Here is a 114833-nt window from a genome sequence, read left to right as displayed (position 1 = left end):
GCTTGGCTTTATCGAAGTGGTCATCCTGGGCTGGACTTCGTTTCTCCGGGGACGCCGCTTGGTCAATTTCAGACTTCGTGTCTGGATTCAGCTCCGCATACCGCGCGTCATAGTCTTCCGGATACGGCCCATGCCGGGAGTCGGCGTCCGCCGGCCAGTAGGCCCGTTCAAGATAGTCAGGCATTTCGTTTGCTCTATACGTAGGCCAGGGTCCGGTATCCCGCCTGCAGTTTAGCCCACAGCAGGCCCATCGCTGCAAACACGTCACTGTCCAGCCCGAACAGCGGGAGCGTGCGAACGCCATCGCTCTCAGACCAGAACACGTATGCGCTCGCAGTGTGGCGCGGTTGCGTAGCGAGGATCTGCGCGGCGCGCTCGGTGAGCTAGCCCGCGTTGCGCTAGGCGGTGGCTTGCTTACAGGTCACGGTTGCTGACTGGGTGCCGGTCAGCCCCAACTCCAGGCCGAACAGGATCGCTGCTGGCCGCGATTGCTCCAGCGTGGCCAGGCCCTGCGCGATTTCTGTCGCGGTGAGCGTCACGTGCGCGGACTTCTTATAGGAGAGGATGGCCAGCGTGTGCGGGAGCTTGTGGTCCTCGACCGCTTTGTGGATCTCCGCATGGCAATTTCAAGCGCGACGTGCGACTCGGGCTCGCGTCCTTGCATGCCCATGTTCGTCGTGAAGGCGACGAGCTGCTGCGGCACGATGGCGTCGACCGCCTCGGTCCAGAGTGGGGATTGGGCCATGGGTGACTGACCCAGCAGGAGCTTTGGTGCTCCAGATGTCCTTGAGCGCGGGTGTCATACATGAAAACCTCCGCGCTCAAGGATACCCTACCTAGCAGCCATTCTTACACTGCGCCACACCTTCAGCCGCAGCGGCATAGCAGATCGCGTCGGCGGGCGGGGGTAGGCCGGAACACGCAGCAGCGGCCGCAGCACCTGCCGCTTCGCAAGCGATTTCGCAGAAGGGATTGGAGAAAACTACTTCGATGGATGACGCGGCCTGACCTTTCATGGACGGGTCACCGACGATCTTGTCTCCTGGCTGGATGACTTTCGTCGCCAGCAAAATCCCTTCTATCACCCCCTTGTCGCGGTCGGACAGTGCTTTCCATTGCTCCGCGTTTACTTTCAGCTCCTTTGCCATCTTTGCCTCCTACACCAGAAACGTCACCCCGGCCGACCAACATTAGGAAGTCGAAAAGCAGAGCGCCTCCCTCCAAAGTAGGGAGGCGCAAATTGAGCAGTTTTGGAGGTTGCGGCGCCGAAACCGAATATCAGTTTTGTGCGGCCTTGACCGTCTTCTTGTCGTCCAGCAGGATCTGCATCAGACCTTGCATCGCGCTCAGCTGCGCGCACATTTTCCGCCAGTCTTTATCATTGACCTAGCGCAGCCAAGCAACGAGCAGGCAGTTGGCCTTCAGGCAGCCAGCGATTAATTGCGATCTTCGTCAAGTTCGGGACCACCCACAGGCAGCCGGTGCTTGGGCATGGGTAGATCCTGACGCGACCACCACGGCTGCCTGCGGCCGCAGCATAGGAGTAAGGGTCCGGCGCGATACCCCGTGCCTTTGCCGAGGCCTTCGCATGCGCGTCTGCGCCCGTTGCCTCGCCCTCAATGAGTAAGGTGATGGGTCGGCGCGCGTGGACGCGATCTAAGACCGCCCAGACCCATTGCCGGTCGTCATATTGGCGCCCACCGCAGGCCGGCACCCACCGCAGACCAGCACGCGCATCACCGTTTCTTCGGCGTCGGTGGCACGACTTCATCGACCAGCTTCTGTGCTCCAGTGCCTGTGGTGGACATGCACATGCCATAGGCCTTCTCGCAATGGTCGAGATGGTGCGCACGCACCGCCGCAACAATTGAGAGGTCAGCCAAGGGCTCGCGCGGACAATCGCTTGCTCTTATACGCTCTCCCTCTGCTGCAACGCCGTCCCCTCGCAATCCGTTCCCAGATGGCCGACCAGTCATTGACTAGCATCAGAAACGCCGCCTATAGGTAAGGCTTAGTCAGACACTGCCTTGTTCAAATACACCGCTCCGACAACAAAAGGGACCGAGCCCTATCGTAGTCTCTGGGCCAGTCCCGCCAGCTGAACCCGTCAGCTACCGCCTTTGGCCGGCGTGGACCGATGTATAAGGATCCATGGCCGCGGACCGGATTGAAAGACACTACCCATTCGCGCGAACGAGTTTTCTCTAGGACTCGTCGGTCCTACGTGCCCCCTTCCCCATCAAAGCACGTTGCTTTACGGTGGCGATTCGTTGCTTTCTACTTGGTTGGCCGCACGCGCCACCCCATACATGCTCACGGAATTCACAATACAAAATGTATGAGACATTTGATTTTGCAGCGTGCTCACCGCTCCCTGAATAGCCTGAACCTATGCAGTCGCTGTAAAACGCAACCCCAATTGTGCATGAGGGCAAGTTAATTCGATCTGACCTCCTCCCACGATGCCTTCACTGCCCCCCTGGCGCCCCCACTGTTGGTAATGGCCAAGGCGCGGTTCCCAGTTTAGACTTCATAGCTAACGTGACAGCAGAAATTGGGTTTCTCGTGCGCAAGTGCAATCTCGCCACGGTCCATAGACCCGCCTGTGTATTGAGCCTGTAATACTCATCCGTTACCTATAAGAAGAGAAGAAATGGTGATCTGCGGGATCTACGGCCAGCAGGGAGGCACCGGAAGAACCGCCCTAATCAGGAAGAATGGCAACCATTCACATCGAGGGCGGCTCCACTGCCGACTGTGGTGGACAAACGCGTGACTATCGTTCCGGCTTCCGATACGAACGCCCTCGGCCGCCTGTTCAGAATGGCAATCTTGGGCGGCGTCGAAGCCGCCGTAAGGCTGCACGTCGAACGTGGCGATAACCTTGAGGCACGAGACGAGCGTGGCCTGACGCCCTTATTGCTTGCGGCTTCCAAAAATCGTAGTGCCGTATGTCGCATCCTCCTTGATGCCGGCGCAGACGCTTTCGCTGTCGATCCATCCGGGAGAAACGCCCTCGATATTGCGCTGGCGGCGAAGGCTGACGACACTGCCCGCCTGATCGAATCACACGTCAGGAGATGTGACACGGGGTCTAGCGAGGGCAACCATGACCACCAACCTCGGCCTGCTGCGCAGATTGTCATACCCTCGGCGTCCGGAATGAACTCCGTCACCGACAGGCCACCGCTTTACGATTTGCACCAAAGTCAAGGTCTGCAGAAACCGGAGGGGCCGGCGACTCTGAACGATAGGGAGCAGACCGAGTTCATCGACGAAGACACATCCTTCGACATCTCCGGTTGGGAGGCGGAGGAGCCTTTGCTTCCTCCGCCGGATGCTTCCTCTATCCCCACTTGGCAAATCGAGACTCAGAAAGTCATCGCCACGCACGCCCCACTCGACGACTCGGCCGAATGGGAGCACTTCGATACCTTCTTGCCCAGGGAAGCCGCGCCGCTGCCGCGCTCGAACGACACCGATTACACCGACAGGCTCCGGAGAGTCCTGTTGCGTGCGTTGCGTGAAGGCAGCGTCCCTGAAATGGCATTAGAAGAGCTCTTTGCGGAACGCGAAGAAGAGGTCCGTCAGGGTATGCGCTCCTTGTTGCGCTATTGCATTAACGACATTGGCGCCGAAACGGATGATCGATTTGAATATCTCGCTCCTCACGAAAGCTTCGAGGTTTTCGTAAACCCACGGGAAAGCGAAGCCGAATGTGAGAGCATCGGCGAAGTTCTCACGTTTCTCGACAATTTGGAAGCGCGCGGAAATGATCCGATGCGCTTGTATATGAAGGAGGTGCATCGCACGTGCCTACTCACCGCAGACGAGGAAATAGCACTAGCCAAGGCAATGGAAACTGCGGAGAGCGATGCCATAGGCGCCCTTTCCTTATGGCCTGAAGGACTTCAATGGGCATTAGTCGCGATTGATTCAGCGCTTGCGAGTGGACGGCCACTTGGCGCGATCACCATGGGGCGCAGAGACACCCCAGAGCGAGAATCTATCGCACTATTCGAGGAAGACAATCTAAACCATGGCGTTTCGATGGCCGATGCAGGTCCGGTCAACGACTTTCGTCCAGAGAACACCGACGAAGAAGTCATCGATGGTTCGCCAATCGAGGATCAGAGCAATGCAGTAGGATCCCATGGATTTGGCATCAGGATCAAGGCGCTATCCGCCTCCCTTGAGTTACATAAGGACTCAATGGGCCTCGAAAGAGAACGACGCGCAACGCTTGAATCGCTCAGATTACAACGGACGTTCCTATTGGAATTGGCTGGTTTGGAGCCGTTCCTACATAACGCAGCAGCACGCCCCTTTGTCGCCGCAACTCAGCGCCTGTCAGACGCTCGCAGTCGAATGGCCGCAGCAAACTTGCGGCTTGTGGTCACAGTCGCAAAGCGATACCTCCCTTCAGGACTGCCAATGGATGACTTGGTGCAGGAGGGCAATATTGGCTTGATCAAGGCTGTCGACAAATTTGACTGGAGGCGTGGATACAGATTCTCCACCATGGCAATTTGGTGGATACGGCAGCAAGTTAGCCGTTCTGTCGCGGACGACTCGCGAACAATTCGCTTGCCTGTGCATGTCTACGAGCAACTTCAACGCTTGGAGAAGGAATCGAATGTAATTGAGCGCTTCAAAGGCCGCGAACCGTCAACAATCGAACTGGCCACGACTCTGTCCCTCCAGCCAGACAAGGTCGAAGCGCTACAGCGATCCGCCTCCCCCGTAGCATCACTGCATGATGAAGACGCTCATGGCGAACTGATCTATGGTGCCATTGAGGATAGTTCCCCTGATCCGTTCGAATCAGTCGCCACCCTCGAGCTGCGCGCGACGCTCGGTGCCGTTCTGACCGAGCTTGGGGGAAAGCACGAGCGCGTCCTGCGCATGCGGTTTGGCGTGGGAGTCAACGAGGCACTCACTTTAGAAGAGGTCGGAGCCAAATTTGAGGTTACTCGCGAGCGAATCCGACAGATCGAGGCAGAGGCGCTGAAGCGACTGCGCAAACGCCGAATCCGCGAAATGTTTCGGGGGTGGGTGCCTCAAGACGCCCTACACGATGCCGCGCTGTCGGGAACCTCAAATCCCGCACCCGAAAAGCCGACTCGGGACACCAAGCCATCCCCCGAAAATCAAGCGACTGGCGAGAAGCCGCCACGGCGCGAGGTGCGAAACAAAAATCAACAATCGTCGGCCGTTGATCGGATCCTGGCTGAAGCAGCAGCATTGGGGATCGCCGTTGAGGAAGGCCAAAATGGCGTTGAGCGTTCGACATGGGTCAACATCGACAAGCCGATTGACACCCGAACGCGGACGCTGATCCGCAAACTAATCGGCCTAGGCTTTGAGCACTGGCCTGGTAAAGGGTATTGGATATGAGTTCGAGTTCCGGCACACGCCGCGCGCCGCCAAGGGCCGATGCGATGCTTGAAGCTCTTCGAGGTCTTGGTTATTCCACCGCCGCAGCACTGGCCGATATCGTCGACAATAGCATCTCGGCAGGTGCCACCGAAGTGCACATCCTCTTCGAATGGGCGGGAGGCAACAGCCGTATAAGCGTGCTCGACGACGGGCGCGGCATGGGCGACGCAGCGCTCGAAAGTGCGATGCGGCTAGGCGACAAGAATCCACTCGATAGCCGCGACCCTAGCGATCTAGGGCGCTTTGGAATGGGCCTCAAAACCGCCTCATTCTCTCAGTGCCGCAGACTGACGGTCGCGAGCATCGCAGAGGGCTCAAACGCTTCAATGTGCTGCCTGCGATGGGATCTCGACGCATTGGCCGCGCACCCAGAAGCCGGCTGGCTTCTCTTTGAGGGCGCGGCCACCGGATCGGAGCGCCATCTCGACCGCCTAGCCAATTGCCGATCCGGCACGCTCGTGCTTTGGGAGTCCTTGGATAGAATTGTCTCGGCTGGCTACACGGCTGAGGATTTCGTTGATCTGATAGACCGCGTTGAGGCACGCCTAGCAATGGTCTTCCATCGCCTACTGGAAGGCCCCAATGCAAGACTCAGAATCCTGATTAACGGTCGCGCAGTCGCCCCATGGGATCCATTCATGTCGGGCCATCCCGGCAAACCATGGAGCTCGCCAGTTGAGCGACGGCGGACGACCGACGGTCTAGTCTCCGTAGAGTGCCATGTCCTTCCGCACAAGGATCAACTCACGCTAAAGGAATTCGATACTGCTGGCGGACCAGAGGGGTGGAATGCCCAACAGGGATTCTACGTATATCGAAACGAGCGCCTATTGGTCGCTGGCGGGTGGCTCGGTCTCGGCCAAGGTCGAGCCTGGAATCGAGAAGAGGCTTATAGGCTTGCTCGGGTGCGCCTGGACATCTCCAATACGGCTGATGCTGCTTGGCGAATTGACATCCGCAAGGCAACGGCCCGTCCCCCAGCCGCGCTACGTTCATGGCTGAGCGCTTTGGCGGAGGACACGCGCGCAAGGGCGCGAAAAGTATTTGCGTTCCGTGGAACACCAGTGCAAAGACTGGGCGCCGCACCCATCGAGCAAGCGTGGCGCATTGAACGCTCACGCGACGGCATACGGTATCGAATCGATGAAAAGCATCCCGCAATCGCTGCCATGCTGGGCGCATCAGTGGAAAACGCAAAGCTGCTGCGGGCGATGCTGCGAGTCATAGAGGAAACCGTGCCAATTCAACGCATTTGGCTAGACACGGCCGAAAACAAGGATACGCCGAGAACGGGATTTGCGGGCGAGGCGCCCGACTCGGTTGTCGACGTGATGAGGACGATCTTCGCCGACATGGTCGGCCGCCGTGGCATGGGCATCGAAGCAGCCAAGCAGGCGCTAATGCGGACGGAGCCATTCCAGAACTATCCAGACTTGGTAGCAAGCCTTCCGTCAGTCATCTAGAAGAGGAAAAAGAATAGTTATGCCTGAACCTAACAAGCCGCTGATGGATGCCGTGAGCATCGCCCAGACGCTACTGCGGGCGGAGAAGGACAAAGGAGTGGACGTCACAGCGGCACTCATCTCGGAAAAGGTGAAGTTCGCAGCCTCAATTTTGGAGGCTTCCCATCCTCAGGGGATTGACCAAGAGGCTGCCGTAACCGAGTTGATTGTCAGATTCAGTCGATGGATTGGTAAGGACTCAACGCTCGTGGATCCCCGTGGCCACATCCGATGGCTTGACTCAGCCAGAAAGGCCAATTGGCGCTATTGGCATCGCTACCAGAACTACCTCGAGCGCAAGCTGTCCGTCGACGTGGTTGCAGCCCTGGACGACTCCACCGATGAAATCCTTGGCTTACTCGAGGACCCCAAGCGAGAGGGCTCGTGGGACCGTCGAGGCTTGGTCGTTGGGCATGTGCAGTCCGGTAAGACGGGAAATTACTCTGGACTGGTGTGCAAAGCGGCCGACGCCGGATACAAGATAATTATTGTCTTGGCGGGAATGCACAACAATCTGCGATCGCAGACGCAAATTCGCCTCGAAGAGAGCTTCCTGGGCTATGAGACCTCAGCGACACGAGATCCTGGCAAAAGCATCGGTGTTGGAGAATTCGACAGCGATTTAAGGATTGCGCCGCATTGTGCAACAACGCGTGCCGACAACGGCGACTTTAACGCGCATGTTGCTGAGCACTTTGCAATCTCTCCCGAGGAGCGTCCTTGGCTTTTTGTAGTAAAGAAGAACAAAACCGTCTTGGCGCAGTTGTTGCGCTGGATCCGCGGCCATGTCGCCGATGCGACCGACTCCGAGACAAAGAGGCGCGTCGTGACGAATCTACCGCTTCTAGTGATTGATGACGAGGCCGATCACGCCTCAGTCGACACTGGTGAGCAACTCTTCAATCCGGACGGCACACCGGACCTTGAACACGAACCAAAAGCCATCAACAGGCTCGTCCGGCAGGTCCTGCATTCGTTCCACAAGTCCGCCTATGTCGGCTACACGGCAACGCCGTTTGCCAACATTTTCATTCACCGCCGCGGCTCGACAAGCGATGAAGGCCCAGACCTCTTCCCGCAGTCGTTCATTAAGAATCTCGCGGCCCCATCGAATTATGTTGGCCCCGCTCGCGTCTTTGGCCTGCGCTCACCCGAGGGAAGAATCGGCGGATTGCCCTTGATGCGGAGTGTGGCCGATCAAGTAGATGAGGACACAACCGGTGGGTGGATGCCGCCGAAGCACAACAAAGACCACATGCCGCTCCATGCGGGTCAGGAAACGTTGCCCCCTTCGCTAAAAGAGGCATTGTGCTCCTTTGCCCTCGCCTGTGCGGCAAGAGTCTGCCGTGGCCAGGGAGACGAGCATTCATCCATGCTGGTTCACGTTACACGCTTCAATAACGTTCAGCGCCACGTGCACGCACAGGTCGAAGAGGCCGTCAAGCGTATGAAACAACGAATCGCGCGACGAATTGACCATGAGGCGCTTCTTAACGAAATGAAGAGCCTGTGGGAGAGAGACTTCGTTCCCACTTGCGCCCAAGTCGCTGCTCGGATTCCGGAGGAAGGTGCTCCGAAAGTTCCAACTTGGGACGAAATCGCCGCGGCACTCCCTGATGTGCTCTCTGACATTGATGTGCGCATGATCAACGGCTCAGCCAAGGATGCGCTTGACTACGCTGAGCGAGAGGGTAAGGGCTTAAAAGTGATCGCCATTGGTGGGGATAAATTGGCTCGCGGATTGACCCTGGAAGGCCTTTGCACAAGCTATTTTGTCCGCACCACGAAAATGTATGACACTCTGATGCAGATGGGCCGCTGGTTCGGTTATCGCCCGGGCTACGTTGATTTGTGCCGGCTTTACACAACAGATGACCTAGTCGAGTGGTTTGGACATATTGCCGACGCGGCCGAGGAGTTGCGCGAAGAGTTCGATGCGATGGCTGAGCGCGGCGATACGCCGTGGGACTATGGCCTCAGGGTCAAGTCACACTCCGTTTTGCTCGTGACATCGCCACTCAAGATGAGAACAGCCAAGACATTGCAGCTTTCCTTCAGTGGCGAAATCCTTGAGACGGTATCCCTGCATCGCGATGGCCGTTTGCTCGATCGGAATCTCGAGGCGACTAACAAGCTGATTGACACGATGGGCCTACCTTCGGAGCAGGGTTCCATCATACGCATGCGTGCTGGCGCGCAGCATAAGTGGCAAGGCTACGTGTGGGAATGCATACCCGCTGACGCCATCGCGGAATTCTTCGAGTCTTATGCAACCCATCCAAAGGCTCGCAAGGTCAACAGCACGCTGCTTGCCGAATTCGTTCGCTCAATGGCAAAGGTGTCCGAGTTGACATCTTGGACGGTTGCCCTTGTTGGTAGCGAAGGGGATCCACATACGTTCGTCAACGGAGTGCATGTTGGCATGCTGAAACGCAAGGCCGATAGGGATATCACCGACCGCTATTCAATCGGGCGCTTGTTATCCCCGAGAGACGAAGCCCTCGACTTGGATGAGCAAGGGTGGCAAGCTGCCCTCGAAATGACGCGGAGGGCATGGAAGCCGGATCCCGGACGCCAAAAGGATGGCATAGAGCCTAGCCCCCCAGATACCCCTAATGGCCCGGCCATTCGCCGAGTGCGCGGCAAAGGGGCTGATGGCGTCGCCCCCGCCCGCGAGCGCGGGTTGCTCCTGCTGTATCCGCTAGATCCGGCACGTGCGGAGGCAGATATGTTTGATGGCAGGACAGATCCGGTTATCGCCTTTGGCGCCAGCTTCCCGGCCAGTGACGCTGGAGTGAAGGTGGAATATAAAGTTGATCACCTACTGTGGGAGCAGGAATATGGCGCAGCGGACTGAGGAGATCCGTCTCGCTTGGGGATCACTCTCTGCAAGCTCTGACGAACTAGGCTGGCGCGCCATCGGGATCAATCCGGCCGGAGCCTGCCTACTAAAAGCCGGAAGGAGATTTCCCGGTAACGAGGAGGCACTGATCGTAGGATTCTCGACGGCCACTATTGGGAAAGCCGAGCGGCTGCCCGATGGACAAGGCTTCGCCGTGGAGCGAGTGGATCTCGATGGAGACAGCAGGACATGGATTGCGCTGACCCGCCGTGCACCAGGAGGAAGCGAGCTCTTCTCCGCGATGGCTTGTGATATAGCCGGGGCCTTGGACAACGAGGCCAGCTTAGACGAACCGAGCCTTCTGCGGACATTTCTCGGGCGCGTCCGAGCTTGGCAGGAATTCATGCGCAAGGGCGGCCAACCACTTAGCGCCGAGGGCGAGATCGGACTGGCGGGAGAACTGACTACATTGGCTGCGATGGTGGACGAAGGCCTCGCAGCTGCCAGCGTGGTCAACGCTTGGGTGGGCTGCCTAGATGGCCTACGCGATTTCGAGATCGGCACTGGAGGCATCGAGGTTAAGTCCACGTTATCCGCTGTGGGTTTTCCTGCACGAGTAGGTTCGCTCGAACAACTCGACGACACCGCGCGCCAGCCTTTGTTCGTGGCCGGTGTGAGGCTGCGCCAATCGGCGGGTGGGCGAAGCCTTCCAGACTTCGTCGAGGCGACCCGCGATATCGTTCGTGGCGACGCAGAGGCGGAGAGACTACTCTCCGAGCGGCTACTGGCCGCCGGGTATTTCGATGCCCAAGCCGACTATTACGCACGCCGTTTCGTGGTCGCTGACATACTAATTATCGAGGTTGGCCCTGGCTTTCCTAAATTAACCCCCGCGACGGTCCCTAACGGTGTTACGCGAGCCTCATATGAAATCGATCTCGACAGAACGTCGGGAACGAATGTCGGAATAGCAGCGGCTTTGAAAAAGCTTGGAGCGATTTGAACCATGGATTTGCAGGATTTTTTGCGCGAGACTCAGACGCAGGTGCGGACCCAGATGAGCGACGGAGTGCCATTCGCTGAGCTTGCGTTTTCGGAAATAGTCATGGAGCACATGGCCGATATCGGCATGACGTTCGAGCCCGCACCCTGCCACTTTCAGGGAAAGATTGGAAATGCAAATCTGCGCCTTAGCGGCTACGCCATCTCGGACGAACAGGACCAGCTGGACCTGTTCGTCAGCCTCTATGCGGGTGTGGACGAAGCAACGCCAGTGCCGGACTCTGAGACAAAGATCGCCGTCGAACAGTGCCTACGCTTTCTCAGCCTTTGCGCCGAGGGTAAGATGGCCCCGAGACTCGAGCCCTCGAGCGACGCTCGCTCGCTCGCGGAGACGCTACAGGCCATCTACAATGAACTTGAGCAGGTTCGTATCTTCGTTCTAACGGACAAAGTGGCGAAGTCGAAGAGTTTCAGGACGCGAGACATCGCCGGCAAGGCCGTGCGCCTTGAGGTCATGGACATCGAGCGCCTCTATCGCCATATGTCCGAGGGCAAGCCTCGCGACGAGCTAATTGTTGACTTCACAGAGGTCTCGGGCGCTCCACTGCCTTGCGTATATGTTCCCGGCGAGGACTACGATTACGCGCTGACCGCTATGCCTGGCGAGGCCTTGCGCATGCTTTATGAGAAATTCGGTGCGCGCTTGCTGGAGGCGAATGTGCGCTCTTTCCTTAGCGTCAAGGGCACAAAGAGCGTCAACGCTGGAATTCAGAGCACGCTGCGTAACGCTCCGGATCGGTTCATGGCCTACAACAACGGTATCGTAGTAGTCGCTGACGAGATGCGTTTTGGGACAGCAGGAGACGGCTCGTCAGGAATTGCATGGTTGAAGGGCCTTCAGATCGTGAATGGAGGCCAAACGACAGCGTCGCTCTACTTTGCAAAAAAGCGTTTCCCTGAAACCGAGCTCGGCAAAGTTCGGGTGCCCGCCAAGATAATCGTCATGAGGGCACAGGATCAGGCACAGGAGGAAGCACTAGTTTCTGACATCTCGCGATTCGCTAATAGTCAGAACGCCGTGCGGCAATCCGACCTGTCAGCCAACAAGCCCTTCCACGTTGAGATGGAAAAGCTGTCGCTTTCGGTGTATTGCCCCGATGGAGTTGGTCGCTGGTTCTATGAGCGAGCTGCAGGCAGCTACAGCACAATGCTGGCACGCGAGGGAACCACGCCGGCGAAGCTCAGAGCATTGAAAGAAGCCATTCCGCCGTCTCGAAAGCTCACCAAAACGGACTTGGCCAAATACATTACCGCATGGGACAAGCGGCCTGACATTGTGAGCCTTGGCTCGCAGAAGAATTTCGATCGATTTATGGCTGCAATGGGCGGGTCAGATAGCAGGGAGGCGCCCGAACTCTCTGTCGCGGACTATAAGGCAATGATCGCAAAGGCCAAGCTATTCCGAGACACTCAGAAGATTACTCGATCGATGTTCAAGGCAGGGCAGGCAAATGTAGCCGCCTATGCCATTTCGGTGCTTGCCGACAAACTTGGAGATCGGCTCGACTTAGAGCGGGTATGGGCTCAGCAGGGAGGTTCTCCCGAGCTTATGGCACAAATCACGACTTGGGCTCAGGAGGTCAATGAAATATTCGTTCAGACCGCTGGTGGCCGCTTGATCTCCGAATGGGCAAAAAAGCCGGAGTGCCTGGAAATCGTCATGAACTCAACGTTCTCCAAACCGGCAGAGCGCATTCCCGAAACGCACTGAGCCCACGATGGCCGATGTAGTCGCCCCCGCCGTCAGAAGTCGGATGATGTCCGGCATACGCGGCAAGCACACAAAGCCAGAAATGATTGTTCGGCGCGCCTTGTTTGCGGCCGGCTACCGATTCAGGTTGCACCGACGTGATCTGCCCGGAGCGCCAGACATCGTTCTGCCAGGCCGGAGGGTTGCGATTTTTGTGCACGGTTGCTTCTGGCACATGCACGCGGGCTGCAAGAATGCAAGACTGCCGTCTACCCGTGTCGAATTTTGGCGCGACAAATTGAGCAGCAATGCGGCTCGGGACGAGCGCGCCAAAGAAGCGCTACGGAATGCAGGTTGGCGGGTTCTAGTGGCCTGGGAATGCGCAACTCGCAACCCTAACGCGCGTGCTAATCTTCCCTCTGAGCTGGCCAACTGGATCGAGGGCGACATGCCAGTAGGGGAAATCAGCGGCGTGGGGCCTGCATGAAGTCCAAGACGACCTCTGCTATCTGGCGAGCCAGCAAAGGCGGCACGGCGTTGCCGACTTGATGATATTGCTGCGTCCGCGTCCCCTCGAAGAAGTAGTTGTCAGGAAAAGTCTGTAACCTCGCGGCCTCGCGCACAGTAAGGCTTCGACATTGGGAAGCATCGGGATGGATGTAGTAGTGGCCGTCCTTTGCGATATGTGAGACCACAGTCGTCGAGGGTTCACCGGCAAGCTGCACCCTGAAACGATCCATGAATGGAATATTCTCAGCTTCCATGTTCTTGTGATCAGGCAAAAGCCGCGGTGGAAAGACAGTGAGCTTGGGCGAGTAGCCCTGCAGCCTCGCGAAGGTCGCAGCAAACATGTAGCGGTGAAGATCCGATCCCATATGCCGGCGAGTCTCATGCTGCAAGGTGCCCCCCAACTTGGCGTCGTGGAACCATTTCCTCAACGCCTTAGGCATTGAGTCACCCAGTTTAATAGGCATCGAGTCGAACGCGGAACCAGCCGAAACGTGAGCCACAGCCTCTACGGTTGCATCAGTCATAGCAATTTCGACCTCACTACGCAGCGGCACGCGCCAACCCTTGAGTCCGTGCGATGCCTTTCGCAACGTCGACAGCCACGCTTCGTGGCTGTCATCCTTCTGTGACAGACGACTGCGAAGCGCCGGAAGGCCATCTAACGCCGCTTCCACAGTGATGGGAGCGGGAGCCGGGCTTAACTTGAACCTCCCAGGTTCGCGTGACAATGCCGGAGTGCTGCGCGCCAAGTCTGAGCGCACGCCGAAGAGGATCACTCGATGTCGGCACTGCGGCACGCCAAATTTTTCAGACTCGATGAGGTAGTTGATCGGTTCCAGCTCGTCTCCCTCGACAACAAGGGACCTAACTTGATAGGTGAGGCCGTCAGCTGGTGCCGAGAGGTCTGCCAAGATGCGCTCGAATATGCGGGAGCCACCATGCTTCGAAGTCAGCATTCCCTTAACGTTCTCCATGATAAACACGGAGGGGCCAAAACGTCTGATTATCCGTAGATACTCAGTGTAGAGAAAATGACGCTTGTCACTCTCAAAAGCCTTAGGGTCCTTCGACCTTAACCGTGACCGGCCCGCGAGGGAGTAAGCTTGGCATGGTGGCCCCCCAATGAGAACCCAGTCCCGGGCGTCCTTCAAAGCACTGCCAATCCAGCTGTCGATAGTCTGGTGGGGCGTGATACCTAGTTCCGCACAACGAGCCTCAAGTAGGGCCTGCTTGCCTTCTACTGCAACGGAAGGATGCGCAAAAAGTTCCTCCCGGGTAATCTTCCCTTGGACGTAGTCGTAGTAGCAGTCGGGAACTTTGCCATCGGCAAAGGCGCGAAACAGCGCTCGCAACGACAAAGTCTTGTGCGCGGTTTCGTCCTTCTCAATTGAGACCCTCACGTTGAAGGCCCGATCGCCCAAGGCGTCTGTCAAGGATGAGAAGCCTTCGCTAAGTCCACCAGGGCCAGCGAAAAGGTCAATCACTGGAATCGCGCTGTGACGCGTCATCGAAATTCTTTTTTTGGTTGGCGCCGAACACAGCACGTGATGTGGCGCTAAATTGACCCAAATCGGACCCACGGCCCGGAACGTTGTAGTTTAACCTGCCTTGGGAATCCGGTCGGCTGGCCCATGCGCTTGGTCGGCGATGGCTCTATGAGCACCGGCATCAAAGCAGGGACAGCTATGTCGGTAGACGCCCTCTAACCAAGCTGCTCGGCAGCTATGTTCCTCTGCCTCTATTCCTACTACGGATCCAACGAACGAGGAATGCAGGCAAGCCGCTGGCGTGCTACTCTTACCGTCAAGACGATCAATTGACCCACACTTGGGTGTCACACACGTAAGCGGCTGATCTAGTAGACGGCGGCGCGAGGCGGAAAAAAGTCCTTTCGGCTCAGTCGGTTAGAGCGACGGAATCATAATCCGCAGGTCCGGGGTTCGAATCCCTGATTCGCCACCATCTATTAGAAAAGCCGCAATCTCTCACGGGATTGCGGCTTTTTGCTTTGGGGCTGCGCAACGGCCCGTCGCCGGGCCCGGGCCATCGCAACGTATCTGGGCCAGCCGTCGCGGCGGTTGCCCGAGGCTCAGACCAGCGCCATCAACGGCGCCAGCATCGGGCTCTGCGCGGCCAGCGTGCGCTGCTCGGCCAGTACGCCGCGCAGGATGTCGTGCGTCGTATCGGGGTTGGCCAGCACCACGCGGAACACCGCGATGGCCCTGCCGCCCCATTGCGACGATGTCAGCTGCGTGCGCGACACGAACGACCGCCCGGCGTCGCGCTGCATCTCCTGGATGCTGATGGTCAGCGCGTCCAGCGCCTGCTGGATCTGCTCGCGCTTCTGCGCCGGGGTAGACGCCGACAGCAGCGCCGCGCGCACGGCTTGGGGCACGTAGCGGTACGTCAGGATGCAAAGCTGTGGCCGGCTGTCGAGTTCGAAATCGGGCTGCTGCGTGATCAGTCCGGCAAAGAACTTCGCGTTGTCGATGCCGGTGTCGATCAGCCTGGCCAGGCCCTTGCGTCCCAGCAGGTGCAGGTTGGCATAGAGCATCACGGCCGCAGCGCCGCGCGAGCCTTCCAGCGTGTGGCGGCCCAGGTCGACGGAACCCTTGCGCACGATGTAGTTCGCGTGCTGGATGATCTCCTGCGTCCAGGCCGGATCGCGGAACAGCACCATGCCGGCGCCCATCGGCACGTAGAACTGCTTGTGTGCGTCGATCACCACGGAATCGGCCCGCTCGATGCCGGCAAAGCGCCCGCGTTCGCGCTCGGACAGCAAGGTCGCGCCGCCCCAGGCGGCATCGACGTGGAAGTGGCAGCCAGCTTCCTGCGCCACGTCGGCCATCGCGTCCAGCGGGTCCACGGCGCCGGTCTCGGTCGATCCGGCGATGCCGACAATGGCCATCGTGCGGACATTGCGCGCCTTGAGGTCCGCGAGCGTTTCGCGGAGCTTGTCGATCCGCATGCGGCCATCGCCATCGACCGCCACCGGCACCAGGTTGTCACGCCCGATCCCCAGCACGTCGGCGGCCTTGCGCAGCGAATAGTGGCCACGCTCGGACACCACGATTGCCAGCCCGTCGTAGCCGTAGTGGCGCAGCGCCGCCATCAGGCCCGCACTGTGGATGCCCGGGAAGCCGTCGCGTGCGCGCAGCACGTTGTTGCGGCTGGCCCAGAGCGCCGCCAGGTTGGCCGTGGTGCCGCCCGCGCAGAACGCGCCAAGCGAATGCTCGGGGTTGTGCAGCCACTGCGCGTAGAAGCCGCCGTCGCGCGCGAAGACCAGCTTGTGCAGCATGCCGATGACCTGGCGTTCCAGGCCGGTGAGCGCGCCGGAGGTTTCCAGCTTCACGACGTTCTGGTTCAGCGCCGCCACGATCTTGGCCAGCGACGGCATGAACGACGGCAGCGACGACGTCATATGGCCGATGAAGCTCGGCGACGCCACCGGCATCACGTGGCGGAACACATCGTGCAACAGATGATCGGCGTGCACCTGCGGCGCGGTCGGATCTTCGGGCAGGTCTACCGAGGAAAACTGCGCCTCGCGCGTGGCGCACGCGCCAACCGGATCGAAATCCTGGCTGGCGAAGAAGTCGGCGGGATGCTCGGCGATGCGTCGCTCGAGGTCTTCGAACGCGCCCCGGTCCGCGTCGAACCAGTGCAGCGGACAGTCGTCGTCCAATTGGCGTTCGTGCGAGTTGTCTGACGTCTCCGTCTTCGGCGCGTTCATTTGCAAAGCCCAGTCAATACCGTGCCGCCCCGGATGCGGCGCGGTGTGGCTGGGATTATGCCGGATAAGGGCCCGCCAGGGCCGGGCCAGCCCGTACAGGGGACCGGCCAACCCCGCCCCCGGCGGGCGTCAGCGCGCCGCGCGCCGCAGGCTCCGCCCCGGCCGCGCGCCGGTCGCCGCGCCGTGCTCCCACACGGCCTGCCCGTTCACGAACACGTGTGCGATGCCGGCCGACGGCTGCTGCGGGTCGAGATAGCTGGCCACATCCTTCACGGTCTTCGGATCGAACACGGTGACGTCTGCCGCATTGCCCTCCTGGATCTCGCCGCGCCCTGCCAGTCCGAAGGCGTGCGCGGTCATGCCGGTCATCTTGTGGACCGTCTCCTCCAGCGTCAGCAGTCCGAGATCGCGGCTGTAGTGGCCCAGCAGGCGCGTGAAGGTGCCCCACAGGCGTGGATGCGGGTAGTCGTCGGACGGAATCCCGTCGGACCCGATCATCGTGTCGGGATACGCCAGCACGCGCTGGACATCGCCTTCATCCATGAAGAAATACATGCCCATGCCTGGCATCACGCGGTCCAGCGCCTCGGCGCGCGAGCACTGCCATTCCTGCGCCAGATCGGACAGCTTGCGGCCGGCGCTCCTGGGCTCGGACTGCGAATAGGTAATCAGGATCTCGTCGCTGATGGCCAGCCGTTCGCGGCGTAGCAGCGACGACGAGGCCGTGTACGGGTAGCAGTCCAGGCAGATCTTCTGCGCACGGCCCAGTTCGCCGATGCGCGCCAGCGTTTCGCGGGTGCGGCCGAAGTTGGGCTTGCCGATGACCTTGTGGTGCGAGATCACAAGCTTGACGTCGATGGCCCGCGCAATCCGGGCCGACTCCTCGATGGCCTCGATCACGCCATCGCCCTCGGTGCGCATGTGCGTGGCATAGACGCCGCCGAACCGCTTCAGGTCGCGCCCCACGCCGATGATTTCCTCGGCCGGCGCGGACGCCGCCGGCGGGTAGAAAGTGCCCGTGGAAAGGCCGATCGCCCCCTGCTCCAGCGCGGCGTTGGCAGCCTGGCGCATGGCTTCGACCTCGGCGCCCGTGGCAGGCCGGTCGAGATCGGCCTGATGCACCGCGCGCAATGCCGTATGGCCCACCAGCGATGCCACGTTGACGGCGGCCGGCGTGGCGTCCAGCGCGTCGAGATACTGACCGAACTCGGCAAAGCGCCATTGCGGTTCGACCGTCCGCAGCGGCAGCGGCGGGTCCCCGCCGCTCTGCCTGTACGGCGCCAGGCTGATGCCGCAGTTGCCGTTCACGACAGTCGTCACGCCCTGCGAGATCTTCGGCGCCATGCCCGGCGACTCCAGAACGGCGCGGTCGTCGTGCGCGTGACTGTCGATAAAGCCCGGCGCCACGACCATGCCGGCCACGTCGATCTCGCGGACGGCGCGCTGGCCCGTGGCATCGCCAATGAACACGATACGGCCACCTTCGATGGCCACGTCGGCACGGTAGCGCGCCGCGCCGGTGCCGTCGATCACGTCGCCGCCGCGCAGGATCACATCGAACATGCTGGTCTCCCCTTTCAGTCGAGCTTGATATCTGTCTTGCGGATCAGGTCGCCCCATTTGCGGCTTTCCTTGCCGATCATCTGGGCGAAGGCCTCGGGCGAACCGCCCACCACCACCGATCCGTTCTGCTCGGCTTCCTTGCGCGTCGCCGGCAGCTGCAGGTAGGCATTGATCTCGCGGTTCAGCCGCTCCACCACGGGCCGGGGCGTGCCGGCGGGCGCCACGATGCCACCCCAGGCATTGACCTCGAAGCCGGGCAGGCCGGATTCCTCCATCGTCGGCACATTCGGCAGCGCCGGCAGCCGCGCCTTGCTGGTCACCGCGATGGCGCGCAGCTTGTTGCCCTGCACGGCGGCGATGATGGACGGCACGTTGTCGAACATGAAGTCGACCTGGCCGCTGATGACGTCGATCTGCGCCTGCGGCGCGCCACGGTATGGAATATGGCGAAATGCGATGTGCGCCTGGTCCTTGAGCATTTCGCCACTCAGATGGCTGGTGGTGCCGTTGCCGCCCGAGCCCATCGTCAGCCGGCCCGGATTCTTGCGCGCGTAGTCGATCAGTTCCCTGAGGTTACGCACCGGCAGGCCGGGGCTCACGGCCAGGATGTTCGGGACAGTCGTGGTCGCGCAGACCGGCACCAGGTCCTTGTCGGGGTCATAGCCTGGGCGCGCCAGCAGGCTGCGGTTGATCGCCATCGTCACGATATTCCCGAAGCCGATGGTGTAGCCGTCCGGCCGGCTGCGCACCAGCGTCTGCATGGCGATGCTGCCTGCCGCGCCGGGCCGGTTGTCCACCACCACCGATGTGCCGAGCTTGTCGCCCAGGTACTGCGCCAGCTTGCGGCTCGACTGGTCAGGCGTGCTGCCCGCCGCCGCCGGCACGATCAGCGTGAGCGGCTTGCCGGCGGGCCATTCGGCGGCGTGGGCGGTGCCGGCGGCACATGGGCCGAGCAGCCCGGCCATCATCCCCGTGATCACGGCACCGGTTTTAAGAATTTCAATGGCTTTGCGTCTCTGGGGTATCGTCATCGGTAACCTCGCGGCAAGCGTGCAATCTCAGTAGGAACGCGCTATGTTGCGCCCCGCGCCGCGCGGCTGTATATCGAAGTTTCGGCAAGCGGCCATTCCTTTTTTTGATGACATGAAGCATCCCGCAAGACGTCATATCCCCTCCGTGGTCAACCTGAACACGTTCGAGACCATCGCGCGCCGGGGCAGCGTGACAGCCGCCGCCGACGAACTGGGCCTGAGCCAGGGCGCGGTCAGCAAGCAGCTGCTCGATCTCGAAAGCTTTCTAGGCACGACGCTGTTCGCGCGCAACAACGCCCGGCTGGCGCTGAGCGACGAAGGCGCCGGCTACCTGGCACGCATCCGGCCGCTGCTGGATCAGCTGGAAGCGGCAACGGTGGCCGCCTCGGGCGCCGCCCAGCGGATGCGCGAGGTGCGCTTCTCGGTGCCGAACACGTTCGGGCTGCTATGGGTCATGCCGCGCCTGTGCGGCTTCGCGGCGGCGCATCCCGAGATCCGCATCCACGTGGCGAACCACATCGGGGCGGTATCGTTGCGCGACGCGGGGCTGGACGCCGCCATTGTCTATGCCGAGGACGGCCTCGACGACGACAGCGCCGATCTGCTGCACGGCGTGCGCAGCCTGCCCGTGGCGGCGCGCGAGTTGGTACCCGGCCGGCTGCCGCTGCCGGCCAGCCGCATCGCGGCGCTGCCGCTGCTGCACCACACGACCGCGCCCAGCGCGTGGGCCAGCTACCTGCGCGATCTCGACGCCAGCATCGCCCTGCCGCTGCCGCCGGGCACGCAGTACAACCTCGTCACGTTCGCGCTCAAGGCCGCCGAAGCCGGGCTCGGTGCCGCGTTGGTGCCCGACTATGCCGTCGCCGACAGCCTGCGCGAGGGCCGTGTGGTGCAGCTCAATCACGCTTCCCTGCCCTCGCGGCGCGGCTACTACCTGATTCGCCGCCCTGACCGCGCCGACGTGCCGGCGGTGAAGGTGCTGCGCGAATGGCTGATGGCCCGGCGCGCGGATGTTATCGGCATGAAGGACTAGCGTACGCGGGCGACGCCTAGAACGCCGCGGCGTCGCCCCGCCTGACGCGCGGCTTGGGCACCCGGGGCCCCGGCTCGCCCTCCAGGGGCAGGAGCCGATGCACGCGCGCGAATTCCGCCAGATCGATCAGCGAGCCCAGCCCCAGCTTGTCCATGATGCTGGCCTTGTGCGAACTGACGGTCTTGTTGCTGATCTCCAGCACATCGGAAATCGCCTTGTTGGAATGGCCCACCGCCAGCAGACGCAGCACGGTCAGCTCACGGCGGCTCAGCAGCGCCTTCGGGTCCGCCGGGTTGGCCGCTGCGCGGCGGAAGGTCGGCAACGACTTCAGCGGAAACGCCGCGTAGCCGCTCATCAGTGCACGCACGGCGTCGGCCAGCCCTTCGAGCCCGGCGCCCTTGTCGATAAATCCATGGGCGCCGCCCAGTAATGCGCGCTCCGCGGCGCGCCGCTGCGCCGACAGCACCAGCACGCATGTGACCGGCCAGGTCGACACCACTTCCTCGAGCACGGCGTCGCCGGGCAGGTCGTCGAGCTGCAGATCCATGACGACCAGATTGGCCGGGCGGTCGCGCAGCGCCAGCAGGCCGGGGGCGCCGCCGGCGGCAACGCGGACTTCCTCGAAGCCGGAGACTGTCTCCAGGATGTTGCAGACCGTCTTGCGAACGGCGATATGCGGATCAATAACGATTGCGTTGGGCATGCCAGGTCTCCGTGAATGCGAACAGCGGGCAGCTTAGGCGTTCCTGCGCCTCGCCTGCGGCAGAACGGGCTGAAAATGCATGCTGAAACTTCCGGGTTTTCTTACGGAAATTTCAGGTGTTGAGTAGTTGCGTCCACGAGGGGGCCGAAGCACGCACGCTGACGACAGCGCTGGATCACATCGCCACGCAGATGACAATCGTGAAATCCTTAAAAATTACGCGTTGATTTGATCTACGTTACGGTGTGAGCACGGTCCGCGTGCCATGATGATCACGTCGCGCCAGCCGTGCGCCCGTAGCGTTTCAACCAAGGAGATGCCATGCCCCCGATGTCCACGATCGTGCTTGCCACCGACGGTTCCGCCTTCAGCGACGCCGCCGCACGCTTTCTGGCCGATGGCAAGCTGCTGCAGGCCGGCTTCACGGTGCATGTGATTCACGTGTCGCCCGATGTCACGGGCCAGGTGCGTGCCTTCGTCAGCAAGGAAACCATCGACGCCTGGCACAACGAGGCCAGCGACAAGGCCATGACACCGGTCTGCGCCATCCTGGAAGCGGCGAAGATCCCGTTCGAGCGCCACGCGCTGCATGGCTATCCGCCCGAGAAGATCCTGAGCCATGCGAAGTCGGTGAATGCCAGCGCCATCGTCATGGGCACCCACGGGCGCGGGTCGTTCTTCGACGCCGTACTCGGGTCGGTAGCCGGCCGCGTTCTGGCGCAGGCCCCTTGCCCGGTGGTGATGGTGAAAGCGGAGGAAAAGGTCAAGCCGCAGGCTTGACGTAATCACCGGCCCGGGCGGGCCAGGAAGGGCCGATGCGGATGGATCAGACCGCCCAGAGCGGCGGTTCGTCCATCAGCGCGATCTGTTCGCGCAGTTCGAGGATGCGATCCTGCCAGTAGCGCGCCGTGCCGAACCACGGAAACGCGGCCGGGAACGCGGGATCGCGCCAGCGGCTGGCCAGCCAGGCGCTGTAGTGCAGCAGGCGCAGCGTGCGCAGCGCCTCTACCAGCCACAGCTCGCGCGTATCGAAATCGGCAAAGTCCTCGTAGCCGGCCACGATGTCGGCCAGCTGGTCCTGCATCGCGGCGCGATCGCCTTCCAGCAGCATCCAGATGTCCTGCACCGCCGGGCCCATGCGGCTGTCGTCGAAGTCGACGAAGTGCGGCCCGGGCGTGCCCCGGCCGCGCGCATCGGCTTCGTCGATCCACAGCACATTGCCGCGATGGCAATCGCCATGCAGGCGCAGCAGGCGAACGTCGCCCGCACGCTCGTAGCAGCGGCGCACCGCATCGAGCGCCAGGTCCACGGCCGTGCGCCACGGCGCCAGCAGATCGGCGGGAATGCAGTCGTGATCGAGCAGATAGTCGCGCGGGGCCACGCCGAACGTGTCGATATCGAGCGCCGGCCGTGCCTGGTAGGCCGTGGCCGCGCCACAGGCATGAATGCGGCCGATGAAGCGGCCCAGCCAGGTGCGCGTGGCGGCCTGGTCCAGCGGCGGCTCGCGGCCGCCGCAGCGCGCAAACACGGCAAAGCGGAAGCCCGCGTGCGCCAGCAGCGTGCTGGCCGACGCGTCGCCCATCGGCAGCGGCAGTGCCGGCACGGCGGGAATCTCCGCATCGGCCAGCTGTTGCACAAAGGCATGTTCTTCGAGGATGGCCGCGTCGCTCCATCGGCCAGGCCGGTAGAACTTGACCACCACGGGCGAGGCATCCTCGATGCCGGCCTGCCAGACGCGATTCTCGTAGCTGTTCAGGGCCAGTAGACGCCCATCCGGATAGAAGCCCGCCGCCTCCAGCGCATCCAGGATGCACTCGGGCGTCAGCCCCGCGTAGGGGACATCGTCGTCTGACAGCGGGTTATCCGGGCTGGCCATGGTTGGGTCCGATCAGGGAGCGGGCTTGCGGCTGCCGCCAAGCAGCGCGGCCTGCGGCGCCGGGCGGCGATTGCGGGCCGGTGCCGCAGCCACGGCATCCTGTGCAGGACGCGGCTGCTGGGGCCGCGCCTGCTGCGGGCGCGGTTGCTGTGGCGACCGGGCCTGCTGCGGACGCGGGCCGGCCGGCTTGGCGGCGCCATTGCCTGCACCGTTGCCATTGCCATTGCCATTGCCGTTGCGGCCTTCGCCACGTGCCGGCTGCGCGCCCTGTGCGGCACGCGGCTGGCGCGGCTGGCCTGGCTGACCGGCCGATTCCTGACGCGGCCCTTGCGGGGCACGCGGGGCGCGGCGCTCGCCGCCATTGGCATTGCCGCCGCCGTTGCCGCGCGGCTGGCCGCCACGGCCCTGCTGCGCGCCGCCACGTTGCTGGCGGCCCTTCTGGATCGGCTCGGCGGCAATGCTCGGGTCCACTTCAAACCCGGGCAGCGTCACCTGTTCGATCTGGCGCTTGATCAGGCGTTCGATATCGCGCAGCAGGCCATGTTCGTCGACGCAGACCAGCGAGATTGCCTCGCCCTCGGCGCCCGCGCGGCCCGTGCGGCCGATACGGTGCACGTAGTCCTCGGGCACGTTGGGCAGGTCGAAGTTCACCACGTGCGGCAGCTGGTCGATATCGATGCCGCGCGCGGCGATGTCGGTGGCCACCAGCAGGCGCAGCGTGCCGGCCTTGAACTCGGTCAGCGCGCGGGTGCGGGCCGACTGGCTCTTGTTGCCGTGGATGGCCAGCGCGGACAGGCCGTCCTTGGTCAGTTGTTCCGCCAGGCGGTTGGCGCCGTGCTTGGTACGCGTGAAGACCAGCACCTGGTGCCAGTCGTGCTGGCGCACCAGATGGGCCAGCAGTTCGCGCTTGCGGTCGCGGTCCACGGGGAACACGCGCTGCGCCACGGTTTCGGCCGTGGTGTTGCGGCGGGCCACCTCGATCGACGCGGGATTGTTCAGCAGGCGGTCGGCCAGCGCGCGGATATCGTCCGAGAACGTGGCCGAGAACAGCAGGTTCTGCCGCTTGGCCGGCAGCACGTTCAGGATCTTGCGGATGTCGTGGATGAAGCCCATGTCGAGCATGCGGTCGGCTTCATCGAGCACCAGCAGTTCCACGTGGGACAGGTCGATGGTGCGCTGGGACACGTGATCGAGCAGGCGGCCGGGCGTGGCCACCACGATGTCTACGCCACGCTTGAGCGCGTCGATCTGCGGATTGATGCCGACGCCACCGAACATCACCATCGAGCGCAGCTTCAGGTACTTGCCGTAGTTGCGCACGCTTTCCTCGACCTGGGCGGCCAGTTCACGCGTGGGGGTCAGCACCAGGGCGCGGACCTGCGGGCGGCCGCCGCGCGGCGCGGGGTGGTGCGCCGCCCCTTCGGCCAGCAGCTGCAGCATCGGCAGGGTGAAGCCGGCGGTCTTGCCGGTGCCGGTCTGGGCGCCGGCGAGCAGATCGCCACCTTTCAGAATTGCGGGAATGGCTTGCGCCTGAATCGGGGTCGGCGTGGTGTAGCCCTGTTCGGCCACGGCACGCACCAGCTTGTCGGACAAGCCAAGATCGGAAAAAGACATGAAATGACGCTTCGGCTGCCCGTTGCGCAGCAGATGTGCGCCAATCGTGGGGCAGCTCGGGTAGAGAACCGTACCTGAGGGTCAGGGCCGGCGGGATGGGTCGATTGCCCCCGTTCCCGGGCTGGAAAGGCCCGTAGTGTACCAGTCTGTGGAAAGCGGCGCGCCGCTTGTCGGCGCCAGGTGGCGCTGCGCTATCATGACGGCCACCGGTGCCGGCGCGCCCCCTTCCCTCGCCCTTCCCCATCGCCATGCGGTTCCGTTTCCTCGAAGACCAGGAAGTCACGCTCTTTGCGGCCATCCCCGTCGGGCTGCTGGCCGGCATCGTGACCACGCTGTTCAAGGACGCGCTGGAGGCCAGCGGCCTGGTCATGTTTGGAAAGGACGCCGATATCGTGCTGATCTTCGCGGGCCTGGCCCTGGCGTGGCGGGTCGTGATCCCGGTGGTGGGCGGCGCCCTGGCCGGCGCGCTGCTGGTGGCGGCACGGCACTATGCCCGCAACGAGACCCTGCCCAGCGAATACATGGAAGCCGTGGCGCGCGGCACCGGCCGGCTGCCGGTACGCATCACGCTGCTGCGTGCGCTGTCGTCGTTCTGCTCGATCGTCTCGGGCAGCTCGGTGGGCAAGGAAGGCGCGATGATCCAGCTGGCCGCGCTGGCCGGATCGATCTTCCCGTCCGGGCGCGCCGACCAGGCCACCGGCGACAGCAACATGCGGCGCATGCTGACCGCCTGCGGCGCGGCGGCCGGCCTGGCCACCGCCTATCACACGCCCTTGTCGGCCGCGGTATTCGTGGCCGAAGTCGTGTTTGGCGCCCTGGCCGTGCAGCGCCTGATGCCGCTGCTTCTGGCGTCGGTGGCCGGCACCATGGTCAGCCAGTGGCACGGCGGCCTCGAACCGCTGTACACGGGCCTGCATATCGGCCCCGACCTGCTCCAGCAACCGCACCTGCTGCTGGCCGCCGCCGGCATCGGCCTGATCGCCGGGGTGTCGGGCGCAGTCTTCATGCGCGCCAACACGCTGGCCCGCAACGGATTCCGCCACGTGCCCGGCGGCCCGGTGGCGCGCCTGGCGCTGGGCGGCCTGCTGGTCGGGCTGCTGGCCATCGTGGTGCCCGAAGTGGTAGGCAACGGCTACTACACGATCCAGACCATCCTGCGCAACGAACCGCTGTCGGTGGCGGTCTGGGGCGTGCTGCTGGCCAAGCTGCTGGCAACCGTGGTCAGCATGGGCTCGGGTGCCGTGGGCGGCGTGTTCACGCCATCGATGTTCGTGGGCGCGGCCCTCGGCCAGCTGGTGGCGCTGGGCATTCCGGGCGGCACGTCCACGCCGGTGCTGCCGCTGGTCGGCATGACGGCCTTCCTGTCGGCCACCAGCCAGGCACCGCTGATGTCGATCCTGATGGTCTTCGAGATGACGCTGGCGCCCACGCTGCTGCTGCCGCTGATGATTGGCGCGGTGGCGGCGTACTACACGGCGGCGCGCTGCCAGACGCTGTCGCTCTACAGCGTGGTGGTGGAGCGCGCGCAGGCCTCGGCGGCCGCCGAACGCGCGCGCGGCCTGCGGCTGGCCGGGCTGTGTGATCCGACCAGCACCGTGATCGATCCCACCGCCACCGTGGCCCAGGCGGCCGACAAGTTCGCCGAGACCGGCACGCGCTACCTGTATCTGGTGAACACAGCCGGCACGCTGCTGGGTGCGATCTCGATCCATGCCGTCCAGCGCGCCCAGTGCGAGGCGCCCGATGCCACGCTCCTGTCCCTGGGCGATCTGGCGTTCCCGTCCCTGACGCCCGATTCCCGGCTGCGCGACGCGCTGGCTATCTTCTCCGAGCACGGTATCAACCGCATTCCACTGGTGCGCGATGCCGCCAGCCGCGAACTGATGGGCACCGTGTCCAAGCAGCGTGTGCTGCAGGAGGCATCCTGCCTGTTCTGAGGCGGATACGCCACACGTGCCGGCCCTGCGGTTCCCCCGGCCACGGCGCAAACGGGTAAAATCGCGGGTTACCCTGCCTGCGCGATGGCTGCAAGCGTGATGGCGTCCGGCGCCGGCGGTATTCCAAGAACGATCGGTGTATTTCTTGTCGGGAGCCTTCATGCTGAAGCCGTTGTCGCGTTCGTCGCACATCGCGTGCGCCGCAGTGCTGCTGTTGTCCGCCGTCCCTGCCATGGCGCAGACCGCCCAGACCACAAACCAGTCCACTGGCCAGGTCACGACCCAGGTGGCGAACCTCGCGGTGGCCGGCGCCCCCGTACGCGTGATACCGGCCGACGCCCCGATGGCGCGCCTGGAGCTGGCGCGGCCGGCGGCCACCGACCCGCTACAGGCAAAGCTCGATGGCAAGGCCCATGGCGTGGCCCCCGGATTGCGGATCTTCAGCGCCGACACCGTGCTGGTCAATCCGAATGCGGTGGCAGGCAAGACGCTCAACGTGCGCTACAAGCTCGACCTCTATGGCCAGCTGCTGACCGCATGGGTACTGACCGACGCGGAAGTGAAGGCCTGGAAGGCTGCGCACTGACCCTTTAAGAATCGACCTGTTGTGCCCTGATGCCCCCAGGTAAACCACTGAGACCGGCACCATGAAGAAGGTATTTGTCAAAACGTACGGCTGCCAGATGAACGAGTACGACTCGGACAAGATGGTGGACGTGCTGAACGCCACGCAGGGCATGGAGCCCACGGACAACGTCGAAGACGCCGACGTGATCCTGTTCAACACCTGCTCGATCCGCGAGAAGGCCCAGGAGAAGGTGTTCTCCGAACTGGGCCGCATGAAGGCGCTGAAGGCCGCCAAGCCCGACCTGGTGATCGGCGTGGGTGGCTGCGTGGCCAGCCAGGAAGGCGCGGCGATCGTTTCGCGCGCCCCGTACGTGGACGTCGTGTTCGGCCCGCAGACGCTGCACCGCCTGCCCGACCTGATCAACCGCCGCCAGTCCACCGGCCTGTCGCAGGTCGATATTTCGTTCCCGGAAATCGAGAAGTTCGACCACCTGCCCCCGGCGCGCGTGGATGGCCCGAGCGCGTTCGTGTCGATCATGGAAGGCTGCTCGAAGTACTGCAGCTACTGCGTGGTGCCGTACACGCGCGGCGAGGAAGTGTCGCGGCCGTTCGAAGACGTGCTGGCCGAAGTGGCCGGCCTGGCCGACCAGGGCGTGCGCGAGGTCACGCTGCTGGGCCAGAACGTGAACGCCTACCGCGGCACGATGGGCGGCACCAGCGAGATCGCCGACTTCGCGCTGCTGATCGAATACGTGGCCGAGATTCCCGGCATCGAGCGCATCCGCTACACCACCAGCCATCCGAAGGAATTCACCTCGCGCCTGGTGGAGCTGTACGAACGCTGCGACAAGCTTGTGAACCATCTGCACCTGCCCGTGCAGCATGCATCGGACCGCGTGCTGATGGCGATGAAGCGCGGCTACAGCGTGCTCGAATACAAGAGCATCATCCGCCGTCTGCGCACGATCCGCCCGGACATGTCGATGTCGTCGGACTTCATCATCGGCTTCCCCGGCGAAACCGATGCCGACTTCGACAAGCTGATGGCCATGGTGCACGACATCGGCTACGACACGTCGTTCTCGTTCATCTTCAGCCCGCGCCCCGGCACGCCGGCCGCGAACCTGCACGACGACACGCCGCATGACGTGAAGCTGCGCCGCCTGCAGATCCTGCAAGCCGCAATTGAAGAAAATGTGGTGCGGATCAGCCAGGGCATGGTCGGCACGGTGCAGCGCATCCTGGTGGAGGGGCCGGCCCGCAAGGACCCGACCGAACTGCATGGCCGCACCGAGAACAACAGGGTGGTCAACTTCGCCCTGCCGGGTATCCCCCAGGCGCAGCGCGACCGCATGGTCGGCCAGATGGTGGACGTCAGCATCACGCAGGCGTTCCCGCACTCGCTGCGCGGCGAAATCGTTGTCCGCCAATAAGCCTTTATGAAGATTCCGACAGCAGAATTCGTCGCCCCCAAGGACGACAACACGCGCCTGCAGAACCTGTGCGGGCCACTGGATGAAAACCTGCGCCAGATCGAACAGGCGCTGGACGTGACGATCCAGCGTCGCGGCCACCGCATGACCGTGCGCGGCGAGCGCGCGCAGGACGCGGCGCTGGCGCTGGAGCGCTTCTACAACAACGCCAAGGTCACGCTGTCGATCGACGACGTGCAGCTTGGGCTGGTCGAGGCGCGCCAGATCGCCGCGCATGGCGCCTACCTGCCCGGCAACGGCGACGACGCCGGATCGCCCGATCTCGAAGACGATTCGCCGGTGCTGCACACGCGGCGTGCCGGGCTGCAGGGCCGCACGGCCATGCAGCGCGAGTACCTGCGCAACGTCCTGTCGCACGACCTGACGCTGGGCATCGGCCCGGCCGGTACCGGCAAGACCTACCTCGCCGTGGCCTGCGCCGTCGATGCGCTGGAACGCGACGCGGTCAAGCGCATCGTGCTGACGCGTCCGGCCGTGGAGGCCGGCGAACGGCTCGGCTTCCTGCCCGGCGACCTGGCCCAGAAGGTCGATCCGTACCTGCGCCCGCTGTACGACGCGCTGTACGACCTGCTCGGCTTCGATCGCACGCAGAAGATGTTCGAGCGCCAGATGATCGAGATCGCGCCGCTGGCCTACATGCGCGGCCGCACGCTGAACCACGCCTTCATCATCCTGGACGAGGCCCAGAACACCACGCCGGAACAGATGAAGATGTTCCTGACGCGGATCGGCTTCGGCTCCAAGGCCGTGATCACCGGTGACACCACGCAGATCGACCTGCCGCGCGGCCAGAAGAGCGGCCTGGTGGAGGCGCAGCACGTGCTGCGCGAGGTGCGCGGCGTCGCTTTTACCCGCTTTTCGAGCATCGACGTGGTGCGCCATCCGCTGGTGGCGCGCATCGTGGATGCCTACGACGAATATCACGCCCAGCACAAGGACGCCTGAACTTGACCAAGAAGTCTCCCGCAACCAAGACGCCCGACGCCACGCGCGTTGTCCTGTTCGATGCCGACGGCCGCGCCCGCAAGGCATCGGCGCACGCGGTGCGCATCCAGCTGGCCGACGGCCGCAGCCTGACGCTCGACCTGTCGCAGGCCCATGACGGCGTGGTGGCGCTGCTGGCCGAGCACACCGACACCCGCCAGCAGGCCGGCCTGCTGGTGCGCCCCGACAACGGCGACGCGCTGTCGGTCGCCGTGACGGCCACGCCGATCGTGACCACCACGGGCACGCCGGCCACGCCGGCCGAGGTGGAGCTCGACATCCAGTTCGGCGACGGCACGCGCAGGCGCCCCGGCGTACCGTCCCGCAAGCAGATCGAAAAGTGCGTGAAGTCGGCCCTGTATGACGATGCCGCGCTAACCATCCGCTTCGTGGACGAGGAAGAAGGCCGCGCGCTGAACCGCACGTACCGGGGCAAGGACTACGCGACCAATGTCCTGACATTTGCCTATGCCGAGGGCGCCGACGACCCCGTGACCGGCGACATCGTGCTGTGCTGCCCGGTGGTGGAGGCCGAGGCAAAGCAGCAGAAGAAGCCGCTGGAGGCGCACTACGCACATTTGATCGTCCACGGCGTGCTGCACGCGCAGGGCTACGAGCACGAGGACGACGCCGAGGCCGAGGAAATGGAGGCCATCGAAACCGAAACGCTGCAGGCGCTGGGCTTCAGCGACCCGTACCAGCCTGTGCGCGAATAAGCACAAAGGGCTGCTCCCCGTGATGCCGACGCCATTGCAATCCGGCCGTCACGGGGCTGCAAGCCTTTTAGTGTATGCTTCAGACGATCTCCACCACGCGCTAGCCGCGACATGAACGACCCCTATCCCAGTTCGAAGCCTGCCAGCTACAGGCAGCAGGATCGGCCCCGATCCCTCCTCGAACGCCTTTCGGATTTCATCTCCCCCGAGCCGGACACCCGCGCCGAACTGCTGGAAGTGCTGCAGGACGCGCATGAGCGCAACCTGATCGACGCCGACTCCCTCTCGATGATCGAGGGTGTGTTCCAGGTGTCGGAGCTGACGGCGCGCGACATCATGGTGCCCCGTGCCCAGATGGATGCGGTCAACATCGCGGATACGCCAGAAGCGTTCATCCCCTACATGCAGCAGACGGCGCATTCGCGCTTTCCGGTGTACGAGGGCAATCGTGACAACATCATCGGCATCCTGCTGGCCAAGGATCTGCTGCGCTACTACACCGACGAGAATTTCGACCTGCGCGAAACGCTGCGCCCGGCCGTGTTCATTCCGGAGTCCAAGCGCCTGAACATCCTGCTGCGCGAATTCCGGATCAATCGCAACCATATTGCGATCGTTGTCGACGAGTACGGCGGCGTGGCCGGGCTGGTGACGATCGAAGACGTACTGGAGCAGATCGTCGGCGACATCGAGGACGAATTCGATCTGGACGAAGACCAGGACATGATTCTGCCAACCGCGGACGGCGCCTGGCGGGTACGCGGCCTGACCGAGATCGAACAGTTCAACGAGGCATTCGGCACGGCCTTCCCGAACGAAGACGTCGACACGGTGGGCGGCCTGCTGACCAACCACGTGGGCCATGTCCCGCATCGCGGCGAGGTCATCACCTTGCCGCCGATCCGCTTTGAAGTGCTGCGCGCCGACGCGCGCCAGGTGCATCTGCTGCAGGTACACCGCGAGGCTCCGGCCGACACCAACGGCGTGGCCGACGCATGAAGCGCGCCGGCACGCCCGACGCCGTGGGCACCCGTCGCGCCGATCCGCTGATCGGTGCCGGTCCATCTTCCCCTTCCTCCGCTTCCGCTTCCGCTGGCGCCCGCAGCGCATCGCGCCAGGGCATGCTTTTCCGGCTACTGATCGCCGCCGCGCTGGGCGTGGCCCATACGCAGGCATTTGCGCCCCATGACTGGTGGTGGCTGCAGATCCTGTCGCTGGCCGGGCTGGTGGCACTGGTTGCCGATGCGGGCCGCCCGCGCGCGGCGGCCGCCACGGCATACGCATTCGGCATGGGCTGGTTCCTGTCCGGGATCTGGTGGCTCTATATCAGCATGCACGTCTACGGCGAGATGCCGGCGTGGATGGCCACGCTGGCCGTGGTGCTGTTCGGCGCGTACCTGTCGCTATGGCCGGCGCTGGCCGCCGGCGTCTGGCACTGGCTGACGGGCCGCGGCCGTGGCGGCGTCCTGACCGCGCTGGCATTCGGCGCGGCCTGGGCGCTGTCGGAATGGCTGCGCGGCGTGCTTTTCACGGGCTTCCCGTGGCTCGGTAGCGGCTATCCCCATACCGACGGCCCGTTGTCGGGCTTTGCGCCGCTGCTTGGCGTCTACGGCATCACGTTCCTTGCGGCGGCGACATCGGCGTTGCTGGTCACCGCCGTACGCGCCGCGCTGCGCCGTGGCGAACCGGGCGCCACGCGCATCGCCGGCTGGTCCGCCGGGCTGGTGGCCGCCACGCTGGGCGGCGGCCTGGCGCTGGTGCCGGTGGCGTACACCGCCCCGATCGGCAAGCCTGTCAGCGTGCGGCTGTTGCAAGGCAACGTGGCGCAGGACATCAAGTTCGAGCCGGTGGGCATCCAGCGTTCGCTGGAACTGTACCGCGACATGATCACGGCGGCGCCGGCGGACCTCGTCGTTACGCCAGAAACGGCGTTCCCGGTGATCCTGCAGGACCTGCCGGTGGATATCGCCAGGGATGTGCGCACCTATATGGAGAAGACCGGCACCACCGTGGTCTTCGGTGCGGCGGGCGCCGATTCGCCCGTCGACTTCACCAACAGCGTGTTCGCCATCGGGCCGGAGCTGGAGGCGCTTTACCGGTACAACAAGCACCACCTGGTGCCGTTCGGCGAATTCATCCCGTTCGGCTTCCACTGGTTCGTCAACATGATGAAGATGCCGCTGGGCGACTTCCGGCGCGGCACGCTGGATCAGCCGGCGGTGCCGGTGCGAGGCATCCATGTAGCGCCCAATATCTGCTACGAGGATCTGTTCGGCGAGGAAATCGCCGCCACGCTGCGGCAGCAGGCCACGCCCGCCAACCTGCTGGCCAATGTGACCAACCTGGCCTGGTTCGGCGACACCATCGCGCTGGACCAGCATCTGCAGATCTCGCGCATGCGGGCCCTGGAAATGCGCCGGCCGATGCTGCGCGCCACCAATACCGGCATGACGGCCGTGGTCCGGCCGGACGGGACGGTGCAGGCGAAGCTGCCGACGTTCGAAGTGGGTACGCTGACGGCGGACGTGCAGGGCACGCAGGGCCTGACGCCGTATATCCGCTGGGGCAACGTGCCGGCATTGGCCGGCAGCGTGCTCGTGTTGTTGCTGGCGCTGCGGGGGCGGCGCCGGGTGCCGGATTAACCGACCAGCGCGCTGGCCATCGACACGGCGGCGGCGGCCACCATCACGGCGATGGCGACGATATAAGGTTTGCGAGACAGCAGCGACATGACCAATCCCCTAAAGTTGTTGTTTCGAGCCCGCATCGCGTTATCGGCTGCCCCGGCCCAAAGCTGATGCTTTTGGCCCGGGCCCGGCAATCCGGCCTGGCGGCCATCTGGTTTTTGATTCGGTGACCGCGTGCTTTAACTGTATACAAAAACGGTATCGGCACCTATCGGACAGTTCTGAAACCCGTGTCAGGATTTACCCGACCCGTTGCGCCAAGCCGACACCCCCGGCATGCACGATTCGTGCCCTGCGACACCGTTTTCCTGCGGCAACCCGGCTGAGACAGGCCAAAAACCCGATAGAATCCAAGGTTTGGCAAACCCGGCGCGAGACGCTTCGCGCACTTGCCGCCAGCTTTTCATTTCGTCTTCCTATGCTGACCTTCCAACAAATGATTCTGACCCTGCAGGCCTACTGGGACCGGCAGGGTTGCGCATTGCTGCAACCGATCGATCTGGAGGTCGGCGCCGGTACATCGCACGTGCATACGTTCCTGCGCGCGATCGGCCCCGAGCCGTGGCGCGCCGCCTACGTGCAGCCGTCGCGCCGGCCCAAGGACGGCCGCTACGGCGAAAACCCGAACCGCCTGCAGCATTACTACCAGTACCAGGTGGTGCTGAAGCCCGCGCCCGAGAACATCCTGGAGCTCTACCTGGGCTCGCTGGAGGCGCTGGGCCTGGACCTGAAGCAGAACGACATCCGCTTCGTCGAGGACGACTGGGAAAATCCGACGCTGGGCGCCTGGGGCCTGGGCTGGGAAGTCTGGCTCAACGGCATGGAAGTGACCCAGTTCACGTACTTCCAGCAGGTGGGCGGCATCGACTGCAAGCCGATCACCGGCGAAATCACGTACGGCATCGAACGCCTGGCGATGTACCTGCAGAAGGTGGAAAACGTCTACGACCTGGTGTGGACCGAGTGGGAGGAGAACGGCGTGACGCGCCGCCTGACCTATGGCGACGTCTACCATCAGAACGAGGTGGAGCAGTCCACCTACAACTTCGAGCACAGCAACACCGAGATCCTGTTCCGCCACTTTGCCGAGCACGAGGGCGAAGCGCGCCGCCTGATGGGCGATGCCGGCGAGAAGAACGAAGACGGCACGCCGAAGCTGACCGACACCCGTCTGGCGCTGCCGGCGTACGAACAGGTGCTGAAGGCCGCCCACACGTTCAACCTGCTCGATGCGCGCGGCGCCATCTCGGTGACCGAGCGCGCCGCCTATATCGGCCGCATCCGCAACCTGTCGCGCATGGTGGCGCAGGCCTATTACGATTCGCGCGAGGCGCTGGGCTTCCCGATGTGCAACAACGGGGCCCGCGCATGACGGCCCGCGTGCGCGGCGCGCTGGCACTGCTGGCTTTTGCCGTGCCGGTTGCGCTGTCGCCCGCCGGCAGCGCGCTTGCCGCCGCGCGGACGTCGCCCGCGCCGGCGCCGCAGGCCCTGTACCTGCCCGCTGACCTGGCCAATATCTGCGAGGCGGACAGCCAGGCGCTGCAGCAGGCCATCACGCGGCACTGGCGGCCGTCGCTGTCGTCGATCGACCAGTGGGCGCAGCTGGTGCGCTCGTTCTCGTGCGACCTGTCCGGGTCGCGCGACCTCGGCTGGCACCGCGTGCCGCTGCGCGCCTACGAGAGCGCCATCCGCTACCCGCTGCAGTGGGTCGAATGGGAAGACAACGCCGGGCGCTCGCGCCGCACGGTGCGGACCTACTATTCCGCCGCGCAGCTGCCCGCGAAGATCGATTTCTGGGTGGGTGGGCGCATCGACGAGATCCGCTACGACCGCCGGTCCCATCGCATCGACGCACGCTTTCCGGCCGCGGGCACCCGCGGCGCTTCGGGCGTGGCCGCGCAATGCGCCTACACCACGCTGCAATTCCGCCAGCAGAACGGCCTGTGGCTGCTGTCTGGCGTGGAACCCAATCTCGCGCCGCGCTGCTGACGCGCGCGCCCATACCTGTTGGATAGATTCATGTCGCAACCCATGACCGATTCGCTGCTGATCGAACTGTTCACCGAAGAACTGCCGCCGAAGGCGCTGGCCCGCCTGGGCGACGCCTTCGCACAGGGGCTGTTCGATGGCCTCGGCGCGCGCGATCTGCTCGAAGCCGGCGCCGCCGTGACGCCGTTTGCCACGCCGCGCCGCCTGGCCGCCCTGGTGACCGGCGTACGCCGCACCGCGCCGGACCGCGAACAGCGCGAAAAGGTGCTGCCGCTGACCGTGGCGCTGGACGCCAACGGCGCCCCGACCGCCCCGCTGGCCAAGAAGCTGGCCGCCCTGGCCAGGTCGGTGGGCGTGGCCGAGATCGACTGGCAGACGCTGGAGCGCGCCTCTGACGGCAAGGCGGATGCGTTCTTCTACCGCTACACCGCCAAGGGCGCCGCGCTGGCCGACGGCCTGCAGGCCGCGCTGGACGACACGCTGGGCAAGCTGCCGATTCCGAAGCTGATGAGCTACCAGCGCCCGGACGGCACCACGGTGCATTTCGTGCGCCCCGCGCACAGCCTGATCGCGCTGTACGGCGCCGAAATCGTGCCGGTGTCGGCGCTCGGCCTGCCGGCCAGCAACATCACGCAGGGTCACCGCTTCCTGTCGCAGGGCGCCATCGAGATTCCGCACGCCGGCGAATACGCGAGCCTGCTGGAATCGCGCGGCCGCGTGATCGCCGGCTATGCCGACCGCCGCGAACGCATTCGCACCGCCCTGCTCAAGGAAGCCGGCGCCGACCAGGTGATCATGCCCGAGTCGCTGCTGGACGAAGTCAATTCGCTGGTCGAATGGCCGGTGGTCTACCCGTGCCACTTCGAGGAAGCCTTCCTGGCCGTGCCGCAGGAATGCCTGATCCTGACGATGCAGACCAACCAGAAGTACTTTGCGCTGACCGACGCCGCCGGCCACCTGCGCAACCGCTTCCTGATCGTCTCGAACCTGGCCACCGACACGCCGCAGTCGATCATCTCCGGCAACGAGCGCGTGGTGCGCCCGCGCCTGGCCGATGCCAAGTTCTTCTTCGACCAGGACCGCAAGAAGACGCTGGCGTCGCGCGTGCCGCAGCTCGGCAACGTGGTCTACCACAACAAGATCGGCAGCCAGCTGGACCGCGTGCAGCGCCTGCAGCAGATTGCCGGCCATATCGCCGACGCGATGAACGCCGCCGGCGCCCAGGTGGACAAGGCCGCCGCGATGCGCGGCGCCGAACTGGCCAAGGCCGACCTGCTGACCGACATGGTGGGCGAATTCCCCGAGCTGCAGGGCACCATGGGCACGTACTACGCGCGCCATGACGACGAGGCCGAGGACGTGGCGCTGGCGTGCTCCGAGCACTACCGCCCGCGCTTTGCCGGCGACGCGCTGCCCGAAGGCAATGTCAGCACCGCCGTGGCGCTGGCCGACAAGCTCGAAACGCTGGTGGGCATCTGGGGCATCGGCCTGCAGCCCACGGGCGAGAAGGACCCGTTCGCGCTGCGCCGCCACGCGCTGGGCATCCTGCGCATGCTGATCGAAAAGCCGCTGGCGGTGCCGATCGATACGCTGCTGGGCCTGACCGGGCAGGCGTTCGCGGGCATCGCCACCGTGAAGCCGGCGCGCGACGCGATCTCCGACTTCCTGTACGACCGCGTGCGCGGGTACCTGAAGGACAAGGGCTACACCACGAACGAGGTGGAAGCCGTGGTGAGCCTGCGTCCGCAGAGCCTGCACGACATCCTGGCCCGCATGGAAGCCGTGCGCACGTTTGCCGCGCTGCCCGAGGCCGAGGCCCTGGCCGCCGCCAACAAACGCATCACGAACATCCTGAAGAAGACCGACGAGGCCATCGGCACGGTTGACCGCGCCCTGTTCCAGGAGGCCGCCGAAAGCGCGCTGTTCGACGCCATCGAACGGGTGCGTCCGGGCGTGGAAGCCGCCTTCGCGGGTGGCGATTTCACCGCCGCGCTGCGCGACCTGGCCCAGCTGCGCGACGCCGTGGACCGCTTCTTCAACGACGTGATGGTGATGGCCGAGGACGCGAAGCTGCGCGCCAACCGCCTGGCGCTGCTGGCCACGCTGCACGGCCTGGCCAATCGCGTGGCGGACATTTCGAAGCTTGCCGCCTAAGCTGTCCAAGCCGTCTTCAAGCCGCCCCGGAGCCGCCATGCCACAGTCCCAGCCGAAGTTCGTGATCCTCGACCGCGATGGCGTGGTCAACCTGGACAGCGACCACTTCATCAAGACCCCCGACGAGTGGGTGCCGATTGCCGGCAGCCTCGAGGCCATCGCCATGCTGAACCAGGCCGGCTATCGCATCGTCATCGCCAGCAACCAGTCGGGCATTGGCCGGGGGCTGTTCGAGATGAGTGCGCTCAACGCGATGCACGAGAAGATGTACAAGGCGCTGGCCGCGCTGGGCGGCCGCGTGGAAGCCGTGTTCTTCTGCCCGCATACGGCCGCCGACAACTGCGACTGCCGCAAGCCGAAATCGGGCCTGTACGAGCAGATTGGCGAGCGGTTCGGCATCGAACTGCGCAACGTGCCCACGGTGGGCGATTCGCTGCGCGACCTCGAAGCCGGCGTGGCCGTGGGCTGCGTGCCGCACCTGGTGCGCACCGGCAAGGGCCTGCGCACGCTGGACAAGGGCGGCCTGCCGGCCGGCACGCGCGTGCATGACGACCTGGCCGCGTTCGCGCGCTGGCTGATCGCCGAAGGGGCGCACAAGGCCCCCGCCCCGAGCGCCCACGCGGCGCAGCCCGCTTCCTGAGGCCTGCCCGCCTCCTGATTCTTCGCCCCCATCGATGACCTTTATCCGCTCCCTGCTGTTCGCGCTGTACCTGGTGGTGCTGACCCCGCCCTACGCGTGCATGTGTTTCATCGTCTTCCCGTTCATGAACGCGGAGAACCGTTTCCGCTTCGTGCGCGGCTGGCCGCGCCTGGTGATCTGGGCCGCGCGCCTGATCTGCGGCATCCAGTACCGCATCGAAGGCATGGAGAAGATGCTGGCGATGCTGGACAAGCCCGTGGTGCTGCTGTCCAAGCACCAGTCGGCCTGGGAAACCGTGGCCTATGTGGCGCTGATGCCCAAGCCGCTGTGCTTCGTGTTCAAGCGTGAACTGCTGTTCGTACCGTTCTTCGGCTGGGCGCTGGGCATGCTCAAGATGGTCCACATCAACCGCAAGGACGGCACCCGGGCGTTTGCCTCGGCCGCCCGGCAGGGCCGCGAGCGGCTCAACGAGGGCGCCTGGATCATCATGTTCCCCGAGGGCACGCGCACCCCGGCCGGCAAGGAAAACCCGCGCTACAAGAGCGGGGGCGCCCGCCTTGCCGTGGAAACGGGTGCGTGGGTCTTTCCGATGGCGGTCAACTCGGGCCGCCTCTGGCCGCGCAATTCGTTCCTGAAGTACCCGGGCATGATCACGATCTCGATTGGCGACGCGATTCCGTCGGCCAACAAGACCGCCGACGTACTGAACCAGGAGGTGGAAGCCTGGATCGAGGCAGAGATGCGTCGCATCGATCCGGAAAGCTACCGCCGCGCAGGGAGCCAGGCCACCGCATGAAGCTGTTGCGCCCCACCGCCGACCCCAACGCGCAGCTGGAGCTGCCGCTGGCCGACGCCACGCCGCCCGTCCCGCCCGCGCAGCAGCACCTGCTTGCGCCGGCGCCCGACGCGCAGCCGGGTACCGGCCCGGCGGGCGAGCGGGGTGGTGACCGGGGTGGCGATATGTGGCCGCCGATCCTGCCCAATGGCCGCATGCTGCAGGTCGGCGAACGTACGCTGCACTATTCGCTCAAGCGATCGTCGCGCCGGACCATCGGGTTCACGGTGGATGACCGCGGGCTGTCGATCACGGCCCCGCGCTGGGTCACGCTGGTCGACATCGAGTCGGCCATTCTTGAAAAACAACGCTGGATCTTTGCCAAGCTTGGCGAATGGCGCCATCGGGAGTCGCGCCGCGTGCTGCCCACCGTGCAGTGGCGCGACGGCGCCGAACTGCCGTTCCTGGGCCAGCCGGTCACGCTGCGGCTCGAATCGCCGGCCGGCGTGCTGTGTTTCGATGCCGATACGCGCGTGCTGCATCTGGCGCTGCCGGCACACGCCGAAGAGCAGCAGATCAAGGACCGCGTGCAGGGCTGGCTGCAGAACCAGGCCCGCCGGCTGCTGGCTGAACGACTCGACCTCTACGCCGCCAAACTTGGCGTGCGCCACACCGGCTTTGCGCTGACGTCGGCGGCCACGCGCTGGGGCAGCTGCACCGCCGACGGCAAAATCCGGCTCAACTGGCGCCTGATGCATTTCCCGCTGTCGATGATCGACTACGTGGCCGCGCACGAGCTCGCGCACCTGAAGGAAATGAATCACAGCCCGCGCTTCTGGGAAACCGTCGAATCGATCTTTCCCGAGTTCCGCGACGCACGCGCCCGCCTGCGCGCGCATCCGCCCGAGCTGCTGCCGACGTTCTGACCGGCCGATGGGCTGGCTGGCTGAACCCGCGCGGCTCACCAGGCATAGCGCGCGCCCAGCCGCAGCGCGTACTGCCGGTAGCCCTGGTTGCCCCACTGCCCGCCGATATTCCCCCAACTGCTCCAGCCACGTGACAACCTCGCGTCGATGCCGAGCTTGAGCTCGTAGCGGTCCCGCGGAAACAACTGCCCCAGCACCGTCTCGCTGAATCCGACCGATGTGCTGGCCTGGTCGTGCCACCAGTTCAGCGTGGCATAGGGCTGCAGCCGTCCGCCATCGTCCCGGTCCAGCGTGCGGAACATCCGCATGCCGAGCCGTGTCATCAGCCCATTGGTATCGCCACCGCTGACTTGCGTGCCGCCGGGCTCGGTCACGCTGACGCCACGATGCCGCAGCCATGCCACCTGCGCCTGCGGCTCGACCCGCCATGACGACGCCGCCAGCGGCAGCGCCCATCCCCCTTCGAGCGACACGTTCCACGCCTGGCTGTGATAGCCGACCCTGGGCAGCTGGTCGCCGCGCACATGGCTGTCGAACCAGGCGTACTGGAACCAGGTGTCGACATAGGGCCCCAGGTCCGACGCGGCCTGGCCGAACCACGTGGCGTACACGCCCGCGCCATAGCCGTTCACCTCGCCTTGCGCCCGGGCGGTGTTGCCCGCGGCCAGGCCGTCGGTGCGCACGTTGCCGTAGCCGAACATCGCGCCCACGTGCAGCCGGTCGGCCGCGCCGAACAGCGAGCCGCGCGCAAAATCGCCGCCCCCTTGCAGGATCACCGTATTGGCCCGCGCGCTGTAGTCGTTGCCACGGCTGCCGCTTTCGGCGGTCTTGCCCACCACGCGCAGCCATCCAGCCGGTGCCGACGAAAACGGCAACTCGCCCATCCGGTCATGCAGGCTGTGCAGGAACAGGCTGGCCGCCGCGTGCTCGTTGGCGATGTAGGCGGGCACTTCGGGCCGGTACATCGGCTTGGGCGGGGTCGGAGGGGCCGGAGGGGCCGGAGGGGCCGGGGGATCGGGAGGCGTGGGCGGCGGGTCGGGAGGCGTGGGCGGGTCGGGCGGCGTCGGCAGTTGCTGCGACCTCAGATACCAGTTGCCATCGGCGGGGCGCTGCGTGCTGCCGCGATACAGCCGGTATTCGTAAGGCCCGGCCACGGCGCGGCCCGCCAGCACGAAGGTGCCGGCCGGGGCGCTGCCGCCATTGATGGCCTCGATCACGCGGATTCCCTCGCTCGTCAGCGCCCCCTTGCCGCCGGCGTTGACAATGCGCAAGGCGGTCGCACCGGTTGCCGTGCCGCCGTCGATCACGAGCTTGTCCGCCGGCGATCCGTCGCCCGCCAGCGCCGCCGTCAGCCCCAAAGTGCCGCCCTGGCTGTGGTACTGGCTGACCGTGAGCGCATGGAACACGCCGTCCGCAGGCGGCGCGAAGGCCACCGTGCTGCCGATGTTCTCTAGCCGCGTCAGGTTGGAGTCGTCTGTCACCAGCCAGGCCGAGTTGTCGCGCAGGGCCAGCCGTACCGCGTGCTGCCCGCCCCCTTCGGCGGGCAGCACCAGGGAGGCACCCCGCAACGCCGAGCCGCTGGCCGTGACATCGACGACGATCGGGGCGGTCCGGGAATCGACGATCAGCATGTAGTGGCCCGCCACGCTGCTGCCAGTGATCGCCACCGCTGCCGGACCGCCCAGGAACGACAGCGCGCTGCCCTGGCTTGCCAGCAGCGTGCTGCGCGTGATCTCGGCGGTCTGCAGCATCGAATCGTCGGTGCTGTACATCGACAGCGCACTGCCACCGGTGCCGGTGCTGACGGCGCTGCCGTTGCGCAACGCAATATGGGCCTGGTCGACCACCTGCATCGCCGACGTGGCCATGCCCGAGACCGTCACCGCCGTGCCATCGGCCACGATCTGGCTGCCCGTTCCACGCGCGGACAGTCCGTGCGCACCGCGCATCAGCGTGGTGACGCTCCCGCCGGTCATCGTCACGGTGCCGCCGTTGATGGCCTCGACACCGACAGACCCGGGCCCGGTTGTGACGATCGTCGTATCTTCGGCGTGCACGGCCGTGGCACTCTGCGCCAGCACGCCGAAGGCAACGAGCCCACTGGTCGCGATATCCACGCCGCGCAGCACGATCGTGCCCGATCCGTTCGCCGATCCGGCGCCCGGCGATTGCGTGCCGCTGGTCTGGATGGGAATGCGCGCGCCCTGCCCATCGACCGTGACACTCGAGTTCGATGAAGTCAGGGCCACGCCGGGCGCGGTATCGCCGGTCGTGGTGATCGAACTGGCGCCGAGCAGCGACACCGTGCCCGTGGCCACGGTAATGCCTGCTGCCTCCGCGCCCTGCGTCAGAATCCGCGAATCGTGCATCTGGAGGATGCCGCCATAGTCGGCAAACAGGGCGTGTCCGCGCTCGCCCGACGTGGAGATATCGACCTGCCCGGTGACGGTCGCGCTGCCGAATGCATGGACGCCGTTCGAATGCGCACCCAGCATCGTCAGGGTGCTGCCGGGCGCGTTGAAATGGATGGCGCCGCCCGATTCGGCGTAGGCGCCTGTGGATTCGTTGCCGCCCGAGTGCAGGGTGACCGGCCCCGTGACGGTGATCGATCCGTTGTTGGCCGCATGAAAGACCGAAGCGTAGCCGCTGTTGCCCGTGTCGAACGTGCCGCCGGCAACCGTCCCGCTGCAGTTGTTGGCGGTGTAGGACTTCGCGGTCGGTGAGGGTGGCGCGCAATCCGCAGCGTGAGCGGAAGGCGCCGCCATCGCCATGGCCAGCAAGCACGCCAGTGCGCCGCATGTACTGCCCAGGCAGCATCGCGTCATACAGTTTCCCCTCTGTCAGAGAAAGCCTGTCGCGCGACCTTCGGCGCTGCCGCGCCGTGATGGACCGGCGTAGGCGTTCGTGCAGCTGTCGAAAGCAATCGGCAATGTAGCAACTTCCGGGCCTCCGCGCCCGCGCTGCCGATGTGAAATTTTCTTTGCCGCGTGTTCAGCGGTGCCACGGCGGGCCATCCGGCACGATGGCGCGGGCAGGACTAGAATGACGGACTCTGTTGTCTCAACAACCCAAAGAAGGTCCCCCTATGCGACTCCTCCACACCATGCTGCGCGTTGGCGACTACCAACGCTCGATCGACTTCTACACGCGCGTGCTGGGCATGCAACTGCTGCGCGAAAGCGACAATCCCGAGTACAAGTACCGCCTGGCCTTCGTCGGCTACGGCCCGGAAAGCGAAACGGCCGTGCTGGAACTGACCTACAACTACGGCGTCGACCAGTATGACCTGGGCACCGCCTACGGCCATATCGCGCTGGAAACCCCCAACGCCGCCGAGGCCTGCGACCGCATCCGCGCCGCCGGCGGCAAGGTCACGCGCGAGGCGGGCCCGGTCAAGGGCGGCACCACGGTGATTGCCTTCGTGGAAGACCCCGATGGCTACAAGATCGAACTGATCGAACGCAACTCCACCCGCGACGCCGCCCGTCCGTAAGCGACGCGGCGATGTCCACACAACTGATAACAAGGCGCCCGCTGGACAGCATGGCCATCGGACTGATGGTATTGCTGTGCGCCGCATGGGGACTCCAGCAGGTGGTCATCAAGGTCACCGCTCCGTTGATGGGCGCCGTGCTGCAAGCCGGCGTCCGCTCGGCCATCGCCGCGCTGCTGGTGTTCGCGTTTGCCGCGTGGCGTGGCACCCCGCTCTGGGAACGCGACGGCACGCTGCGCGCCGGGCTGGTTGCCGGCCTGCTGTTCGGCGCCGAGTTCTTCTGCATTTTCGTCGGGCTGGGCCACACCACGGCATCGCGCATGGCCGTGTTCCTCTACACGGCGCCGATTTTCACCGCGCTGGGCCTGCACCTGTTCGTGCCGGGGGAACACCTGCGGCGCGGCCAGTGGGCCGGCGTCGCGCTGGCGTTCCTGGGCATGGTGCTGGCATTCGCCGATGGCATCGTCACCGCATCCGCGCAGTCGAGCACGCTGCTCGGCGACGCGCTGGGCGTAGCGGCCGGCGCGCTGTGGGCCGCCACGACGATCGTGGTACGGGGCAGCAAGCTGTCTCACGCGCCGGCCAGCAAGACGCTGCTCTATCAGCTGGCGGTGTCGGCGGTGCTGCTGCTGGTGATGGCGGTGGCCGCAGGCCAGGTCCATCGCGTGGAAGTCACAGGGTTCGTGGTGGCCAGCCTGTTCTACCAGTCGGTGCTGATCGCCTTTGCCAGCTATCTGATCTGGTTCTGGCTGCTGCGCCAGTATCTGGCATCGCGACTATCGGTATTCTCGTTCCTGACCCCGCTGTTCGGGGTGGCCTTCGGCGTGCTGCTGATGCACGACCACGTCGGCATGCGATTCGCGCTGGCGGCGGTGATGGTGCTCGGAGGCATCGTACTGGTGAACCGGAAGGCCTGAGCGGCCTTCGGTGTCCGTCCCTCCCGGCTGGCGGGAGGGACGCATGGCGCGTGAAAGGCCCGATTACTTCGGGAACGAGAACATGCCCACCGCGCCGCGCACTTCGTCCAGCGTCTGCTGGGTCAGTTCGCGGCCAGCTTCCGTGCCCTTCCTGAGGATGTCGAACACGTAGCCCGGGTCCTGCGCCAGTTGCTCGCGGCGCTCGCGGATCGGGCGCAGCATTTCCTGGAGGATGCCTTCCACGCGGCGCTTGAGCACCATGTCGCCCAGGCCGCCGCGCTGGTAGTGTTCCTTGAGCGCCTGTACTTCCTCCACGTTCGGATCGAACGCGTCCAGGTACGTGAACACGACGTTGCCTTCGACCTGGCCCGGGTCCGACACCTTCAGATGGTTCGGATCGGTGTACATCTTGTGCACGGCTTCGCGGATCTGGTCCGGCGACGCCCCCAGCGGAATCGCGTTGCCCTGCGACTTGCTCATCTTGGCCTTGCCATCGACGCCCGGCAGGCGGCCATGCTTCGGAATCAGCGCGGCGGCCTCGGGCAGGATGTCGCGGCCCACCTGATGGTTGATGCGGCGCACGATTTCGTTGGTCTGCTCGATCAGCGGCGCCTGATCCTCGCCCACCGGCACCAGCACGGCCTTGAAGCCGGTGATGTCGGCGGCCTGCGAGGCCGGATAGCACAGGAAGCCGGCCGGGATGTCGCGGCCAAAGCCACGGGCCTGGATCTCTTCCTTGATCGTCGGGTTGCGCTCCAGGCGCGACACCGTGACGAAGTTCAGGTACATCAGCGTCAGTTCAGCCAGCGCGGGCAGGTGCGATTGCACCGTGATCGTGGTCTTGGCGGGGTCGATGCCCACGGCCAGGTAGTCCAGCGCCACTTCCAGCACGTTGCGGCGAACCTTGTCCGGGTCGTGCGCGTTGTCGGTCATCGCCTGCGTATCGGCCAGCAGCACGTACTGCTTGTGCGTTTCCTGCAGGGCCACGCGGCTCTTGAGCGAGCCAACGTAGTGGCCCAGGTGCAGCGGGCCGGTGGGACGATCGCCAGTCAGGATGACGGGACGCGGATCGGTCTTGGTCTGTTCGGTCATGAGCGTCGCGATTGCTTCAGGATGTTCGGAGATTCAGCGGGAAATTCGAATTCGGTATCGGCTGCCCTGGGGCTGCGGTGTCAGGCGGCGCCGCGCGCAGGCGGCACGGCGCTGTTGCCGACGATGCGGGCCAGTTCGACATACTCGGCCACCGGCACTTCCTCGGCCCGGCGGCCCAGGTCGAAGCCGAGCGCGTCGAAGTCCACCTGGTCGCGCAGGAACGACAGCGTGTTTCGCAGCACCTTGCGGCGCTGCGAAAACGCGGCGGTCACCACGTCGCCCAGCACACCGGGGTCGCACGCCGGATACGGCGAACGCCGCGTACCGTCTTCGGCGCGCGGCCAGGGAATCATGCGCACCACGGCCGAATCGACCTTGGGCGGCGGGTTGAACGACGCAGGCGGCACGTCGAGCACGTGTTCCATGTGGTAGCGCACCTGCAGCATGATCGATAGCCGGCCAAACGCCTTGCTGCCCGGCTCGGCCACCATGCGCTCGACCACTTCCTTCTGCAGCATGAAATGCTGGTCGCGCACGTGATCGGCGAAATCCATCAGATGGAACAGCAGCGGGCTCGAGATGTTGTACGGCAGGTTGCCCACGATGCGCAGCGCGCGGGCCGGCTCCTTGAGCTTGCCGAAGTCGAACGCCAGCGCGTCGCCGGCATGCACGGTCAGGCGGTCGTTGTAGCGGTTGCGCAGGCGCTCCACGAGATTGCGGTCGAGCTCCACCACCTGCATGCTGGGCAGGCGTTCGAGCAGCGGGTTCGTCAGCGCGCCCAGACCGGGTCCGATTTCGACGACGACGTCGTCGGGCTGCGGATCGATCGCGTTGACGATGCCGTAGATGATGCCGTCATCGACCAGGAAGTTCTGGCCGAATCGTTTGCGGGCCACATGGCCCTGATGCACGTTTGGACGCATAAGTCAGTGCCGGCCGTTGGCGGACGCGCCGTTGCCGTGGCGTCCGCTGGCATGGCCGGCCATGGTAATGGCACACCGGATGGCCTCGATCATGCTGCCGTGCTCCGCCCGGCCGGTGCCGGCCAGGTCGAGCGCGGTGCCATGATCCACCGATGTGCGGATAAAGGGCAGGCCCAGTGTGATGTTGACGCCGTGGCCGAAGGTGCCGTACTTGAGTGGCGCCAGACCCTGGTCATGGTACATCGCCAGCACGCAGTCGGCATCGCGCAGGTGCCGCGGCTGGAACAGCGTGTCGGCGGGATACGGCCCGCGTGCGTCGATGTCGGCGTCGCAGGCCAGCGCCAGCGCCGGGCCGATGACGTCGATCTCCTCGCGGCCCATATGCCCCGATTCGCCGGCATGCGGGTTGAGCCCCGTCACCAGGATACGGGGGCGGGCAATGCCGAAATGGCGGCGCAGATCGTGGTCGACGATCTTCAGCGTCTCCTGCAGCATCGGAATGGTCAGCGCGTCGGGCACGGCGCGCAGCGGCAGATGGGTGGTGGCCAGCGCCACGCGCAACATGGCGTTGTCATGCGCGGGCTGCGGCCCGGCCAGCATCATCACCACGCGCGGCACGCCGGCGCGTTCGGCCAGGTATTCGGTATGGCCTGTGAACGGCACGCCGGCGTCGTTGATCGTGCTCTTCTGCACCGGCGCGGTGATCATGGCCGCAAAGCGACCGGCCTGCAGGCCGTCGATGGCGGCATCGAGCAGCGCCAGCACGTAGCGGCCATTGCGGGCATCGAGCTGGCCGGCCTCGCAGGCCACGCCCAGCGCCACATCCTCGACCACCACATCGCCATCGGCCAGCCGGCGCTGCCACGCATGCGCCACGCCCAGCGCCTCGGCGCGCCGTGCCAGCAGGCGCGCGTCGCCGATCACATGGAACCGGTACGCGCCATGGCCCATGCCATTGGCCGCGCCGCCAAGCTGCAGCAGGGCCCCGATCGTGATGTCGGGGCCGATGCCGGCGGGTTCGCCGGTGGTGATGGCAAGCGCCAGGGGCGCAGGTGCAGGGTCGGGCATGGCAGGAGCGGCGCGCGTCAGCGTTGTCGGTTGATCCGGTATTCCACGTACGCCGCGCTGCGCAGCTGGCGCACCCAGTCATCATAGGCGGCGCGCAGCTTCTGTTCCCGCACTTCCTGCCGGGCGAAGTCGCGCTGCTTCTCGGCGGAGACCTCGGTCTCGCGACGGTTTTCCACCTGGATCAGGTGCACGCCGAACTGCGTGACCACCGGCTCGGAGATTTCACCCGGGCGCAGGCGGTTCATGGCCTGTTCGAACGCCGGCACCAGTTCGCCCGGCGACACCCAGCCCAGTTCGCCGCCCTGCTGGGCGGAACCGTCCTGCGAGTAGCGGCGCGCCGCATCGGCAAAATCGGCGCCGTGCGCGAGACGGTCGCGCAGCGTCGTCATCTGGCGCCTGGCTTCCGCCTCCGGCATGTTCGGGCCGGTACGGATCAGGATGTGGCGCACCTGGGTCTGCGTGATGTGGTCGGCCGTGGCCTGCTGCGCCGGAGCCGCCGTGCGCTTGGCCGCCAGCTTGAGCACATGGAAGCCGTTGGCCGATTCCACCACGTCCGGCACCACCTTGCCCGGCTGCAGGTCGACCACGGCATTGGCGAACAGCGCCGGCAGGCGGCCGATCTCGCGGAAACCGAGCGCGCCGCCCTGCGACGCTTCGGGCGCGTCCGAATTGGCCTTGGCCAGTTCGGCAAAGTCCGCGCCGCCCTGCGCCTGCTTGAGCAGGCCTTCGGCCTTGGCCTTGAGCTGTGCCTTCTGGGCCTCGGATGCGTCATCGGGCACGCGCACCAGGATCTGCTGCACGTTGTATTCGGCCGGGCCCACGGCGGCGGGCTGACCGCTGCGCGCCGCCAGGAAGTTGTCGATCTCGCCGTCGTAGACCTGCACCTTCGAGTCCACTTCGCGTTCGCGCAGGCGGATCACCTGCACCTGCTTGCGCAGTTCGTCGCGGTACTTGGTCCAGCTCATGCCGCTGGCCTCCACGCGGCTGCGCAGGTCAGTCGCCGACATCTTGTTCTGCTGCGCGACCGATTCGATCGCACGGTCCACTTCCTGGTCGGTGACCTTGATCCCGGCGTCCTGCGCGGCCTGCGTCTGCACGCGCTCCATCACCAGCCGCTCCAGCACTTCGCCAAGCAGGTCCGGCCGCTCGGGAATCGGGCGATTCGCGGCCCGAAGCTGGTTCTCGATCTCGTCGGCCCGGTCAAGCAGCTCGCGACGCGTGATCACGCTGTTGTTGACGATGGCAACCACCTCGTCCACCAGCTGCGATCGCTTCTGCGCCGGCTGCGGAATGCCCATCTGCGGCTGGCTGGGCGCCACCGTGCTCGTCTGGCCACTCTGCTGCGGCACGAAGATGCCCTGGGTGCGCGCGCCCGGGGCGCGCAGTTGCGCGGCGGCCGGAGCGGCCAGCGTGACGAGCACCGCGGAGAGCAGCACCTGCTGCCAGGGATTCAGGCGGGACATAACCGAAAAGGCTTGACGTTTCATCTTGGTCCGTCATTCATAGTGATCGTACGGGGACGTGGGCACCGGTCGCGCGGTCACGGGCTCGTAGCCCGGCACGTTCAGGCGCAGCATGTCCAGCGGATTGGAGCCGACTTTCGACAATCCGCGGAATTCCACCTGCAGGAAGACCCGGCCGGTGTATCCGTTCGTGGTGTTGCGGAAACGCTGGTACACGAAGCGGCCGACCCAGCAATCGGCCGTGTATTCAAAGCCGGCCAGCGCATCCACCAGCTGGTTGGCCGACTGGTCATACGCCACGCGGCCAATGCCGTAGACGCGCTGGGTGATCGGCCACTGGCCCGACACCTCGAACTGGTCGATCGCGGTATTGTCCGTGACCGACGTGGGCCGGCGGTAGCGATAGCCCATGTTGAGCAGCTTGCGCGACTCCGGACGCCACTGGAACGCCACGTTCGAGTAGTTGACACGGTTCTGGTCCGGATTCCACTGGATGCCCGCGTCAAGGTAGTAGCCGCGGAACAGCTGGATGGTCGTCGCGGCCAGCAGGTCCGAATACGTCGGCTTGGTATCGTTCAGCGTGCCGCCAATCTGCACGCGCTGGCCGGTGAAGTCGATCCGTTGCGCGATCGTACCGCGGAACCGCTCGACGCCGGTCTCGGACTCGATCAGGCGGGTGGTCAGGCCTGCGGTCAGCTTGTTGTTGTCGGCAATCCGGTCATTACCGCTGAACGGGTTCTCGGTAAAGATCTGGCCATAGCTGAAGTCCGACTGCACGGTGTCGAACAGCGGAAACTGGCTCTGGTCGCGGAACGGCGTGTAGACGTAGAACAGGCGCGGTTCCAGCGTCTGCGTGTAGCTCACGCCGAACAGCCGGCTCAGGCCCGGCGCATCGCGCTCGAACGTCATGCCCGAATCGACGCTGACGGTCGGAATCGCACGGCTCAGCGTGTTGGACGCGCCAGTCGTGTTCGTGCCCGCGTCCATGTTGTACTGCGCCGCGTTGAAGATCACCTTCGGCGTCACATACCAGCCCGGCCGGATGATCGGGTAGCTGATCGAAGGGTTGAAGTAGGCGCGACTGCCTTCGGGTTGCTGGAATCCCGTCGAGGTCAGCGGAATCTTGAAGCGCGTGTAATCGGTGTCCAAGGCGATATCGAACCCGCCAAGGTCATAGCGTGTGTACCTGGCACTGATCTGCGGCTCGCGCTCGTACGACGGCTCGCTGGGGCGAAGCGTCTGGAATTTCTGGACCCGCGCCAGGAACGTCCAGTTCTGCCAGCCGTAAACCACGCCCCCTTCCTGCGTGTACTGACGCAGGGTTGACTGCGATACACTCCGCGTCAGGTCATCCGGATACTGGTCATCCGAGACCTTGCTGACGTTCGCGTACGCCGTCATGCCCGGGATGATCGCCTGGTTGTGTTGGACCGAGTACGCCCAGCGGTCGCGGCCGGCCTTCTTGTCGTCGGGCAGGATTTCCGCACGGATTCGGCCGCTGTAGCCTGCGCCGATATACCGGAAATCACCGCCCAGCTGCACCCCGCGCGACGACAGGATACGCGGATACACGGTCAGGTCGCGGTTCGGCGCCAGATTGAAGTAGTACGGGACCGTGATATCCGCGCCCGACTTCGAGCTGTAGCCGAACAGCGGCGGCAGCACACCGCTGCGGCGATCGTTGTTCAGCGGGAACGAAAACGCCGGCGCCGCCGCCACGGGCACGCCGAAGAAGTTCAGCACGCCGCCGTAGGCCACGCCCACCTCGCGATCGCTATCGAGATCGAGCTTGCGCGCGCTGAAATACCAGTCGGCATTGTCGGGCGAGCAGGTCGTATAGGTGGCCTTCTTGAGCGTGCTGCGGTCCGGATCGAGGAAGTCGATCCGCTCGGCGCTGCCCGATCCCCCGGTCTGGTCGAAATAGTAGTCCGGCGACAGCATGTAGCCTTCGTTGGCCTGCACGCGCAGCTTTGCCTCCGGGCCCACAGCCAGCGTGCCGCTCTTGGACAAGCGCACGTTGCCCGTCGCGTGGGCCTCGTCCGTGTCCTGGTCATAGGTCAGCTTGTCGCCCTTGACCACACCACCATCGCGGCGCAGTTCGGCATTGCCTTCGAGTTCGACGCCCTTCTCGTTGTACCCGGTCATCCGGTCGCCCGAGGCATAGGCCGGTGCATTCGGATTCGAGGGCGTAGACGAGGGCGCCACCCCCAGCGTGCTGCTGCCCGCATTGGCGGGCTGGCGCGGCGGTTCGGTCAGGCGCGGCACCAGTTCGCCCGCCTCGGGCGGCGGCGGCTCGGGCTCGGCAGCCTGGGTGACCACCGGCTCGATCATCTCGATATTGGGAATGGTGGACGCAGCGCCGTACTGCGCATGCGCGTTGACCGAAAGGCCGGCCATGGCCAGCACGAGCGGTCGCAGGGCGCTGGCGGGCACGCGGGCGCGCCGGGGCATGCCCTGGAGCGCAGGCGGTCGGGTGGCCGGATGATGCGGTTGTCGTTGTTCGGTCATGCAAACGGTTGTCGGTCGGCTCGGCGGCGGGCGCTGCGCGGGGCGTCGCAATGCGGCTCCCGCGCCCCCCAGCCCAATGCCGGAGCGGGCTGCGGGGCGACAAAGGCCCCTCCCGAGGGCCACCCGGCGCCCGGGTCTGGTCGGGTATTATACGGGGCATCGTATTCTCCCTTTCCGGCATGGCTGCACTTATTGACGACCCGGGTCACGACCCGCGCATCGAACAACTGAAATCGTGGGTGGCCGGACTCGGCACAACCTGGTCGATCGACCCCGCTTCGTGCGTGCCGGCATCGGCCGACGCCAGCTTCCGCCGCTACTTCCGGGTGCGGACCGGCCATCCCGGGCATCCGACCGCCATCGTGATGGACGCGCCCCCGGCCCATGAGGACTGCCGGCCGTTCATCCACGTGGCAAAGCTGTTCGGCGATGCCGGCGTGACGGTGCCCACCGTGCTGGAACAGGACCTGGCGCAGGGTTTCCTGCTGCTGGCCGACCTGGGCAGCCAGACCTACCTGTCGCGGCTGGACGCCGCTTCGGCCCGTCCGCTGTATGGTGATGCCGCCGCCGCGCTGGTGCGGATCCAGCTGGCCACGCGCCCCGGCGAACTGCCGGCGTACGACCGCCCGCTGCTGCAGCGCGAACTGGACCTGTTCCCGCAGTGGTATGTGGGCCGGCACCTTGGCGCCACGCTCGACGACCGCCAGCAGGCCGATCTGCGCGAGGTCTTCGACACGATCCTGGCCAACAACCTGGCCCAGCCACAGGTCTACGTCCACCGCGACTACCACTCGCGCAACCTGATGGTCCTGCCCGAAGGCGCCACGGTGGGCGCCAATCCGGGCATCCTGGACTTCCAGGACGCCGTGATCGGCCCGATCACCTACGACGCGGTGTCGCTCTGGCGCGACGCCTATATCGAATGGGAAGAAGAGCAACAGCTCGACTGGCTGATCCGCTACTGGGAACAGGCGCGCAAGGCGGGCCTGCCAGTGGCTGCCGATTTTGGCGATTTCTACCGCGATTTCGAATGGATGGGCCTGCAGCGCCACCTGAAGGTGCTGGGCATCTTCGCGCGGCTGTACCACCGCGACGGCAAGGACGGCTATCTGGCCGACATGCCGCTGGTGCTCAAGTACACGCGCAGCGTGGCGGGCCGCTATTCGGAAATGCGCAAGCTCGTGCGTCTGCTTGACGCCCTGGAAGGCACCGAGCGGCCCACCGGCCTGACGTTCTGACCGTGTCCGCGCCTGTTGAAACGCCCCCGGACCCTTCCATCACGCGCCGCGGCGAGTGGTGGGCCGGGGTCTGCGCGCTGGCGCCCATGCTGCTGGGCGTGGTGCCGTTCGGGCTGATCTATGGCGTGCTGGCCGTCAACGCCGGCATGCCGGCCTGGCTGGCCTGCGCGATGAGCGCCATTGTCTTCGGTGGCGCGTCGCAGATGATCCTGACCCAGTTGTGGTCCGCCGGCACCCCTGCCCTGGTCATCGCGTTCACGGTGGCCATGGTCAACCTGCGTCACGCGCTGTATTCCGCCACCATCGCGCCGTCGCTGGCGCCCCTGCCGCGCCGCTGGAAGGCGCTGGTGGCCTACCTGCTGACCGACGAGGCATTTGCTGCGATGACGCGGCGCCTGGGCGATACCGGCCCGCGTGCCCGCTACCGCCACTGGTTCTACTTTGGCGCCGGCTTCGCGCTGTGGGCCAGCTGGCAGCTGTCGACGCTGGCCGGCGTGCTGGTGGGCGCCCAGGTGCCGCGCGACTGGCCGCTCGATTTCTTCCTGCCGCTGACCTTCATCGCCATCATCGTGCCGAACCTCAAGCACCGCGCACAGGTGGCGGCCGCGCTGGTGGCTACCGCGCTGGCCGTGGCCTGCTACACGATGCCGCACAAGCTCGGCATCATGGTGGCGGCGCTGGGCGGCATTGCCGCGGGCATGCTGCTGCTCGAACGCAACCGCCGCGGCGGGCAGCCCGCCGCCGGCGCGCCCGAGCGCAAGGAGCACGTGGCATGACGTCGCTGACCCTGCTGTGGGTGTTCCTGGGCGCGGGCCTTGCCACTTACCTGATCCGGCTGTCGTTCATCGCCGTCGAAGGCCGCGTGCGCCTGCCCCTGTGGTTCCGCACCGCGCTGCAGTTCGTGCCGGCCGCCATGCTGTCCGCGCTGATCGCGCCCGACCTGCTGATGCACGACGGCGCCCTGTACCTGAGCCCCTACAACGCACGCCTGGTGGCTGGCCTGGTGGCCATCGTCGTGGCGGCCCGCACCCGCAGTGTGGGCTGGACGATTGCCAGCGGCATGGCCACCCTGATCGGCCTGGAGACCCTGTTTTGAAAGCGATGATCTTCGCCGCCGGGCGCGGCGACCGCATGCGCCCGCTGACCGATACCACGCCCAAACCCCTGCTGGCCGTAGGCGGCAAGCCGCTGATCGTCTGGCAGATCGAGGCGCTGGCCCGCGCCGGATTCCGCGACATCGTCATCAACCATGCCTGGCTGGGCGACAAGCTCGAAGCGGTGCTGGGCGACGGGCGGCAGTTCGGCGTGCGCATCCACTGGTCTGCGGAAGGCACCGCGCTGGAAACCGCGGGCGGTATCGCCCATGCGCTGCCGCTGCTGACCGCCGGGGACGGCGACGGGGTCTTCCTGGCCGTGTCGGGCGACATCTTCTGCGATTTCGACTATCAACAGCTGCTGCCGCGCACCCGTGCCATGGCGGCCGCCGCCCGCCCGCAGATGCATCTGGTGATGGTGCCGAACCCGCCTTTCCATCTGCAGGGCGACTTCGTGCTGGGCGATGACGGCCATCTGCGCATGCCCGCCGACGGCGCGGCCGGCCAGGCGCTGACCTTCGGCAATATCGGGCTCTACGATACGCGCCTGTTCCGCGATGTCGCGCCGGGCCAGAAGGTGGCCATGTCGCCGTATTACCGCGAGGCGATCCGCCAGGGTACGGCAACCGGCGAACGCTTCGATGGCCGATGGGAAAACGTCGGCACGCCCGAGCAGCTGGCTGCCCTGGACCGCGCGCTGCGCGGCTGAACGTCCGGATTCGCACGGCGCGCACCGCCCGCGCAGCCCTTCAGGCGCCTTTCAAGCGCCTTTCAGGCCGCATGTCGCGCCCGCATCGCGCGCCGTCGGGTTTAGAATCGGCACATTCCCCTCACCGGCCTCCCCTCATGTCCGCACCCGATTCCGCTCTCCTTGGCGCGTGCCGCGACCGCCGTGCCCGTGTGCTGCAACACCTGCGCGCCCATGGCGGCGGCGTGGCCATCGTGCCGACCGCCCCGGAAGCCATGCGCAACCGCGACAGCGACTATCCGTACCGGCACGACAGCTATTTCTATTACCTGACCGGCTTCACCGAGCCGGAGGCCGTGCTCGTGCTCGTGGCCGGCGCGGCGGGCGAAGAAGGGGACCGGAGCATCCTGTTCTGCCGTCCGAAGCATGAAGAGCGCGAGATCTGGGACGGTTTCCGCTTTGGACCGGAAGGCGCCCGCGCGACCTTCGGCTTCGACGAGGCCCATTCGGTCGAGGAGATCGACAAGCTGCTGCCGCCGCTACTGGCCAACCGCGCGCAGCTGGCCTACCCGCTGGCCGCCACCCCCGACATCGACGCGAACGTGCGCCGCTGGCTCGACGCCGTGCGCATGCAGGGCCGCGCCGGCGTGTCGTCGCCGTCGGTAGCGGTGGATGTGCGCACGCTGCTCGACGAAATGCGCCTGTTCAAGGATGCCGGCGAAATCGCCACGATGCGCCGCGCCGCCGAGATTTCGGCCCAGGCCCATGTGCGGGCCATGCGCACATCGCGTGCCGGGCTGCGCGAATTCCACCTCGAAGCCGAACTGCTCTACGAATTTCGCCGGCATGGCGCGCAGAGCGTGGCCTACAACTCGATCGTTGCGGCCGGCCCCAACGCCTGCGTGCTGCACTACCGCGCCGGTCCGGCCGAGCTGCGCGACGGCGACCTGTGCCTGATCGACGCCGGCTGCGAACTGGACGGCTACGCGTCGGACATCACGCGCACCTTCCCGGTGTCGGGCCGCTTCACGCCTGCCCAGCGCGAACTGTATGACCTGGTGCTGGCCGCGCAGGATGCCGCCATCGCCGAGACACGCGCCGGCGTGCCCTACAACGTGCCGCACGACGCGGCGGTGAAGGTGCTGGCGCAGGGCATGCTCGACACGGGCCTGCTCGACCGCAACAAGGAAGGCACGCTCGATGACGTGCTGGCCAGCGGCAGCTATCGCCGCTTCTACATGCACCGTACGGGCCACTGGCTCGGCATGGACGTGCACGACGTGGGCGAGTATCGCGTGCCCGGTCCGCTGCCGGCCGGCCAGGAAGGCGAACGCCCGTGGCGTCCGCTGGAACCAGGCATGGTGCTGACCATCGAGCCCGGCATCTACGTGCGCCCGGCCGAAGACGTGCCCGAACGCTACTGGCATATCGGCATCCGCATCGAGGATGACGCCGTGGTGACCTCGGGGGAATGTGAACTGATGACGCGCGGCGTGCCGGTAAAGGCCGACGAGATCGAGGCACTGATGCGCGGCAATGGAGGATCGTCGCGATGAAGGCGTTGTTGAGCAAGCTGTTTGGCGTGGGCGTACCGAAGCACCGGCACACCGTCCAGGCCGTGGACCCGAACCAGCCATTCGTGGTGAACCTGTATGACGACCGACTGGTCGTGCACCGTCCGGATGGCCAGCGCGAAGAACTGGCGTGGGACGGGCTGGAACGCGTGGTGGTGCGCGTCTCGGACCGCGCTCCCTGGGCGGGCACGCCGTGGCTGATCCTGGCCGGCGACGCCGACAGCCAGCAGGGCTGTGTGGTGCCGATGACGGCGGCCAACCACGATGCGCTGGTGGAACGGCTGCGGCAACTGCCGGGCTTCAGCCAGCAGAAGCTCGATAACGCGATGCGCGATGCCGCTGCCGGCAAGTCGCGCACCGACGCGAACCTGTGGAAGCGCGGCGCGGCCGAGGCGGCGCCCGTGCAGGAGGAAGCCAGCCATGACGCAAGCGGCCAGCCCTGACACTGCCGGTGCGGCGCCGGTGATGGACACCGAGCCGCGCGATATTGCCATCGTCGGCGGCGGTCCGGTGGGCCTGGCGCTGGCCTGCCAGCTGCTGCGCACCACGCACTGGCGCATGACGCTGATCGACGCGGCCACGCCCGCCCGCGCCGCACGCGATCCGCGTGCCATCGCCCTGTCACACGGCAGCCGCCAGTTGCTGGAGCAGATTGGCGCCTGGCCCGTGCCCGCGCAACCGATCGAGCACATTCACGTGTCGCAGCGCGGCCGCTTCGGCCATGTGAAGCTGCATCATGACGACTATGGCGTGCCGGCGCTGGGCCACGTGGTCAAGTACGGCGACCTGTGCCAGACGCTGGAACGCGCCCTCGCCCGTGCCGCCGACGCGGCGCCGGGCCGCCTGCAACGCGTTTTCGAGACCCGCATCGAGCATATCGATCAGCAAGGCGACCGAAGCGAACGCGAACCCGCCGCCCTGGTGCGGCTGAGCGGCACCACCCATGTCGACCAGGAAAGCCTGCCAGTGACGTATGCGGCACGCATCGCCATCCAGGCCGAAGGGGGCCTGTTCCACCAGCAGGTGCAGCGCCTGGCGCGCGGCACTGAAGTGACCCGGCGCCGCGACTACGGCCAGACCGCCATCATTGGCCATGTCACCTGCTCGCAGATGCAGCCGGGCTGGGCCTGGGAACGCTTTACCGACGAGGGGCCCCTGGCGCTGTTGCCGCACGAGGATCACGGCGTACCCGGCTATGCGCTGGTCTGGTGTTGCGCGCCGGAGCAGGCGCAACGGCGCCTGGCGCTGTCCGACGCCGGGTTCGCCGAGGAACTGGGCCATGCCTTCGGCACGCGACTGGGCCGCTTCACCCTGGTCGGCAAGCGGCACGCCTTCCCGCTGGGACTCAATGCCGCGCCGGTCACCGTCAGCGGCCGGGTGGCCGCCGTCGGCAATGCGGCGCAAACGTTGCATCCGGTAGCCGGCCAAGGCCTGAACCTGGGGCTGCGCGATGCCTTTGCGCTGGCCGATTCGCTCAGGGCCGGTTGCACGCCGCAGGCATTGCAGACATTTGCCAGCCGCCACCGGCTGGACCGCGCCATGACGATCGGCATTACCGATCTGCTCCCGCGCGTGTTCGGTATCGGCGGGCCGCTGGCGGCCCATGCGCGCGGCGCATCGCTGGCAGCCCTGGCGTGCGTGGCGCCGCTCAAGCATGCGCTGGCCCGGCAAATGATGTTTGGCGCACGCCGGTAGCGCCACTGGGGGGCGGCTCCCTGCCGTCCCACGATATTTGCTCATTTATTGGGCAACCGTATCAGTTTGGCGGTAAAATCCCGGCCTCGCCCATGACCCCGACCACGCCGACAGCTGTTCCGGCAGGGGCATGTTTTTGCCAGTTCCCAGCCAGATTCCAGCGTCGTCACCGTGCAGATCGGTCCCCACCAGCTCCGTAACAACCTCTTTGTCGCCCCCATGGCCGGGGTGACGGACCGGCCGTTCCGGCAACTGTGCAAGCAGTTGGGCGCGGGTTACGCGGTGTCCGAGATGGTGGCGTCCAACGCGCAGCTCTGGAAGAGCGAGAAGACCATGCGCCGCGCCAACCACGCGGGCGAGGTCGAGCCGATCTCGGTGCAGATTGCCGGCGCCGAGCCGTCGATGATGGCCGAGGCGGCGCGCTACAACGTCGACCGCGGCGCCCAGATCATCGACATCAACATGGGCTGCCCGGCCAAGAAGGTGTGCAATGTGGCCGCCGGATCGGCGCTGCTGCAGAACGAACCGCTCGTGGTACGCATCGTCGAGGCCGTGGTGGGCGCCGTCGGCGACCGCGTGCCGGTCACGCTGAAGATCCGCACCGGCTGGGACCGCGAGCACAAGAATGCGCTGCGCGTGGCGCGCATGGCCGAAGACGCCGGCATCAGCATGCTGACGATCCATGGCCGGACCCGCGCCGACCTGTACCACGGCGAGGCCGAGTACGAGACCATCGCCGCGGTCAAGGCGGCGCTGCGCATTCCGGTGGTGGCCAACGGCGACATCACGTCGCCGCACAAGGCGAAGCTGGTGCTGGAAGCGACCGGCGCCGACGCCATCATGATCGGCCGCGCCGCGCAGGGGCGTCCGTGGCTGTTCCGCGAGATCGAGCACTTCCTGAAGACCGGCGAACTGCTGCCGGCACCCGAAGTGGCCGAGATCCGGGCGATCATGAACCATCACCTGGCGGATCACTACGCGTTCTACGGTGAATTCACCGGCGTGCGCACCGCGCGCAAGCATATTGCCTGGTACACGCGCGGGCTGAAGGGCGCGAACCTGTTCCGCCATCGCATGAACACGCTGGAAACCACGGGCGCGCAGCTGGAAGCGGTCAATGCGTTCTTCGACGAGCAGGCGGCCATCTCGGATCGCCTGGTCTATGTCGACGACACCGCCGCCGCCACGGACGAAGAAGAAAACATCCACAACAAAAAGAAACGGGAACTGCTTGCCGCATGAGCCGCAACGCTATCGACCAATGTATCCGGGACAGCCTGGATACCTACTTTCGTGACCTGGACGGCGAAGAGCCGTCCAACATGTACAACATGGTGCTGGAGGCCGTGGAACGGCCGCTGCTGGAAGCCGTGATGTTGCGCGCGGAGCGCAACCAGTCGCTGGCGGCCGCGTATCTCGGCATCAACCGCAATACCCTTCGCAAGAAGCTGCAGCAACACGGATTACTTTGAAGCGTTCCCCCAAGCCATGATCAAGCAAGCCCTTCTCTCTGTTTCCGACAAGACCGGCATCGTCGACTTCGCCCGCGACCTGAACGCGCTCGGCGTCACGCTGCTGTCCACCGGCGGTACCGCCAAGCTGCTGGCCGACGCCGGCCTGCCCGTCACGGAAGTTGCCGACTACACCGGCTTCCCCGAAATGCTCGACGGCCGCGTCAAGACGCTGCACCCGAAGGTGCACGGCGGCATCCTGGCGCGCCGCGACCTGCCCGAGCACATGGCCGCCCTGGCCGAGCACGACATCCCGACGATCGACCTGCTGGTGGTGAACCTGTACCCGTTCCAGCAGACCGTGGCCAAGGATGACTGCACGCTGCCGGACGCCATCGAGAACATCGACATCGGCGGCCCGACCATGCTGCGCTCGGCGGCCAAGAACCACCGCGACGTGACCGTGATCGTGGATCCGGCCGACTACGCCGTGGTGCTCGACGAAATGCGCGCCAACGCCAACAGCGTGGGCTACGACACCAACTTCCGCCTGGCCACCAAGGTGTTCGCCCACACCGCCCAGTACGACGGCGCGATCACGAACTACCTGACCAGCCTCGGCGCCGACAAGTCGCACCAGGCCCGCAGCAGCTATCCGCAGACGCTGAACCTGGCCTTCGAGAAGGTGCAGGAAATGCGCTATGGCGAGAATCCGCACCAGTCGGCCGCGTTCTACCGCGACCTGAAGACCGTGGACGGCGCGCTGGCCAACTACGTGCAGTTGCAGGGCAAGGAACTGTCGTACAACAACATCGCCGACGCCGACGCCGCGTGGGAATGCGTGAAGTCGTTCGACGCCGCCAACGGCGCCGCCTGCGTGATCATCAAGCACGCCAACCCGTGCGGCGTGGCGATCGGCGCCAACGCGCTGGAAGCCTACGACAAGGCCTTCAAGACCGATTCGACCTCGGCCTTCGGCGGCATCATCGCCTTCAACGTCGAGCTGGACGAGGCCGCTGCCCAGGCCGTGGCCAAGCAGTTCGTGGAAGTGCTGATCGCCCCGTCGTTCAGCACCGCCGCGCGCAACGTGTTTGCCGCCAAGCAGAACGTGCGCCTGCTTGAAATCCCGCTCGGCCGCGGTGTCAACCAGTATGACCTGAAGCGCGTGGGCGGCGGCCTGCTGGTGCAGGGCCCGGACGCCCGCAACGTGCAGCCGGGCGAACTGCGCGTGGTGACGCGCCGTCATCCGACCCCGAAGGAAATGGACGACCTGATGTTCGCCTGGCGCGTGGCCAAGTTCGTGAAGTCGAACGCCATCGTGTTCTGCGCCAACGGCATGACGCTGGGCGTCGGCGCCGGCCAGATGAGCCGTGTGGATTCGGCCCGCATCGCCAGCATCAAGGCCCAGAACGCCGGCCTGACGCTGGCCGGTTCGGCCGTGGCTTCGGACGCGTTCTTCCCGTTCCGCGACGGCCTGGACGTGGTGGTCGACGCTGGCGCCACCGTGGTGATCCAGCCCGGCGGCTCGATGCGCGATGACGAAGTGATCGCCGCCGCCGACGAGCGCGGTATCGCCATGGTGCTGACCGGCACGCGCCACTTCCGCCACTAAGCGTAGGCGTCCCCTCTCCCCGCTTTGCGGGAGAGGGGCGCGAACCTGCAGCATTGCAGGCGTGGGCAGCGTACACTACGCCCATCTGTTTCCCCCTCCCCGCTTCATGCGCATTCTCGGCATCGATCCCGGTCTGCGGACCACCGGCTTCGGCGTGCTCGAAAAGCACGGCAACAAGCTCGCCTATGTGGCCTCCGGCACGATCCGCAGTAATGGCGACGAAAGCCTGCCCCAGCGCCTGAAGACGCTCTATGACGGGATTGCCGAAGTCGCGCGCACCTATGCGCCCGATTGCGCGGCCATCGAGAAGGTCTTCGTCAACGTCAATCCGCAATCGACCCTGTTGCTGGGCCAGGCGCGCGGCGCCGCCATCTGCGGCCTGGTGGGCCAGGGCCTGCCCGTGTTCGAATACACCGCACTGCAGCTGAAGGTGGCCGTGGTCGGTTACGGGCGCGCCAACAAGGACCAGGTGCAGGAGATGGTGATGCGTCTGCTGGCGCTGTCCGGCCGCCCCAGCAGCGATGCCGCCGACGCGCTGGGCGTGGCGATCTGCCATGCCAACGGGGGCGACACCCTGGGCACGCTGGCCACGATGGCACCGGAACTGGCGCGCAAGGGGCTGCGCGTGCGGCGCGGCCGCCTGATCGGCTGACCCGGCTGCCCCGGCAGACAGATCTGCCCGCCGACTGACCTGTCGATGCGACGGGCCTGACGCCTGCGTCGCTTAGAATCGGCGTTCGAGCCCCCGCCCAGGAACGCCCCAGATGCCGCAATCCCTCGTTTTCCGATTTTCACTGGCTGCCGCCACGGCGACGCTGGTCGCCGGCTGCGTCACGGCGCCGCGCGCACCGGTTGCTACCGCGACGCCGCCGGCCACGGCACCCGCGCCGGCCGCACCGGCCCCCGCGCCCGCCGCCCCGGCGCTGGTCATCGGTCATCGCGGCGCCAGCGCCCTGCGGCCCGAGCACACGCTGGCGTCGTACCAGAAGGCCATCGACGACGGCGCCGACACCATCGAACCGGACCTCGTGTCCACCAAGGACGGCGTGCTGGTGGCCCGCCACGAAAACGACATCACCGGCACCACCAACGTGGCCGAGGTGCCCGAGTTTGCCGGGCGACGCCGCATCAAGGTCATCGACGGCGAGCGCATCGACGGCTGGTTCACCGAGGACTTCACGCTGGCCGAACTCAAGACACTGCGCGCCCGCGAGCGCATCCCCAGGCTGCGGCCCTACAACGCCAAGCTCGATGACCAGTTCGAAATCCCCACCTTCGACGAAATCCTGAAGCTGGCAGCGCAGGCGTCGGGCCGCCGCGGCAGCCCGGTGGGCATTTATCCCGAGCTGAAGCACCCGAGCTACTTCCGCGGCATCGGCCTGCCGCTCGAAGAAAAGCTCGCCGCCACGCTGCAGGGCAATGCCTACGCGAAGACCGCGCCGGTCTACGTGCAGTCGTTCGAAGTGGGCCCGCTGCGTACCATGAAGCGATTGCTGGGCAGCACCATGCCGAACGTGAAAATCGTCCAGCTGATCGGCAGCGCCCGGCAGCGTCCGGCTGACTGGCGGCTGGCGGGCGACAGCCGCACCTATGCGTCGATGCTGACGCCGCTGGGCCTGCGCGAGGTGGCCGCCTACGCCAACGGCATCGGCCCCGAGAAGAGCCTGGTGATTCCGCGCGACGCCCACGGCGGCCTGGCGGCGCCCACGCCGCTTGTGGCCAACGCCCATGCCGCCGGCCTGGTGGTGCACCCGTACACGTTCCGTCCCGAGAACAGCTTCCTGCCGAAGACGCTGCGCGCGCCGGGCGACGATGCCACCCGCAACCCGGACGGCATGGTGCGCGAAGTGCAGGCCTTCCTGGCGGCCGGCATCGACGGCTTCTTCACGGACGACCCCGCACTGGGGCGTCGCGCCGTGGCCACGCCGGCCGGCCAGTAACCCTGAGGGCCGCGCTACACTTGCGGCCAGAATTCGCACCTGAACCCATCCATCATGATCGGACGCATCGCCGGCACCCTGCTTGAAAAGAATCCCCCGCATCTGCTGGTCGACTGCCACGGCGTCGGCTACGAGATCGATGTGCCGATGAGCACCTTCTACAACCTGCCCGCCACGGGACAGCCCGTGGTGCTGCTGACGCAGCAGATCATCCGCGAGGATGCCCACCTGCTGTTCGGCTTCGGCACCGCCACCGAGCGCAACACCTTCAGGGAGCTGATCAAGATCACCGGCATCGGCGCGCGCATGGCGCTGGCCGTGCTGTCCGGCCTGTCCGTCCCGGAACTGGCGCAGGCCGTGACCATGCAGGAAGCCGGCCGGCTGACGAAAATCCCCGGCATCGGCAAGAAGACCGCCGAGCGCCTGCTGCTGGAGCTGAAGGGCAAGCTGGGCGCCGACCTGGGCCATGTCCCCGGTGCCGCGCCCGTGCCCGACAGCGCCGTCGATGTGCTCAACGCGCTGCTGGCGCTGGGGTATTCGGAAAAGGAAGCCGCGCAGGCGATCAAGCAGGTGCCGGCCGGCACGGGCGTGTCCGAGGGCATCAAGCTCGCGCTAAAGGCGCTGTCAAAGGGATAACGCTGCCGGCGCGGGATGACGCTGCATGCTGGCGGGCCGTGCGCACCGGCAGCGTAGAATGGCGCCATATAGCTTTCCACTGCCATGATCGAAACCGACAAGCTGACCGGCGACCGCCCGCCGGAGCGCGTAATCTCCGCTGCCCCCGCCTCCACCCAGGAAGAAGCCTTCGAACGCGCGCTGCGCCCGAAGCTGCTTGACGAATACGTCGGGCAGGAAAAGGTGCGTGGCCAGCTCGACATCTTCATGCACGCGGCCCGCAAGCGCCGCGAGGCGCTGGACCACGTGCTGCTGTTCGGCCCGCCGGGCCTGGGCAAGACCACGCTGGCCCACATCATCGCGCGCGAAATGGGTGTGAACCTGCGCCAGACGTCGGGCCCCGTGCTGGAGCGGCCCGGCGACCTGGCCGCGCTGCTGACCAACCTCGAAGCGCACGACGTCCTGTTCATCGACGAAATCCACCGCCTGTCGCCCGTGGTGGAAGAAATCCTGTACCCGGCGCTGGAGGACTACCAGATCGACATCATGATCGGCGAGGGCCCGGCCGCGCGTTCGGTCAAGCTCGACCTGCAGCCGTTCACGCTGGTGGGCGCTACCACGCGCGCCGGCATGCTGACCAACCCGCTGCGCGACCGCTTCGGCATCGTGGCACGGCTGGAGTTCTATACGGCCGACGAACTGGCGCGCATCGTCACGCGGTCGGCACAACTGCTCAACGCCACCATCGATGCCGGCGGCGCGCTCGAAATCGCACGGCGCGCGCGTGGCACCCCGCGTATCGCCAACCGGCTGCTGCGCCGGGTGCGCGACTTCGCCGAGGTCAAGAGCGACGGCACGATCACGCGTGAACTGGCCGACGCGGCGCTGGCGATGCTCGACGTGGACAGCGTCGGCTTCGACCTGATGGACCGCAAGCTGCTGGAGGCCGTGCTGCACAAGTTCGATGGCGGACCGGTGGGCGTGGACAACCTGGCAGCCGCCATCGGCGAAGCCCGCGACACGATCGAGGACGTGCTGGAGCCCTACATGATCCAGCAGGGCTACCTGCAGCGGACCCCGCGCGGCCGGGTGGCCACCGCCGCCGCCTATCGCCATTTCGGACTGGCGTCGCCGCGGAGCGACCGCGGCGAGGGCGACGGCACCCTCCTCTGACAACCACCACGGCCCGGTTGCACCGGCGGCGCAACAACCGCCCTTGCCGCCCGTTCGCGCGGCCGTCTGACCCCGGCCAGAAGCCCTTGCGCGTCCGGCCGGGCGCCAATTAAACGTTTTCGGCAACCCCTGCAAGTTTTTTCGAAGTGGATTGATGGCTTATGGCCAGTTGTCCACAATGGCTCCATCCTTTTTACAAAATGCGCACGCGCGCCAACAAGGACAGCCATGAAGATCAGAGCCCAGCACGCCCTTTCCATCGCCGCCTGCCTGATGTTCGCCTGGGGCGGCGCCGCCCAGGCCCAGAAACCGTCGACCCCGGCGCCCATCGGCGTGGCCGAGGAAGCGGTGGTCAGCGGCCGGGTCGTCAATGTCGATCCCGACTCGAAGGCCGTGCTGGTCAAGGGCCCGGGCGGCAATCTGGTCGAAATCATCGCGGGTGACGAAGCCAAGAACATCGGCAACGTCAAAAAGGGCGACATCGTCACACTGACGCGCGGCGCGGCCGTGGTCGCCGGGCTGGAGCCCATCGGCAGCAAGGACACGGCGCTGATGGAGCAGGTCGAGCGCATCTCGCACGCGCCCGAGGGCGGCAAGCCCGGCGTCATGCGCGAAATCACGACCACCATTACCGCACAAGTCACCAATGTGGATGTTGCCAAGCGCACAGTCACGTTCCGCGGCCCGCGTGAGACTCTGCGCACCGTGAAGGTCCAGGACCCGAATATCGATCTCGCCAGTATCAAGAAGGGCCAGATGGCCAAGTTCGTGATCAAGGAAGTCGTGGCGATCACGGTCAAGGCACCAACCGCTGGCTGACCGGTCCGGCAACCCTGCCGCATCGCCTCTGACGCAGTACCTTTCCCCTCCAGGAGAACAACAAATGGATCGACGTCAGTTTGTCACCCGGGTCGCCGGGTCGGGCCTGCTGGTCGCTACGGCCGCGTTTGCTGCCGGTTGCACGACGACGGGCACCAGCGCGGGCACCGATGCCGCGGCCCAGCGCCGGGAAATCGACGCCGGCGCCGATGGCGCGCTGAACCGGCTTTATTCTTCGGTGAAGAGCGCCCAGGAACTGGGCAATCGTGCCCAGGGCATCCTGGTGTTCCCGCGCGTGCTGTCAGGCGGCCTGGTGATCGGCGGCGAGTATGGCGATGGCGCATTGCGCAGCAAGGGCGTCACGCAGGGCTACTACCGGACGATTGCGGGCTCCATCGGCCTGACCGCCGGGGGCCAGTCCCGCTCGGTCATCATCATGTTCATGACGCCCGAGGCGTACAACAAGTTCGTGCAGTCGAAGGGCTGGACCGTCGGCGCCGATGCCAGCGTGGCACTGGCCAAGGTGGGCGCCAATGGCACCATCGACACCGTGACCGCACAGCAGCCTGTCATTGCCTTCGTCCAGACGAACGCCGGGGCGATGGTCGATGTGTCGCTGAACGGCGCGAAGATCAGCAAGCTCGACATCTGACGCCTGGCGCCGGCCCCGCCCTGTCAGGGCGGCAAGGCGGGACAGCGGATGGAAACGCCCGGCTTCGGCCGGGCTTTTTCATGGGCGCGCCACGCGCACGCGTCGCCACTGGCATAATCGCGCGAATCACGCCGCCCCTGCGCTGCCCGCCCCCGGATGCCACCCATGCAAGAACCGCTTGCCGCCACCGCCGCCCCCGGCCATTCCGGGCGGGTCTATCGCTACTACGACCTCGTGATGGTGGCCTTTGTCACGGTGCTGCTGTGCTCGAACCTGATCGGTGCGGCCAAGGCGGCGCAGGTCACGCTGCCGGTGATCGGTCCGGTCACGTTCGGCGCGGGCGTGCTGTTCTTCCCGGTCTCGTACATCTTTGGCGACGTGCTCACCGAGGTCTACGGCTACGGCCGCGACCGGCGCGTGGTCTGGGCCGGCTTCGCCGCGCTGGCGTTTGCCACGTTCATGGCCTTCGTCGTGCTGCGCATGCCCGTGGCGCCGTTCATGATCGATTACCAGAAAAGCCTGGAAGACGTGTTCGGCAACACCTGGCGCATTGCGCTGGGGTCCCTGATCGCGTTCTGCTGTGGCAGTTTCGCCAATAGCTACACCCTGGCCAAGATGAAGCTCTGGACCGGCGGCCGCTGGCTCTGGACGCGGACGATCGGCTCGACCCTGGCGGGCGAGCTCGTCGATTCATCGCTGTTCTACGTAATTGCGTTCTACGGCATCTGGCCGCTGGAAAAGGTCATCCAGGTGGCCATCGCGCAGTACATCCTGAAGACCGGCTGGGAAGTCGTGATGACCCCCGTGACCTACAAGGTGGTGGGATTCCTGAAACGGGCGGAGAACGAGGACTGGTACGACCGGAACACCAATTTCACGCCGTTCCGGCTGCGCGTGTAGGGGTTAGGCGCTGACCGCCCGCACCGCGTCTCACGGTACGCGGCGATCGACCTCGTCCAGCGTCAGCGCCTCCAGATGGCTGACATCGGCCCATTGCAGCAGCGTCAGGTTGGCGCTGTCGCACCGCAGCCGGTTGACGCTGGCGTTCAGCAGCTCGTGCGAGCGCGGCGCCTCCAGCGTCATGCCGGTGGCCTCGCGATAGAGGCAATCGAGCACACCGCCGTGCGCCACCAGCGCGATCCGTTCGCCCGGATGGCGGCGCGACAGCGACAGCGCCACCTCCACCGCCCGCTCGTGGAATTCACGCAGCGACTCACCGGCCGGCGGCGCATAGTCGGGCACGCGCGCCTGCCAGCGTGCAAAATCATCGGGCCGCTTTTCCGCCACTTCCGCGTAGGTCATGCCTTCGAGCTCGCCGTAGCAGCGTTCGCGCAGGCGCGGCTCTGCGCGCACGGACAAACCCAGCGCCTGCGCCAGCGGCGTGGCCGTTTCGAACGCACGTCCCAGATCGCTGGTGTACACCGCATCGATCGGCTCCCCGGTCAGGGCTTCGGCCAGCGCACGGGCCTGGGCACGGCCCGTGTCATTGAGCGGAATGTCGATCTGGCCCTGCAGCCGCCTTTCGCGGTTCCAGGCCGTCTCGCCATGGCGGATCACGATCAGGTGGGTGTAGGCCAGCGACTGCGGGCCGTTACTTTGCAACATGCCAGTTCCTTGGGGGCGACGGATTTGGGCGGAGTGTGGCGCGGCGACTGCCTGCTTACTTCACCAGCCTCGGGTTCAGCGTATAGGTGCCGGTGTAGCTGGCCTGCGCCAGCACGTGGCCGTCGATCGCCCGGCGCACGTCGGCGCCGGTGAACTTGCCCTCCACCGGCACACGGTCGATGTCGAGCGCATACACGGTGAACACGTAGCGGTGCACGATGGCATCGTTCCACGGCGGGCACGGGCCGTCGTAGCCGAAGTAGTCGCCCTTCATGTCAGGGTCGTTGGCGAACCAGCCCGTGTAGTCGTTCAGGCCGTGGCGCAGGCCGCCGGCCGTGGCGGTGCCCACCAGCGCTTCGGGGCCAGGCTTGCCGCGCGCAATCACGCCATCGCTATGCGTGCCGGCCGAGATCGTGTTCAGGCCGGGTGGAATATCGACCAGCACCCAGTGGAAAAAGTCCACGCGCGGCAGCGACGCCGGCACCTCGCGGCCCGCCTGGTTCACGTCGTCGCCCTTGCTGGGCACATCGGGGTCGTGGACGATCAGCGCAAACGACCGGGTGCCGGCCGGGAAATCTTCCCAGTGCAGGTCCGGGTTGCGGTTCGCCGACAACGCCACATGGCTGGCGGCATCGGGTACGCAGAAGGCGAACTCGCCGGGAATCGGCGCGTTGTCGGCAAAAGCCTTGCTCCAGAGTTTCATGAAGATCTCCTTCGATATGTCAGGCAGTTCCGGCCGGGGGCACGCGCAGCCAGAACGTCACGGGGCCATCGTTGGTCAGGCTGACCTGCATCATGGCGCCGAACTCGCCGGTCTGGACCGACGGATGCGCGGCGCGCGCGCGGGTCACGAAATGATCATAGAGGCGGCGGCCGTCTTCCGGTGCGGCCGCCGGCGTGAAGCTGGGGCGCGTGCCGCTGTTGGTATCGGCGGCCAGCGTGAACTGGGACACCACCAGCAAGCCGCCCGCCGTGCCCTGGCCGTCGATGTTCTGCACGGGCAGGTTCATCCTGCCCTCGGCATCGGAAAACACCCGGTACGACAGCAGCTTGGCCAGCAACCGTTCGGCCTGCGCCTCGGTGTCGCCGCGCTCGGCGCAGACCAGCGCCAGCAGGCCGGCGCCGATTTCGCCGGTGGTGCGGCCATCCACGGTCACGCGCGCCTGCGATACGCGCTGGATCAGGGCGATCATCGCCGCGTCAGGACAGCGTCACGCGCGCAAATCGGCGCTTGCCCACCTGCACGACATACGTGCCGGCAGCGACCTTGACCGCCTTGTCGCTGACGGTCTCGCCATCGATCTTCACGCCGCCCTGCTCGATATTGCGATTGGCCTCCGACGTGGAGGGCACCAGGTTGGCCAGCTTGAGCAGCTGGCCGATGCCCAGCGGGGCGCCTTCCAGCGTCACGGCGGGGATGTCGTCGGGAATGCCGCCACGGGCGCGGTGGTTGAAGGCCTCGAGCGCGGCTTCGGCAGCGGCCTGGCTGTGGAAGCGCGCGACGATTTCCTGCGCCAGCAACACCTTGCAGTCACGCGGGTTGCGGCCCGCGGCGATTTCTTCCTTCATCAGGTCGATCTCGCTCATCGGACGGAACGACAGCAGCGTGAAGTACTGCCACATCAGGTCGTCCGAGATGCTCATCAGCTTGCCGAACATGTCGTTCGGGGCTTCGGTCACGCCGATGTAGTTGTTCTTGGACTTCGACATCTTCTCGACGCCGTCCAGACCCACCAGCAGCGGCATGGTCAGGATGCACTGCGACTCCTGGCCATATTCCTTCTGCAGCTCGCGACCCACCAGCAGGTTGAACTTCTGGTCCGTGCCGCCGAGTTCGAGATCGGACTTCAGCGCCACCGAATCGTAACCCTGCATGAGTGGATAAAGGAACTCATGGACCGAAATCGGAATCCCAGTCCGGAACCGTTTGGTGAAGTCGTCGCGCTCCATCATCCGGGCCACCGTGTATTTGGCTGCCAGCTGGATCATGCCGCGCGCGCCGAGCGGGTCGCACCACTCGCTGTTGTAGCGGATTTCGGTCTTCGCCGGATCGAGCACCAGGCTCGCCTGCTTGTAGTAGGTCTGGGCGTTGGCCTCGATCTGCTCGCGGGTGAGCGGCGGGCGGGTCGAATTGCGGCCGGACGGATCGCCGATCGTCGACGTGAAATCGCCGATCAGGAAGATCACCTGGTGGCCCAGGTCCTGGAGCTGGCGCAGCTTGTTCAGCACCACGGTATGCCCGAGGTGGATGTCGGGTGCCGTGGGGTCCAGGCCCAGCTTGATGCGCAGCGGCACGCCGGTGGCTTCGCTGCGCGCGAGCTTCTGGAGCCACTCGGTTTCAACCAGGAGCTCGTCGCAGCCGCGCTTGGTGATCTCCAGGGCGCGCATCACCGACGGCGTAAGTGGATAATTGGGCGCGGCGGCCGAGGACACTTCACTCATGACGTAAGTCTTTGAAATCTATAAGGAAACTGCGACGGACGACCGGAGCGGTTCTGGTATAATCCGCGCTTCGTGCCAGACGGGTCATCCGTCGGCAAACCGCCGCTCCAGGCGGCAATCAGACAACGCCCGCACCGCACCTCGGGGGAGGAAGGCAGACGAGAGATATCGTCGCGGCAGCGGCCCTGGCAATACCGAAAGCTTGAATTCTACGTGATGTGGTCTAGTCTCCGCGAAGTTTTCGCGCGTGAGCTGGTGGTCCTTGTTGACCCTACGAATCCCCAGCATACGCGCCGCCGCAAGCAGTTGACCGTTGCCGTCGGCACGGTCTTCACGCTCGGCATGGCGGCTGCAATGGGCGTTGCCCCCCGCAACGCCTACGACGATCCGCTCGCCCCGCGCGTGCTGCAGCCGCTGCGCATGCCCGACGTGCGCGAGCAGCTTGAACAGTTGACCGAAGTCGACGGCAACAATGTCTACGTGCGCCAGGAACGCATGCAGCGCGGCGATACCATCGCCACGCTGCTGCGCCGCCTTGGCGTGGAAGATCCGGACGCGCAGTCCTTCATCCTCAAGAACTCCACCGCCCGGGGCCTGTTCAGCCTGAATCCCGGCCAGACCGTGCAGGCCGAGATCGACGACAGCAACCTGCTGGTGTCGCTGCAGGCCAACCTGGGCGGTGACGCCGCGGCCTCGCGCGAACTGGTGATCGAGCGCGTGGCGCCGGCCAGGGAAGGCGGCGACTACACGTACAAGGCCCGCATCGCCACGGTCGAGAACGACCTGCACTACGAAATGGCGTCGGGCGCCATCGACACCAACGGCTTCTTCAAGTCGATGGACGCGGCCAACGTGCCCGACGAAGTGGTCAGCCAGATGATCTCGATCTTCTCGGGCGTGATCGATTTCCACCATGACATTGCGCGCGGCGACCGCTTCCGCATCGTCTACGAAGCCGGCTTCCGCGACGGCGCCTTCGTGCGCAATGGCCGGGTGGTGGCGATCGAGCTGATCAATCGCAACACTTTGTACCAGGCGCTCTGGTACGCGCCGCAGGACGGCGAGCCGGGTGCCTACTACACGTTCGACGGCCGCAGCATGAAGCGCCCGTTCCTGCGCTCGCCGGTGGAGTTCTCGCGCGTGTCGTCGGGTTTCGGCGGCCGCGACCATCCGCTCCACCACAAGTGGGCGCAGCACAAGGGCGTGGACTTCGCCGCGCCGCAGGGCACCAAGGTGCTGGCATCGGGCGAAGGCACGGTGGACTTTGTCGGGCAGCAAAACGGCTACGGCAACATCATCGTGCTGCAGCACGCGGGGGGGTATTCGACGTATTACGCCCACCTGTCCGGCTTTGCGGGCATCCGCGAGGGCCAGCACGTGAGCCAGGGTCAGGTAATCGGCTACGTGGGTTCCACGGGCTGGGCCACGGGGCCGCACCTGCATTACGAATTCCGCTATAACGATGTGCCGCAGAACCCGCTGACGACGACGCTGATGGAAGCGCCGACGCTCACCGGCAAGTCGCGCGCCGAATTCCTGAACTATTCGAGCGCCATGCTGAGCCGCATCAACATGCTGCGCACCTATAACGTCCTGACCGCCAGCAACTGATCCATGTCCATGTCTCCGGTGCCCAGCGACTGCTATATCGGCCTGATGTCGGGCACCAGCATGGACGGCGCGGACGGCGTGCTGGTGGATTTTTCCGGCGCGCACCCCGTCGTGCTGGCCGCCGCGCACGCGCCGTTTCCGCCGGCCTTGCGCGAAGCGTTCGGCGCGCTGCAGCAGCCCGGCGACGACGAGATCCATCGCGAGGCCCTTGCCGCCAACGGACTGGCGCGCGTGTATGCCGAGTGCGTGGCCGGGCTGTTGCGCCTGGCAAATGTCGCGCCGGGGCACGTGACCGCCATCGGCGCACATGGCCAGACCATCCGCCATCGCCCCGGCCTGTATGACGGGACGGGCTATACGCGACAGACCCAGCATCCGGCGCTGCTGGCCGAGCTGACCGATATCGATGTGGTGGCCGACTTCCGCAGCCGCGACATCGCCGCGGGCGGCCAGGGCGCGCCGCTCGTACCGGCCGTCCACGCGGCGCTATTCGGCGCGCGCGACGAAACGCGCGTGGTCTGCAATATCGGCGGCATCTCCAATATCAGCATCCTGCCGGCCGCCCATTCCGGCCACCCGGTGACGGGCTTCGACTGTGGCCCCGGCAACGCACTGCTGGACCACTGGGTGCAGCAGCATCGCGGCCAGCCGTTCGACGATCGTGGTGCCTGGGGTGCCAGCGGCAGCGTCGATGCCGACCTGCTGTCACGCCTGCTGGCGGAGCCCTACTTCCGCGCGCCGCCGCCCAAGAGCACGGGGCGCGACCTGTTCCATCCGGAATGGCTGCAAGCGGTGCTGAACGGACTGCCCCGACAGATCGCACCCGCCGATGTACAGGCGACCCTGGCCACGCTGACGGCCACGGCCATCGCCCAGGACGTGCGGACGCATGCCCGCAACGCCCGGCGCCTGATCGTTTGCGGCGGCGGCGCGCGCAATGACTATCTGATGGCGACGCTCGGCCAGCTGCTGCCGGGCATTGCGGTGCAGACGACCGAGGATTTCGGGGTGCCGGTATCGCAGGTGGAAGCCATCGCCTTTGCGTGGCTGGCGCGGCAGTGCGTGCGCAGGGCGCCCGGGAACGTCCCGACGGTCACGGGTGCGGCGGGGCCTCGCGTATTGGGCGCGGTCTATCCGCGTTGACTTGCGGCCTGGCCGCGCTTTCGGGAATAAAAAAAGCGCACCGTAGTGCGCTTTTTTCCTTGGCGAAGCCGATCAGACCGAGAACGACGAGCCGCAACCGCAGGTGGTCGAGGCGTTCGGGTTCTTGATCACGAACTGTGCGCCGTTGATGTCTTCCTTGTAGTCGATCTCGGCGCCCACCAGGTATTGGTAGCTCATCGAATCGATCAACAGGGTGACGCCATTCTTGACCAGCGTCGTGTCGTCTTCATTGACGTCTTCATCGAACGTGAAGCCGTACTGGAAGCCGGAGCAACCGCCGCCCTGCACGAACACGCGCAGCTTCAGCTCGGCATTGCCCTCCTCCTCGATCAGCTGCTTGACCTTGTCGGCGGCGCTGTCGGTAAAGACGAACGGTGCCGGCATTTCCTCGGTAACAGGTGCCTCTGCGACTGCGTTCATGGGGAATTCTCCTGGTTAGATACGCCCGTATTCTACGGGCTACTCACAAATCGTGCCGAAGCCCTGTGTTTTCAAGGGTCTCTGGGCGAGTGCGTCACCTCAGGCCGGCACGCTGGCGCCTTGGGTCGCCTTGCCTTCGCTCGCCTGGTTTTCGCTGCCCTTGGCTTCCCCCGCATCGGTTTCGGACGTCACTTCCACTGTCTCGGCGGGTGGCACATGGTTCGGCAAGGCGCGAATTTCCCCTTGCACCAACGGCACCAGCCGGCCTTCGACAATCGCACCCTGGTGCATTTCAAGCGCCGCATAGCGCACTTCACCATAGACGCGCGCATGAGGCTGCAACTCGAGCAGTTCGGCGGCATGGACCGGGCCCGTCACGGTGCCGTTCAGGATCAGGTGATCCACGCGCACCTCGCCCTCGACCACGCCCTTCTCGCTGATCACCAGCATGCTCGACTTGCCCTCGGCGGCCACGACGTTGCCACGCACGCGACCGTCCAGACGCAATCCCCCGGAAAAGGTCACATCGCCTTCGATGGCGGCGTCCTGCCCCACCAGCGTGTCGATGGACAAGCCTTTCTTCTTCGAAAACAGCATGTTGTACTCCTCTTTGCGCTGACTACGGCGTGGCCGTCTGCGTCGTCCGGACCTGGCCGTTCTGGACGATGCGGACCGATACGGCGCGGACTTCGGCGTCCTGCGGAATCGCCAGGTCGCCTTCGATGCGTTGGTAATGCGTCAGCCGGATTGCCGGCAGCGGCGCATCGCCCGGCTGCGGCAACATCAACGTTAACGGCTTGCCGTGCCGATTTCCCGAGATGGTGAATTGCACTTCACCCCTGAACTCGGGCTGCTCGACAAAGGCCTTTGACCCACCCTGCATGACCAGCAGCCGGTAATGCAGGGCGCGGGGCTGCGTTTCATCCATGGCCACCCGGAAGCTCCGGACGTGGATACCGGACGTGTCCCCCGACGCCGGCAACAGGGATTCGAAGAATCCCAGATCTTCTTTCAGCTGTGCCATCTCGGCCTCGGCCGACTTGACCTGTTCAGCCATGCGTTCCTGCGCGGTACGCGCGATCTGCAACCGAGCCTCGGCCGTGTTGGCGCTCTGCCGCAGGCTGTCGCGCTCGGCGGACACCTCTGCCAGTTGCTGACGCAACTGTTGATGGGCCGCCTCCGGCCCGGCGTCGGTGGCGGGCAGCGGCGCCGAACGGCGCCCGGCCTCATAGGCCGACACGCCCGCAACTGCTGCCACCACGCCCACGAGCACAGCAACAAGCAGCCAGGTTCGCCACGGCCGGTAGGTCCGGACAATGGCCCGCCCTGCCCGCAGCCTGCCGCTTCGGCGCAACGGCCGGTACTTCACCCCCATTGCGATATCCGCCAGGCTTTGCTGTGACCCATCGTCTATCTCCCCGATCCGCAGGCCCGTGATTGTATCGCCGGGCGATCATCGCGCGAACGAAAAGTGTAAGAAATGGCAAGTTTGCATCAGGGTTGAGACGATGTCGCGGGCTGGCTGGACGGGCGACAGGCGAAAAAAAACCGCACGACGAATCGTGCGGTTTTTTGGGTTGCCAGACCCGGCGATGCCGGACCGGGACAACAGCGAATTAACGCTTCGAGAACTGCTTCCGGCGACGTGCCTTGTGCAGACCGACCTTCTTACGTTCGACTTCACGAGCGTCACGCGTCACGTAGCCAGCCTTCGACAGGGCCGACTTCAGCGTTGCATCGTAGTCGATCAGGGCGCGGGTGATGCCGTGGCGAACAGCACCGGCCTGGCCGGTTTCGCCACCGCCGGTCACGTTGACCTTGATGTCGAACGTTTCGGCGTGAGCCGTCAGTTCCAGCGGCTGGCGCACGATCATCAGCGAGGTTTCGCGAGCGAAATACTCTTTGATGGGCTTGCCATTGACGATGATGTCGCCCTTGCCCGACTTGATGAAGACACGAGCCACTGCGCTCTTGCGGCGGCCAGTACCGTAATTCCAGTTACCGATCATGGATATTGGCCCCTTTAGATTTCCAGCACCTTGGGCTGCTGTGCGCTATGCGGATGCTCGCCTTCGGCATAAACCTTCAGCTTCTTGATCATCGCGTAGCCCAGCGGACCCTTCGGCAGCATGCCCTTGACAGCCTTTTCCAGGGCGCGGCCCGGGAAACGTTGCTGCATCTTGCCGAACGTGGTTTCGTAGATACCGCCCGGGTAACCCGAGTGGCGGTAGTACTTCTTGTCCTGTTCCTTGGTACCCGTCACGCGCAGCTTGGCGGCATTGACGATGATGATGAAATCACCGGTGTCGACGTGAGGAGTGAATTCCGGCTTGTGCTTGCCGCGCAGTCGGCGTGCCACTTCGCTGGCAACACGGCCGAGGACCTTGTCCGTCGCGTCAATCACGTACCAGTCGCGCTTTACCTCTGCAGGCTTGGCGGAAAAGGTCTTCATGATTTTTTCCTGATTTTGAAAACTGCCCGAGATGACGGTCGCCGTTTTAGCGTCCTGTCAGCGGCCGGTCCTTTGGACCTGGCCTTCCTGCTTGTATCTGCAGGCTCTCCCTGAATCTTTTTCCGGGGGCAATGACCGGAAAGCCGACGATTATACTGGGCGTTCTCGCCATCGCACAAGCAAAGTTGTGGCTTTTCGTCAAGCAGGCAGCACCAGGCCGCGGGAAAAAGCGCCGCTTGCGTCCCAAAGACCGGCCGCCCCGGCCCTTGAACCTTGCAATCGACGAAAAAAAACCCAAGTCGTATTGGACTTGGGTTTGAATCCACCAAAGGAGGAGGGTGGAGGAGACACCGGGCGATCGACGGGGCCGGTCAGGGCGGGCGGTGCGGCGAGCGATTCGGGTACGTTACCGGCTTTCGCTTTCGCACTCTGGCGCGCTCATCAGCGCCGTCGTTCGTTGGAATGGATTATACATACGGCCCTCCGGGATGCAAGAAAATTTGCACTGCGAAATGCAACACCACAATGTGAAATGGAGAAAGCCGCGCTCGCGATCCGTCGATATGTATAAAAATCAATGAGTTAAGAGCAAACGCCGGGTGGTGCATGGACACCACACTAGAGGAAACCTTCGGAATATTAGGGGTAATCCCGCACCCAAGGCGCATGTGGCGATTGCCCTATACTCGCGGAATGCAAGCCGTACGACGTGCGCCGCCGTGCGCGTCAAAACACCATCAGGAAACGAGGAACGAAAAAAATGGAATGCAAAGTGACATGGTCAGGCCCGGAGGGCATGAGCTTTATCGCCCAGACCGGCAGCGGACACCTGGTGGCGATGGACGGTGCGCCCGACGGCGGTGGCAACAACTTGGCGCCGCGTCCGATGGAGATGGTGCTGCTGGGCACGGGCGGCTGCACCGCCTATGACGTGGTGCTGATCCTCAAGCGCGGCCGCCAGGACGTGCGCGGCTGCTCGGTCAAGCTCGAGGCGGAACGCGCCGACGCGGACCCAAAGGTCTTCACGAAGATCAACTTCCACTTCACGGTGACCGGCAAGAACCTTGACCCCGCCAAGGTGGAGCGCGCCATCGAGCTGTCGCACGAAAAGTACTGCTCGGCGTCGATCATGCTGGCCAAGACCGCCGAGATCACCCACACCACCGAGATCATCGAAGGCTGACCCGCCCCTGCGCGGCAGCCGCGCCCGCCTCAAAGGCTGCCTTGAAAGCAAAACGCCCGGCGCAGAACTTCCTGCGCCGGGCGTTTTTGTATCCGAAAGAGCAAAGCAGGCCGATAAGCCGGATTCTGTGCACACCGCATGCCTTTGCAGGCACACGGCATGTGACAACCATTCCTCTAGGCCGGCCGTTACCGGACGGCTCCAGCTCCCTACCCGCAGACTCGACGGGCCGCTTCATCGTCTGCCTATTTGGGATTGCTCCAGGTGGAGGTTACCGCGTTTCACCCTTCCCGCCAGCCGAAGCCGGCGACAAGACTCGTCTCTGTGGCCCTATTCCGCACGTTGCCGTGGATGGCTGTTAGCCAACACCCTGCCCTGTGGAGTCCGGACTTTCCTCCCCTCACCCCCTTGCGAGGGCAAGCAGCGATTGTCTGGCCTGCTTTGCGGGCCGCAGTCTAACACCGAAGTGGACGCCGGTCAGCCCTGCGTGGCCGCCGCCGCCATCCGGCGGCCTGGCCGGAACACGCTGGTATCGGCGTAGAACGACGGATCGGCATTGCCATCGCACCAGCCAGGAATGCCCAGCACCGGCAATGGCGCGAAACTGCGCCCGCCGGCAAGGCGGCCGGCGTCGGCCGCACCGGCGAGCGAATCCGCCAGCAGCCGGTCGAGCTGGTCCAAGGGGGTATCGGGCGCGGCCGGAATCCACCAGGCATGGGCCGTGACCGACTTGTAGGGTTGGACCAGCTTTTCCAGCAGCGCATGGCCGAACGGCACCACGGTACATCGGGCGTGCCACGCGTTGCGCCGCGAGACAAACAGCTCGTGCCACGCAAACCCGCGCAGCGCGTCGAACAGCGAGGCATCCCGGCTGACGAAGATGACCGCGTTCTCGTCGAACAGCGTCGCTGCATCGCGCAGGCCGCCCCGCACTTGGCCGACGCCGTCGCGCGCGATGGCCTCGGCCTGCAGCCGGTTCAGCAGGCGCTTGGTCTCGGGGAAATGCAGCCACACAAGTGCGTTGAACGCATCGTGGAGGTTATCGCGCGTCGGCACATGGCCAGTGGCGTAGATATGAGCCTCGTAGGCGACGCCCTCGGGCAGGTCGGCCTGCGGCACGAACCGCAGCGGCAACCCTTGCGCGTTCCGCAGGTGAGGCACATTCGCGGCGCACGCGTTGAGCGCCTGGCGCAAGTCCCCGCCGGTGAAGGCCGGGGCGGACGCGGCGAACCCCGCAAACGGCCCGAACCACGGCCGCGTCCAGTCGATGGCGGACAGCAAGCCGCTCAGCTCGCCTTCCAGCGCAGCGTTTCGCCGGCGCGCAGTGGCACCAGCGTGGTATCGCCGTACGGCAGTTCGGCCGGCAGCTCCCAGTCTTCGCGCGTCAGCGTCAGCGTGCCGGTGTTGCGCGGCAGGCCGTAGAATGCCGGGCCGTTGAAGCTGGCGAACGCTTCGAGCTTGTCCAGCGCACCGGCCGTGTCGAACGCCTCGGCGTACAGCTCCATCGCGTGCAGTGCCGTGTAGCAGCCGGCGCAGCCGCAGGCGTGTTCCTTCAGGCCGCGTGCGTGCGGGGCGCTGTCGGTGCCCAGGAAGAACCGTTCGCTGCCCGACGTGGCCGCCTTGACCAGCGCGTCGCGGTGGATTTCGCGCTTGAGCACCGGCAGGCAGTAGTAATGCGGACGGATGCCGCCGGTGAAGATGGCGTTGCGGTTGTAGAGCAGATGGTGCGCGGTGATGGTCGCGCCGATGGGGCCTTCGGCCTCGGCCACGTACTGGGCGGCATCGCGCGTGGTGATGTGCTCGAAAACCACCTTCAGCTCGGGCATGTCGCGGCGCAGCGGCTTCATCACACGGTCGATGAACACGGCTTCGCGGTCGAAGATGTCGATGTCGCCATCGGTCACCTCGCCGTGCACCAGCAGCGGAATGCCTTCGCGCTGCATCGCTTCCAGCGTCGGATAGCAGCGGCGGATATCGGTCACGCCGGCGTCGCTGTTGGTGGTGGCGCCTGCCGGGTAGAGCTTCACCGCGTGCACGAACCCGCTGGCCTTGGCCGCGACGATTTCCTCGGGCGGCAGGTTGTCGGTCAGGTACAGCGTCATCAGCGGCTCGAACGCCACACCGGCCGGCAGCGCGGCCAGGATGCGGTCGCGGTAGGCTCGGGCCAAGTCGACCGTGGTCACGGGCGGCTTCAGGTTCGGCATGATGATGGCGCGCGCGAACTGGCGCGCCGTGTCGGGCAGCACTGCCGACAGCGCGGCGCCGTCGCGCACGTGCAGATGCCAGTCGTCGGGGCGGGTAATCGTAAGCTTCTGGGTCATGGGGACAAGCACAACTTAGAGAATCAGGATGGCGCGGTAATCGTTCACATTGGTGCGCGTTGGGCCGGTCACCACGAGGTCGCCCACGGCGTCGAAGAAGCCCCACGCATCGTGCGTGTCGAGCTTCTGCCGTGCCGAGACACCGGCCGCTGCGGCGCGGGCCAGGGAATCGGGCCCGAGCAGCGCCCCGGCATTGTCCTCGGACCCGTCGATACCGTCGGTATCGGCCGCGATCGCGTGGATATCGGCCGCGCCGTCCAGTTCGATCGCCAGCGACAGCAGGAATTCCGAACAGCGGCCGCCGCGGGCCCCTTCCGACGCACCGCTGGGCAATGTGACCGTGCATTCACCGCCCGAAATCAGCACCACCGGCGCGGAGAACGGCGCATTGTACTTGCGAATCTCGCGCACCAGTGCCGCGTAGACGCGCGCCACCTCCTGCGCCTCGCCGGTCACGGTATCGCCGAGCAGCACGGGCTGGATGCCCTGGCGGCGGAACTGCGCGGCGGCGGCGGCCAGACTGCCATGGGCCGTGGCAATCATGCGATTGTCCACACGGGCGAACAGTGGATCGCCCGGCTTTGGCGTTTCGGCGATCTCGCCGCGTGCGCCGCGATCCAGGTGCGCCTGGACGGTCGCCGGCACCGTAGCGCCGTAACGCTTGAGGATCGCCAGCGCATCGGCATAGGTGCTGGGGTCGGGCACGGTCGGCCCCGATGCGATCGCGCTGGGGTCGTCGCCCGCCACGTCGGACACGATCAGCGTGGTCACGGGCGCCCGGCTGGCCTGCGCAAGCCGTCCGCCCTGGATGCGCGAGACATGCTTGCGCACGATATTCATGTCGGTGATCGGCGCGCCACAGCGCAGCAACTCACGGGTGGTGGCCTTCAGGTCCGCCATCGGAATACCTTCGGCCGGCAGCGACAGCAGGCTCGATCCGCCGCCCGATACCAGCACAATCAGCCGGTCGTCGGGGCCCAGCGACTGCACTTGCGCCAGGATGTCGGCCGCGGCCTGCTCGCCGGCTTCATCGGGCACCGGATGGCCGGCCTCGATCACGCGGATATGCGCGGTCGGCAGGCCGTGCGCGTAGCGCGTGACCACCACGCCTTCGAGCGCGGCGTGGCCGGCGTAGGCCCGTTCGACCGCCAGCGCCATCGACGCGGCCGCCTTGCCGGCGCCCACCACCAGCGTGCGGCCGCCGGCATGGGGCGGCGGCAGGTGGCTGGCGACGATTTCCAGCGGATCGGCGGCCGCCACGGCGGCGCGGAAGCTCTCAAGCAGCAAGGTACGGGGGCAGCCCTGGAAGTTCACAGTGCCTCCGCGATGGCCTGGCCCAGATCGGCCGTGGAGGCGGTCCCGCCAATATCGCGCGTCAGCGGCGCATGTCCCGGCCCGGCCGCCAGCACCTTTTCGATGGCCTGCAGCACGGCGGCGCCGGCCTCGGCGTGGCCCAGGTGTTCCAGCATCATCGCGCCGCACCAGATCTGGCCGATCGGATTGGCGATGCCCTTGCCGGCGATATCGGGCGCCGAGCCGTGCACCGGCTCGAACAGGCTCGGATAGACCTTGTCCGGATTGATGTTGCCCGACGGCGCCACGCCGATCGTGCCCGTGCAGGCCGGGCCCAGGTCTGACAGGATGTCGCCGAACAGGTTGCTGGCCACCACGACGTCGAACCAGTCCGGGTGCTGCACGAAGTGCGCGGTCAGGATGTCGATGTGGTACTTGTCGACCTTCAGGCCGGAGTAGTTGGCGGCCATGGCCTCCACGCGCTCGTCCCAGTACGGCATCGTGATCGAGATGCCATTGGACTTGGTGGCCGACGTCAGATGCTTCTTGGGTCGTTTTTGCGCCAGTTCGAACGCGAATTTCAGGATGCGGTCCACGCCGTGGCGGCTCATCACCGTTTCCTGCACCACGATCTCGCGGTCGGTATTCGGAAACATGCGCCCGCCGATGCTGGAATATTCGCCCTCGGTGTTCTCGCGCACCACGTAGAAGTCGATGTCGCCGGGCTTGCGGCCGGCCAGCGGGCTCTTGATGCCCGGCATGAGACGCACGGGCCGCAGGTTCACGTACTGGTCGAACGAGCGCCGGAACTGCAGCAGCGACCCCCACAGCGACACATGGTCGGCGATCTTCTGCGGCCAGCCCACCGCGCCGAAGTAGATGGCGTCGTACTTGACCAGCGTGTCGAACCAGTCGTCCGGCAGCATCTTGCCGTGGCGCTCATAGTATTCGTAGCTGGAAAAGTCGAAGTGGTCCCACTGGAAGTCGATGCCAAAGCGCCGCGCCGCGGCGTCCATGACACGGATGCCTTCCGGCATCACTTCCGTTCCGATTCCGTCTCCGGGAATGACAGCGATCTTGTATTGACTCATGGCTGGGAAGGGCGAGGTGGCGGGGGGGCGCGGGCGCCCGGCTTGGCAGCATCGGGCACGCGCATGATAATGTCTGCATTCTATTGCAAAGCGGCAGCCACCTGCCGCACGGTGCCCTCGCCATGTGCCAGCTGCTAGGCATGAACTGCGCCACGCCCACCGACGTGACGTTTTCCTTTACCGGCTTCGCCGCCCGCGGCGGCGTGACAGACCATCATGCCGACGGTTTCGGCGTGGCGTTCTTCGAGGACAAGGCCTGCCGCCTGTTCATCGACAACCAGTCGGCCGGTACGTCGCCGGTGGCGGACCTGATCAAACGCTACCCGATCAAGTCGAAGAACGTCATCTCCCATATCCGCAAGGCCACGCAGGGAACGGTGCTGCTGGAGAATTGCCACCCGTTCATGCGCGAGCTATGGGGCCGGCACTGGATCTTTGCCCACAACGGCGACCTGAAGGGCTTCACGCCGTTCCTGTCCGGGGTCTACCAGCCCGTGGGCGATACCGACAGCGAACTGGCCTTCTGCACGCTGATGCAGGGCCTGAGAAAGCGATTTCCAGGGTCGCAGCCACCGCTCAACGAGCTGGGCCATGCCCTGGCCGACATTACCCGCGACATTACGCTGCATGGCGTTTTCAATTTTTTACTATGCAACGGGCAGGCGTTGTTCGCGCACTGCTCCACGCGGCTGTACTACATCGTGCGGCAATGGCCGTTTTCGAAGGCCCATCTGATCGATGCCGACCTGTCGATCGACTTCTCGCAGGTCACCACGCCGGACGACCGCGTGGCGGTGATTGCCACCGCGCCGCTGACCGACAATGAGACGTGGACCCAGTTTTCCCCGGGTGAGCTGATCATGTTCGAGGACGGCAGGCCCACCATGACGTGGACGGTACCGATCCCGCCGGAAGTCCAGGCGAAGAACGCGGCCAATACGGCGTGTACTTGAAGGGGATCGGGTGTCCGCGAGCTGCCTCACGATCGAGGGGCGGCTTGTTGTTGGATGGCCAACGCCGTCGAACACGCCCAAGGGGTGACAGATGGTGAGGTCTTGGGTCCCTCTCCCCTCAGGGGAGAGGGTGCGGGAGAGGGGTGGGCTACCAACGAGCCACGCTGAAGCGAAGCCGTCGGTTTGTTCCAGCAAGCAAGCCCCGGAAAAGGCTGTCGGTTTTGCGCACCCTTGCCCTCTCCCCCAACCCCTCTCCCGCGCAGCGGGAGAGGGGAGCAAACCAGCGGTCTGCTTCAGTGGTGCAAGATCTTCGACAGGAACTGGCGGGCGCGTTCCGAGCGGGCGTCGATGTTGCCGAAGAACTCTTCCTTCGGGCAGTCTTCGACGATCTTGCCGGCGTCCATGAAGATCACGCGGTTGGCCACCTTGCGGGCGAAGCCCATTTCGTGGGTCACGCACATCATGGTCATGCCTTCCTGCGCCAGCTGAACCATCACATCCAGCACTTCGTTGACCATTTCGGGGTCAAGCGCCGACGTCGGCTCGTCGAACAGCATGCAGATCGGATCCATCGATAGCGCACGGGCGATGGCCACGCGCTGCTGCTGGCCGCCCGACAGTTGGCCCGGATACTTCGATGCCTGGCTCTTCAGACCCACGCGCTCCAGGTACTTCAGGCCCTTGGCCGTCGCCTCTTCCTTCGAGCGGCCCAGCACCTTCATCTGGGCGATGGTCAGGTTCTCGGTGATCGACAGGTGCGGGAACAGTTCGAAGTTCTGGAACACCATGCCCACGCGCGAGCGCAGCTTGGGCAGGTTGGTCTTCGGGTTGCCCACCGACGTGCCATCGACCAGGATGTCGCCCTTCTGGAACGGCTCCAGCGCGTTCACGGTCTTGATCAGCGTCGACTTGCCCGAGCCCGACGGGCCGCACACCACCACCACTTCACCCTTGGCGACCTGGGTCGTGCAGTCCGTCAGCACCTGGAAGGCGCCGTACCACTTGGAAACGTTATTAATTTCGATCATACGGCCACCTTTTTCTGATAACGCTTGACCAGCAGCGAAGCGGAGAAACAAATGATGAAGTACACGAGGCCGGCGAACAGCAGCATCTCCACGATGCGGCCATCACGCTCGCCAATGCCGTAGGCCTGGCCGAAGAAGTCCGCCAGCGCGCTCACGTAGACCAGCGACGTATCCTGGAACAGGATGATGCCCTGCGTCAGCAGCAGCGGCACCATGTTGCGGAACGCCTGCGGCAGCACCACCAGGCGCATGGTCTGGCCATAGGTCATGCCCAGCGCCTGCGCGGCGAACATCTGTCCGCGCGACACGCTCTGGATACCTGCGCGGATGATTTCCGAGTAGTACGCGGCCTCGAACAGCGAGAACGCGATCAACGCGGACGTCATGCGCAGGTCGGACGCGGCGTTCAGGTTGAACACCTTCTGCAGTAGCTGCGGGATGATCAGGAAGAACCACAACAGCACCATCACCAGCGGGATGGACCGGAACAGCGTCACGTACCCCTGCGCGAACCAGTTCAGCGGCTTGCTCGACGACAGGCGCATCATCGCCAGGATCGTGCCCCAGACGATGCCGACGATCACGGCCGTCACGGTGATCTTCAGCGACACCATCATGCCCTCGCCGAGCACGTGGAGGGTCGATGCGTTGATCGAGCTGAAATCGAATTCGTATGCCATGTTCCAGCTCCTTACTTGCCGCCGATGAAGCCCGGCACGCGGGTACGGCGTTCCACCCAGCGCATCAGGAACATCACCGTGAAGTTGATCAGCGCGTACAGCAGCGTGACCGCGATGAACGATTCATACGGGCGCGCGGTGTAGTCCACCAGCTGGCGGCCTTGCGCGGCCAGTTCCAGCAGGCCGATCGTCGACGCCACGGCCGAGTTCTTGAAGATGTTCAGGAATTCGGACGTGATTGGCGGCACGATGACGCGGAACGCCATCGGCAGCAGCACGTGGCGATACGTTTGCGACAGGGTGAAGCCCATGGCCAGGCCGGCGTTCTTCTGACCGCGCGGCAGCGAATTGATACCCGAGCGCACCTGTTCGCAAACCCGGGCGGCGGTAAACGTGCCCAGGCAGATCATGGCGGCCAGGAATTGCTGCGTGAACGGGTTCATCTGCTTGATGGCCTCGCCGCCGGGCAGCAGCTCCGGACCGACGAAATACCAGATGAACAGCTGCACGAGCAGCGGAATGTTCCGGAAGATCTCGACATAGGTGGCGGCGAAACCCGACAGCCACTTGTTCGGCACGGTGCGCAGCACACCGAGCACGGAGCCGATGACGAGCGCGATCACCCACGACGACAGGCCCAGCGCGATCGTCACCTTGAGACCGGAAATCATCCAGTCCAGGTACGTCTCGTTGGCGGCGGCCTGCTCGAGGAAGACTCCCCAGTGAAAAATGTAATCCATAGTGCGTCCTCAAAAAGAAACGGAAGGACTGCTCCTTCCGTTTCGCACTGCTCCAATCGCGCAGATCAGTCGAGTGCCTTGTCGTTCGGGTTCTTGAAGAGCGCCTTCATGTCTTCGGACAGCGGGAAGTCCAGGTTCAGGCCCTTCGGCGGCACCGGTTGCTGGAACCACTTGGTGTACATCTGGTTGATCGAGCCGTCCTTCATCAGGCCGGTGATCACATGGTCGGCCAGCTTCTTGAACGGCACGTCGTCCTTGCGGATCATGCAGCCGTACGATTCACGCGACTGCGGCTTGCCCACCACGATCCAGTCGTTCGGGTTCTTGGCCTTGGCGCGCTCGCCGTACAGCAGTGCGTCGTCCATCATGAACGCCACGGCACGGCCCGATTCCAGCGTCAGGAACGACTGGCCATGGTCCTTGGTGCTGATGATGTTCATGCCCAGCTTCTGGTCGTCGTTCATCTTGCGCAGCAGGCGCTCGGACGTCGTACCGGCCGTGGTCACCACGTTCTTGCCCTTGAGGTCGGCCCAGTCCTTGATGCCGCCGTCCTTCTTCACCATGATGCGCGTGCCGATGATGAAGATGCTGGTGGTGAACGAGGCCTGCTTCTGGCGCTCGAGGTTGTTCGTCGTCGAGCCGCACTCGATGTCGATCGTGCCGTTCTGCAGCAGCGTGATGCGGTTCTGCGAGGTGATCGGGATTTCCTTGACCTGCAGGTTCGGGAGCTTCAGCTGGTCCTTGATGGCTTCCACGATCTTCATATTGATATCGTAGGAATAGCCTACCTGGCGCACACCGCCCAGGTTGTAGTTGAACGGAATCGAAGAGTCCCGCACACCCAGCGTAATGACACCCGTATCCTTGATCTTCTGCAGCGTACCCGTCAGCGGCTCGGCTGCCTGTGCGCTCGCGCACAGCATGCCTGCCGCAATCATCAGGCCGGCCAACTTGGCAACATTCATAACATCTCCTTGACCATGAAGAGAGAAAGGCGCGACTGTAACAGACAGTCCCGCCGGCGAAACAGTATTGCTTAGCTCGTCACCCAAGACAACGGGTTTTTCCCCTAACTGGTGCCATTTCAGGCAGCGTTTCGCGGCAATGCGCCAAAATGAGACACGACTGCTAACGTCGGATTGCAAGTTTCCGGAAGCGGCGTCAATAGAAAAACGGCGACCGGAACAAGTCCGGTCGCCGTTTCTCAGTGAATCAGGATAAGGGCCAGATTTGCTGCGTTGCAGCAGCCCTGGCGTCCCGTTCCTTGATCCGCCTGCATCATGGATACAGACCGCGCATTTCGCGCGCCTGCAGGATCCGCGAGCAGGCGACGATGAACGCGGCCGTACGCAGCGTGACCTTGTTGTCCTGGGCAACCTGCCAGATCGCCCGGAAGGCTTCTTGCATGATTCGTACCAGGCGTTCGTTGATTTCCTCTTCGGTCCAGAAGAAGCTGGAGAAGTCCTGCACCCATTCGAAGTAGGACACCGTCACGCCGCCGGCGTTGGCGATCACGTCCGGGCAGACCAGAATATTGCGCTCGCGCAAGATGTCGTCGGCCTGCGGGGTGGTCGGGCCGTTGGCGCCCTCGATCACCAGCTTCGCCGTGATCTTCGGCGCGTTCTCGGCCGTGATCTGGCCTTCCAGCGCGGCCGGGATCAGGATGTCGCAGTCGACTTCCCAGAACTGGTCGCCCTTGATGACTTCGGCGCGATAACCCTCGATCGTGCCGCTGTGCGATGCGTATTCCATCATCGCCGGCACGTCCAGGCCAGCCGGGTCGAACAGCGTCGTGCGGTGATCCTGCACCGCCACCACCTTGGCGCCGGCCTCATGGAACAGCTTGGCGGCCACGGCGCCCACGTTGCCGAAGCCCTGCACGGCCACGCGTGCACCCTTGACGTCCATGCCCAGGTTGCGGGCAGCCTCGGAACCGACCACGAACACGCCACGGCCGGTGGCCTCGTGACGGCCCAGCGAACCGCCCAGCGAGATCGGCTTGCCGGTCACCACGCCGGTGGCGGTGCTGCCCGAATTCATCGAGTAGGTATCCATCATCCAGGCCATGACCTGGGCGTTGGTGTTCACGTCCGGCGCCGGAATGTCCTTGGTCGGCCCGATGATGAGGTTGATCTCGCTGGTGTAGCGGCGCGTCAGGCGTTCCAGCTCGCCGTGCGACAGCGTGCGCGGGTCCACGCGGATGCCGCCCTTGGCGCCGCCGTATGGCACGTTCACGGCCGCGTTCTTCACCGACATCCACGCCGACAGCGCCATCACCTCGGACAGCGTCACGTCCTGGTGAAAGCGCACGCCGCCCTTGCCCGGGCCACGCGACAGGTTGTGCTGCACCCGATAGCCCTCGAAGTGGGCGATGGTGCCGTTGTCCAGTTCGATGGGTACGTCGACGATCAGCGCACGCTTCGGGCGCTTCAGGGTTTCAACCCAGCGTGCCAGCGAGCCCAGGTAGGGCGTGACACGGTCGACTTGCTGCAGGTAGATGCCCCAGGGACCGAGATTGTCGGCGTTCAGGTACGAAGGCAGGGCGTGAGCATTGGAGACGTTTTGCGTCGGTGCTGCGGAAGACATCGTTGGTTTCCGAGTGAAGGTGACACGGAGCATATCGGCGCCCCCTTCCCCGAATCCAATGCCGTTTGCTCATTCACCACATGACGGTTATGCAAGACTTGCATAACGTTGGCGAGGCGCCCCGGCCCTTGTCAGGCGGTCGTTGACGGGGCAACCAGGGTCGCCCACACCTTGTCCACCAGCTGGCGCTTGCGCCTGAGCTGGCTGCCGCGCCGTTCGCCGCCTTCCGCCGGCCGCTCGCGGTAGAGCCGGATTTCCATGTCGATCGATTGCGTCAGGCCGCGCGCGGCCTCGGCCCGCACCAGGCGGCCGGCGGCGACGTCCTCGCGCACCGTGCTTTCTGGCAGAAATGCCATGCCGTGGCCCGCCAGCGCCATGACCTTGAGCGCCTCGGCCATATCGGTTTCGTAGCATTTGTCGAGCTTGAGCGAATCGGTGGACTCAGCCAGCAGCATGTCCACCATGCGGCCCAGAAACGCATTGGGCGTGTAACTGAGGAACGGCACCGGCTTCTTGTCGGTGCCCGGCAACCGAAACAGCGGGCGGCCCGTGGCGTCGGGCACGCTGTACGGCGACAGCCGTTCCGTGCCCAGTACCAGCATGTCGTAGTGCGCCGGATCGAGCTGGATGGCCTGACGCGGATGGTGGTAGACCATCACAAGGTCGCAGCCGCCTTCCACCAGCATCAGCACCGCATCGTGGACGTTCAGCGCGCGCAGGCGGCATGGCAGCGTGCCCAGCTTGCGCTCCACGCCTTTGAGCCATTCCGGGAAGAATGTCAGCGACAGCGTGTGGGGCACCGCGAATTCCAGCACCTGCGCGTTGGCCGACCGCTGGCCGCGCATCAGTGCGCGCGTTTCGCTGACCTGCGCCAGCATCGCCAGCGCCTGTTCGTAGAACACCTTGCCGGCCTCGGTCAGACTGGTGGGATAGCTCGACCGGTCGATCAGCTCGGTGCCCACCCAGGCCTCCAGTGACTGGATACGCCGGGAGAACGCCGGTTGCGTGACATGCCGCAGTTCCGCCGAGCGCGAGAAGCTGTGCGTCTCGGCCAGGCTGACGAAGTCTTCAAGCCATTTGATTTCCATGGCGCGGATTATCGCCTGCTGGAGCAACGCCGGCGCAGTCCGCAAAAAGATTCTCCAAAGTTGCGATTTGTTGGAATGCAATTACAATGCAGAGCAACTTGGGACGACATTTCGCATGCTGGTGCTCCGGACGCGCTTTTAAGATGAACGCTATCGCACATATCGCACATCAAGAAGAACGCGCCCGCCATGGAAGCCGCCGCATCCCCCATCCGCTCCACGCCGTCCCCGTTGTCCTCGCTGGCCTCGGGCATGGAAGCCACGCTCTCGCAGAGCGCCCGCATGGTCGCCGCGCACGTGGCGGCCAGCCTGCCCGACGCGGACACGCTGCTGGCCAGCCTGCCGCCCGGGGCGCTCGAAGGCAGCCCAGACAACTACACGCGCCATCTGGTCTATGCCGATCCCTACGAGCGTTTTTCGGTGATGGTGCTGGTCTGGCGCCCGGGCCAGCACAGCCCGGTGCACGGCCATCGCACCTGGTGCGCATACCAGGTGCTGCGCGGCACGCTGTCCGAACGGCATTACCGCTGGAATTGCGAGAATCGCACGGCCAGCCAGACCGGCGCCGCGACGCGCGAGGCAGGCGACACGTTCAGCGTGCCGGCCGGCCTGCAGCATATCCACGCGCTGGGCAACGACAGCCACGCGGTGGCCGTGTCACTGCACATCTACGGCGTGGACCAGGACCGCATTGCCACCGGCGTGAACCTGCTGGTGGATACCATCGTCAGCTGACATCCGCCCTGGCAGGGTGGCCGGCGGCTGGCGCCCACCCACCTTACCGGACCTGACAACGATGGACCGCTATGACCGCCAGATCCTGGGCATCCTGCAGGAAGATGCCTCCGTACCCGTTGCCGACATCGGCGAACGCGTCGGCCTGACCTCCACGCCCTGCTGGCGCCGCGTACAGAAGCTGGAAGAGTCCGGCGTGATCCGCAAGCGCGTGGCGCTGCTCGATGCCGCCCGGCTCAATGTGGGCGTGACCGTCTTTGTGTCGATCCGCACCAGCCAGCACAACGTGAAATGGCTGAAGACCTTCCACGACCTCGTGGCATCGATTCCGGAAGTCACCGAGTTCTACCGCATGGCGGGCGACACCGACTACCTGCTGCGCGTGGTGGTGCCCGATATCGCCGCCTATGACGCCGTGTACAAGAAGCTGATCCAGGGCGTGGAACTGGCCGATGTCAGTTCCAGCTTCGCGATGGAGCAGATCAAGTACACGACGGCGCTACCGCTGGACTACGCGTAGCGCCTGCGGGCTACTTCGGCGAATGCACGACATCGACACCGAGCCGGAACGTGCCGATCTTCGGCTGCTTCGGCAGATCGGTGCCGATGGCGTCGATGACCAGACGCATGCCCGGCTTGGTCCGGTATCGTCCGCCGGACTGCAGCCCGGGATTGTCGGCCGGGTCGTACCAGACGATCAGCGTGCCGCGACCGGCATGCCCGCCGGCGGCCTCCAGCGGGCCCAGGGTGCCTTCCTGCCCCGAGCCGCTGACATTGCGCTGCGCACGCAGCCAAAGCGGATAGACGCGGTTTCCATAGGCGTCGCCCTCCATGCTCGCCAGCACCTTCAATGCGGTATAGCCGTCCCGCGGGACCGCGACGACCTGCTTGCGCTGGGTGCCCTTGGCGACGAACTGGACGCGCGAGCCTTGCCACGGCGCCTCGGCGGTGTAGGTAAAGACCGTCGGCTGCGCAGCCGCGCCGGCGGCGACCACCACGTTCAGGTCGTCCAGCGTGTTGTCGCCGATCTTGTACCACCGCCGGTCATCGGCGCCAGGCCGTTGCCCGGCTTCGGCGTGGGCGTCATTGGCCCAGATGTACCTGCCGTAGGTCACGCAGCTTCCCAGCGGATACTCGCTCTTCTGCTGCCACCGCTCGATCGCGCTGCAATCGCCGGGGCGTTCTGGCGAATCTGCCATGGCATTCGCCGCGGATGACAGCAGCAACACCAGCGCCGCGGACGAAGCCGCCGCTCGCCGGCAAATCTGGCTTTTTCTTGGCATGGTCGAACCTTGAGATTTTGGTTGATGGACGGCCGGGGCAAGTTGCCCCGACGTCCACAACTCTAGGTATCGGCCCACGCGCCAACAATCGCCATCCGTCCAAAGATGGCGGTGGCTTGTTGCCGTCCCGGCCCGGCGGGACGGTGCGCCGCGATCAGCCCCGATGCGCCCAGCCTGTCATCCGCTTTTCCAGCACGGCAAACAGCTCGTACATGACCATCGCCATCACGGCAATCACCACCAGCCCGGCAAAGGCCAGGGGCATCTTCATCGCCGATCCGGCCGACACCAGCAGGTAGCCGATCCCTTCGTTGGCCGCGTTCATTTCCGACACCGTGGTGCCCACGAACGCCAGCGTGATGGCTACCTTGAGCGACGCGAAGAAGAACGGCAGCGCGCGCGGCAGGCCCACCTTGATGAGCACGTCGCGCCGCTTGGCACCCAGCACGCGTAGTACATCCTCCAATTCCGGTTCCAGCGTGGCCAGCCCCGTGGCGATGTTGACCATGATCGGGAAGAACGAGATCAGGAACGCGGTCAGGATGGCCGGGCCGGCCCCCAGGCCGAACCACACCACCAGGATCGGCACGAAGGCCGCCTTGGGAAGCGCGTTGAATGCCGTCATCAGCGGGTATGTTGCCGCGTAGGCCAGCCGCGACGAGCCCATCAGCATGCCCAGCACCACGCCCACCACGATGGCCACGCCGAAGCCGACCATGGTGGTCCAGAACGTACGCCACGCGTGCCCGGCGATCACGCCGGCATACTCGAACAGCGACGCCACGATCGAAGACGGGCTGGGCAGGATGAAGTCGGATACGTCGAAGACCAGGCACGCCCCCTGCCACAACAGCAGGCAGGCGCCAAGCAGGATCCACGGGGCGACGCGCTGTACGCGCTTCGCCTGGAGAGAGGACATCGTCGTCATGTTCAGGGCCGTCCCGCGTTGTCAGTGTGGTTGCCGGGCTTGTGGCCGATCTTCTCGCGCAGTTCGTGCACGCGTTCGGCAAACGGTTCGGTATAGGTAATGTCCAGCGGGCGCGGACGCGGCAGGTCGATCTCGCGGCGCAGCACAATCCGTCCCGGGCGCGCGCTCATCACATAGACCGTGTCGGCCAGGAACACGGCCTCGCGCAGGTCGTGGGTGACGAGGATCACGTTGAAGCGTTGCGCCTGCCAGAGGTCGCGCAGCACGCACCAGAGTTCCTCGCGGGTGAAGGCGTCGAGCGCGCCGAACGGCTCGTCCAGCAGCAGCATGCGCGGCTCGTGGATCAGCGCGCGGCAGATCGACGCACGCTGCTGCATGCCGCCCGACAGCTGCCACGGATACTTGTCCTCGTAGCCGGCCAGGCCCACCGTCTTCAGCAGCGCACGGGCGCGCTCCACATACTCCGAGCGCTTCTTGCGCATGGTCGACCGGTACGGCTCGACGATCTCCAGCGGCAGCATCACATTGTCGAGCGTGGTGCGCCACGGCAGCAACGTAGGGGCCTGGAAGGCCATCCCCACCTGCTTGAGCGGCCCCGTCACCTTGGCACCGTTGATGCTGACCGCGCCGCGCGTGGCCGGCCGCAGCCCGGTGGCCAGCTTCATGAACGTGGACTTGCCGCAGCCCGACGGCCCGACGATGGCGATGAATTCGCCTTCGCGCGCCTGCAGCGAGATATCCTCGACCGCGAACTCGCCGCGGCGGGCCAGTTCGTCGTCGTAGGCCAGCCAGACGCGATTGAAATCGACGAACGGCTTGGCGGGCTGCTCGCCGGCCGGCGTGCCCGAGGCGGGCATCAGGGCTTCGCGCGCCATCATCGCAATACGTCCAGTTCGGCGGCCGAAGGCAGGTAGGCGTCGGTCCACAGCGCATCGGGATTGATGCGGCCCTTGGTGCCAAACGCGTCGGCCACCTGCGAGGCCATCAGCGACAGGCGGGGCTTGCTCACGCGGCCGAACCCTTCGGCCTTGGCGTCGGGCGACTTCACCACGCTGTCCAGCGCGATCTTCAGACGGCGGAGTTCCAGCTTCTCGTCGATGATCCCGTCGCGCGCCTTGACGGCCTTGACGCCGTCTTCGGGCCGCGCGATCACGTCCTTCGCCGATTTCGCAAACGCGCGCAGGAAGGCCTTGACGGCCTCGGGGTTGCTCTTCAGGAACTGTTCGGATGCGATGACCGCGTTGCCGTAGAGCTTCACGCCGTATTGCGGGTACGGCAGCACCACGATGTCCTCGTCCTTCACGCCGCGCGCATTCAGGTTCAGGATCGACGTGAACGAGAAGCCGGTGATGGCGTCCAGATCGCCGCGCGCCAGCATGGTCTCGCGCAGCGTGGGGTCCATCGCCTGCCAGTTGAACGCCCCGGCCTGCAGGCCATTGGCCTTGGCGAAGATCGGGAAGGCGCGGCGGCCGGCGTCGAACACCGGGGCGCCGAGCTTCTTGCCGGCGAGGTCCTTCGGCGCCTTGATGCCCGATTTCTTCAGCGCCAGCACGGCGGCCGGCGTGTTGTTGTAGACCATCATCACGGCCACGGGGCGGTTCTTCGCGTCGGGGTTGTTGCCGTAGAACTCCATCACCGACGCCAGGTCGGCAAAGCCCATGTCGTACGTGCCCGAGGCCACGCGGTTGACCACGTTGCCCGACCCGTTGCCGGCGTCGATGGCCACGTCGAGCTTTTCGGCCTTGTAGTAGCCCTTCTGCTCGCCCAGCAGGAACAGCGCCGACGGGCCTTCGAAGCGCCAGTCGAGCTGGAAGCGGATCTTCGTGGGGGCCTGCGCCTGCGCGGTGCCTGCGCAGAGTGTCGACAGCACCATCGTGGTGCCCAACGCGGTGCACAGCTTCAGCAGATGACGGCGCAAGGGGGTTTGCGGCATGAACCTTCTCCAGTAGTTGATCTCTCTGGAGGGGACTTTTCGCAAGGGACGTGCCAGCTTTTCACCACCACGTCATGCACCGGCGCAAGGCGTGCGCGCGGTGCATTGACGAACCATGATTGTGCGCGGCCCGCTGTCGGCATGCGTTGCCGACAGCAATTGTCGACAATCGTCAGGCGTCCTGCGTGGCGTCGCCCACCTCGACATCGCGGGCGTCGGCATCGGGCGAACCCTGGGCGGCGTTGCGCGCCTGGATCTGCCACATCTCGGCGTAGCGGCCGTTGGCACGCATCAGGTCGGCATGGGTGCCGCGCTCGACGATGCGGCCGTGGTCCATCACCAGGATCTGGTCGGCATGGACCACGGTGGACAGCCGGTGCGCGATCAGCAGCGTGGTGCGGTTCTGCGCCAGCCGCATCAGTTCGGCCTGGATGGCCTGCTCGGTGCGCGAGTCCAGTGCCGAGGTGGCCTCGTCGAACACCAGGATCGGCGGATTCTTGAGCAGCGTGCGGGCGATGGCCACGCGCTGCTTCTCGCCGCCAGACAGCTTCAGGCCCCGCTCGCCCACGGGCGTGTCGTAGCCCTGCGGCAGTTCGCGGATGAAATGGTCGATCTGGGCAGCCTGGGCGGCGGCGATGACTTCCTCGCGCGTGGCCTCGGGCCGGCCATAGGCGATGTTGTAGTAGATGCTGTCGTTGAACAGCACCGTATCCTGCGGCACGATGCCGATCGACGCACGCAACGTGGACTGGCGCACGCGGCGGATGTCCTGGCCGTCCACCTCGATGTCGCCCTGCGTCACGTCGTAGAAGCGGAACAGCAACCGGGCCAGCGTGGACTTGCCCGATCCGCTGTGGCCGACCACGGCCGTGGTGGTGCCGGCGGCAATCGTGAAATCCACATCGTGCAGGATCACGCGATTCGATTCGTAGCCAAAGCCGACGTGGCGAAAGCGCACCTCGGCGCCGCTGACCCGCAGCGGCGGCGCGTCGGGGCTGTCGGCCACCTCCTGGTGGGTGCCCAGCAGCACGAACATGCGGTCCATGTCGGTGGTGGCCTGCTTGATCTCGCGGTAGATCACCCCGAGGAAGTTGAGCGGGATGTACAGCTGGATCATCAGCGTGTTCACCAGCACCAGGTCGCCCAGCGTGAGCTTGCCGGCCGCCACGCCTACCGTGGCGCGCCACAGGATCAGGATCAGGCCCGTGGCGATGATGGCCTGCTGGCCGAAGTTCAGGAACGACAGCGAGTTCTGCGAGCGGATGGCCGCGGTGCGATACGTGCGCAGGTTCTCGTCGTAGCGGCGCGCCTCGTATTCCTCGTTGCCGAAGTACTTGACCGTCTCGAAGTTCAGCAGCGAGTCGATGGCCTTCTGGTTGGCGCGCGAATCCAGTTCGTTCATCTTGCGCCGGAAGTGCGTGCGCCACTCGGTCACGACGATCGTGAACGCGATGTAGCCCACCAGCGCGCACAGCGTGATGGCCGCGAACCAGATGTCGTAATGCAGGAAGAAGAAGCCGATGACCAGCGACATTTCCACCAGCGTCGGCAGGATGCTGTACAGCGAGTACGAAATCAGCGACTGGATGCCACGGGTGCCGCGCTCGATGTCGCGGCTCATGCCGCCGGTCTGCCGCTCCAGGTGGAACCGCAGCGACAGCGCGTGCAGGTGCCGGAAAACTTGCAGCGCGATCTCCCGGACCGCGCTTTGCGTCACCTTCGAAAAGAGGATTTCACGCAACTCCGTGAACAGTGAGCCCGACAGCCGCAGCACTCCGTAGGCGATGATCAGGCCCACCGGCACCACCAGCAGCGCCGTGGCGTCGCCCGGCTTGATGTCCATGGCGTCGACGAGCTTCTTCATCAGCACCGGCACGCCCAGATTGGCCACCTTGGCGGCCACCAGGCAGGTCAGCGCCAGCATCACGCGCCACTTGTAGTGCCAGACGTAGGGCAGCAGGTTGCGGACGGTCTGCCAGTCGCTGCGGGGCGCACCGGCGCCCTTGAACAGTGCATTGGCCGGCTCCGTGGGGGCGGGCTCGGCGGTCGTGGAATAGCGGCGCATACGTTAGAATTCGTGCCAATGCCGCGATTGTCGCAGAGATCGCCACGGCCGGCAGACCACCGTCCTGTTGCCTTATGAATTCCCCGTATTTCCCGCTCTCATCGATCGCCCACATGTCCACTTCCGCCCCCCTCTCCGAACTGCCAGCCGGCAAGAACCCGGCCCTGCGTGTCGTGCCGATGCCCGCCGACGCCAACGTGCACGGCGACGTGTTCGGCGGCTGGATCATGGCCCAGGTGGACATCGCCGGGTCGATCCCGGCGGTGGAGCGCGCCCAGGGCCGCGTGGCCACGGTGGCGGTGAACTCGTTCCTGTTCAAGCACCCGGTGTTCGTCGGCGACCTGGTCAGTTTCTACGCGGATATCGTCAAGACGGGCCGCACCTCGATCACGGTGTCCGTGGAGGTCTACGCGCAACGGATGCGCCACAGCCACGAGATCGTCAAGGTGACGGAAGCCACGCTGACGTACGTGGCCACCGACGAAAGCCGGCAGCCGCGCGTGTTGCCGGCCTGATTGCTTGCCTGACATCGGTTTCTGCCTGCCGGTCCTGGCATGCTGAACCGGCGTTCCCTCTCGCCCGCCCCTCTCCCGCGAGCGGGAGAGGGGCGCAGACCCAGACAGCCGCCTCAGTCGAACTTCGAGAAATCCGGCTTGCGCTTCTCGAAGAACGCCGTGAACGCTTCCTTCGCTTCGGGCGCCACCAGCATGCGGCGGAACATCTCGCCTTCCTCGGCCATCTTCCTCTCGATGGTCGCCACATCATCCCCCTTCATCAGCCGCTTGGTCTCGCGCAGCGACGACGCCGGCAGCGCCGCCAGCTTCGCCGCCTGCTGGCGCACGTAGTCCGACAGCTCCGCCACGGGCAGCACCTTCGTCACCAGCCCGATCGCGAATGCTTCCTGCGCACTGAACGCTTCGCCCAGCAGCAGCTTCTCGGCGGCCCGCTGATAGCCCACCAGGCGCGGCAGCAGCAGGCTCGACGCCGCCTCCGGGCACAGGCCCAGTTGCGCGAACGGCAGCGACAGCTTGGCGGTGTCCGATGCGTAGACCAGATCGCAATGCAGCAGCAGCGTGGTGCCGATGCCCACCGCCGCGCCACTGACCGACGCCACCACGGGCTTGGTGGCATGGCTGATGGCGTGCAGGAACTGGAACACCGGCGGCTCGGCGCCGTCGCTGCCCTGCGTCGGCGGACGCTTCATGAAGTCCTCCAGGTCGTTGCCGGCCGTGAAGATCTCAGGCTTGCCCTCGATCACGATCACGCGCACGGCGTGATCGGATTCGGCGGCGCGCAACGCGTCGGCCATGGTCTGGTACATGGCGGCCGTAATGGCGTTCTTCTTGTCGATGCGATCGAAACCAATGGTCAGGATGCCCTGGTCGATGCGGGTGGCAATGCTCATGTCTTCCTCGTCTCGGTCGTGATGCAGACTGCCGCTCACACAAACGGTGGCGGCATGTCGGAAAGATAACTGAGGCCGAACGCGCCCGCGCCCACGTTGAGCGCGACGGTCAGGCTCATCGGCGCGAGCATCAGCTCCACGCCATACTTCGCGGCGGTCTCGGCCAGCGACTGCCATGCCGGCCACGATTCCACCTCGTCCAGATCGCCCGCATAGGCGGCGGCCACGGCGGGCGTCAGCAGGCACCTGGCCCGGATACAGGCTTCCGCATGGCCCAGCAGGCGGCGCACGCCGTCCTCGGCCCCGCGCACCTTGGCAATCGCCTCGGTGTCACCCTGGTGCATGCGGATCACCGGGCGGATATTGAACGCGCTGCCCAGCATGTAGCGGCTCCAGGTGATGCTGTTCTCGCCCTTGTGCCTGGCGCGCGTGTACATGTACAGCAGTTCGTCGGGAATCAGGAACATGTGCGCGGCGTCGCGCAGGCGGTTCTCCACGGCGTCCACCACTTCGGAGGCCTTCGCGCCATTGGCCAGCATGCGGGCCGCCTCGCGCACGATCAGCGCCTGGCCGGGGCCGATGGCGCCGGTGTCGATCACGGTCAGGTCGAACAGTCCGCTGCGCCCGGCGTCCTTGCGCAGCTTGAAGCTGCGGGCAACCGTGCCCACCACGGCGCCCGTGGCATTCGCGTAGAGCTTGCTGCGGCTGCTGGCGATGGTCAGCAGGATGGCGCGGTCGCAGCCAGCCACGACGTTCTTCAGCAGATGGTCTTCCAGCTCGCGTTCGAGCAGCGGGATCGATTCGGCATAGTGGTCCTGCTTGCCGACCAGGTACTGGTGATAGAGGTCCGGCAGCGCGGCCTCGTCGCGCGTATCGACCACGAAGCGGTCGCCGGCGCGGATGCGGAACGGGATGGTGCGGACGCCCAGCGCGTCCATCATCGAACGCGGCATGTCGCATGCCGCGTCGGCCAGAATGGCGGTCTCCTGCATATTGTTGTTCTCCTCCGGGTCAGTGCGTCAACGTGTTGGCATCTTCGTGTCCATACATTTCTTCATCTGATCGAAGGTTGGGACAGCCCTGCCCCGGGCTGTCCCTGCGGCGCGTTCAGACGCGCTCGAAGATTCCTGCGGCGCCCATGCCGGTGCCCACGCACATGGTGACCATGCCGTACTTCAGGTCGTGGCGACGCAGCGCATGCACCACGGTGGCCGAACGGATCGCACCGGTCGCGCCAAGCGGATGGCCCAGCGCAATGGCGCCGCCCATGCGGTTCACGCGGGCCGGATCGAGTTCCAGGTCGCGCATCACCGCCAGCGACTGCGCGGCGAACGCCTCGTTCAGCTCGATCCACTCGATCTGGTCCTGCGTCAGGCCGCCGGCCTTCAGCGCGGCCGGAATCGCGGCCTTCGGGCCGATCCCCATGATCTCCGGCGGCACGCCCCGCACCGCGAACGATACGAAACGGGCCAGCGGCACCAGGTTGAACTGCTTGAGGATCTTTTCCGAGACCAGAATCAGCGCGCCGGCGCCATCCGACGTCTGCGAGCTGTTGCCGGCCGTCACGCTGCCCTTGTTGGCGAACACCGGGCGCAGCTTGGCCAGGCCTTCCACCGACGTGTCCGGGCGCGGACCTTCGTCCAGCGAGATAGTACGCGTCTTGACGCTGACCTGGCCAGTGGCGAGGTCCGGAAACTTCTCGACTACCTCGATCGGGGTAATCTCGTCGTTGAATTCGCCAGCCTGCTGCGCGGCGATGGCCTTCTGGTGCGACGCCAGCGCGAACGCGTCCTGGTCTTCGCGGCTCACCTGCCATTGCGAGGCCACCTTCTCGGCGGTCAGGCCCATGCCGTAGGCAATGCCGACGTTCTCGTCGCGCGCGAAGATCGACGGCGACATCGACGGCGAGTTGCCCATCATCGGCACCATGCTCATCGATTCCACGCCGGCGGCAATCATTACGTCCGATTCGCCCACGCGGATGCGGTCGGCCGCCATCGCCACGGCCGACAGGCCCGAGGCGCAGAAGCGGTTCACCGTAATGCCGCCCACCGTATTGGGCAGGCCGGACAGCAGCGCGCCGATACGCGCCACGTTCAGGCCCTGCTGGGCTTCGGGAATGGCGCAGCCAACAATGGCGTCTTCGATCAGCGCCGGGTCCAGGCCCGGCACCTGGGCCACCGCGGCCTTCAGGATCGAGGCCAGCAGGTCGTCGGGGCGGGTGTTCTTGAATGCGCCCTTCGGGGCCTTGCCAATCGGCGAACGGGTAGCCGCAACGATGTAGGCGTCTTGCAGTTGTTTCATGATGTCGGTTCCTCGTTGGCGGATTAGTTGCGCACCGGCTTGCCCGTCTGCAGCATGCCCATGATGCGCTCCTGCGTCTTGCCGTTGCCCAGCAGGTCGATGAACGCCTTGCGTTCCAGCGCCAGCAGCCAGTCTTCGCTGACCAGCGAGCCCGCCTCCACGTCCCCGCCGCACACCACTTCGGCAATGCGCGACGCGATCAGGAAATCGTGCGCCGAGATGAAATTGCCATCGCGCATGTTGACGAGCGACGCCTGGATCGTGGCGATGCCCGAGCGGCCAGCCACCGGAATCAGCTGGCCCGGCAGCGGCGCGCGGTAGCCGGCATTGGCCAGCGCGCGCACTTCACCCTGCGCCACGTACAGCAGTTCGTGCACGTTGTAGACGATGGTGTCGGTCGGCTGCACGTAGCCCATCTTCTGCGCATCGAGTGCCGACGTCGACACCTTGGCCATCGCCGCCGCCTGGAAACGGCTGGTGACGAAGTTCAGGTAGTTCGTGCTGCCGGCAGCCTGCGCCGCCTTGGCTGCCGCAATCGCGGCTTCCTTCAGGCCGCCGCCGGCCGGCACCAGGCCCACGCCGACTTCGACCAGGCCCACGTAGCTTTCCATCGCCACCACGCGTTTGGCCGAATGCAGCATCAGTTCGCAGCCGCCGCCCAGCGCGATACCCGACACGGCCGGCACCACCGGCACCGCCGCGTATTTCACGCGCATCATCGTGTCCTGGAACTTCTTCACGAACGGCTCGATGCCCTTGGCGCCGCCCATCATGAAGGCCGGCATGGCGGCTTCCAGGTTGGCACCGGCCGAGAACGGACCGCCCGGCGCGCCCAGCTGCAGCGACGTCGGCTGCCAGACGACCAGGCCCTTGTACCCGGCTTCGGCCAGGTCCACGGCGCGCACGATGGTGTCGAGCACGTCCGGGCCAATCGTGTTCATCTTGCTCTTGAACGAGATGACCAGCACATCGTCGGCCCCTTCGCTGGTCCAGATGCGCGCACCGTCGTTCTCTTCGATGGTCTTGCCGGCGCGGCGCGGATCTGCCGCGTCGGTGCCCTTGATGGCGGCACGGAACACCTGGCGCTCGTACACCGGCAGCGCGGCACGCTTGACGAAGCTGCTGGTCGCCGGCGACCAAGAGCCCTGTGCCGTATGCACGCCGCCGTTGTCGGCCACCGGGCCTTGCAGCACCCAGGCCGGCAGCGGCACGTTGGCCAGCGCCTTGCCTGCGTCGATGTCTTCCTTGACCCACTGCGCCACCTGCGTCCAGCCGGCGGCCTGCCAGTCCTCGAACGGACCCGAGTTCCAGCCGAAGCCCCAGCGAATCGCCAGGTCGATGTCGGCAGCCGAACCGGCGATCTGCTCCAGATAGACGCCGATGTAGTGGAACACGTCGCGGAACACGGCCCACAGGAACTGTGCCTGCGGGTTGGTCGATTCGCGCAGCAGCCTGATGCGCTCGGCCGGGTCCTTCTTGAGCATGCGCACGACGATCTCGTCGGCCTTCTTGCCCGAATCCACGTACTGGCCGGTCTTGGCGTCCAGCACCTTGATGGCCTTGCCTTCCTTCTTGTAGAAGCCCGCGCCGGTCTTCTGGCCCAGCGCGCCGGCATCCACCAGGCCCTTGAGCACGGCCGGCGTCTTGTAGACGGCCGCGAACGGGTCGCCGCCCAGGCCGTCCTGCATGGTCTTGATCACGTGGGCCATCGTGTCCAGGCCCACCACGTCGGCGGTGCGGAACGTGGCCGACTTGGCGCGGCCCAGCTTGGTGCCGGTCAGGTCATCGACGATATCGAACGGAATGCCGTACTTTTCGGCTTCGGCAAACACGGCCAGGATCGAGAAGATCCCCACGCGGTTGGCGATGAAGTTCGGCGTGTCCTTGGCACGCACCACGCCCTTGCCGAGCGTGGTGGTCAGGAAGGCCTCCAGGCGGTCCAGGATCTCGGGCTTCGTGGTGGCGGTCGGGATCAGTTCCACCAGGTGCATGTAGCGCGGCGGATTGAAGAAGTGCACGCCGCAGAAGCGCGCCTTCAGGTCGGCGTCGAAGCCGTCGGACAGCGACGTGATCGACAAGCCCGAGGTATTCGTCGCGAAGATCGCGTTCGGCGCCAGGTGCGGCGCCACCATCTTGTAGAGATCGTGCTTCCAGTCCATGCGTTCGGCGATCGCCTCGATCACCACGTCGCATTCCTTGAGCAGTTCCAGATTGTCCTCGTAGTTGGCCGCGCGGATCAGGCCGGCTTCGTCCTTGATGCCCAGCGGCGCCGGCGACAGCTTCTTGAGGTTTTCGATGGCACGCATGGCGATGCCGTTCTTGGGGCCTTCCTTGGCCGGCAGGTCGAACAGCACCACCGGCACGCGGGCGTTGACCAGGTGGGCGGCAATCTGCGCCCCCATGACGCCGGCACCGAGCACGGCGACTTTCTTGACGATGAAATTGGACATGCGCGCTCCTAGAGTCGTGAGCGTTTGAGGAGAGAGAAATTCAGTGCTGTCTGGGTCGGCTCCGCCTCTCCCGCCTTGCGGGAGAGGGGAGCCACCCCCGATCAGAACAGATCGGCGTCCAGCGCCATCAGCGTGGCCGAACCGGCGCGCGCCTTGCGGATCTCGGCGGCGGTTTCGGGCAGCAGCTTGGCAAAGTAGAAGCGCGCCGTGGCCAGCTTGCTGACGTAGAACTTGTCGCCGCTGTCCTGCTTCTCCAGCGCGATCTTGGCCATGCGGGCCCAGAAGTACGAGAACACCAGGTGGCCCACCACGCGCAGGTACGGCACGGCGGCGGCGCCCACCTCGTCGGGGTTGCCCATCGCCTTCATGCCGATTTCCATCGTGAGCTTCTGCACCTTGTCGCCGATGTCGGCCAGCGGGTTCACGAATTCCTGCATGGCTTCGTTGGTGCCCTCTTCCTCGACGAACTGCTGCACGATCTTGCCGAAGGCCTTCAGCTTGGCGCCCATGTCGCCCAGGATCTTGCGGCCCAGCAGGTCCAGCGACTGGATCGTGTTGGTGCCTTCGTAGATCATGTTGATGCGCGCGTCGCGCACGTACTGCTCCATGCCCCATTCGGCGATGTAGCCGTGGCCGCCGAACACCTGCATGCCCTCGTTGGTCGACGTGAACGCGTTGTCGGTCAGGAAGGCCTTGATCACCGGCGTCAGCAGCGCCACCAGGTCGGCGGCTTCCTTGCGCACGGACGCGTCGGGGTGTGACAGTTCGCGGTCGATCTGCAGCGCGGTCCAGTAGCTGAACGCGCGGCCGCCTTCGGCGTAGGCCTTCTGCGTGAGCAGCATGCGGCGCACGTCCGGATGGACGATGATCGGGTCGGCCGCCTTCTCGGGCGCCTTCGGGCCGGTCAGCGCGCGCATCTGCAGGCGGTCCTTGGCGTAGGCCAGCGAGTTCTGGTAGGCCACTTCGGTCAGGCCCAGGCCTTGCGCGCCCACACCGAGGCGGGCCGCGTTCATCATCACGAACATGGCGTTGAGGCCCTTGTTGGCCTCGCCCACCAGCCAGCCGCGCGCGCCGTCCAGGTTCATCACGCAGGTGGCGTTGCCGTGGATGCCCATCTTGTGCTCGATCGAGCCGCACTTGATGCCGTTGCGCTCGCCCGGGTTGCCGTTGGCGTCCGGGATGAACTTCGGTACGACGAACAGCGAGATGCCCTTGGTGCCTTGCGGGGCGTCCGGCAGGCGCGCCAGCACCAGGTGGATGATGTTCTCGGCCAGGTCGTGCTCGCCGGCCGAGATGAAGATCTTGGTGCCCGTGATGGCGTACGAGCCGTCGCCCTGCGGTTCGGCCTTCGAGCGCAGGATGCCCAGGTCGGTGCCGCAGTGGGGCTCGGTCAGGCACATCGTGCCCGTCCACACGCCCGACACCAGCTTGGGCAGGTAGGTCTGCTTCAGTTCCGGCGTGCCGTGCGCGTGCAGCGCCTCGTAGGCGCCGTGCGACAGGCCCGGGTACATCGTCCATGCCTGGCCGGCCGAGTTCAGCATCTCGTACAGCGCGTTGTTGACCACGATCGGCAGGCCCTGGCCGCCGAATTCGGGGTCGCAGGCCAGCGCGGGCCAGCCGGCCTCGACATACTGCTGGTAGGCTTCCTTGAAGCCCTTGGGTGCGCGCACCACGCCGTCGCCGACGTAGGTGCAGCCTTCGCGGTCGCCGGGCTGGTTCAGCGGAAACACCACGTCCGCGCAGAACTTGCCGGCTTCTTCGATCACCTGGTTGATGGTGTCCGCGTCGATGTCCGCGTGTTGCGGCATCGCCTTGAGTTCGGCTTCTGCGCCGAGCAGTTCGTGGAGCACGAACTGCATGTCGCGCAACGGTGCGGTGTACTGGCCCATCAAAGACTCCTTGGAGGTTTGCCCGGTGCCGCCACACGCGCATGCCGCACGCCCTGGAGGGGACGCGTGCGACCGTTGCCGGGGGCGGCTCAGGTACGGTAAGACTGAATCAGTTTGTTGAGCGCGACCATGGCAAGTTCGGCACTGTCCGGCAGGCGCAGAAATCGGGCGTCATGATGCAAGCCTAGTTCAAGGCTGTACATCTCGAACAGCATCAGGCGCGGATCGCAATCCGCGCGCAGGTGCCCCTCCTCCTTGGCCTGGTCGATGGCACGCAACAGCGCGGCCCGCCAGATCGTGACGCTCTTGACCAGCTCGTCACGCACCGGGCTTTCCGCGCGGTCGTCGTACTCGACCGCACCGCTGATGTAGATGCAACCCGTGGTCACTTCCTGGATGCGCTTTTCCATCCAGCGCCGCACCATCGACCACAGGCGAGGCAGACCGCGCGGCTCCTGCAGCGAGGGGTAGAACACCTCCTGCTCGAACCGCCGGTGATACTCGCGCACCACTTCCACCTGCAGGTCTTCGCGCGAACCGAAATGCGCGAACACGCCGCTCTTGCTCATCTGCATGCGTTCCGCGAGCAGGCCGATGGTCAGACCTTCCAGCCCGTCGCGGGACGACAGTTCCAGTGCGGCATCGAGAATCGCCACGCGCGTCATCTCACCCTTTCGCAAGGGCGTGGGCGCGGCGGCGGATTCAAGACGAACTGACTGGTGTCGCATGGTTTTCTCTCCGTTCTCTGCAGCATCCCGCGGATGCTGTTTCCTGGCTTGACGCTGCTTTCGGCAGGCGCCGCGACAGCAAACCGCCATCGCAAATGCACGAAGTCTAAGCCAAAAAAGAACGGTCGTTCAGATTATTCTGGCGGGGCCGACTGGCATCAAGTATTTAATTAGACCCGTGTTTCTAAACAGGCGGCCCCGATGGGGCCGGCCGCGGCGTCCATTCGGCGCATTGCAGCAACGGCTTAAAAACCGCACCGAATCGCGGCCTGCGCGCAACGGGGTATGGCAGCACTGCGGCAAGGCACCATGTTACCGTGTGGCGCCGCGTCGGCGCCTCGTCGGCGTCTCAGTAGCGGCCCGTCACGCCCGCGATGACGACGCCGAGACGCAACACGTAGTAGGCCGCCCAATTGGCAAAGCGCCGCAAACGCGGCAGCCGGGCATGCACCTCGGGCATCACCCGCGCGCTGCGCTGGACCATGGCGCGCTCCAGCCGGAGCCGCAGCGTATTGGCGAATGCGGCGTCATAGACCGCCACATTCGCCTCGCGTGCCAGCAGCAGGCTGAACGGGTCCATATTGCTCGACCCCACCGTGGCCCAGGTATCGTCCACCACCGCCACCTTGGCGTGCAGGAAGCTTTCCTCGTACTCATAGATCTCGACGCCGGCCTCCAGCAGCCGCGCGTAGAGCGCGTGGGTGGCGTAGTGCTGGAGCCGGTATTCGACCATGCCCTGCAGCAGCAGCCGCACCCGCACGCCGCGCTCGCGGCAGGCCAGCAGCGCGCGCCGCATCTTGTGGCCGGGCAGGAAGTAGGCGTTGGCCAGGATGACGTCGCGGCGCGCCGAGCCCAGCGCGTACAGGTATTCGCGTTCGATGGTGCGGCGATTGCGCAGGTTGTCGCGCAGCAGCAAGGCGGCCGGCACCCCATCAGGCTGGACGTCATTGCGCGCCTGCCGCGCGCCGCGCGTCAGCGCCTCCACTTCGGCAAACGCGTTCGCCGTTTCACGCAGGCCGCGCCGTTGTGCGATGCGGAACCAGAGCCGGGCCGATGCCAGCGCGATCTGCGCCACCAGCGGACCGCGCACGCGTACGGCGAAGTCGTATCGCGGCCCCAGTTCCGGCAGGTCGATCGGCCCGTGGTTATGGTCGTCGATGATATTGATGCCGCCGACGAACGCCACCTTGCCGTCGATCACGGCGATCTTGCGATGGAGCCGCCGCAGGTGGCGCCGCGCAAACTTGAATCCGCGCAGCGGCCGGTAAATTTCCACATTGACGCCGCCGGCACGCAGGCGATCCAGCAGCGCGGCGGGCATGTCGCCGGCGCCAAACCCGTCCACCACCAGCCGCACATCGACGCCACGCCGGGCGGCCGCGATCAGCGCATCGCCCACGCGCGCGCCCACGGCATCGTCGGCGTAGATATAGGTCTCCACCACCACGTGCCCCTGCGCCGCATCGATGGCGGCGATCAGCGCCGGAAAGAACTCCTGGCCGTTACGGAGGAGATCGACGAGATTGCCCGGCACCGGGCTGCCCCGGCGGCGCACCCAGCGCATCAGCCGGGCCCTGGCATGGGCCCCGGCGCTGCGCAACTCGTGGACGGGCCCGCTCGGGCCAGTCCCGGGCGTCGGCGGCGCGGCGGCGTCCACTGGCGCCGGGCGCCCGTCGGGTGCCTGGGTCACCTCGGGCACCTCGGGGGTCCGGGGCAATTCGGGTTCGGCGCGATCGTAAGTCCGTGACATGGCTCGATTATCGGGCAACGGGCGGCTCCTGCACATGGCCCGGCCGAACTCTGCTATTGTCAGGCCATTGTGACGCCCAACAGGGAAAGCATTGTGAAGGTATTCGGTATCGCCGGTTCTTCGGGCAGCGGCAAGACGACGCTGCTGGACCAGTTGATCCCCCGCTTCGTGGCCGGCGGCCTGCGCGTCGCCGGCATCAAGCACACGCACCACGGTTTCGATCCGGACACGCCTGGCAAGGATTCGTGGCGCATGCGCCAGGGTGGTTGCGAGAACGTCGTGCTGGTGGGCGCCCGCCACCTGACGCTGATGCGCCACTATCCGGAAGACAAGCCGTCCCCGGAAATCGGCGAAGCCCTGGCCGTGCTGCCGCCCGACACCGACCTGGTCATGGTCGAGGGCTACAAATGGAGCGATTTCCCCAAGCTGGAAATCTATCGTCCGGCCAACGGCAAGGCGCCGCTCTGGACCGAAGTGCCGGGCGTGGTGGCGGTGGCCACCGATGCAATGGAACAGGTAACCGGACAGACGACGCTGCCGGTGATCGACCTGGCCGACGCGGACGCCATCTACCGCTGGATCCGCGACTACCTGGCTTCGCACTGACGCCAGATTCAGCGGGGGTACCGGCCCCTGCGCTGTCTTTCCGCCTTACGCTTCCGGGATCGCCACGCGATGCGCCAGCTCGGCCATCAGCGGCACATGATCCGATCGCTGCGCCCACTCACGGCCAGTCAGCGCCTGCGTGCGTTCGATATCGAAGCCGCGCACGTAGATGCGGTCGAGCTGCCACCACGGCATATGGCTCGGAAAGGTATGAATGCGTCCGTTCTTGGCGTGGGCCGATTCCACGGCATTCAGCGTGTTGCAGATGCGGGTATCGAGCTTGTGGTTCCAGTCGTTGAAGTCGCCCGCGATCACCAGCGGCGCGTGGTCGGGCACCACTGATCGCACCCGGTCCACCAGCGCACTGGCCTGCCGCACCCGGCTGCGCGCGAACAGCCCGAAATGCACGCAGATCAGATGCGCCTCCACGCCGTGGATGTCCGCCACGGCGTGCAGCAGCCCGCGCTGTTCGAAGCGATGATCCGAAATATCAAGATTTTCCGACATCAGGATCGGATGCCGCGACAGGATCGCGTTGCCGTGGTGCCCGTGTTCGTACACGGCGTTGCGCCCGTAGACCGAATGTGGATAGGCGTCGGTGGCCAGGTAGTTAAGCTGGGTGTGATCGGGGTCGAACAGTTCGGCGGCGATCAGGCGGTCATTGCGATCCTGCACTTCCTGCAGGAACACGATATCGGCGTCCATCGACTGCAGGCCCGTGCGCACGCTCTGGATGCGCGGCTTGCCCGAAAACCCCTTCACACCCTTGTGGATGTTGTAGGTCACGACGCGAAGTTTCATCGCGCCTCTCCACGTACGGCCCCGGCTTCCACGCCCTGCGCCCCGGCCATACGCCAGGCCAGCTGGCGCACCGCCTCCGCGTTGCTGCTGGAAAAACAGCGTTCGGCGGCTGCCTGCCATGACAGCCACTCGAACCGCAGGTGTTCACGCGGCGCCAGCGTCACAGGCAGCGGCTCCGGTACACACAGGCCGAACCAGTGCTCGGTATTGCGGGTGACGCCGGGCGCATAGCGATGACGCCACTGGGGGTAGATTTCGTAGTCGATCGTATGCCGCCAGTCGGTCAACTGGTAGTGGCTGGCCACGATGCCGGTTTCCTCGGCAACTTCGCGGGCGGCGGTCGCCATCAGCGGCTCGTCGACGGCATCGAGGCTGCCCGTCACCGATTGCCAGAAGCCTGGCCGGTCGGCACGCTCGATCAACAGGACTTGCAGGTCTGGCGTATGAATGACGACCAGTACCGATTCGGGGATCTTGTAGCGCATGGGGCGGTGAAAGCAACAGAACCCAAGCATAGCGCAGCGGCGCCCCCTTCGGCGTCATCCGCTGTCTGAATACCGCGATGTGGAATCACGCGACGGTCTGCTCGCCCGCCGCCCTCGGCGTCAGGTAGTGCGCGCCGGGCACAGGGCTGGCCACGCCGTCCGGCCCCGTGCCGGGCATGCTGCCCAGCCAGGTATCGAAGACCTCGGGCGAATCGCCGTGCCCCCAGGCGGCGCGCAGTTGCTGCATCAGCGGCGCCAGCGCCTGGGTATAACGCTGGGACGCCACATGGGCATGTTCGGCCAGCGCATCGGTGCTTTCACGCACCTGGGCGGCCAGATCCGCGCGTTCCTGGCCGATTTCCTTCTCGCGCATGCCGAGCTGGTTGTATTTCTGGATCAGGAACCGCTGGTAATCCCCCGCCTCCACCCCTTGCGCGGCCTGGGCATTGACCTGTTCGAAGCGCAGCACGATGCTGGCCGTTTCCTGCTCGACATGGGCGGCCTCGGCGTTCACCTGCTGCAGGGCTTCCTGCAGGCGGAGGGCCTCGCGCCGATGGGTCTGCAGGCGCGTCGCTTCGTCGTCAAACGTACGCTGGGCGGTCAGGTAGGCCTGCACCACGGGTTGCGGCGCCACCACGAGCAGCGGGTCGGCGCCCCCGGCACGCCGGCCCGACAGCAACGCGTCCTCGGCCAGCCGCAGGTTGCCGACATCCTCCAGCCAACGACCGCGGGCCATCACGGTAGCCACGGTGTCCAGCGCCAGCTTGCGCAGGGCGTCGGCACGCTGCGCGGCCACGGGGCCTTCGCCCTGCACGGGCTGGGCGTAGTCGGAGAGCGGCTGCGCGCTCTGCACGGCATGCGCGATATCGGGCACGCAGGCCGCCACGGTGGTCGCCACCGATTCCGACATGGCCTGGGCCGACTTGCGCACTGCGCGGCGCAGCTCGAAGCGCGCCAGCAGCATCATGAGCAGCCCGGCCACCAGCCAGGTCAGGATGGTTTCCGCATGGGCCAGCACGAAGGCCCGGATCGTTTCCGTATCGAGTTGCAGCATCTGGTTTGTCCTCCCACGTCACGACCGGCCTTTCGGGTGGGCCGGCTTCGCGCGCATCAGGCAGAAAGACATCATCCGTGGTGCCTTCGTTCCGAGTGGTAACAAATGGAAACGCATCCTTGCGCCGAAAACAAAAAAGCCGCGCGGGTGCGCGGCTTTTCGTACCGGAACCGGAATGATCCGGTCTCGGGTCGGGCGATCAGGCAGTCGTCTTCGGCTCTTGCGCGCGCAGGCGGATATGCAGTTCGCGCAGTTGCTTCTCGTCGACCGAGCTCGGGGCCTGCGTCAGCAGATCCTGGGCGCGTTGCGTCTTCGGGAAGGCGATCACGTCGCGGATCGAATCGGCACCGGCCATCATCGTCACGATGCGGTCCAGGCCGAAGGCCAGGCCGCCGTGCGGCGGCGCACCATATTGCAGCGCGTCGAGCAGGTAGCCGAACTTGGCACGGGCTTCCTCGTCGCCGATCTTCAGCGCGCGGAACACCTTGCTCTGCACGTCCTCGCGGTAGATACGGACCGAGCCGCCGCCCATTTCCCAGCCGTTCAGCACCATGTCGTAGGCCTTGGCGATGCACTTGCCCGGGTCGGTTTCCAGGTACTGCAGGTGCTCGTCCTTGGGGCTCGTGAACGGATGGTGCATGGCCACCCAGCGGGCATCTTCCTCGTCGTACTCGAACATCGGGAAGTCGATCACCCACAGCGGCTTCCAGGTGTCCTCGAACAGGCCGGTGCTCTTGCCGAATTCCGAATGGCCGATCTTCAGGCGCAGCGCGCCGATGGCGTCGTTGACCACCTTGGCCTTGTCGGCCCCGAAGAAGATGATGTCGCCGTCCTTGGCTTCGGTGCGCTTCAGGATTTCGGCAATCGATGCGTCGTGCAGGTTCTTCACGATCGGCGACTGCAGGCCATCACGGCCCTTGGCCACTTCGTTGACCTTGATCCAGGCCAGGCCCTTGGCGCCGTAGATCGCCACGAACTGGGTGTAGGCATCGATCTCGCCGCGCGAGATGGCGCTGCCGCCCGGCACGCGCAGGCCCACCACACGACCGTTGTCGCTGTTGGCCGGGCCCGAGAACACCTTGAAATCGACGTCCTTCATGACGTCGGTCAACTCGGTAAATTCCAGCTTGACGCGCAGGTCGGGCTTGTCCGAGCCAAAGCGGGCCATGGCTTCGCGGAATTCCATCACCGGGAACTTGGAGACCAGGTCCACGTCGATGGCGTTCTTGAACACGGTGCGCATCATGTCCTCGAACAGGTCACGGATCTCCTGTTCGGTCAGGAACGACGTTTCGCAGTCGATCTGGGTGAATTCGGGCTGGCGGTCGGCGCGCAGGTCCTCGTCACGGAAGCACTTGGTGATCTGGTAGTAGCGGTCGAAGCCCGAGACCATCAGCATCTGCTTGAAGATCTGCGGCGACTGCGGCAGCGCGAAGAAGTGGCCCGGGTTCACGCGCGACGGCACCAGGTAGTCGCGGGCGCCTTCGGGCGTGCTCTTGCCCAGCATCGGGGTCTCGATGTCGATGAAACCCTGTGCATCCAGGTACTTGCGCACTTCCATGGCCACCTTGTAGCGCAGGCGCAGGTTGTATTGCATCTGCGGACGGCGCAGGTCCAGCACGCGGTGCGTGAGGCGCGTGGTTTCCGACAGGTTGTCGTCGTCCAGCTGGAACGGCGGCGTGACCGACGGGTTCAGCACGGTCAGCTCGTGGCACAGCACCTCGATCTTGCCCGAGGTCAGGTTGCTGTTCTCGGTACCGGCCGGACGCGGGCGCACCTTGCCGACCACGCGGATGCAGAATTCGTTGCGGATCTCTTCCGCGGCCTTGAACATCTCCGGACGGTCCGGATCGCACACCACCTGCACCAGGCCTTCACGGTCGCGCAGATCGACGAAGATCACGCCGCCATGGTCGCGACGGCGCTGCACCCAGCCCGTCAGGGCCACTTCCTGGCCGGTCAGTTGTTCGGTCACCAGACCGCAGTAATGTGTACGCATGGAAGACATAGGAGAAAGTCCCTGTAATGCACGGCCGCCAGGCAGCCGCGCGCAAATTCAGTTGGTATGGGTGTCGGCGACTTCGTCGGCAACCAGCGCGCCGTCGTCCGCGCGGGCATCGCCGCCGGCGCGGCGCGGCAGTTCGGTCGGCGCCACCACGCCCATCGACACGATGTACTTCAGCGCCGCGTCAACGGTCATGTCGAGCTCGATGGTGTCTGCCTTCGGCATCATCAGGAAGAAGCCCGACGTGGGGTTCGGCGTCGTCGGCACGTACACGCTGACGTATTCGCCCTGCAGGTGATTTTGCACGTCGCCGCCCGGACGTCCAGTCAGAAACGCAATCGTCCATGACCCTTCGCGCGGATACTGCACCAGCAGCGCCTTGCGGAACGCGTTGCCGGACGACGACAGCAGCGTGTCCGACACCTGCTTCACGCTGGTATAGATCGGCCCCACCACCGGGATATGGCCCAGCAACGCTTCCCACCAGCGCACCAGGCGCTGGCCAATGAAGTTGTGCGCCAGCACGCCCACCAGCAGGATGAACAGCAGGGTCAGGATGGCGCCCAGCCCCGGGATGCGGCGCCCGAAGATGTTCTCGGGCTGCCACGCCAGCGGCAGCAGCGCCATGCTCTGGTCCATCGTGCCGATGATCAGGTTGAGCACCCACAGCGTGATGCCCAGCGGCACGAGCACGAGCAGACCGGTCAGGAACCAGGTCTTGATGGCGGACGTTTTCTTGGTAGCCACGGCTTGCCGGCGCTCAGTTGCTGCCGGCGGCCGGCGTGGCCGGTGCCGCAGGCGCGGCAGCCGGGGCGGCCGGCGCGGCATCGGCTGCCGGCGAACCGGCCGGGGCGCTGGCCGGGGCGCTGGTGCCGCCGCTGCCGCCACGGAAATCCGTCACGTACCAGCCCGAGCCCTTGAGCTGGAAGCCGGCTGCGGTTAGCTGTTTCTTGAAGGTCTCCGCGGTGCCGCAGGATGGGCAGTCCGTAAGCGGGGCATCGCTCATCTTCTGCAGCACATCGCGCCCGTGGCCGCAGGCGTCGCAACGGTAGGCATAGATCGGCATGGTTCTTTCGTGGAATCTGAAACGTAAAGCAGGTAAGTGGCTGCGCCCCGTCGGATCGACAAGGGCCTGCGCACGAAAATACCCGCGCGGCGGTGCAAAGCCGTTGATTATAAACCGTCGGCGGGGCGTCTACGGGCAGGAAATGCGGGCTTTCGGGGGCGTAATCGTCACGATATCGCCCCGGCGCTTAAAAGTTAAGCAATATGCACTTCGCGGACCGGCGGCCGGTCGCTGATCCATTGCGGCAGCAGCGAGCCGAACACCATGCCGCCAATCGAGCACAGCAGGCCCACCATCTGCGGCGGCACGGTAGCGTCGGCAAACGCCACCTCGCAGGTGAGCCACGAACTCAGGCCCAGCACGATGGCCAGCAGGCCGCCCTGGCGCGTGGCCGGCTTCCAGAACAGGCCGAACGCCAGCGGCACGAACGCCGACACCAGCGTCACCTTGTAGGCGTTTTCCACCATGTGGAAAATCGACAGGTGCGAATTCAGCGCGAACAACGTCACCAGCGTGGTGAAGACCAGCACCACCGCCTGCATCACGCGCAGGAACTGCTTGTCGCTCAAATGGCGGAAATACGGGCGCAGGATGTTCTCCGCGAACGTCACGGACGGCGCCAGCAGCGTGGCCGACGCGCAGCTCTTGATGGCGGACAGCAGCGCGCCGAAGAACATCACCTGCGCGAACATCGGCGCGTGGTTCAGGATCAGTTGCGGCAGGATCAGCTGCGAATCCGCATGGATGTACTTCTCGACCATCTGCGGGTCGATCAGCGTGGCCGAATAGGCCAGGAACATCGGGATGAAGGCAAAGAAGAAGTACAGCACGCCGCCCAGGACCGACGCGCGGCCGGCGATCTGTTCGGTTTTCGACGAGGTCACGCGCTGGAACACGTCCTGCTGCGGGATCGATCCGAGCATCATGGTGAACAGCGCCGCCGCAAACCCGATGATCTGCACCAGATCCAGCGACGGCAGGAACTCGAACTTGCCCGCCGCCGCCGCGTGCGACACCACGGCCGTCACGCCGCCGGCCTGGCCGCTGACCTCGTAGCCGATATAGAGCATGCCGACCACGATGATGATCATCTGGATGAAGTCGGTCACCGCCACCGACCACATACCGCCGAACAGCGTATAGACCAGCACGCTGGCCGCGCCGATCATCATCCCGGCTTCCTGCGACAGCGCGCCGTCCGACACGGTATAGAACACCAGGCCCAGCGCCTTGATCTGCGCCGCCACCCAGCCCAGGTACGACACGACGATGCACAGCGTGGTCAGCACTTCGGCCAGCCGGCCGTAGCGGTTGTGATAGTAGTCGCCGATGGTCAGCAGGTTCATCCGGTACAGCGGCCGGGCGAAGAACAGACCGACGAGGATCAGGCAGAGCGACGAGCCGAAGGGGTCGGACACCACCCCCGACAGGCCTTCCTTCAGGAAGACCGCCGGGATGCCGAGCACGGTTTCAGAGCCGAACCATGTGGCAAACACCGTGGCGGTGACGATGTAGAACGGCAGGCTGCGGCCCGCGACGGCGAAGTCGGCGGTGCCCTTGACGCGCAGTGCCGCCCACAGGCCGATGCCGACCGAGATAACCCAATAGATGATGACGAACCAGATCAGCATGCCGCTGCCCTATCCCAAATAGCCAGAAATGCCCTGGTGGCGAAAAACCGAATGCCGGCCGGATGCCTTGGAACATGCCAGGCTGACTCCGCCCGGAGTCCAATTCATCGGTCGGGGCCGCTGGCGCCCGGGAGGGGGCATAGGCGGTCGTAGCCGAATCAAAACGCGGATTATAGCGACGCAGACCCCCCGGAATGAAAAAAATTCCCCGGGGCGCGGTCAAATCCCCACACTCGCACCGGCACGGTGCAGCGTGGGGCGCACGGCATCTGGCGCAGCCTTACCAGTAGCCCGCCCAGGCCAGCGCCTGGACGATCACGATGCCCGCCAGGAAGCCGCCCATCAGCATCAGCGCGGTGGAAAGCCGGCGGTTGGTACGGCGCTGCTCGTGCACCAGCTGGGTCAGCAGGCGCTCCTGCTCGCCGTTGTTCAGCAGCGCACGGCGCTCCAGGAACTGGTGCGCCAGCCGGGGGAAGTCGGGCAGCATCTTGGCCCATTGCGGCGCCTCGACCTTGACGCGCTCCCAGGCGCCCTGCCAGCCGACCTGCTCGTACATCCAGCGTTCCAGGAACGGCTTCGCGGTCTTCCAGAGGTCCAGATCGGGGTCCAGCTGGCGGCCCAGGCCTTCGATATTGAGCAGCGTCTTCTGCAGCAGCACCAGCTGTGGCTGGATTTCGACGTTGAACCGGCGTGACGTCTGGAACAGGCGCATCAGCACCATGCCCAGCGAGATTTCGCGCAGCGGCTTGTCGAAATACGGCTCGCAGCAGGCGCGCACCGCCGATTCCAGTTCCTCGACGCGTGTCTCCGGCGGCACCCAGCCCGACTCCACGTGCAGCAGTGCCACCCGGTGGTAGTCGCGGCGGAAGAAGGCAATGAAGTTCTGCGCCAGGTAGTTCTTGTCGAACTCGGACAGCGCGCCAACGATGCCGAAGTCCAGCGCGATATACCGGCCGAAGGTCTCCGGCTGCACCGACACCAGGATGTTGCCCGGGTGCATGTCGGCATGGAAGAAACCGTCGCGGAACACCTGCGTGAAGAAGATCTCCACGCCTTCCTCGGCCAGCTTGTGCATGTCGACGCCGGCCGCCTTCAGCGATTCGGTGCGCGAGATCGGGATGCCGTGCATCCGCTCCATCGTGAAGACGGTGCTGGTACACCAGTCCCAGTACACCTCGGGCACGCACAGCAGGTCGCTGTCGGCAAAGTTGCGGCGCAGCTGGCTGGCGTTGGCCGCCTCGATCATCAGGTCCAGTTCGTCGTGCAGGTACTTGTCGAACTCGGCCACCACCTCGCGCGGCTTCAGGCGGCGGCCGTCGACCCACACGCGCTCCAGCCACGTGGCCATGTCGCGCATCAGCGCCAGGTCGCTGTCGATCACGGGCAGCATGCCGGGGCGCAGCACCTTCACGGCCACCTCGCGGCCATGGTTCGGGCCGCCGCGCAGCGTGGCGAAGTGAACCTGCGCAATCGACGCGCTGGCCACTGGCTGGTGCTCGAAGTTCTCGTACAGCTGCGCCAGCGGCCGGCCCAGCGACTTCTCGATGATCTTCACGGCCACCGCCGAATCGAACGGC

Annotated in this window: 104 protein-coding genes, 1 tRNA gene and 1 other RNA gene (2 of these 106 only partly in view); 48 read left to right on the top strand and 58 right to left on the bottom strand. The window is 65.4% G+C overall.

From position 1 onward, the window contains the following. From AC3G88_RS05850 to AC3G88_RS05835, 4 genes are all read right to left on the bottom strand, one after another. Positions 1-184, bottom strand: the 5' portion of a protein-coding gene (locus AC3G88_RS05850) for a hypothetical protein (RefSeq protein WP_488893213.1). The gene continues 95 nt to the left of window position 1, outside the view; only the first 184 of its 279 coding nucleotides appear in the window; its start codon is at positions 182-184; its stop codon lies beyond the left edge, outside the window. 214 nt (positions 185-398) lie between these two features. Then, on the bottom strand, positions 399-539 hold the full coding sequence (locus AC3G88_RS05845; protein ID WP_488893212.1) for a hypothetical protein: 141 nt from the start codon (positions 537-539) through the stop codon (positions 399-401). Positions 540-836: 297 nt separating this feature from the next. Beyond that, a complete protein-coding gene (locus AC3G88_RS05840) occupies positions 837-1148 on the bottom strand; it encodes a hypothetical protein (RefSeq protein ID WP_488893211.1) in 312 nt (103 codons plus the stop codon). Between the two features lie 230 nt (positions 1149-1378). Beyond that, on the bottom strand, positions 1379-1771 hold the full coding sequence (locus AC3G88_RS05835; RefSeq protein ID WP_488893210.1) for a DUF2493 domain-containing protein: 393 nt from the start codon (positions 1769-1771) through the stop codon (positions 1379-1381). A gap of 1001 nt (positions 1772-2772) precedes the next feature. Between AC3G88_RS05835 and AC3G88_RS05830 the strand changes: the two genes are divergently transcribed. The 6 genes from AC3G88_RS05830 to AC3G88_RS05805 are packed head-to-tail and all read left to right on the top strand — an operon-like array spanning position 2773 to position 13022. After that, the gene (locus AC3G88_RS05830; RefSeq protein ID WP_488893209.1) at positions 2773-5397 is read left to right on the top strand and encodes a sigma-70 family RNA polymerase sigma factor; all 2625 of its coding nucleotides are present in this window, start codon (positions 2773-2775) and stop codon (positions 5395-5397) included. Then, a complete protein-coding gene (locus tag AC3G88_RS05825) occupies positions 5394-6902 on the top strand; it encodes an ATP-binding protein (protein ID WP_488893208.1) in 1509 nt (502 codons plus the stop codon). The genes AC3G88_RS05830 and AC3G88_RS05825 overlap by 4 nt, the downstream gene beginning before the upstream one ends. Before the next feature lie 19 nt (positions 6903-6921). Then, complete coding sequence (locus AC3G88_RS05820; RefSeq protein ID WP_488893207.1) at positions 6922-9798, top strand: Z1 domain-containing protein; 2877 nt, start codon at positions 6922-6924, stop codon at positions 9796-9798. Further along, positions 9782-10786 carry a PD-(D/E)XK motif protein gene (locus tag AC3G88_RS05815; RefSeq protein ID WP_488893206.1) on the top strand — a complete coding sequence of 335 codons (1005 nt, stop codon included), beginning with the start codon at positions 9782-9784 and terminating at the stop codon, positions 10784-10786. Before AC3G88_RS05820 ends, AC3G88_RS05815 begins: the two co-directional genes overlap by 17 nt. A gap of 3 nt (positions 10787-10789) precedes the next feature. After that, on the top strand, positions 10790-12556 hold the full coding sequence (locus AC3G88_RS05810; protein ID WP_488893205.1) for an AIPR family protein: 1767 nt from the start codon (positions 10790-10792) through the stop codon (positions 12554-12556). Between the two features lie 7 nt (positions 12557-12563). Next, positions 12564-13022 carry a very short patch repair endonuclease gene (locus tag AC3G88_RS05805; protein WP_488893204.1) on the top strand — a complete coding sequence of 153 codons (459 nt, stop codon included), beginning with the start codon at positions 12564-12566 and terminating at the stop codon, positions 13020-13022. Here AC3G88_RS05805 and AC3G88_RS05800 read toward each other — a convergent pair. From AC3G88_RS05800 to AC3G88_RS05785, 4 genes are all read right to left on the bottom strand, one after another. Next, positions 13000-14553 (bottom strand): DNA cytosine methyltransferase, encoded by a 1554-nt coding sequence (locus AC3G88_RS05800; protein WP_488893203.1) that lies wholly within the window; start codon positions 14551-14553, stop codon positions 13000-13002. The two genes, AC3G88_RS05805 and AC3G88_RS05800, sit on opposite strands and share 23 nt — an antisense overlap. Before the next feature lie 581 nt (positions 14554-15134). Beyond that, on the bottom strand, positions 15135-16778 hold the full coding sequence (gene panP / locus AC3G88_RS05795; RefSeq protein ID WP_488893202.1) for a pyridoxal-dependent aspartate 1-decarboxylase PanP: 1644 nt from the start codon (positions 16776-16778) through the stop codon (positions 15135-15137). Between the two features lie 129 nt (positions 16779-16907). Continuing rightward, positions 16908-18341, bottom strand: coding sequence for an N-acyl-D-amino-acid deacylase family protein (locus tag AC3G88_RS05790; RefSeq protein WP_488893201.1), 1434 nt, complete (start codon positions 18339-18341; stop codon positions 16908-16910). Between the two features lie 14 nt (positions 18342-18355). Then, on the bottom strand, positions 18356-19372 hold the full coding sequence (locus AC3G88_RS05785) for a Bug family tripartite tricarboxylate transporter substrate binding protein (RefSeq protein WP_488893200.1): 1017 nt from the start codon (positions 19370-19372) through the stop codon (positions 18356-18358). A gap of 112 nt (positions 19373-19484) precedes the next feature. On the opposite strand from AC3G88_RS05785, the gene AC3G88_RS05780 reads away from it, so the two are divergent. After that, positions 19485-20405, top strand: coding sequence for a LysR substrate-binding domain-containing protein (locus AC3G88_RS05780; RefSeq protein ID WP_488893199.1), 921 nt, complete (start codon positions 19485-19487; stop codon positions 20403-20405). A 16-nt stretch (positions 20406-20421) separates the two neighbouring features. Here the strand turns inward: AC3G88_RS05780 and AC3G88_RS05775 are convergent, their stop codons facing one another. Then, a complete protein-coding gene (locus tag AC3G88_RS05775; RefSeq protein ID WP_488893198.1) occupies positions 20422-21108 on the bottom strand; it encodes a LuxR C-terminal-related transcriptional regulator in 687 nt (228 codons plus the stop codon). A 330-nt stretch (positions 21109-21438) separates the two neighbouring features. Between AC3G88_RS05775 and AC3G88_RS05770 the strand changes: the two genes are divergently transcribed. Continuing rightward, the gene (locus AC3G88_RS05770; RefSeq protein WP_488771350.1) at positions 21439-21888 is read left to right on the top strand and encodes a universal stress protein; all 450 of its coding nucleotides are present in this window, start codon (positions 21439-21441) and stop codon (positions 21886-21888) included. A 46-nt stretch (positions 21889-21934) separates the two neighbouring features. Here AC3G88_RS05770 and AC3G88_RS05765 read toward each other — a convergent pair whose 3' ends face one another. Both AC3G88_RS05765 and AC3G88_RS05760 read right to left on the bottom strand, forming a co-directional pair. Further along, positions 21935-22984: a serine/threonine protein kinase gene (locus AC3G88_RS05765; RefSeq protein ID WP_488770881.1), complete on the bottom strand. Its 1050-nt coding sequence runs from the start codon at positions 22982-22984 to the stop codon at positions 21935-21937. A 12-nt stretch (positions 22985-22996) separates the two neighbouring features. Next, entirely contained in the window at positions 22997-24598 is a 1602-nt protein-coding gene (locus tag AC3G88_RS05760) for a DEAD/DEAH box helicase (RefSeq protein WP_488893197.1), read from the bottom strand. Between the two features lie 248 nt (positions 24599-24846). On the opposite strand from AC3G88_RS05760, the gene AC3G88_RS05755 reads away from it, so the two are divergent. From AC3G88_RS05755 to AC3G88_RS05695, 13 genes are all read left to right on the top strand, one after another. Then, the gene (locus tag AC3G88_RS05755; protein ID WP_488893196.1) at positions 24847-26535 is read left to right on the top strand and encodes a ClcB-like voltage-gated chloride channel protein; all 1689 of its coding nucleotides are present in this window, start codon (positions 24847-24849) and stop codon (positions 26533-26535) included. Positions 26536-26695: 160 nt separating this feature from the next. Then, complete coding sequence (locus tag AC3G88_RS05750; protein ID WP_488770878.1) at positions 26696-27121, top strand: hypothetical protein; 426 nt, start codon at positions 26696-26698, stop codon at positions 27119-27121. Positions 27122-27182: 61 nt separating this feature from the next. Beyond that, positions 27183-28535 carry a tRNA (N6-isopentenyl adenosine(37)-C2)-methylthiotransferase MiaB gene (miaB, locus tag AC3G88_RS05745; RefSeq protein ID WP_488770877.1) on the top strand — a complete coding sequence of 451 codons (1353 nt, stop codon included), beginning with the start codon at positions 27183-27185 and terminating at the stop codon, positions 28533-28535. A gap of 6 nt (positions 28536-28541) precedes the next feature. Continuing rightward, positions 28542-29540: a PhoH family protein gene (locus AC3G88_RS05740; protein WP_153946592.1), complete on the top strand. Its 999-nt coding sequence runs from the start codon at positions 28542-28544 to the stop codon at positions 29538-29540. Positions 29541-29542: 2 nt separating this feature from the next. Next, positions 29543-30295, top strand: a complete 753-nt coding sequence (ybeY, locus tag AC3G88_RS05735) for an rRNA maturation RNase YbeY (RefSeq protein ID WP_488770876.1) — start codon at positions 29543-29545, stop codon at positions 30293-30295. Positions 30296-30406: 111 nt separating this feature from the next. Continuing rightward, on the top strand, positions 30407-31294 hold the full coding sequence (locus tag AC3G88_RS05730; protein WP_488770875.1) for a CorC family transporter: 888 nt from the start codon (positions 30407-30409) through the stop codon (positions 31292-31294). 122 nt (positions 31295-31416) lie between these two features. Further along, a complete protein-coding gene (gene lnt / locus AC3G88_RS05725; protein ID WP_488893348.1) occupies positions 31417-32937 on the top strand; it encodes an apolipoprotein N-acyltransferase in 1521 nt (506 codons plus the stop codon). Positions 32938-33400: 463 nt separating this feature from the next. Continuing rightward, a complete protein-coding gene (gene glyQ, locus AC3G88_RS05720) occupies positions 33401-34354 on the top strand; it encodes a glycine--tRNA ligase subunit alpha (RefSeq protein WP_153946588.1) in 954 nt (317 codons plus the stop codon). Then, positions 34351-34971 (top strand): hypothetical protein, encoded by a 621-nt coding sequence (locus tag AC3G88_RS05715; RefSeq protein WP_153946587.1) that lies wholly within the window; start codon positions 34351-34353, stop codon positions 34969-34971. Before glyQ ends, AC3G88_RS05715 begins: the two co-directional genes overlap by 4 nt. Positions 34972-35001: 30 nt before the next feature. Then, positions 35002-37125 (top strand): glycine--tRNA ligase subunit beta, encoded by a 2124-nt coding sequence (glyS, locus tag AC3G88_RS05710; RefSeq protein ID WP_488893195.1) that lies wholly within the window; start codon positions 35002-35004, stop codon positions 37123-37125. Positions 37126-37162: 37 nt separating this feature from the next. Continuing rightward, positions 37163-37765, top strand: coding sequence for a D-glycero-beta-D-manno-heptose 1,7-bisphosphate 7-phosphatase (gmhB, locus tag AC3G88_RS05705; protein WP_488893194.1), 603 nt, complete (start codon positions 37163-37165; stop codon positions 37763-37765). A gap of 34 nt (positions 37766-37799) precedes the next feature. Continuing rightward, positions 37800-38561 (top strand): lysophospholipid acyltransferase family protein, encoded by a 762-nt coding sequence (locus AC3G88_RS05700; RefSeq protein WP_488770872.1) that lies wholly within the window; start codon positions 37800-37802, stop codon positions 38559-38561. Beyond that, the gene (locus tag AC3G88_RS05695) at positions 38558-39466 is read left to right on the top strand and encodes a M48 family metallopeptidase (protein WP_488893193.1); all 909 of its coding nucleotides are present in this window, start codon (positions 38558-38560) and stop codon (positions 39464-39466) included. Before AC3G88_RS05700 ends, AC3G88_RS05695 begins: the two co-directional genes overlap by 4 nt. A 35-nt stretch (positions 39467-39501) precedes the next feature. Here the strand turns inward: AC3G88_RS05695 and AC3G88_RS05690 are convergent, their stop codons facing one another. Next, positions 39502-42291, bottom strand: coding sequence for an autotransporter family protein (locus AC3G88_RS05690; protein WP_488893192.1), 2790 nt, complete (start codon positions 42289-42291; stop codon positions 39502-39504). Positions 42292-42551: 260 nt separating this feature from the next. On the opposite strand from AC3G88_RS05690, the gene gloA reads away from it, so the two are divergent. Beyond that, positions 42552-42959, top strand: coding sequence for a lactoylglutathione lyase (gloA, locus tag AC3G88_RS05685; protein ID WP_066739460.1), 408 nt, complete (start codon positions 42552-42554; stop codon positions 42957-42959). Positions 42960-42970: 11 nt separating this feature from the next. Beyond that, on the top strand, positions 42971-43876 hold the full coding sequence (locus AC3G88_RS05680) for a DMT family transporter (protein ID WP_488893191.1): 906 nt from the start codon (positions 42971-42973) through the stop codon (positions 43874-43876). A 63-nt stretch (positions 43877-43939) separates the two neighbouring features. On the opposite strand, the gene trpS is transcribed toward AC3G88_RS05680, so the two are convergent. The 5 genes from trpS to AC3G88_RS05655 all read right to left on the bottom strand — a co-directional run bounded on the left by trpS (position 43940) and on the right by AC3G88_RS05655 (position 50930). Continuing rightward, positions 43940-44968, bottom strand: coding sequence for a tryptophan--tRNA ligase (gene trpS / locus AC3G88_RS05675; RefSeq protein ID WP_488770868.1), 1029 nt, complete (start codon positions 44966-44968; stop codon positions 43940-43942). An 80-nt stretch (positions 44969-45048) separates the two neighbouring features. After that, positions 45049-45891, bottom strand: coding sequence for a 16S rRNA (adenine(1518)-N(6)/adenine(1519)-N(6))-dimethyltransferase RsmA (rsmA, locus tag AC3G88_RS05670; protein WP_488893190.1), 843 nt, complete (start codon positions 45889-45891; stop codon positions 45049-45051). Between the two features lie 3 nt (positions 45892-45894). Next, on the bottom strand, positions 45895-46959 hold the full coding sequence (gene pdxA, locus AC3G88_RS05665; protein ID WP_488770866.1) for a 4-hydroxythreonine-4-phosphate dehydrogenase PdxA: 1065 nt from the start codon (positions 46957-46959) through the stop codon (positions 45895-45897). A gap of 17 nt (positions 46960-46976) precedes the next feature. Next, the gene (locus tag AC3G88_RS05660; RefSeq protein ID WP_400392073.1) at positions 46977-48446 is read right to left on the bottom strand and encodes a peptidylprolyl isomerase; all 1470 of its coding nucleotides are present in this window, start codon (positions 48444-48446) and stop codon (positions 46977-46979) included. A gap of 9 nt (positions 48447-48455) precedes the next feature. Then, entirely contained in the window at positions 48456-50930 is a 2475-nt protein-coding gene (locus AC3G88_RS05655) for an LPS-assembly protein LptD (protein WP_488893189.1), read from the bottom strand. 179 nt (positions 50931-51109) lie between these two features. Between AC3G88_RS05655 and AC3G88_RS05650 the strand changes: the two genes are divergently transcribed. From AC3G88_RS05650 to AC3G88_RS05570, 17 genes are all read left to right on the top strand, one after another. Further along, positions 51110-52168 carry an aminoglycoside phosphotransferase family protein gene (locus AC3G88_RS05650; RefSeq protein ID WP_488893188.1) on the top strand — a complete coding sequence of 353 codons (1059 nt, stop codon included), beginning with the start codon at positions 51110-51112 and terminating at the stop codon, positions 52166-52168. An 86-nt stretch (positions 52169-52254) separates the two neighbouring features. Next, positions 52255-52944 carry an AzlC family ABC transporter permease gene (locus tag AC3G88_RS05645; protein ID WP_488771349.1) on the top strand — a complete coding sequence of 230 codons (690 nt, stop codon included), beginning with the start codon at positions 52255-52257 and terminating at the stop codon, positions 52942-52944. Continuing rightward, positions 52941-53264, top strand: a complete 324-nt coding sequence (locus AC3G88_RS05640) for an AzlD domain-containing protein (protein WP_400392067.1) — start codon at positions 52941-52943, stop codon at positions 53262-53264. Before AC3G88_RS05645 ends, AC3G88_RS05640 begins: the two co-directional genes overlap by 4 nt. After that, on the top strand, positions 53261-53971 hold the full coding sequence (murU, locus tag AC3G88_RS05635; protein WP_488893187.1) for an N-acetylmuramate alpha-1-phosphate uridylyltransferase MurU: 711 nt from the start codon (positions 53261-53263) through the stop codon (positions 53969-53971). Before AC3G88_RS05640 ends, murU begins: the two co-directional genes overlap by 4 nt. Positions 53972-54108: 137 nt before the next feature. Continuing rightward, on the top strand, positions 54109-55506 hold the full coding sequence (locus AC3G88_RS05630) for an aminopeptidase P N-terminal domain-containing protein (RefSeq protein ID WP_488893186.1): 1398 nt from the start codon (positions 54109-54111) through the stop codon (positions 55504-55506). Beyond that, positions 55503-55967, top strand: coding sequence for a hypothetical protein (locus tag AC3G88_RS05625; protein ID WP_153946570.1), 465 nt, complete (start codon positions 55503-55505; stop codon positions 55965-55967). Before AC3G88_RS05630 ends, AC3G88_RS05625 begins: the two co-directional genes overlap by 4 nt. Beyond that, the gene (locus tag AC3G88_RS05620) at positions 55945-57219 is read left to right on the top strand and encodes a UbiH/UbiF/VisC/COQ6 family ubiquinone biosynthesis hydroxylase (RefSeq protein WP_488893185.1); all 1275 of its coding nucleotides are present in this window, start codon (positions 55945-55947) and stop codon (positions 57217-57219) included. Before AC3G88_RS05625 ends, AC3G88_RS05620 begins: the two co-directional genes overlap by 23 nt. 171 nt (positions 57220-57390) lie before the next feature. Next, a complete protein-coding gene (gene dusB / locus AC3G88_RS05615) occupies positions 57391-58461 on the top strand; it encodes a tRNA dihydrouridine synthase DusB (RefSeq protein WP_488893184.1) in 1071 nt (356 codons plus the stop codon). After that, the gene (locus tag AC3G88_RS05610; RefSeq protein WP_066739474.1) at positions 58458-58691 is read left to right on the top strand and encodes a Fis family transcriptional regulator; all 234 of its coding nucleotides are present in this window, start codon (positions 58458-58460) and stop codon (positions 58689-58691) included. The genes dusB and AC3G88_RS05610 overlap by 4 nt, the downstream gene beginning before the upstream one ends. Before the next feature lie 16 nt (positions 58692-58707). Beyond that, positions 58708-60282: a bifunctional phosphoribosylaminoimidazolecarboxamide formyltransferase/IMP cyclohydrolase gene (gene purH / locus AC3G88_RS05605; RefSeq protein ID WP_400392053.1), complete on the top strand. Its 1575-nt coding sequence runs from the start codon at positions 58708-58710 to the stop codon at positions 60280-60282. 106 nt (positions 60283-60388) lie between these two features. Beyond that, positions 60389-60934: a crossover junction endodeoxyribonuclease RuvC gene (gene ruvC, locus AC3G88_RS05600; RefSeq protein ID WP_153946805.1), complete on the top strand. Its 546-nt coding sequence runs from the start codon at positions 60389-60391 to the stop codon at positions 60932-60934. 112 nt (positions 60935-61046) lie between these two features. Continuing rightward, positions 61047-62222: a glycerophosphodiester phosphodiesterase gene (locus AC3G88_RS05595; protein WP_488893183.1), complete on the top strand. Its 1176-nt coding sequence runs from the start codon at positions 61047-61049 to the stop codon at positions 62220-62222. Between the two features lie 54 nt (positions 62223-62276). Next, positions 62277-62858, top strand: coding sequence for a Holliday junction branch migration protein RuvA (ruvA, locus tag AC3G88_RS05590; protein ID WP_400396997.1), 582 nt, complete (start codon positions 62277-62279; stop codon positions 62856-62858). An 84-nt stretch (positions 62859-62942) separates the two neighbouring features. Next, the gene (gene ruvB, locus AC3G88_RS05585) at positions 62943-64010 is read left to right on the top strand and encodes a Holliday junction branch migration DNA helicase RuvB (protein ID WP_488893182.1); all 1068 of its coding nucleotides are present in this window, start codon (positions 62943-62945) and stop codon (positions 64008-64010) included. A 228-nt stretch (positions 64011-64238) separates the two neighbouring features. Continuing rightward, a complete protein-coding gene (locus AC3G88_RS05580; protein ID WP_153946565.1) occupies positions 64239-64829 on the top strand; it encodes a hypothetical protein in 591 nt (196 codons plus the stop codon). Positions 64830-64893: 64 nt separating this feature from the next. After that, positions 64894-65481 carry a BPSL1445 family SYLF domain-containing lipoprotein gene (locus tag AC3G88_RS05575; RefSeq protein WP_153946564.1) on the top strand — a complete coding sequence of 196 codons (588 nt, stop codon included), beginning with the start codon at positions 64894-64896 and terminating at the stop codon, positions 65479-65481. A 165-nt stretch (positions 65482-65646) separates the two neighbouring features. Beyond that, positions 65647-66381: a queuosine precursor transporter gene (locus AC3G88_RS05570; protein WP_153946563.1), complete on the top strand. Its 735-nt coding sequence runs from the start codon at positions 65647-65649 to the stop codon at positions 66379-66381. Positions 66382-66411: 30 nt separating this feature from the next. Here the strand turns inward: AC3G88_RS05570 and AC3G88_RS05565 are convergent, their stop codons facing one another. The 4 genes from AC3G88_RS05565 to tyrS are packed head-to-tail and all read right to left on the bottom strand — an operon-like array spanning position 66412 to position 69528. Continuing rightward, positions 66412-67086, bottom strand: coding sequence for a histidine phosphatase family protein (locus tag AC3G88_RS05565; RefSeq protein WP_092595342.1), 675 nt, complete (start codon positions 67084-67086; stop codon positions 66412-66414). A gap of 55 nt (positions 67087-67141) precedes the next feature. Further along, the gene (locus AC3G88_RS05560; protein WP_488770854.1) at positions 67142-67789 is read right to left on the bottom strand and encodes a YbhB/YbcL family Raf kinase inhibitor-like protein; all 648 of its coding nucleotides are present in this window, start codon (positions 67787-67789) and stop codon (positions 67142-67144) included. A gap of 19 nt (positions 67790-67808) precedes the next feature. Next, on the bottom strand, positions 67809-68279 hold the full coding sequence (gene dtd / locus AC3G88_RS05555) for a D-aminoacyl-tRNA deacylase (RefSeq protein WP_092595346.1): 471 nt from the start codon (positions 68277-68279) through the stop codon (positions 67809-67811). A gap of 7 nt (positions 68280-68286) precedes the next feature. Further along, a complete protein-coding gene (gene tyrS, locus AC3G88_RS05550) occupies positions 68287-69528 on the bottom strand; it encodes a tyrosine--tRNA ligase (protein ID WP_400394786.1) in 1242 nt (413 codons plus the stop codon). Positions 69529-69744: 216 nt separating this feature from the next. Between tyrS and AC3G88_RS05545 the strand changes: the two genes are divergently transcribed. Together AC3G88_RS05545 and AC3G88_RS05540 are read left to right on the top strand one after the other, a co-directional pair. Next, positions 69745-71139: a M23 family metallopeptidase gene (locus AC3G88_RS05545; protein WP_488893181.1), complete on the top strand. Its 1395-nt coding sequence runs from the start codon at positions 69745-69747 to the stop codon at positions 71137-71139. Between the two features lie 3 nt (positions 71140-71142). After that, entirely contained in the window at positions 71143-72282 is a 1140-nt protein-coding gene (locus tag AC3G88_RS05540; RefSeq protein ID WP_488770851.1) for an anhydro-N-acetylmuramic acid kinase, read from the top strand. A 72-nt stretch (positions 72283-72354) separates the two neighbouring features. Here the strand turns inward: AC3G88_RS05540 and erpA are convergent, their stop codons facing one another. From erpA to rplM, 5 genes are all read right to left on the bottom strand, one after another. Further along, on the bottom strand, positions 72355-72723 hold the full coding sequence (gene erpA, locus AC3G88_RS05535) for an iron-sulfur cluster insertion protein ErpA (protein WP_066739489.1): 369 nt from the start codon (positions 72721-72723) through the stop codon (positions 72355-72357). A gap of 99 nt (positions 72724-72822) precedes the next feature. Further along, positions 72823-73320 carry a bactofilin family protein gene (locus AC3G88_RS05530; protein WP_488893180.1) on the bottom strand — a complete coding sequence of 166 codons (498 nt, stop codon included), beginning with the start codon at positions 73318-73320 and terminating at the stop codon, positions 72823-72825. Between the two features lie 22 nt (positions 73321-73342). After that, entirely contained in the window at positions 73343-74098 is a 756-nt protein-coding gene (locus AC3G88_RS05525; protein WP_488893179.1) for a DUF6776 family protein, read from the bottom strand. Positions 74099-74339: 241 nt separating this feature from the next. Then, positions 74340-74732 carry a 30S ribosomal protein S9 gene (rpsI, locus tag AC3G88_RS05520; RefSeq protein WP_066739492.1) on the bottom strand — a complete coding sequence of 131 codons (393 nt, stop codon included), beginning with the start codon at positions 74730-74732 and terminating at the stop codon, positions 74340-74342. Between the two features lie 14 nt (positions 74733-74746). Continuing rightward, on the bottom strand, positions 74747-75175 hold the full coding sequence (gene rplM, locus AC3G88_RS05515; RefSeq protein ID WP_019447062.1) for a 50S ribosomal protein L13: 429 nt from the start codon (positions 75173-75175) through the stop codon (positions 74747-74749). 760 nt (positions 75176-75935) lie between these two features. Between rplM and AC3G88_RS05510 the strand changes: the two genes are divergently transcribed. After that, a complete protein-coding gene (locus AC3G88_RS05510; protein ID WP_153946555.1) occupies positions 75936-76358 on the top strand; it encodes an OsmC family protein in 423 nt (140 codons plus the stop codon). Between the two features lie 98 nt (positions 76359-76456). On the opposite strand, the gene rnpB is transcribed toward AC3G88_RS05510, so the two are convergent. From rnpB to AC3G88_RS05485, 5 genes are all read right to left on the bottom strand, one after another. Beyond that, positions 76457-76801: RNase P RNA component class A (gene rnpB / locus AC3G88_RS05505), an RNA gene on the bottom strand. Positions 76802-76835: 34 nt separating this feature from the next. Further along, complete coding sequence (locus AC3G88_RS05500; protein ID WP_488893178.1) at positions 76836-77639, bottom strand: DUF3025 domain-containing protein; 804 nt, start codon at positions 77637-77639, stop codon at positions 76836-76838. Between the two features lie 5 nt (positions 77640-77644). Continuing rightward, the gene (gene pyrC / locus AC3G88_RS05495; protein ID WP_488893177.1) at positions 77645-78679 is read right to left on the bottom strand and encodes a dihydroorotase; all 1035 of its coding nucleotides are present in this window, start codon (positions 78677-78679) and stop codon (positions 77645-77647) included. Between the two features lie 15 nt (positions 78680-78694). After that, on the bottom strand, positions 78695-79993 hold the full coding sequence (locus tag AC3G88_RS05490) for a glycerate kinase type-2 family protein (RefSeq protein WP_488893176.1): 1299 nt from the start codon (positions 79991-79993) through the stop codon (positions 78695-78697). Continuing rightward, a complete protein-coding gene (locus AC3G88_RS05485; protein ID WP_488893175.1) occupies positions 79990-81063 on the bottom strand; it encodes a tartrate dehydrogenase in 1074 nt (357 codons plus the stop codon). Before AC3G88_RS05485 ends, AC3G88_RS05490 begins: the two co-directional genes overlap by 4 nt. 122 nt (positions 81064-81185) lie before the next feature. Between AC3G88_RS05485 and AC3G88_RS05480 the strand changes: the two genes are divergently transcribed. Further along, positions 81186-82016, top strand: a complete 831-nt coding sequence (locus tag AC3G88_RS05480) for a class II glutamine amidotransferase (RefSeq protein WP_153946551.1) — start codon at positions 81186-81188, stop codon at positions 82014-82016. A gap of 293 nt (positions 82017-82309) precedes the next feature. Here AC3G88_RS05480 and AC3G88_RS05475 read toward each other — a convergent pair whose 3' ends face one another. From AC3G88_RS05475 to AC3G88_RS05450, 6 genes are all read right to left on the bottom strand, one after another. After that, the gene (locus AC3G88_RS05475) at positions 82310-83044 is read right to left on the bottom strand and encodes an amino acid ABC transporter ATP-binding protein (RefSeq protein ID WP_153946550.1); all 735 of its coding nucleotides are present in this window, start codon (positions 83042-83044) and stop codon (positions 82310-82312) included. Further along, positions 83041-83724, bottom strand: coding sequence for a glutamate/aspartate ABC transporter permease GltK (gene gltK / locus AC3G88_RS05470; protein WP_153946549.1), 684 nt, complete (start codon positions 83722-83724; stop codon positions 83041-83043). Before gltK ends, AC3G88_RS05475 begins: the two co-directional genes overlap by 4 nt. 11 nt (positions 83725-83735) lie before the next feature. Continuing rightward, positions 83736-84464 carry an amino acid ABC transporter permease gene (locus AC3G88_RS05465; protein WP_400394325.1) on the bottom strand — a complete coding sequence of 243 codons (729 nt, stop codon included), beginning with the start codon at positions 84462-84464 and terminating at the stop codon, positions 83736-83738. 65 nt (positions 84465-84529) lie between these two features. Then, positions 84530-85429, bottom strand: coding sequence for a glutamate/aspartate ABC transporter substrate-binding protein (locus AC3G88_RS05460; protein WP_153946547.1), 900 nt, complete (start codon positions 85427-85429; stop codon positions 84530-84532). A 313-nt stretch (positions 85430-85742) separates the two neighbouring features. Further along, positions 85743-87050: a Glu/Leu/Phe/Val family dehydrogenase gene (locus AC3G88_RS05455; RefSeq protein WP_066739501.1), complete on the bottom strand. Its 1308-nt coding sequence runs from the start codon at positions 87048-87050 to the stop codon at positions 85743-85745. Positions 87051-87181: 131 nt separating this feature from the next. Then, positions 87182-88138 (bottom strand): LysR family transcriptional regulator, encoded by a 957-nt coding sequence (locus tag AC3G88_RS05450; RefSeq protein WP_488893174.1) that lies wholly within the window; start codon positions 88136-88138, stop codon positions 87182-87184. A 189-nt stretch (positions 88139-88327) separates the two neighbouring features. On the opposite strand from AC3G88_RS05450, the gene AC3G88_RS05445 reads away from it, so the two are divergent. Continuing rightward, the gene (locus AC3G88_RS05445) at positions 88328-88873 is read left to right on the top strand and encodes a cysteine dioxygenase family protein (protein ID WP_488893173.1); all 546 of its coding nucleotides are present in this window, start codon (positions 88328-88330) and stop codon (positions 88871-88873) included. A gap of 61 nt (positions 88874-88934) precedes the next feature. Beyond that, positions 88935-89393, top strand: a complete 459-nt coding sequence (locus AC3G88_RS05440; protein ID WP_092595370.1) for an Lrp/AsnC family transcriptional regulator — start codon at positions 88935-88937, stop codon at positions 89391-89393. Between the two features lie 10 nt (positions 89394-89403). Here AC3G88_RS05440 and AC3G88_RS05435 read toward each other — a convergent pair whose 3' ends face one another. The 5 genes from AC3G88_RS05435 to AC3G88_RS05415 all read right to left on the bottom strand — a co-directional run bounded on the left by AC3G88_RS05435 (position 89404) and on the right by AC3G88_RS05415 (position 95082). Beyond that, positions 89404-90072, bottom strand: coding sequence for a hypothetical protein (locus tag AC3G88_RS05435; RefSeq protein WP_488893172.1), 669 nt, complete (start codon positions 90070-90072; stop codon positions 89404-89406). A gap of 238 nt (positions 90073-90310) precedes the next feature. Next, a complete protein-coding gene (locus tag AC3G88_RS05430) occupies positions 90311-91084 on the bottom strand; it encodes an ABC transporter permease (RefSeq protein WP_488770842.1) in 774 nt (257 codons plus the stop codon). A 2-nt stretch (positions 91085-91086) separates the two neighbouring features. Beyond that, entirely contained in the window at positions 91087-91962 is an 876-nt protein-coding gene (locus AC3G88_RS05425; RefSeq protein ID WP_488893171.1) for an ABC transporter ATP-binding protein, read from the bottom strand. Beyond that, positions 91959-93017, bottom strand: coding sequence for an ABC transporter substrate-binding protein (locus AC3G88_RS05420; RefSeq protein ID WP_488893170.1), 1059 nt, complete (start codon positions 93015-93017; stop codon positions 91959-91961). The genes AC3G88_RS05425 and AC3G88_RS05420 overlap by 4 nt, the downstream gene beginning before the upstream one ends. Before the next feature lie 172 nt (positions 93018-93189). Next, on the bottom strand, positions 93190-95082 hold the full coding sequence (locus AC3G88_RS05415; RefSeq protein ID WP_400391048.1) for an ABCB family ABC transporter ATP-binding protein/permease: 1893 nt from the start codon (positions 95080-95082) through the stop codon (positions 93190-93192). Between the two features lie 113 nt (positions 95083-95195). Between AC3G88_RS05415 and AC3G88_RS05410 the strand changes: the two genes are divergently transcribed. Next, positions 95196-95597 (top strand): acyl-CoA thioesterase, encoded by a 402-nt coding sequence (locus tag AC3G88_RS05410; protein WP_101680068.1) that lies wholly within the window; start codon positions 95196-95198, stop codon positions 95595-95597. A 113-nt stretch (positions 95598-95710) separates the two neighbouring features. On the opposite strand, the gene AC3G88_RS05405 is transcribed toward AC3G88_RS05410, so the two are convergent. The 7 genes from AC3G88_RS05405 to clsB all read right to left on the bottom strand — a co-directional run bounded on the left by AC3G88_RS05405 (position 95711) and on the right by clsB (position 105608). After that, the gene (locus AC3G88_RS05405; RefSeq protein ID WP_488770839.1) at positions 95711-96487 is read right to left on the bottom strand and encodes an enoyl-CoA hydratase; all 777 of its coding nucleotides are present in this window, start codon (positions 96485-96487) and stop codon (positions 95711-95713) included. 35 nt (positions 96488-96522) lie between these two features. Beyond that, entirely contained in the window at positions 96523-97479 is a 957-nt protein-coding gene (locus tag AC3G88_RS05400) for a DegV family protein (RefSeq protein ID WP_488893169.1), read from the bottom strand. Positions 97480-97594: 115 nt separating this feature from the next. After that, the gene (locus AC3G88_RS05395; RefSeq protein ID WP_488893347.1) at positions 97595-98794 is read right to left on the bottom strand and encodes an acetyl-CoA C-acyltransferase; all 1200 of its coding nucleotides are present in this window, start codon (positions 98792-98794) and stop codon (positions 97595-97597) included. Between the two features lie 20 nt (positions 98795-98814). Next, complete coding sequence (locus AC3G88_RS05390) at positions 98815-101241, bottom strand: 3-hydroxyacyl-CoA dehydrogenase NAD-binding domain-containing protein (RefSeq protein WP_488770837.1); 2427 nt, start codon at positions 101239-101241, stop codon at positions 98815-98817. A 101-nt stretch (positions 101242-101342) separates the two neighbouring features. After that, positions 101343-103130 (bottom strand): acyl-CoA dehydrogenase C-terminal domain-containing protein, encoded by a 1788-nt coding sequence (locus AC3G88_RS05385; protein ID WP_488770836.1) that lies wholly within the window; start codon positions 103128-103130, stop codon positions 101343-101345. An 89-nt stretch (positions 103131-103219) separates the two neighbouring features. Then, positions 103220-103810, bottom strand: coding sequence for a TetR/AcrR family transcriptional regulator (locus tag AC3G88_RS05380; protein WP_092595388.1), 591 nt, complete (start codon positions 103808-103810; stop codon positions 103220-103222). Between the two features lie 397 nt (positions 103811-104207). Continuing rightward, positions 104208-105608: a cardiolipin synthase ClsB gene (gene clsB, locus AC3G88_RS05375; RefSeq protein WP_488770835.1), complete on the bottom strand. Its 1401-nt coding sequence runs from the start codon at positions 105606-105608 to the stop codon at positions 104208-104210. Positions 105609-105701: 93 nt separating this feature from the next. On the opposite strand from clsB, the gene mobB reads away from it, so the two are divergent. Next, positions 105702-106214, top strand: coding sequence for a molybdopterin-guanine dinucleotide biosynthesis protein B (mobB, locus tag AC3G88_RS05370; protein WP_488770834.1), 513 nt, complete (start codon positions 105702-105704; stop codon positions 106212-106214). A 45-nt stretch (positions 106215-106259) separates the two neighbouring features. On the opposite strand, the gene AC3G88_RS05365 is transcribed toward mobB, so the two are convergent. The 9 genes from AC3G88_RS05365 to ubiB form a co-directional block, all read right to left on the bottom strand. Beyond that, positions 106260-107015 (bottom strand): endonuclease/exonuclease/phosphatase family protein, encoded by a 756-nt coding sequence (locus tag AC3G88_RS05365; RefSeq protein WP_153946533.1) that lies wholly within the window; start codon positions 107013-107015, stop codon positions 106260-106262. Beyond that, on the bottom strand, positions 107012-107500 hold the full coding sequence (gene nudB / locus AC3G88_RS05360) for a dihydroneopterin triphosphate diphosphatase (protein WP_488770833.1): 489 nt from the start codon (positions 107498-107500) through the stop codon (positions 107012-107014). Before nudB ends, AC3G88_RS05365 begins: the two co-directional genes overlap by 4 nt. 85 nt (positions 107501-107585) lie before the next feature. Continuing rightward, positions 107586-108551 carry a hypothetical protein gene (locus AC3G88_RS05355; protein WP_488771347.1) on the bottom strand — a complete coding sequence of 322 codons (966 nt, stop codon included), beginning with the start codon at positions 108549-108551 and terminating at the stop codon, positions 107586-107588. 202 nt (positions 108552-108753) lie between these two features. Next, positions 108754-110562, bottom strand: coding sequence for an aspartate--tRNA ligase (aspS, locus tag AC3G88_RS05350; protein ID WP_092595400.1), 1809 nt, complete (start codon positions 110560-110562; stop codon positions 108754-108756). A gap of 48 nt (positions 110563-110610) precedes the next feature. Next, entirely contained in the window at positions 110611-111306 is a 696-nt protein-coding gene (locus AC3G88_RS05345) for a DUF502 domain-containing protein (protein ID WP_488770832.1), read from the bottom strand. Between the two features lie 13 nt (positions 111307-111319). Then, positions 111320-111625 carry an FmdB family zinc ribbon protein gene (locus AC3G88_RS05340; RefSeq protein WP_488770831.1) on the bottom strand — a complete coding sequence of 102 codons (306 nt, stop codon included), beginning with the start codon at positions 111623-111625 and terminating at the stop codon, positions 111320-111322. Positions 111626-111819: 194 nt separating this feature from the next. Next, a complete protein-coding gene (locus AC3G88_RS05335) occupies positions 111820-112587 on the bottom strand; it encodes a sodium:solute symporter family transporter (protein WP_488770830.1) in 768 nt (255 codons plus the stop codon). A 6-nt stretch (positions 112588-112593) separates the two neighbouring features. Beyond that, positions 112594-112683: transfer RNA gene (locus tag AC3G88_RS05330), tRNA-Ser, on the bottom strand. A gap of 853 nt (positions 112684-113536) precedes the next feature. Continuing rightward, positions 113537-114833 carry the 3' portion of a ubiquinone biosynthesis regulatory protein kinase UbiB gene (gene ubiB, locus AC3G88_RS05325; protein WP_153946529.1) on the bottom strand. The gene runs 281 nt beyond the window's last position, so only the last 1297 of its 1578 coding nucleotides appear in the window; its start codon lies beyond the right edge, outside the window; its stop codon occupies positions 113537-113539.

This window comes from Cupriavidus sp. 86D6 (genome assembly GCF_057815095.1).
Note: the sequence above shows the minus strand (reverse complement) of the source record. Positions and strands in the feature narration are given on the sequence as shown.

Bases quoted from the DNA above. Each gene is read 5' to 3' on its own strand.
- AC3G88_RS05545 (WP_488893181.1), top strand. From the start codon at position 69,745: ATGTGGTCTAGTCTCCGCGAAGTTTTCGCGCGTGAGCTGGTGGTCCTT.
- AC3G88_RS05400 (WP_488893169.1), bottom strand. From the start codon at position 97,479: ATGCAGGAGACCGCCATTCTGGCCGACGCGGCATGCGACATGCCGCGT.
- gltK (WP_153946549.1), bottom strand. From the start codon at position 83,724: ATGGCATACGAATTCGATTTCAGCTCGATCAACGCATCGACCCTCCAC.
- AC3G88_RS05690 (WP_488893192.1), bottom strand. From the start codon at position 42,291: ATGACGCGATGCTGCCTGGGCAGTACATGCGGCGCACTGGCGTGCTTG.
- AC3G88_RS05610 (WP_066739474.1), top strand. From the start codon at position 58,458: ATGAGCCGCAACGCTATCGACCAATGTATCCGGGACAGCCTGGATACC.
- AC3G88_RS05575 (WP_153946564.1), top strand. From the start codon at position 64,894: ATGGATCGACGTCAGTTTGTCACCCGGGTCGCCGGGTCGGGCCTGCTG.
- AC3G88_RS05565 (WP_092595342.1), bottom strand. From the start codon at position 67,086: ATGTTGCAAAGTAACGGCCCGCAGTCGCTGGCCTACACCCACCTGATC.
- AC3G88_RS05465 (WP_400394325.1), bottom strand. From the start codon at position 84,464: ATGGATTACATTTTTCACTGGGGAGTCTTCCTCGAGCAGGCCGCCGCC.
- glyQ (WP_153946588.1), top strand. From the start codon at position 33,401: ATGCTGACCTTCCAACAAATGATTCTGACCCTGCAGGCCTACTGGGAC.
- AC3G88_RS05425 (WP_488893171.1), bottom strand. From the start codon at position 91,962: ATGATGGCGCGCGAAGCCCTGATGCCCGCCTCGGGCACGCCGGCCGGC.
- lnt (WP_488893348.1), top strand. From the start codon at position 31,417: ATGCTTTTCCGGCTACTGATCGCCGCCGCGCTGGGCGTGGCCCATACG.
- purH (WP_400392053.1), top strand. From the start codon at position 58,708: ATGATCAAGCAAGCCCTTCTCTCTGTTTCCGACAAGACCGGCATCGTC.
- AC3G88_RS05750 (WP_488770878.1), top strand. From the start codon at position 26,696: ATGCTGAAGCCGTTGTCGCGTTCGTCGCACATCGCGTGCGCCGCAGTG.
- AC3G88_RS05440 (WP_092595370.1), top strand. From the start codon at position 88,935: ATGGACCGCTATGACCGCCAGATCCTGGGCATCCTGCAGGAAGATGCC.
- AC3G88_RS05560 (WP_488770854.1), bottom strand. From the start codon at position 67,789: ATGAAACTCTGGAGCAAGGCTTTTGCCGACAACGCGCCGATTCCCGGC.
- nudB (WP_488770833.1), bottom strand. From the start codon at position 107,500: ATGCGCTACAAGATCCCCGAATCGGTACTGGTCGTCATTCATACGCCA.
- AC3G88_RS05525 (WP_488893179.1), bottom strand. From the start codon at position 74,098: ATGGGGGTGAAGTACCGGCCGTTGCGCCGAAGCGGCAGGCTGCGGGCA.
- ruvB (WP_488893182.1), top strand. From the start codon at position 62,943: ATGATCGAAACCGACAAGCTGACCGGCGACCGCCCGCCGGAGCGCGTA.
- tyrS (WP_400394786.1), bottom strand. From the start codon at position 69,528: ATGAGTGAAGTGTCCTCGGCCGCCGCGCCCAATTATCCACTTACGCCG.
- ruvA (WP_400396997.1), top strand. From the start codon at position 62,277: ATGATCGGACGCATCGCCGGCACCCTGCTTGAAAAGAATCCCCCGCAT.
- ruvC (WP_153946805.1), top strand. From the start codon at position 60,389: ATGCGCATTCTCGGCATCGATCCCGGTCTGCGGACCACCGGCTTCGGC.
- glyS (WP_488893195.1), top strand. From the start codon at position 35,002: ATGTCGCAACCCATGACCGATTCGCTGCTGATCGAACTGTTCACCGAA.
- rpsI (WP_066739492.1), bottom strand. From the start codon at position 74,732: ATGATCGGTAACTGGAATTACGGTACTGGCCGCCGCAAGAGCGCAGTG.
- AC3G88_RS05480 (WP_153946551.1), top strand. From the start codon at position 81,186: ATGTGCCAGCTGCTAGGCATGAACTGCGCCACGCCCACCGACGTGACG.
- AC3G88_RS05800 (WP_488893203.1), bottom strand. From the start codon at position 14,553: ATGACGCGTCACAGCGCGATTCCAGTGATTGACCTTTTCGCTGGCCCT.
- AC3G88_RS05700 (WP_488770872.1), top strand. From the start codon at position 37,800: ATGACCTTTATCCGCTCCCTGCTGTTCGCGCTGTACCTGGTGGTGCTG.
- AC3G88_RS05530 (WP_488893180.1), bottom strand. From the start codon at position 73,320: ATGCTGTTTTCGAAGAAGAAAGGCTTGTCCATCGACACGCTGGTGGGG.
- AC3G88_RS05695 (WP_488893193.1), top strand. From the start codon at position 38,558: ATGAAGCTGTTGCGCCCCACCGCCGACCCCAACGCGCAGCTGGAGCTG.
- AC3G88_RS05790 (WP_488893201.1), bottom strand. From the start codon at position 18,341: ATGTTCGATGTGATCCTGCGCGGCGGCGACGTGATCGACGGCACCGGC.
- rplM (WP_019447062.1), bottom strand. From the start codon at position 75,175: ATGAAGACCTTTTCCGCCAAGCCTGCAGAGGTAAAGCGCGACTGGTAC.
- AC3G88_RS05455 (WP_066739501.1), bottom strand. From the start codon at position 87,050: ATGTCTTCCGCAGCACCGACGCAAAACGTCTCCAATGCTCACGCCCTG.
- AC3G88_RS05765 (WP_488770881.1), bottom strand. From the start codon at position 22,984: ATGGCCAGCCCGGATAACCCGCTGTCAGACGACGATGTCCCCTACGCG.
- AC3G88_RS05650 (WP_488893188.1), top strand. From the start codon at position 51,110: ATGGCTGCACTTATTGACGACCCGGGTCACGACCCGCGCATCGAACAA.
- AC3G88_RS05655 (WP_488893189.1), bottom strand. From the start codon at position 50,930: ATGACCGAACAACGACAACCGCATCATCCGGCCACCCGACCGCCTGCG.
- AC3G88_RS05820 (WP_488893207.1), top strand. From the start codon at position 6,922: ATGCCTGAACCTAACAAGCCGCTGATGGATGCCGTGAGCATCGCCCAG.
- AC3G88_RS05570 (WP_153946563.1), top strand. From the start codon at position 65,647: ATGCAAGAACCGCTTGCCGCCACCGCCGCCCCCGGCCATTCCGGGCGG.
- AC3G88_RS05385 (WP_488770836.1), bottom strand. From the start codon at position 103,130: ATGGGCCAGTACACCGCACCGTTGCGCGACATGCAGTTCGTGCTCCAC.
- AC3G88_RS05475 (WP_153946550.1), bottom strand. From the start codon at position 83,044: ATGATCGAAATTAATAACGTTTCCAAGTGGTACGGCGCCTTCCAGGTG.
- AC3G88_RS05835 (WP_488893210.1), bottom strand. From the start codon at position 1,771: ATGAAGTCGTGCCACCGACGCCGAAGAAACGGTGATGCGCGTGCTGGT.
- AC3G88_RS05645 (WP_488771349.1), top strand. From the start codon at position 52,255: ATGCTGCTGGGCGTGGTGCCGTTCGGGCTGATCTATGGCGTGCTGGCC.
- gmhB (WP_488893194.1), top strand. From the start codon at position 37,163: ATGCCACAGTCCCAGCCGAAGTTCGTGATCCTCGACCGCGATGGCGTG.
- AC3G88_RS05755 (WP_488893196.1), top strand. From the start codon at position 24,847: ATGCGGTTCCGTTTCCTCGAAGACCAGGAAGTCACGCTCTTTGCGGCC.
- AC3G88_RS05435 (WP_488893172.1), bottom strand. From the start codon at position 90,072: ATGGCAGATTCGCCAGAACGCCCCGGCGATTGCAGCGCGATCGAGCGG.
- AC3G88_RS05785 (WP_488893200.1), bottom strand. From the start codon at position 19,372: ATGACGATACCCCAGAGACGCAAAGCCATTGAAATTCTTAAAACCGGT.
- AC3G88_RS05760 (WP_488893197.1), bottom strand. From the start codon at position 24,598: ATGTCTTTTTCCGATCTTGGCTTGTCCGACAAGCTGGTGCGTGCCGTG.
- AC3G88_RS05450 (WP_488893174.1), bottom strand. From the start codon at position 88,138: ATGGAAATCAAATGGCTTGAAGACTTCGTCAGCCTGGCCGAGACGCAC.
- AC3G88_RS05365 (WP_153946533.1), bottom strand. From the start codon at position 107,015: ATGAAACTTCGCGTCGTGACCTACAACATCCACAAGGGTGTGAAGGGG.
- erpA (WP_066739489.1), bottom strand. From the start codon at position 72,723: ATGAACGCAGTCGCAGAGGCACCTGTTACCGAGGAAATGCCGGCACCG.
- AC3G88_RS05810 (WP_488893205.1), top strand. From the start codon at position 10,790: ATGGATTTGCAGGATTTTTTGCGCGAGACTCAGACGCAGGTGCGGACC.
- AC3G88_RS05580 (WP_153946565.1), top strand. From the start codon at position 64,239: ATGAAGATCAGAGCCCAGCACGCCCTTTCCATCGCCGCCTGCCTGATG.
- AC3G88_RS05460 (WP_153946547.1), bottom strand. From the start codon at position 85,429: ATGAATGTTGCCAAGTTGGCCGGCCTGATGATTGCGGCAGGCATGCTG.
- AC3G88_RS05620 (WP_488893185.1), top strand. From the start codon at position 55,945: ATGACGCAAGCGGCCAGCCCTGACACTGCCGGTGCGGCGCCGGTGATG.
- AC3G88_RS05660 (WP_400392073.1), bottom strand. From the start codon at position 48,446: ATGAAACGTCAAGCCTTTTCGGTTATGTCCCGCCTGAATCCCTGGCAG.
- pyrC (WP_488893177.1), bottom strand. From the start codon at position 78,679: ATGACCCAGAAGCTTACGATTACCCGCCCCGACGACTGGCATCTGCAC.
- AC3G88_RS05340 (WP_488770831.1), bottom strand. From the start codon at position 111,625: ATGCCGATCTATGCCTACCGTTGCGACGCCTGCGGCCACGGGCGCGAT.
- AC3G88_RS05815 (WP_488893206.1), top strand. From the start codon at position 9,782: ATGGCGCAGCGGACTGAGGAGATCCGTCTCGCTTGGGGATCACTCTCT.
- AC3G88_RS05825 (WP_488893208.1), top strand. From the start codon at position 5,394: ATGAGTTCGAGTTCCGGCACACGCCGCGCGCCGCCAAGGGCCGATGCG.
- AC3G88_RS05420 (WP_488893170.1), bottom strand. From the start codon at position 93,017: ATGCCGCAAACCCCCTTGCGCCGTCATCTGCTGAAGCTGTGCACCGCG.
- AC3G88_RS05410 (WP_101680068.1), top strand. From the start codon at position 95,196: ATGTCCACTTCCGCCCCCCTCTCCGAACTGCCAGCCGGCAAGAACCCG.
- rsmA (WP_488893190.1), bottom strand. From the start codon at position 45,891: ATGCGTCCAAACGTGCATCAGGGCCATGTGGCCCGCAAACGATTCGGC.
- AC3G88_RS05715 (WP_153946587.1), top strand. From the start codon at position 34,351: ATGACGGCCCGCGTGCGCGGCGCGCTGGCACTGCTGGCTTTTGCCGTG.
- AC3G88_RS05540 (WP_488770851.1), top strand. From the start codon at position 71,143: ATGTCCATGTCTCCGGTGCCCAGCGACTGCTATATCGGCCTGATGTCG.
- dtd (WP_092595346.1), bottom strand. From the start codon at position 68,279: ATGATCGCCCTGATCCAGCGCGTATCGCAGGCGCGCGTGACCGTGGAT.
- AC3G88_RS05840 (WP_488893211.1), bottom strand. From the start codon at position 1,148: ATGGCAAAGGAGCTGAAAGTAAACGCGGAGCAATGGAAAGCACTGTCC.
- AC3G88_RS05625 (WP_153946570.1), top strand. From the start codon at position 55,503: ATGAAGGCGTTGTTGAGCAAGCTGTTTGGCGTGGGCGTACCGAAGCAC.
- clsB (WP_488770835.1), bottom strand. From the start codon at position 105,608: ATGTCACGGACTTACGATCGCGCCGAACCCGAATTGCCCCGGACCCCC.
- AC3G88_RS05640 (WP_400392067.1), top strand. From the start codon at position 52,941: ATGACGTCGCTGACCCTGCTGTGGGTGTTCCTGGGCGCGGGCCTTGCC.
- AC3G88_RS05775 (WP_488893198.1), bottom strand. From the start codon at position 21,108: ATGCCCAACGCAATCGTTATTGATCCGCATATCGCCGTTCGCAAGACG.
- panP (WP_488893202.1), bottom strand. From the start codon at position 16,778: ATGAACGCGCCGAAGACGGAGACGTCAGACAACTCGCACGAACGCCAA.
- AC3G88_RS05430 (WP_488770842.1), bottom strand. From the start codon at position 91,084: ATGACGACGATGTCCTCTCTCCAGGCGAAGCGCGTACAGCGCGTCGCC.
- AC3G88_RS05485 (WP_488893175.1), bottom strand. From the start codon at position 81,063: ATGAGTCAATACAAGATCGCTGTCATTCCCGGAGACGGAATCGGAACG.
- gloA (WP_066739460.1), top strand. From the start codon at position 42,552: ATGCGACTCCTCCACACCATGCTGCGCGTTGGCGACTACCAACGCTCG.
- AC3G88_RS05405 (WP_488770839.1), bottom strand. From the start codon at position 96,487: ATGAGCATTGCCACCCGCATCGACCAGGGCATCCTGACCATTGGTTTC.
- AC3G88_RS05510 (WP_153946555.1), top strand. From the start codon at position 75,936: ATGGAATGCAAAGTGACATGGTCAGGCCCGGAGGGCATGAGCTTTATC.
- AC3G88_RS05630 (WP_488893186.1), top strand. From the start codon at position 54,109: ATGTCCGCACCCGATTCCGCTCTCCTTGGCGCGTGCCGCGACCGCCGT.
- AC3G88_RS05595 (WP_488893183.1), top strand. From the start codon at position 61,047: ATGCCGCAATCCCTCGTTTTCCGATTTTCACTGGCTGCCGCCACGGCG.
- AC3G88_RS05390 (WP_488770837.1), bottom strand. From the start codon at position 101,241: ATGTCCAATTTCATCGTCAAGAAAGTCGCCGTGCTCGGTGCCGGCGTC.
- AC3G88_RS05730 (WP_488770875.1), top strand. From the start codon at position 30,407: ATGAACGACCCCTATCCCAGTTCGAAGCCTGCCAGCTACAGGCAGCAG.
- AC3G88_RS05780 (WP_488893199.1), top strand. From the start codon at position 19,485: ATGAAGCATCCCGCAAGACGTCATATCCCCTCCGTGGTCAACCTGAAC.
- AC3G88_RS05770 (WP_488771350.1), top strand. From the start codon at position 21,439: ATGTCCACGATCGTGCTTGCCACCGACGGTTCCGCCTTCAGCGACGCC.
- AC3G88_RS05415 (WP_400391048.1), bottom strand. From the start codon at position 95,082: ATGCGCCGCTATTCCACGACCGCCGAGCCCGCCCCCACGGAGCCGGCC.
- trpS (WP_488770868.1), bottom strand. From the start codon at position 44,968: ATGACCGAACAGACCAAGACCGATCCGCGTCCCGTCATCCTGACTGGC.
- aspS (WP_092595400.1), bottom strand. From the start codon at position 110,562: ATGTCTTCCATGCGTACACATTACTGCGGTCTGGTGACCGAACAACTG.
- AC3G88_RS05680 (WP_488893191.1), top strand. From the start codon at position 42,971: ATGTCCACACAACTGATAACAAGGCGCCCGCTGGACAGCATGGCCATC.
- AC3G88_RS05740 (WP_153946592.1), top strand. From the start codon at position 28,542: ATGAAGATTCCGACAGCAGAATTCGTCGCCCCCAAGGACGACAACACG.
- miaB (WP_488770877.1), top strand. From the start codon at position 27,183: ATGAAGAAGGTATTTGTCAAAACGTACGGCTGCCAGATGAACGAGTAC.
- pdxA (WP_488770866.1), bottom strand. From the start codon at position 46,959: ATGCCCGACCCTGCACCTGCGCCCCTGGCGCTTGCCATCACCACCGGC.
- AC3G88_RS05445 (WP_488893173.1), top strand. From the start codon at position 88,328: ATGGAAGCCGCCGCATCCCCCATCCGCTCCACGCCGTCCCCGTTGTCC.
- AC3G88_RS05805 (WP_488893204.1), top strand. From the start codon at position 12,564: ATGGCCGATGTAGTCGCCCCCGCCGTCAGAAGTCGGATGATGTCCGGC.